Source organism: Anabaena lutea FACHB-196 (genome assembly GCF_014698305.1).
GTDB lineage: Bacteria > Cyanobacteriota > Cyanobacteriia > Cyanobacteriales > Nostocaceae > Anabaena > Anabaena lutea.
In genome coordinates this window covers 1-115,343 of record NZ_JACJST010000003.1, presented here as the reverse complement: position 1 = coordinate 115,343, position 115,343 = coordinate 1, and the positions used below count along the sequence as shown (strand labels likewise).

Annotated in this window: 114 protein-coding genes, 2 tRNA genes and 2 pseudogenes (1 of these 118 running past the window's edge); 78 read left to right on the top strand and 40 right to left on the bottom strand. The window is 39.8% G+C overall.

Going from position 1 to position 115,343, the window contains the following annotated elements; genetic code table 11:
• On the bottom strand, positions 1-453 hold the 5' portion of the coding sequence (locus H6G59_RS04965; protein WP_190712031.1) for a phosphoribosylanthranilate isomerase. It extends 177 nt beyond the left edge of the window; the window shows 453 of its 630 coding nt (coding positions 1-453); its start codon is at positions 451-453; its stop codon lies off the left edge, out of view.
• A 149-nt stretch (positions 454-602) separates the two neighbouring features.
• Between H6G59_RS04965 and psaK the strand changes: the two genes are divergently transcribed.
• Entirely contained in the window at positions 603-857 is a 255-nt protein-coding gene (gene psaK / locus H6G59_RS04960) for a photosystem I reaction center subunit PsaK (RefSeq protein WP_190712030.1), read from the top strand.
• Positions 858-944: 87 nt separating this feature from the next.
• Here the strand turns inward: psaK and H6G59_RS04955 are convergent, their stop codons facing one another.
• Positions 945-1,253 (bottom strand): hypothetical protein, encoded by a 309-nt coding sequence (locus H6G59_RS04955; RefSeq protein WP_190712029.1) that lies wholly within the window; start codon positions 1,251-1,253, stop codon positions 945-947.
• A gap of 61 nt (positions 1,254-1,314) precedes the next feature.
• Between H6G59_RS04955 and gloA the strand changes: the two genes are divergently transcribed.
• The 30 genes and pseudogenes from gloA (at position 1,315) to H6G59_RS04805 (ending at position 38,045) form a co-directional block, all read left to right on the top strand.
• The gene (gene gloA / locus H6G59_RS04950) at positions 1,315-1,749 is read left to right on the top strand and encodes a lactoylglutathione lyase (protein WP_190712028.1); all 435 of its coding nucleotides are present in this window, start codon (positions 1,315-1,317) and stop codon (positions 1,747-1,749) included.
• 211 nt (positions 1,750-1,960) lie between these two features.
• Positions 1,961-4,636, top strand: a complete 2,676-nt coding sequence (gene clpB / locus H6G59_RS04945; RefSeq protein WP_190712027.1) for an ATP-dependent chaperone ClpB — start codon at positions 1,961-1,963, stop codon at positions 4,634-4,636.
• Positions 4,637-4,714: 78 nt separating this feature from the next.
• Complete coding sequence (gene hpsE, locus H6G59_RS04940) at positions 4,715-5,680, top strand: hormogonium polysaccharide biosynthesis glycosyltransferase HpsE (protein ID WP_190712026.1); 966 nt, start codon at positions 4,715-4,717, stop codon at positions 5,678-5,680.
• Complete coding sequence (locus H6G59_RS04935) at positions 5,680-6,669, top strand: glycosyltransferase (protein WP_190712025.1); 990 nt, start codon at positions 5,680-5,682, stop codon at positions 6,667-6,669. The genes hpsE (H6G59_RS04940) and H6G59_RS04935 overlap by 1 nt, the downstream gene beginning before the upstream one ends.
• 8 nt (positions 6,670-6,677) lie before the next feature.
• Positions 6,678-7,616, top strand: a complete 939-nt coding sequence (locus H6G59_RS04930) for a glycosyltransferase (RefSeq protein WP_190712024.1) — start codon at positions 6,678-6,680, stop codon at positions 7,614-7,616.
• A 127-nt stretch (positions 7,617-7,743) separates the two neighbouring features.
• Positions 7,744-9,714, top strand: a complete 1,971-nt coding sequence (htpG, locus tag H6G59_RS04925; RefSeq protein WP_190712023.1) for a molecular chaperone HtpG — start codon at positions 7,744-7,746, stop codon at positions 9,712-9,714.
• A gap of 359 nt (positions 9,715-10,073) precedes the next feature.
• On the top strand, positions 10,074-10,310 hold the full coding sequence (gene rpmB, locus H6G59_RS04920) for a 50S ribosomal protein L28 (RefSeq protein ID WP_016952702.1): 237 nt from the start codon (positions 10,074-10,076) through the stop codon (positions 10,308-10,310).
• A 628-nt stretch (positions 10,311-10,938) separates the two neighbouring features.
• On the top strand, positions 10,939-15,555 hold the full coding sequence (gene hpsA, locus H6G59_RS04915; RefSeq protein ID WP_190712022.1) for a hormogonium polysaccharide biosynthesis protein HpsA: 4,617 nt from the start codon (positions 10,939-10,941) through the stop codon (positions 15,553-15,555).
• A 273-nt stretch (positions 15,556-15,828) separates the two neighbouring features.
• A complete protein-coding gene (gene hpsB / locus H6G59_RS04910) occupies positions 15,829-16,596 on the top strand; it encodes a hormogonium polysaccharide secretion pseudopilin HpsB (RefSeq protein WP_206755627.1) in 768 nt (255 codons plus the stop codon).
• Between the two features lie 46 nt (positions 16,597-16,642).
• A complete protein-coding gene (hpsC, locus tag H6G59_RS04905) occupies positions 16,643-17,719 on the top strand; it encodes a hormogonium polysaccharide secretion pseudopilin HpsC (RefSeq protein WP_190712021.1) in 1,077 nt (358 codons plus the stop codon).
• Positions 17,720-17,777: 58 nt separating this feature from the next.
• On the top strand, positions 17,778-18,446 hold the full coding sequence (locus H6G59_RS04900) for a pilus assembly FimT family protein (RefSeq protein ID WP_190712020.1): 669 nt from the start codon (positions 17,778-17,780) through the stop codon (positions 18,444-18,446).
• 369 nt (positions 18,447-18,815) lie between these two features.
• A complete protein-coding gene (gene hpsE, locus H6G59_RS04895) occupies positions 18,816-19,853 on the top strand; it encodes a hormogonium polysaccharide biosynthesis glycosyltransferase HpsE (protein ID WP_190712019.1) in 1,038 nt (345 codons plus the stop codon).
• Entirely contained in the window at positions 19,850-20,416 is a 567-nt protein-coding gene (locus tag H6G59_RS04890; protein WP_190712018.1) for a pilus assembly FimT family protein, read from the top strand. Before hpsE (H6G59_RS04895) ends, H6G59_RS04890 begins: the two co-directional genes overlap by 4 nt.
• A gap of 330 nt (positions 20,417-20,746) precedes the next feature.
• Entirely contained in the window at positions 20,747-21,406 is a 660-nt protein-coding gene (locus H6G59_RS04885; RefSeq protein ID WP_190712017.1) for a TIGR04282 family arsenosugar biosynthesis glycosyltransferase, read from the top strand.
• A 432-nt stretch (positions 21,407-21,838) separates the two neighbouring features.
• A complete protein-coding gene (gene hpsJ-B, locus H6G59_RS04880) occupies positions 21,839-22,675 on the top strand; it encodes a hormogonium polysaccharide biosynthesis protein HpsJ (RefSeq protein ID WP_190712016.1) in 837 nt (278 codons plus the stop codon).
• A gap of 443 nt (positions 22,676-23,118) precedes the next feature.
• Positions 23,119-23,973 (top strand): glycosyltransferase family 2 protein, encoded by an 855-nt coding sequence (locus tag H6G59_RS04875; RefSeq protein ID WP_190712015.1) that lies wholly within the window; start codon positions 23,119-23,121, stop codon positions 23,971-23,973.
• 372 nt (positions 23,974-24,345) lie between these two features.
• Positions 24,346-25,108 (top strand): annotated as a pseudogene (locus tag H6G59_RS04870) (DUF502 domain-containing protein).
• A gap of 117 nt (positions 25,109-25,225) precedes the next feature.
• Positions 25,226-25,867: a transcription antitermination factor NusB gene (gene nusB / locus H6G59_RS04865; RefSeq protein ID WP_127055973.1), complete on the top strand. Its 642-nt coding sequence runs from the start codon at positions 25,226-25,228 to the stop codon at positions 25,865-25,867.
• A 194-nt stretch (positions 25,868-26,061) separates the two neighbouring features.
• A complete protein-coding gene (locus H6G59_RS04860) occupies positions 26,062-27,159 on the top strand; it encodes an RNA-guided endonuclease InsQ/TnpB family protein (RefSeq protein ID WP_190712013.1) in 1,098 nt (365 codons plus the stop codon).
• Positions 27,160-27,460: 301 nt separating this feature from the next.
• A complete protein-coding gene (gene ftsY / locus H6G59_RS04855) occupies positions 27,461-29,062 on the top strand; it encodes a signal recognition particle-docking protein FtsY (protein ID WP_190712012.1) in 1,602 nt (533 codons plus the stop codon).
• Between the two features lie 1,044 nt (positions 29,063-30,106).
• A complete protein-coding gene (locus tag H6G59_RS04850) occupies positions 30,107-31,498 on the top strand; it encodes a PP2C family protein-serine/threonine phosphatase (RefSeq protein WP_190712295.1) in 1,392 nt (463 codons plus the stop codon).
• 407 nt (positions 31,499-31,905) lie between these two features.
• Positions 31,906-33,615, top strand: a complete 1,710-nt coding sequence (locus H6G59_RS04845; protein ID WP_190712011.1) for a protein kinase domain-containing protein — start codon at positions 31,906-31,908, stop codon at positions 33,613-33,615.
• Positions 33,615-34,352 carry a hypothetical protein gene (locus tag H6G59_RS04840; protein ID WP_190712010.1) on the top strand — a complete coding sequence of 246 codons (738 nt, stop codon included), beginning with the start codon at positions 33,615-33,617 and terminating at the stop codon, positions 34,350-34,352. The genes H6G59_RS04845 and H6G59_RS04840 overlap by 1 nt, the downstream gene beginning before the upstream one ends.
• A gap of 97 nt (positions 34,353-34,449) precedes the next feature.
• On the top strand, positions 34,450-34,731 hold the full coding sequence (locus tag H6G59_RS04835; RefSeq protein ID WP_190712009.1) for a type II toxin-antitoxin system RelE/ParE family toxin: 282 nt from the start codon (positions 34,450-34,452) through the stop codon (positions 34,729-34,731).
• A gap of 11 nt (positions 34,732-34,742) precedes the next feature.
• The gene (locus H6G59_RS04830; protein ID WP_190712008.1) at positions 34,743-35,051 is read left to right on the top strand and encodes a HigA family addiction module antitoxin; all 309 of its coding nucleotides are present in this window, start codon (positions 34,743-34,745) and stop codon (positions 35,049-35,051) included.
• Between the two features lie 164 nt (positions 35,052-35,215).
• Positions 35,216-35,437: a ribbon-helix-helix domain-containing protein gene (locus tag H6G59_RS04825; protein ID WP_190712007.1), complete on the top strand. Its 222-nt coding sequence runs from the start codon at positions 35,216-35,218 to the stop codon at positions 35,435-35,437.
• Complete coding sequence (locus tag H6G59_RS04820; RefSeq protein ID WP_242038787.1) at positions 35,395-35,766, top strand: type II toxin-antitoxin system PemK/MazF family toxin; 372 nt, start codon at positions 35,395-35,397, stop codon at positions 35,764-35,766. Before H6G59_RS04825 ends, H6G59_RS04820 begins: the two co-directional genes overlap by 43 nt.
• An 84-nt stretch (positions 35,767-35,850) precedes the next feature.
• Entirely contained in the window at positions 35,851-36,396 is a 546-nt protein-coding gene (psbP, locus tag H6G59_RS04815) for a photosystem II reaction center PsbP (protein WP_190712006.1), read from the top strand.
• A gap of 141 nt (positions 36,397-36,537) precedes the next feature.
• On the top strand, positions 36,538-37,131 hold the full coding sequence (locus H6G59_RS04810; protein ID WP_190712005.1) for a Maf family protein: 594 nt from the start codon (positions 36,538-36,540) through the stop codon (positions 37,129-37,131).
• Positions 37,132-37,199: 68 nt separating this feature from the next.
• Entirely contained in the window at positions 37,200-38,045 is an 846-nt protein-coding gene (locus H6G59_RS04805; RefSeq protein WP_190712004.1) for an alpha/beta hydrolase, read from the top strand.
• Positions 38,046-38,064: 19 nt separating this feature from the next.
• Here H6G59_RS04805 and H6G59_RS04800 read toward each other — a convergent pair whose 3' ends face one another.
• Both H6G59_RS04800 and H6G59_RS04795 read right to left on the bottom strand, forming a co-directional pair.
• Positions 38,065-39,120: a J domain-containing protein gene (locus H6G59_RS04800; RefSeq protein ID WP_190712003.1), complete on the bottom strand. Its 1,056-nt coding sequence runs from the start codon at positions 39,118-39,120 to the stop codon at positions 38,065-38,067.
• A gap of 157 nt (positions 39,121-39,277) precedes the next feature.
• A complete protein-coding gene (locus tag H6G59_RS04795; protein WP_190712002.1) occupies positions 39,278-40,672 on the bottom strand; it encodes a carotenoid oxygenase family protein in 1,395 nt (464 codons plus the stop codon).
• A 125-nt stretch (positions 40,673-40,797) separates the two neighbouring features.
• Here H6G59_RS04795 and H6G59_RS04790 point away from each other — a divergent pair, with 125 nt between their 5' ends.
• From H6G59_RS04790 to era, 3 genes are all read left to right on the top strand, one after another.
• Positions 40,798-41,436 (top strand): histidine phosphatase family protein, encoded by a 639-nt coding sequence (locus tag H6G59_RS04790; RefSeq protein WP_190712001.1) that lies wholly within the window; start codon positions 40,798-40,800, stop codon positions 41,434-41,436.
• 243 nt (positions 41,437-41,679) lie between these two features.
• Entirely contained in the window at positions 41,680-42,813 is a 1,134-nt protein-coding gene (locus H6G59_RS04785; RefSeq protein ID WP_190712000.1) for a succinylglutamate desuccinylase/aspartoacylase family protein, read from the top strand.
• A gap of 398 nt (positions 42,814-43,211) precedes the next feature.
• Positions 43,212-44,186: a GTPase Era gene (era, locus tag H6G59_RS04780; RefSeq protein ID WP_190711999.1), complete on the top strand. Its 975-nt coding sequence runs from the start codon at positions 43,212-43,214 to the stop codon at positions 44,184-44,186.
• Between the two features lie 181 nt (positions 44,187-44,367).
• On the opposite strand, the gene H6G59_RS04775 is transcribed toward era, so the two are convergent.
• Both H6G59_RS04775 and H6G59_RS04770 read right to left on the bottom strand, forming a co-directional pair.
• Entirely contained in the window at positions 44,368-44,958 is a 591-nt protein-coding gene (locus H6G59_RS04775) for a DUF3611 family protein (RefSeq protein WP_190711998.1), read from the bottom strand.
• 182 nt (positions 44,959-45,140) lie between these two features.
• The gene (locus H6G59_RS04770) at positions 45,141-45,356 is read right to left on the bottom strand and encodes a hypothetical protein (protein ID WP_190712326.1); all 216 of its coding nucleotides are present in this window, start codon (positions 45,354-45,356) and stop codon (positions 45,141-45,143) included.
• A gap of 27 nt (positions 45,357-45,383) precedes the next feature.
• Between H6G59_RS04770 and H6G59_RS04765 the strand changes: the two genes are divergently transcribed.
• Entirely contained in the window at positions 45,384-45,857 is a 474-nt protein-coding gene (locus tag H6G59_RS04765; protein ID WP_190711997.1) for a TspO/MBR family protein, read from the top strand.
• A gap of 49 nt (positions 45,858-45,906) precedes the next feature.
• Here H6G59_RS04765 and H6G59_RS04760 read toward each other — a convergent pair whose 3' ends face one another.
• The gene (locus H6G59_RS04760) at positions 45,907-46,584 is read right to left on the bottom strand and encodes a M15 family metallopeptidase (RefSeq protein WP_190711996.1); all 678 of its coding nucleotides are present in this window, start codon (positions 46,582-46,584) and stop codon (positions 45,907-45,909) included.
• Between the two features lie 186 nt (positions 46,585-46,770).
• Positions 46,771-47,016 (bottom strand): membrane protein insertion efficiency factor YidD, encoded by a 246-nt coding sequence (gene yidD / locus H6G59_RS04755; RefSeq protein WP_190711995.1) that lies wholly within the window; start codon positions 47,014-47,016, stop codon positions 46,771-46,773.
• A gap of 51 nt (positions 47,017-47,067) precedes the next feature.
• On the opposite strand from yidD, the gene H6G59_RS04750 reads away from it, so the two are divergent.
• The 8 genes from H6G59_RS04750 (at position 47,068) to H6G59_RS04715 (ending at position 55,120) form a co-directional block, all read left to right on the top strand.
• Positions 47,068-47,775 carry a diacylglycerol/polyprenol kinase family protein gene (locus H6G59_RS04750; protein WP_190711994.1) on the top strand — a complete coding sequence of 236 codons (708 nt, stop codon included), beginning with the start codon at positions 47,068-47,070 and terminating at the stop codon, positions 47,773-47,775.
• A gap of 343 nt (positions 47,776-48,118) precedes the next feature.
• Positions 48,119-48,457: a CTB family bacteriocin gene (locus H6G59_RS04745; protein WP_190711993.1), complete on the top strand. Its 339-nt coding sequence runs from the start codon at positions 48,119-48,121 to the stop codon at positions 48,455-48,457.
• A gap of 752 nt (positions 48,458-49,209) precedes the next feature.
• Positions 49,210-50,718: a beta-barrel domain-containing protein gene (locus tag H6G59_RS04740; protein ID WP_190711992.1), complete on the top strand. Its 1,509-nt coding sequence runs from the start codon at positions 49,210-49,212 to the stop codon at positions 50,716-50,718.
• Positions 50,719-50,830: 112 nt separating this feature from the next.
• Positions 50,831-52,999 carry a peptidase domain-containing ABC transporter gene (locus H6G59_RS04735; protein ID WP_190711991.1) on the top strand — a complete coding sequence of 723 codons (2,169 nt, stop codon included), beginning with the start codon at positions 50,831-50,833 and terminating at the stop codon, positions 52,997-52,999.
• Between the two features lie 75 nt (positions 53,000-53,074).
• Positions 53,075-53,401: a hypothetical protein gene (locus H6G59_RS04730; RefSeq protein ID WP_190711990.1), complete on the top strand. Its 327-nt coding sequence runs from the start codon at positions 53,075-53,077 to the stop codon at positions 53,399-53,401.
• 302 nt (positions 53,402-53,703) lie between these two features.
• A complete protein-coding gene (locus tag H6G59_RS04725; RefSeq protein ID WP_190711989.1) occupies positions 53,704-53,934 on the top strand; it encodes a hypothetical protein in 231 nt (76 codons plus the stop codon).
• A gap of 247 nt (positions 53,935-54,181) precedes the next feature.
• The gene (locus H6G59_RS04720) at positions 54,182-54,388 is read left to right on the top strand and encodes a hypothetical protein (protein ID WP_190711988.1); all 207 of its coding nucleotides are present in this window, start codon (positions 54,182-54,184) and stop codon (positions 54,386-54,388) included.
• Between the two features lie 564 nt (positions 54,389-54,952).
• Positions 54,953-55,120, top strand: a complete 168-nt coding sequence (locus H6G59_RS04715; RefSeq protein ID WP_190711987.1) for a hypothetical protein — start codon at positions 54,953-54,955, stop codon at positions 55,118-55,120.
• Positions 55,121-55,145: 25 nt separating this feature from the next.
• On the opposite strand, the gene H6G59_RS04710 is transcribed toward H6G59_RS04715, so the two are convergent.
• Complete coding sequence (locus H6G59_RS04710; protein WP_190711986.1) at positions 55,146-56,057, bottom strand: alpha/beta fold hydrolase; 912 nt, start codon at positions 56,055-56,057, stop codon at positions 55,146-55,148.
• A 235-nt stretch (positions 56,058-56,292) separates the two neighbouring features.
• Between H6G59_RS04710 and H6G59_RS04705 the strand changes: the two genes are divergently transcribed.
• The 4 genes from H6G59_RS04705 to H6G59_RS04690 all read left to right on the top strand — a co-directional run bounded on the left by H6G59_RS04705 (position 56,293) and on the right by H6G59_RS04690 (position 59,568).
• Positions 56,293-56,874, top strand: a complete 582-nt coding sequence (locus H6G59_RS04705; protein ID WP_190712291.1) for a thioredoxin family protein — start codon at positions 56,293-56,295, stop codon at positions 56,872-56,874.
• An 81-nt stretch (positions 56,875-56,955) separates the two neighbouring features.
• A complete protein-coding gene (gene pyrH, locus H6G59_RS04700) occupies positions 56,956-57,684 on the top strand; it encodes a UMP kinase (protein WP_190711985.1) in 729 nt (242 codons plus the stop codon).
• A complete protein-coding gene (gene frr, locus H6G59_RS04695; protein ID WP_190711984.1) occupies positions 57,671-58,219 on the top strand; it encodes a ribosome recycling factor in 549 nt (182 codons plus the stop codon). The genes pyrH and frr overlap by 14 nt, the downstream gene beginning before the upstream one ends.
• Before the next feature lie 227 nt (positions 58,220-58,446).
• On the top strand, positions 58,447-59,568 hold the full coding sequence (locus H6G59_RS04690) for a geranylgeranyl reductase family protein (protein WP_190711983.1): 1,122 nt from the start codon (positions 58,447-58,449) through the stop codon (positions 59,566-59,568).
• Between the two features lie 101 nt (positions 59,569-59,669).
• On the opposite strand, the gene H6G59_RS04685 is transcribed toward H6G59_RS04690, so the two are convergent.
• The 3 genes from H6G59_RS04685 to H6G59_RS04675 form a co-directional block, all read right to left on the bottom strand.
• The gene (locus tag H6G59_RS04685) at positions 59,670-60,530 is read right to left on the bottom strand and encodes a CPBP family intramembrane glutamic endopeptidase (protein WP_190711982.1); all 861 of its coding nucleotides are present in this window, start codon (positions 60,528-60,530) and stop codon (positions 59,670-59,672) included.
• Between the two features lie 437 nt (positions 60,531-60,967).
• A complete protein-coding gene (locus H6G59_RS04680) occupies positions 60,968-61,405 on the bottom strand; it encodes an AbrB family transcriptional regulator (protein WP_071191720.1) in 438 nt (145 codons plus the stop codon).
• Between the two features lie 439 nt (positions 61,406-61,844).
• The gene (locus tag H6G59_RS04675; protein WP_190711981.1) at positions 61,845-61,991 is read right to left on the bottom strand and encodes a hypothetical protein; all 147 of its coding nucleotides are present in this window, start codon (positions 61,989-61,991) and stop codon (positions 61,845-61,847) included.
• Positions 61,992-63,009: 1,018 nt separating this feature from the next.
• Here H6G59_RS04675 and H6G59_RS04670 point away from each other — a divergent pair.
• Positions 63,010-64,008, top strand: a complete 999-nt coding sequence (locus tag H6G59_RS04670) for a succinate dehydrogenase/fumarate reductase iron-sulfur subunit (protein ID WP_190712289.1) — start codon at positions 63,010-63,012, stop codon at positions 64,006-64,008.
• Positions 64,009-64,040: 32 nt separating this feature from the next.
• Here the strand turns inward: H6G59_RS04670 and H6G59_RS04665 are convergent, their stop codons facing one another.
• The 4 genes from H6G59_RS04665 to psbX all read right to left on the bottom strand — a co-directional run bounded on the left by H6G59_RS04665 (position 64,041) and on the right by psbX (position 66,803).
• Positions 64,041-64,571, bottom strand: a complete 531-nt coding sequence (locus H6G59_RS04665; protein WP_190711980.1) for a TolB family protein — start codon at positions 64,569-64,571, stop codon at positions 64,041-64,043.
• Positions 64,572-64,695: 124 nt separating this feature from the next.
• Entirely contained in the window at positions 64,696-65,253 is a 558-nt protein-coding gene (locus tag H6G59_RS04660) for a TolB-like translocation protein (protein WP_190711979.1), read from the bottom strand.
• A gap of 307 nt (positions 65,254-65,560) precedes the next feature.
• Positions 65,561-66,469, bottom strand: a complete 909-nt coding sequence (locus H6G59_RS04655; RefSeq protein ID WP_127056004.1) for a Ycf66 family protein — start codon at positions 66,467-66,469, stop codon at positions 65,561-65,563.
• Between the two features lie 214 nt (positions 66,470-66,683).
• Entirely contained in the window at positions 66,684-66,803 is a 120-nt protein-coding gene (gene psbX, locus H6G59_RS04650) for a photosystem II reaction center X protein (RefSeq protein ID WP_028083398.1), read from the bottom strand.
• Between the two features lie 244 nt (positions 66,804-67,047).
• On the opposite strand from psbX, the gene H6G59_RS04645 reads away from it, so the two are divergent.
• The gene (locus H6G59_RS04645; RefSeq protein WP_016952644.1) at positions 67,048-67,341 is read left to right on the top strand and encodes a YggT family protein; all 294 of its coding nucleotides are present in this window, start codon (positions 67,048-67,050) and stop codon (positions 67,339-67,341) included.
• Between the two features lie 124 nt (positions 67,342-67,465).
• On the opposite strand, the gene accC is transcribed toward H6G59_RS04645, so the two are convergent.
• Positions 67,466-68,812 carry an acetyl-CoA carboxylase biotin carboxylase subunit gene (gene accC / locus H6G59_RS04640; protein WP_190711978.1) on the bottom strand — a complete coding sequence of 449 codons (1,347 nt, stop codon included), beginning with the start codon at positions 68,810-68,812 and terminating at the stop codon, positions 67,466-67,468.
• A gap of 297 nt (positions 68,813-69,109) precedes the next feature.
• On the opposite strand from accC, the gene H6G59_RS04635 reads away from it, so the two are divergent.
• The 4 genes from H6G59_RS04635 (at position 69,110) to ccsB (ending at position 73,204) form a co-directional block, all read left to right on the top strand.
• Positions 69,110-69,190: transfer RNA gene (locus tag H6G59_RS04635), tRNA-Leu, on the top strand.
• 126 nt (positions 69,191-69,316) lie between these two features.
• A complete protein-coding gene (locus tag H6G59_RS04630) occupies positions 69,317-69,940 on the top strand; it encodes a chorismate lyase (RefSeq protein WP_190711977.1) in 624 nt (207 codons plus the stop codon).
• A gap of 100 nt (positions 69,941-70,040) precedes the next feature.
• On the top strand, positions 70,041-71,729 hold the full coding sequence (locus tag H6G59_RS04625) for a DUF3352 domain-containing protein (RefSeq protein ID WP_190711976.1): 1,689 nt from the start codon (positions 70,041-70,043) through the stop codon (positions 71,727-71,729).
• A gap of 431 nt (positions 71,730-72,160) precedes the next feature.
• Positions 72,161-73,204 carry a c-type cytochrome biogenesis protein CcsB gene (ccsB, locus tag H6G59_RS04620; protein WP_190711975.1) on the top strand — a complete coding sequence of 348 codons (1,044 nt, stop codon included), beginning with the start codon at positions 72,161-72,163 and terminating at the stop codon, positions 73,202-73,204.
• A gap of 125 nt (positions 73,205-73,329) precedes the next feature.
• Here ccsB and H6G59_RS04615 read toward each other — a convergent pair whose 3' ends face one another.
• Positions 73,330-73,734 carry an ExbD/TolR family protein gene (locus tag H6G59_RS04615; RefSeq protein WP_190711974.1) on the bottom strand — a complete coding sequence of 135 codons (405 nt, stop codon included), beginning with the start codon at positions 73,732-73,734 and terminating at the stop codon, positions 73,330-73,332.
• Positions 73,735-74,116: 382 nt separating this feature from the next.
• Here H6G59_RS04615 and H6G59_RS04610 point away from each other — a divergent pair, with 382 nt between their 5' ends.
• On the top strand, positions 74,117-75,817 hold the full coding sequence (locus tag H6G59_RS04610; protein WP_190711973.1) for an energy transducer TonB: 1,701 nt from the start codon (positions 74,117-74,119) through the stop codon (positions 75,815-75,817).
• Positions 75,818-76,026: 209 nt separating this feature from the next.
• On the opposite strand, the gene psbN is transcribed toward H6G59_RS04610, so the two are convergent.
• Complete coding sequence (gene psbN, locus H6G59_RS04605) at positions 76,027-76,164, bottom strand: photosystem II reaction center protein PsbN (protein ID WP_127056010.1); 138 nt, start codon at positions 76,162-76,164, stop codon at positions 76,027-76,029.
• 233 nt (positions 76,165-76,397) lie between these two features.
• Here psbN and psbH point away from each other — a divergent pair, with 233 nt between their 5' ends.
• From psbH to pth, 3 genes are all read left to right on the top strand, one after another.
• Positions 76,398-76,601, top strand: coding sequence for a photosystem II reaction center phosphoprotein PsbH (gene psbH, locus H6G59_RS04600; protein ID WP_016952633.1), 204 nt, complete (start codon positions 76,398-76,400; stop codon positions 76,599-76,601).
• Positions 76,602-76,854: 253 nt separating this feature from the next.
• Entirely contained in the window at positions 76,855-77,127 is a 273-nt protein-coding gene (locus tag H6G59_RS04595; RefSeq protein WP_127056011.1) for a TatA/E family twin arginine-targeting protein translocase, read from the top strand.
• A gap of 5 nt (positions 77,128-77,132) precedes the next feature.
• On the top strand, positions 77,133-77,777 hold the full coding sequence (gene pth, locus H6G59_RS04590; RefSeq protein WP_190711972.1) for an aminoacyl-tRNA hydrolase: 645 nt from the start codon (positions 77,133-77,135) through the stop codon (positions 77,775-77,777).
• Between the two features lie 98 nt (positions 77,778-77,875).
• On the opposite strand, the gene rpsU (H6G59_RS04585) is transcribed toward pth, so the two are convergent.
• A complete protein-coding gene (rpsU, locus tag H6G59_RS04585; RefSeq protein WP_015214505.1) occupies positions 77,876-78,052 on the bottom strand; it encodes a 30S ribosomal protein S21 in 177 nt (58 codons plus the stop codon).
• A 203-nt stretch (positions 78,053-78,255) separates the two neighbouring features.
• On the opposite strand from rpsU (H6G59_RS04585), the gene H6G59_RS04580 reads away from it, so the two are divergent.
• Positions 78,256-81,639: an alkaline phosphatase gene (locus H6G59_RS04580; protein WP_190711971.1), complete on the top strand. Its 3,384-nt coding sequence runs from the start codon at positions 78,256-78,258 to the stop codon at positions 81,637-81,639.
• 87 nt (positions 81,640-81,726) lie between these two features.
• Here H6G59_RS04580 and rsmI read toward each other — a convergent pair whose 3' ends face one another.
• The 3 genes from rsmI to H6G59_RS04565 form a co-directional block, all read right to left on the bottom strand.
• Positions 81,727-82,602 carry a 16S rRNA (cytidine(1402)-2'-O)-methyltransferase gene (gene rsmI / locus H6G59_RS04575; protein WP_190711970.1) on the bottom strand — a complete coding sequence of 292 codons (876 nt, stop codon included), beginning with the start codon at positions 82,600-82,602 and terminating at the stop codon, positions 81,727-81,729.
• 510 nt (positions 82,603-83,112) lie between these two features.
• On the bottom strand, positions 83,113-83,724 hold the full coding sequence (locus H6G59_RS04570; protein ID WP_190711969.1) for a PH domain-containing protein: 612 nt from the start codon (positions 83,722-83,724) through the stop codon (positions 83,113-83,115).
• A 48-nt stretch (positions 83,725-83,772) separates the two neighbouring features.
• Positions 83,773-84,207 carry a DUF29 domain-containing protein gene (locus H6G59_RS04565; protein ID WP_190711968.1) on the bottom strand — a complete coding sequence of 145 codons (435 nt, stop codon included), beginning with the start codon at positions 84,205-84,207 and terminating at the stop codon, positions 83,773-83,775.
• Between the two features lie 49 nt (positions 84,208-84,256).
• Here H6G59_RS04565 and H6G59_RS04560 point away from each other — a divergent pair, with 49 nt between their 5' ends.
• On the top strand, positions 84,257-85,114 hold the full coding sequence (locus tag H6G59_RS04560) for a sugar kinase (protein WP_190711967.1): 858 nt from the start codon (positions 84,257-84,259) through the stop codon (positions 85,112-85,114).
• Between the two features lie 159 nt (positions 85,115-85,273).
• On the opposite strand, the gene H6G59_RS04555 is transcribed toward H6G59_RS04560, so the two are convergent.
• Positions 85,274-85,909: a YdcF family protein gene (locus tag H6G59_RS04555; RefSeq protein WP_190711966.1), complete on the bottom strand. Its 636-nt coding sequence runs from the start codon at positions 85,907-85,909 to the stop codon at positions 85,274-85,276.
• A gap of 29 nt (positions 85,910-85,938) precedes the next feature.
• Between H6G59_RS04555 and H6G59_RS04550 the strand changes: the two genes are divergently transcribed.
• From H6G59_RS04550 to rpsU (H6G59_RS04540), 3 genes are all read left to right on the top strand, one after another.
• On the top strand, positions 85,939-86,787 hold the full coding sequence (locus H6G59_RS04550) for a 3'(2'),5'-bisphosphate nucleotidase CysQ family protein (RefSeq protein ID WP_190711965.1): 849 nt from the start codon (positions 85,939-85,941) through the stop codon (positions 86,785-86,787).
• Between the two features lie 305 nt (positions 86,788-87,092).
• Complete coding sequence (locus tag H6G59_RS04545) at positions 87,093-87,395, top strand: RNA recognition motif domain-containing protein (RefSeq protein WP_190711964.1); 303 nt, start codon at positions 87,093-87,095, stop codon at positions 87,393-87,395.
• Between the two features lie 122 nt (positions 87,396-87,517).
• Positions 87,518-87,712 carry a 30S ribosomal protein S21 gene (gene rpsU, locus H6G59_RS04540; RefSeq protein ID WP_013192888.1) on the top strand — a complete coding sequence of 65 codons (195 nt, stop codon included), beginning with the start codon at positions 87,518-87,520 and terminating at the stop codon, positions 87,710-87,712.
• A gap of 196 nt (positions 87,713-87,908) precedes the next feature.
• Here the strand turns inward: rpsU (H6G59_RS04540) and H6G59_RS04535 are convergent, their stop codons facing one another.
• The 3 genes from H6G59_RS04535 to H6G59_RS04525 form a co-directional block, all read right to left on the bottom strand.
• Positions 87,909-88,796 (bottom strand): hypothetical protein, encoded by an 888-nt coding sequence (locus H6G59_RS04535; RefSeq protein WP_190711963.1) that lies wholly within the window; start codon positions 88,794-88,796, stop codon positions 87,909-87,911.
• A gap of 47 nt (positions 88,797-88,843) precedes the next feature.
• Complete coding sequence (locus H6G59_RS04530) at positions 88,844-89,353, bottom strand: hypothetical protein (RefSeq protein WP_190711962.1); 510 nt, start codon at positions 89,351-89,353, stop codon at positions 88,844-88,846.
• 129 nt (positions 89,354-89,482) lie between these two features.
• Entirely contained in the window at positions 89,483-90,190 is a 708-nt protein-coding gene (locus H6G59_RS04525; protein ID WP_190711961.1) for a class I SAM-dependent methyltransferase, read from the bottom strand.
• A 229-nt stretch (positions 90,191-90,419) separates the two neighbouring features.
• Here H6G59_RS04525 and H6G59_RS04520 point away from each other — a divergent pair, with 229 nt between their 5' ends.
• The gene (locus tag H6G59_RS04520) at positions 90,420-92,066 is read left to right on the top strand and encodes an ArnT family glycosyltransferase (RefSeq protein ID WP_190711960.1); all 1,647 of its coding nucleotides are present in this window, start codon (positions 90,420-90,422) and stop codon (positions 92,064-92,066) included.
• Between the two features lie 44 nt (positions 92,067-92,110).
• On the opposite strand, the gene H6G59_RS04515 is transcribed toward H6G59_RS04520, so the two are convergent.
• The 4 genes from H6G59_RS04515 to H6G59_RS04500 all read right to left on the bottom strand — a co-directional run bounded on the left by H6G59_RS04515 (position 92,111) and on the right by H6G59_RS04500 (position 94,994).
• Positions 92,111-92,947, bottom strand: a complete 837-nt coding sequence (locus tag H6G59_RS04515) for an energy-coupling factor ABC transporter ATP-binding protein (RefSeq protein ID WP_190711959.1) — start codon at positions 92,945-92,947, stop codon at positions 92,111-92,113.
• A 2-nt stretch (positions 92,948-92,949) separates the two neighbouring features.
• Positions 92,950-93,735 carry a cobalt ECF transporter T component CbiQ gene (cbiQ, locus tag H6G59_RS04510; RefSeq protein ID WP_190711958.1) on the bottom strand — a complete coding sequence of 262 codons (786 nt, stop codon included), beginning with the start codon at positions 93,733-93,735 and terminating at the stop codon, positions 92,950-92,952.
• Positions 93,736-93,931: 196 nt separating this feature from the next.
• Positions 93,932-94,234 (bottom strand): energy-coupling factor ABC transporter substrate-binding protein, encoded by a 303-nt coding sequence (locus H6G59_RS04505; RefSeq protein WP_190711957.1) that lies wholly within the window; start codon positions 94,232-94,234, stop codon positions 93,932-93,934.
• Complete coding sequence (locus tag H6G59_RS04500; RefSeq protein WP_177176271.1) at positions 94,221-94,994, bottom strand: energy-coupling factor ABC transporter permease; 774 nt, start codon at positions 94,992-94,994, stop codon at positions 94,221-94,223. Before H6G59_RS04500 ends, H6G59_RS04505 begins: the two co-directional genes overlap by 14 nt.
• Before the next feature lie 225 nt (positions 94,995-95,219).
• Here H6G59_RS04500 and H6G59_RS04495 point away from each other — a divergent pair, with 225 nt between their 5' ends.
• From H6G59_RS04495 to H6G59_RS04480, 4 genes are all read left to right on the top strand, one after another.
• Positions 95,220-96,245 (top strand): multicopper oxidase domain-containing protein, encoded by a 1,026-nt coding sequence (locus H6G59_RS04495; protein ID WP_190711956.1) that lies wholly within the window; start codon positions 95,220-95,222, stop codon positions 96,243-96,245.
• 166 nt (positions 96,246-96,411) lie between these two features.
• Entirely contained in the window at positions 96,412-97,440 is a 1,029-nt protein-coding gene (locus H6G59_RS04490) for a ComEA family DNA-binding protein (protein WP_190711955.1), read from the top strand.
• 175 nt (positions 97,441-97,615) lie between these two features.
• On the top strand, positions 97,616-98,050 hold the full coding sequence (locus tag H6G59_RS04485) for a ferritin-like domain-containing protein (protein ID WP_127056030.1): 435 nt from the start codon (positions 97,616-97,618) through the stop codon (positions 98,048-98,050).
• Between the two features lie 75 nt (positions 98,051-98,125).
• Complete coding sequence (locus H6G59_RS04480; protein ID WP_190711954.1) at positions 98,126-99,073, top strand: FTR1 family iron permease; 948 nt, start codon at positions 98,126-98,128, stop codon at positions 99,071-99,073.
• Positions 99,074-99,171: 98 nt separating this feature from the next.
• Here H6G59_RS04480 and H6G59_RS04475 read toward each other — a convergent pair whose 3' ends face one another.
• Positions 99,172-100,035 (bottom strand): ABC transporter substrate-binding protein, encoded by an 864-nt coding sequence (locus tag H6G59_RS04475; RefSeq protein WP_190711953.1) that lies wholly within the window; start codon positions 100,033-100,035, stop codon positions 99,172-99,174.
• 68 nt (positions 100,036-100,103) lie between these two features.
• Positions 100,104-100,688: a molybdenum cofactor guanylyltransferase gene (locus tag H6G59_RS04470; RefSeq protein WP_190711952.1), complete on the bottom strand. Its 585-nt coding sequence runs from the start codon at positions 100,686-100,688 to the stop codon at positions 100,104-100,106.
• A 447-nt stretch (positions 100,689-101,135) separates the two neighbouring features.
• Here H6G59_RS04470 and H6G59_RS04465 point away from each other — a divergent pair, with 447 nt between their 5' ends.
• The 6 genes from H6G59_RS04465 to H6G59_RS04440 all read left to right on the top strand — a co-directional run bounded on the left by H6G59_RS04465 (position 101,136) and on the right by H6G59_RS04440 (position 105,285).
• Positions 101,136-101,492 (top strand): tetratricopeptide repeat protein, encoded by a 357-nt coding sequence (locus H6G59_RS04465; protein WP_190711951.1) that lies wholly within the window; start codon positions 101,136-101,138, stop codon positions 101,490-101,492.
• 207 nt (positions 101,493-101,699) lie between these two features.
• Positions 101,700-102,707, top strand: coding sequence for a tryptophan--tRNA ligase (gene trpS / locus H6G59_RS04460; protein WP_190711950.1), 1,008 nt, complete (start codon positions 101,700-101,702; stop codon positions 102,705-102,707).
• Between the two features lie 59 nt (positions 102,708-102,766).
• Positions 102,767-103,681, top strand: coding sequence for a methylenetetrahydrofolate reductase (locus tag H6G59_RS04455; RefSeq protein WP_190711949.1), 915 nt, complete (start codon positions 102,767-102,769; stop codon positions 103,679-103,681).
• Positions 103,682-103,846: 165 nt separating this feature from the next.
• Entirely contained in the window at positions 103,847-104,548 is a 702-nt protein-coding gene (locus tag H6G59_RS04450; RefSeq protein WP_190711948.1) for a Uma2 family endonuclease, read from the top strand.
• A gap of 76 nt (positions 104,549-104,624) precedes the next feature.
• Positions 104,625-104,873: a hypothetical protein gene (locus tag H6G59_RS04445; RefSeq protein ID WP_242038786.1), complete on the top strand. Its 249-nt coding sequence runs from the start codon at positions 104,625-104,627 to the stop codon at positions 104,871-104,873.
• Complete coding sequence (locus tag H6G59_RS04440; protein WP_190711947.1) at positions 104,866-105,285, top strand: hypothetical protein; 420 nt, start codon at positions 104,866-104,868, stop codon at positions 105,283-105,285. The genes H6G59_RS04445 and H6G59_RS04440 overlap by 8 nt, the downstream gene beginning before the upstream one ends.
• 26 nt (positions 105,286-105,311) lie before the next feature.
• Here the strand turns inward: H6G59_RS04440 and H6G59_RS04435 are convergent, their stop codons facing one another.
• Complete coding sequence (locus H6G59_RS04435; RefSeq protein WP_190711946.1) at positions 105,312-105,578, bottom strand: hypothetical protein; 267 nt, start codon at positions 105,576-105,578, stop codon at positions 105,312-105,314.
• A gap of 52 nt (positions 105,579-105,630) precedes the next feature.
• A pseudogene (locus tag H6G59_RS04430) lies at positions 105,631-105,738 on the bottom strand (serine/threonine protein kinase); the annotation flags it as partial.
• A gap of 161 nt (positions 105,739-105,899) precedes the next feature.
• Here H6G59_RS04430 and H6G59_RS04425 point away from each other — a divergent pair.
• Positions 105,900-106,151 (top strand): UPF0175 family protein, encoded by a 252-nt coding sequence (locus H6G59_RS04425; RefSeq protein ID WP_190711945.1) that lies wholly within the window; start codon positions 105,900-105,902, stop codon positions 106,149-106,151.
• A complete protein-coding gene (locus H6G59_RS04420; protein WP_190711944.1) occupies positions 106,144-106,629 on the top strand; it encodes a PIN domain-containing protein in 486 nt (161 codons plus the stop codon). The genes H6G59_RS04425 and H6G59_RS04420 overlap by 8 nt, the downstream gene beginning before the upstream one ends.
• A 149-nt stretch (positions 106,630-106,778) precedes the next feature.
• On the opposite strand, the gene H6G59_RS04415 is transcribed toward H6G59_RS04420, so the two are convergent.
• From H6G59_RS04415 to psbZ, 5 genes are all read right to left on the bottom strand, one after another.
• On the bottom strand, positions 106,779-108,044 hold the full coding sequence (locus H6G59_RS04415) for a glutamate-5-semialdehyde dehydrogenase (RefSeq protein WP_190711943.1): 1,266 nt from the start codon (positions 108,042-108,044) through the stop codon (positions 106,779-106,781).
• Between the two features lie 4 nt (positions 108,045-108,048).
• Complete coding sequence (locus H6G59_RS04410) at positions 108,049-108,456, bottom strand: hypothetical protein (protein ID WP_190711942.1); 408 nt, start codon at positions 108,454-108,456, stop codon at positions 108,049-108,051.
• Positions 108,457-108,877: 421 nt separating this feature from the next.
• Positions 108,878-108,949, bottom strand: a tRNA-Gly gene (locus H6G59_RS04405).
• A 229-nt stretch (positions 108,950-109,178) separates the two neighbouring features.
• Positions 109,179-109,736, bottom strand: a complete 558-nt coding sequence (ribH, locus tag H6G59_RS04400) for a 6,7-dimethyl-8-ribityllumazine synthase (RefSeq protein ID WP_127056041.1) — start codon at positions 109,734-109,736, stop codon at positions 109,179-109,181.
• A 198-nt stretch (positions 109,737-109,934) separates the two neighbouring features.
• Positions 109,935-110,123, bottom strand: coding sequence for a photosystem II reaction center protein PsbZ (gene psbZ / locus H6G59_RS04395; RefSeq protein ID WP_190711941.1), 189 nt, complete (start codon positions 110,121-110,123; stop codon positions 109,935-109,937).
• 257 nt (positions 110,124-110,380) lie between these two features.
• Here psbZ and H6G59_RS04390 point away from each other — a divergent pair, with 257 nt between their 5' ends.
• The 3 genes from H6G59_RS04390 to H6G59_RS04380 all read left to right on the top strand — a co-directional run bounded on the left by H6G59_RS04390 (position 110,381) and on the right by H6G59_RS04380 (position 115,243).
• Positions 110,381-113,074 carry a CBS domain-containing protein gene (locus H6G59_RS04390; protein ID WP_190711940.1) on the top strand — a complete coding sequence of 898 codons (2,694 nt, stop codon included), beginning with the start codon at positions 110,381-110,383 and terminating at the stop codon, positions 113,072-113,074.
• 672 nt (positions 113,075-113,746) lie between these two features.
• Positions 113,747-114,631 (top strand): hypothetical protein, encoded by an 885-nt coding sequence (locus tag H6G59_RS04385; protein ID WP_190711939.1) that lies wholly within the window; start codon positions 113,747-113,749, stop codon positions 114,629-114,631.
• A 69-nt stretch (positions 114,632-114,700) separates the two neighbouring features.
• On the top strand, positions 114,701-115,243 hold the full coding sequence (locus H6G59_RS04380; RefSeq protein WP_242038785.1) for a pentapeptide repeat-containing protein: 543 nt from the start codon (positions 114,701-114,703) through the stop codon (positions 115,241-115,243).
• Positions 115,244-115,343 lie beyond the last annotated feature (100 nt).

Here is a 115,343-nt window from a genome sequence, read left to right as displayed (position 1 = left end):
TTCCTGTAGCATCTGCCAATCTAAGGTTTTACCTGTACCCCCTAGCTGTTGAGGATGATAGGCATCAAGTAGTAAAGTATCTACAAATTTGGTATAGTTAGCCGCTGTTTGTAGATGTTCTCGATTACGAACTCTCATCGCTTTAATTATTTCTACTTGGGGCAGAGATTGACGCAATTGATAGCAAAATTCTGGTGATTCATCTCCGTGTAACTGGACACCAGTTAAACCGGATTTCACCACTGTTTGGCTAATTTCTGTAATGTCGGTGTTGGCGAAAACACCAATTCTGTCAATTTTGCTAGGGAGTTGAGCCACTGCTGCCTGGATTTGCTCTATGGTGACGTAGCGAGGTGAGGTAGGGACGCAAATAAATCCTAGTGCTGTTGCACCAAGGGACGCTATCGCTATAGACTGCTCTGGTTGAGTAATGCCGCAAATTTTAACCCGCATTGTAAGCCTGAAAAATTAACCTGAAAAATTAAAAATAATCACAAATAATCACAAAATGAGCCTAAGCTAGGTCAAAAACTTTTGCTTTGTCCTGTGTAATTTTATAATTTTGTAGGCTTAGATTCATTTTTCATTTAGGAGAATACACCTTGATATCATCTATCTTACTAGCCGCTGCTGCATCCGTTCCCGCAACACCCGTGTGGAGTCCTACCGTAGGTATCATTATTAGTGCCAGCAGCTTAGTAGTACTTTTACTGAGTTTTGGGATTAAATATCCCAAAGTTGGACCACAGATGCCCTTACTGCCCGTTAGTATTCCCACCTTCATTGGTGCAATGGCTTTTGGCCATGTGATTGGTATTGGCATTGTTTTGGGACTGACGAATATTGGTCGTTTATAAGTTCTAGTTGATACTCTCTTCCTAAAAAGAGTAAAAATGGGGCGGTAGGTCAGAATCAAATTACCTATCGTCCCGTCTTGCTTAATGTTAGATTTTTAAACGGTAAAGTTCTAAATAGCGCTTCCTGCGGAACCCTACACCAACGGCAGAAGTCAGAAGGCAGAAGGCAGAAGGCAGAAGGCAGAAGGCAGAAGGCAGGAAGCAGGTGACAGGTGACAGGTGACAGGTAATTCTTAATTTTCTCCGCGTCCCCGCGTCCCACCATCTCCGCGTCTTCCCCTCCCCGCGTCCCACCATCTCCGCGTCTTCCCCTCCCCACCATCTCCGTGTCCCCGTGTCTCCCCATCTCCCCGCGTCACTCCATCTCCGTATCAGCCCTAAAGTAGAGTTAGACACGGTTTCTGTGGAAATTCTTGGTGCGGAATAAAATGTAAGTAAGAACTAAAAAAAGGTCAATATGCGATTACTACATACAATGTTACGAGTGGGCAACCTAGAAGAGTCCTTAAAATTTTACTGCGAACTTCTAGGAATGAAATTACTGCGCCGCAAAGATTATCCAGGTGGAGAATTTACCCTGGCTTTTGTCGGCTACGGTGAGGAAAGTGAACAAGCAGTAATTGAACTAACCTATAATTGGGGAGTAGAAAAGTACGAATTGGGGACAGCTTACGGTCATATTGCCCTTGGCGTGGATGATATTTACAGCACCTGTGAGGAGATTAAAAATCGTGGTGGTAAAGTTGTCCGGGAACCAGGACCAATGAAACACGGTTCTACAGTAATTGCTTTTGTTGAAGATCCAGATGGGTATAAAATTGAACTAATTCAACTGAGCAGCCAAAGTTCATCCGCCACACAAGAATCACCTGAACAGCTTGTCAGTAAGTAAATTTTAAGTCAAAATTTCTGGGATTTCCCCATCCTCAATCTTGATGGTGGGGAAATTATTAGCAAAGTTATTTGAGTATATAATTAAAGACTCTAACCGGAGATAATAGGAAATGTATGAATTATGAAGTATATTTTTCTGCTTGTTATAGCAATCACCAAATCCTAAATTAAAATCACAACTCTAAAATCACAACTCTAAAATTCTTAAGATGCAGCCTACAGATCCTAATAAATTTACTGATACAGCCTGGGAAGCCATTACTAAATCTCAGGATATAGTCCGTGCTTATCAACAACAGCAATTAGAAGTTGAACATTTAATTATTGCTCTTTTAGAAGAATCTACTAGTTTAGCTACCAATATTCTCGCTCGTGCTGAAGTTGATCCTGTCCGCTTACAACAACAACTAGAAGCTTATACCCAACGTCAGCCAAAAGTCGGTAAAAGTGATCAGCTTTACTTAGGGCGCAATTTAGATTTGCTACTTGACCGTGCTGAAGAAATTCGCGTCAGAATGAGAAATGAGGAAATTGCTGAAGGGCATATACTCCTGGCTTTTGCGGAAGACGATCGCATTGGTAGACGAATTCTTAAAGGCTTAAATGTAGATATAGCTAAGTTAGAAGCCGCTGTCAAAACGGTTCGTCCTACCCAAAAAGTTACTCAAAAGGTGGGAGAATCAGAATCTGCGGATGCACCTTATGAAGCTTTAAAACGATTTGGTAGAGATTTGACAGAACAGGCTAAAGCAGGAAAATTAGATCCTGTAATTGGCCGAGATGATGAAATCCGCCGGGTAATTCAGGTTTTATCTCGTCGTAGTAAAAATAACCCTGTTCTGATTGGTGAGCCGGGAGTTGGTAAAACTGCGATCGCAGAAGCTTTAGCCCAAAGAATGGTCAATGGCGACGTTCCAGAGTCTTTGAAGAATCGTCAATTGATTTCTTTAGATATCGGTAGTTTGATTGCCGGGGCAAAATACCGGGGTGAGTTTGAAGACCGTTTAAAAAATGTTCTCCGTGAAGTTATTGAATCTAATGGGCAAATAGTTCTCTTTATTGACGAACTCCACACCGTTGTCGGTACTGGTTCTAATCAACAAGGCTCAATGGATGCTGGAAACTTGCTGAAACCTATGTTGGCGAGGGGTGAGTTGCGGTGTATCGGTGCGACAACTTTAGATGAATATCGCAAATACATTGAAAAAGATGCTGCATTGGAACGCCGTTTTCAACAAGTATATGTAGACCAACCAACCGTAGAAAACACAATTTCTATTCTTAGAGGTTTAAAAGAACGTTATGAAGTGCATCATAATGTTAAAATTTCTGACTCGGCTTTGGTAGCTGCCGCAACCCTCTCAGCCCGTTATATTGCTGATCGGTTTTTACCAGATAAAGCCATTGATTTAGTTGATGAAGCCGCAGCGAAGTTAAAAATGGAGATTACCTCCAAACCTGCGGAATTGGAAACCATTGACAGGCGTTTAATGCAGCTAGAAATGGAAAAGCTGTCATTATCAGGAGAAGAGCAAGGAATTTCCCAAACTAGAGAGCGTTTAGCGCGAATTGAGGAAGAAATCAGCACTTTAACTGTAAAACAGCAAACATTTAATGAGCAATGGCAGGGTGAAAAGCAGTTATTAGAAGCAATTAGCGTTTTAAAAAAAGAAGAAGATGCGCTGCGGGTACAAATTGAACAAGCCGAACGAGATTATGATTTAAATAAAGCTGCCCAACTTAAGTATGGCAAATTGGAGGGAGTGCAGCGCGATCGCGAAGTTAAAGAAGCGAAACTGTTAGAAATTCAAAGCCAAGGTTCTACTCTGTTGCGCGAACAAGTTACCGAAGCGGATATTGCCGAAATCGTCGCCAAATGGACAGGAATCCCCGTCAATCGTCTTTTGGAATCAGAACGGCAAAAATTACTTAAATTAGAAAGTCATTTACATGAACGGGTCATCGGTCAAGAAGAAGCCGTTTGTGCCGTCTCTGCGGCAATTCGTCGCGCCCGTGCAGGGATGAAAGACCCCTCTCGACCCATTGGTTCTTTTTTGTTTATGGGACCAACTGGCGTAGGTAAAACCGAACTCGCCCGTGCATTAGCTCAGTTTCTCTTTGATTCCGAAGATGCTTTAGTGCGTTTAGATATGTCCGAGTACATGGAAAAACACTCGGTTTCCCGCCTGGTGGGTGCGCCTCCAGGATACATCGGTTATGAAGAAGGTGGACAACTTTCCGAAGCAATTCGCCGCAATCCCTATTCTGTCGTGCTTTTGGATGAAGTCGAAAAAGCCCACCCCGATGTATTTAATATTTTGTTACAAGTCTTAGATGATGGTAGAGTTACTGATTCACAAGGACGGGCAGTAGATTTCCGTAATACTGTCATAGTTATGACTAGCAATATCGGCAGTGAACATATTCTCGATGTCGCTGGTGATGATAGCAAGTATGATATGATGCGAAACCGAGTTATGGATGGTTTGCGAAGTCACTTCCGCCCGGAATTTCTCAACCGCGTTGATGACATTATTCTCTTTCATACCCTCAATCGTTCCGAAATGCGGCATATTATCCGCATACAACTCAAACGGGTGGAAAATCTGCTCAAAGAGCAAAAAATATTTTTTGAAATCTCCCAAGCCGCTTGTGACCACCTAGTAGAAGCTGGTTATGACCCAGTATATGGCGCACGTCCCCTCAAACGGTCAATTCAGCGAGAAGTAGAAAATCCCCTCGCTACTAAGTTACTGGAGAATACCTTTGTTTCGGGTGATACAATTATCATTGATATGGGTAAAAATGGTCTAACTTTTAGTAAAAAACAGCCTGTAGCTGTTCCTTCTACTATAAAGTTGTTGGGAGTATCATCGGAAGCCTAAAATACATCAAGTGTAAGTCTTTAATCAGCTTGTCGAATATGAGATATAACTGCTTGCCTTTATACTCAGTAAATAATCATGTCTCTTGACTTGACTGTTGCCATACCCACCTATAACGGTGAAAGCCGTTTACCCAAAGTTATAGAGCATTTGCAACGCCAACAGGGTATAGAAAACCTGAAATGGGAAATTTTAGTTGTTGATAATAACAGTACAGATGGAACAGCACAGTTAGTACAAAATTACCAAGCTAATTGGCCTTATGGTGTGCCATTACGATACTGTTTTGAACCTGAACAAGGATTAGCTTTTGCTAGAAATAAAGCCATTACAGAAGCCAAAGGTGAACTGGTAGGTTTTTTAGATGATGATAATTTGCCTCATCCCAATTGGGTAATTGAGGCATACAAATTTGGACAAGAACATCCAAAAGCCGGTGCCTACGCTAGTCAAATTCATGGCTTATTTGAAGTTAATCCCTCAGAAGAGATCAAACCAATCCTTTTTTATCTTGCTATTAACAAGAGAGGTGATGAACCACATTTATATGAACCAAGAAAAAAGGGATTGCCCCCTGGAGCCGGTTTAGTAGTGCGTCGTCATGTATGGAAACAGTGTGTTCCCGAAAATCTTTTTCTCGTAGGTAGAGTTGGGGATTCAATGTTAGCAGGTGAAGATTCAGAAGCTATGTTGTATATTCATCAAGGAGGATGGGAAATTTGGTATAATCCAGCGATGTTCTTAGAGCATATTATCCCTGCTTGGCGATTAGAAAAAAATTACTTAATTGCTTTGATGCGTGGTATTGGTCTAGGTAGATATTATTTACGAATATTATTACTGCCAAGCTGGCAAAGACCTTTTGCTTTTTTATTATATTTGCTGAATGATGCCAGAAAATTAATATTATATTACATTAGTCATCGGAGAATTATTGCGAATAATGTTGTTGCTAGTTGTGAATTAGAAAGACTTTTTGCTACTTTCATAAGTCCTTTTTATTTGTTGCAGGTAAGAATTAATAAATCACTGAAAAAATCCTAATGACTACTATCATATCTGTAATCATTCCAGTGTTTAATGGTGAAAAAACTATTAAAGAAACAGTTGACTCAGTTTTAAACCAAACATTTACTCAATTTGAATTAATCATCATCAATGCTGATTCAACTGATTCAACATTAGAAATTATTTCTCAAATTCAAGATTCGCGAATCAAAATATTTTCCTATCCTCAAGCCAATGTAGCTGTAAATAGAAATCGGGGTTTTCATCATTCTATTGGTGAGTTTATTACTTTTATTGATGCAGATGATCTTTGGACACCCGATAAATTAGAAGCCCAATATAACGCATTACTAGAAAATCCTAAAGCTGCTGTTGTTTACAGTTGGACTAAGTGCATAGATGAAAATGGTAAATCTTTGTCAATAACTTGGCCTCGTGTTCAATGGACAGGAGATGTTTATGAGAAATTTCTGTTATTTGATTTCATTGGTTCTGGTTCTAATGCCATGATTCGCAGAAATGCTCTAGAAGTAACGGGTTTGTTCAATGAGTCGCTCAGTAATGCACAAGATTCAGATATGTGGATACGGTTAGCAGCAAGCTATGATTTTATTGTTGTTCCACAGCCACAAATTTTATATCGGATTTCTCCTATTTCCATGTCTTCTGACTTTGTAGGGTTTGAAAAATCAGCTTTACAAATAATTACACGAGCTTATAATCACCCAAAAGCTGCATCTTTCCAGCACCTAAAGCATCACAGTATTGCTAATTTATATAAATACCTGAGCTACAAATCACTAAATGTACCTCCAGGGAAGCAAAAAACACTGCAAGTTCTCAAGGTTCTGATCAAATCTATTACAACTGACTTAAAACTGATAAAGAAACCTATTATCTATAAAGCGTTCTTGAAACTGTTGGCTATGACTTTACTTCCTCCTGAGTGGGCTAAAAGCTTATTTAATAAATTTCCCAAATTTGCTAATACTAGCACATTTTTAGGTTATGGCAAAACTCCTTAGTTTATAGTATGAAAAGTGTAATTTCTGTCATTATTCCTGTTTATAATGGGGAAAAAACTATCAGAGAAACTATTGAATCAGTCTTAAATCAAACTTTTTCTCTAATAGAAGTGTTAATTATTAACGATGGCTCAACTGATGCAACACTAGAGATTATTCAAAATATTTCTGACTCTCGCTTAAAGCTATTTTCTTATATTAATGCTGGCCCAGCAACTAGTCGGAATCGTGGTTTATCCCATGCTGTAAGTGAATTTGTGGCTTTTATTGATGCTGACGATATTTGGACATCTAATAAACTAGAATCACAGCTAAAGGCATTACAAGCAAATCCCCAAGCTGCGGTAGCTTATAGCTGGACTGATTATATTGATGCTGCTGGTAAGTTATTAAAATGTGGCCGACACACCACATTATCAGGTGATGTTTATAGCAGATTATTGCTGGAGAATTTTCTAGAAAATGGTTCAAATCCTCTAATTCGTAAGGAATGTTTTACCACCCTTGGGAATTTTAATGAAGCCCTTACTCCTGCTGAAGATTGGGATATGTGGTTACGTTTAGCGTCTCGATATGAATTTGTCGTAGTTCCCGAAGTGCAAATATTATATAGAGTATCTATGCACTCATTGTCTACGAATCTGAAAAGACAAGAAGCAGGATCTTTAGAAGTTATAGAACGTGGTTTTGCTGACCAGAAAGCAGAGTCTCTCGGACATCTCAAAAAATATGCTTTATCTAATATTTATAAATACCTAGCGTTCAAATCTCTAGAAGCACCTCCAGACAAACTAGAACGCTGGACATCTGTAGGATTTTTGTGGAATTGTGTGCGGTATAATCCTGCTGTACTGAAACAACGCAAAATTATGTTGATAGCAGTTTTAAAAATAGCTTTTCCTAGATTGTACGTAAGGATTCAGCCGTTTTGGAAAGGCAATAACTAAACCTCAAAAGAATTAAGTAGTGAAATCCGCATCAGTATTAGGGGGGAAACAAGCCTTGAAAGGGCAAGCGATCGCACTCAGGATACTATTAAAATTCAGAATAAGCGAATTTTATTAAACCAAGGTTATGTTAGAACAAGGAACCATCAGTATTCATACTGAAAATATTTTCCCCATTATCAAGAAGTCCCTTTACTCAGATCATCAAATATTCTTGCGGGAACTGGTATCTAACGCGGTAGATGCCATCCAAAAGTTAAAAATGGTTGCCCGTGCTGGGGAGTATAATGGAGACATTAGCGAAGACGAAATTAAAATTGCCATTGATAAAGACAACAAAACCCTCTCCATCACCGATAATGGTATCGGCATGACAGCAGAGGAAGTAAAAAAATATATTAACCAAGTTGCTTTCTCTAGTGCGGAAGAATTTATTCACAAGTATGAAGGTAAATCAGACCAACCGATTATCGGTCACTTTGGTTTAGGCTTTTACTCTTCCTTCATGGTGGCGCAAAAAGTAGAGATTGATACTCTCTCATATAAAGAAGGTTCTCAAGCAGTACACTGGACTTGTGATGGTTCCCCAGCATTCACCCTAGAAGAATCAACCCGCACCACTCGCGGAACTACCATTACTCTCACTCTCCAAGGAGAAGAAGAAGAATTTTTAGAAGCAGCACGAATTAAGAATCTTGTCAAGACTTACTGCGACTTCATGCCAGTGCCGATTAAACTGGATGGTGAAGTATTAAATAAACAAAAAGCAGCTTGGCGAGAGTCTCCCAGTAATCTCACAGACGAAGATTATTTAGAATTTTATCGCTATCTGTATCCATTTCAAGAAGAACCCCTACTGTGGGTGCATCTGAATACAGATTATCCCTTTATCATTAACGGGATTATGTATTTCCCGAAAATGCGTCCTGATGTCGATGTGACTAAAGGACAAATCAAGTTATTCTGCAATCAGGTTTTTGTTAGTGATAACTGTGAAGAGATTATCCCCCAATTTTTGATGCCCATGCGGGGCGTAATTGATAGCACTGATATACCTTTGAATGTATCACGGAGTGCTTTACAAGGCGATCGCACAGTTAAAAGAATTGGCGACTATATAGCAAAGAAAGTAGGCGATCGCTTAAAGGAACTATACCGCGACAACCGCGAACAATACATCAGTGCCTGGAAAGACCTGGGAACATTCGTTAAATTTGGCGTTCTCAACGACGACAAATTCAAAAAACAAGTTGAAGACATCCTCATCTTCCGCAGCACCGCCAAACTAGAAACCAAACCAGCCGAAACTCCCACCGTTGAAGTACAATCCTCAGAAGGCGATGTTTGGCAAGATGTCACTTCCACCTCATCCAACACCGGCATACCCTACACAACCCTGAAAGAGTACCTAGAACGGAACAAAGAACGCCACGAAAACCGCGTTTTCTACAGCACCGACGAAGCCACCCAAGCCACTTACATCCAACTACACAAAAACCAAGGCTTAGAAGTCCTGTTTATGGACTCCTTCATCGATACCCACTTTATTAACTTCCTCGAACGTGAATATCAGGATGTTAAATTTACGCGGGTAGATTCTGACCTCGATAATACCCTCCTGGATGACAAAGCAGGCGAAATAGTTGACCCCACAACCAACAAAACCAAGAGTGAATCAATAAAAGAATTATTTGAAAAAGCACTCAACAAACCCAAAATCAACATCCGCACCGAAGCCTTAAAATCAGATGACCCCCAAGGAACACCACCCGCAATGGTGTTGTTACCAGAAATTCTCCGTCGTCTGCGGGAAATGAACGCCATGATGCAACAGCAAAACAGCGAATTTCCTGAAGACCACATTTTACTCGTCAATACCGCTCACCCTCTAATTCAAAACCTGGCAAATCTGAGCCAAGGTAGTATCATTCAAGGTGATGGCCAGTCGCCTACAGAGCAATTGGTGAAAATGATTTGTCAACACGTCTACGACTTAGCGCTGATGTCCCAAAAGGGTTTTGACGCTGAAGGAATGAAATCCTTTGTGGAACGTTCCAACGACGTACTCACCAAACTCACAGAACAAGCCAGCAAATAAACAATCAACAATTAATTTTTCGTTCCCATACTTCTCGTTCCCATACTCTGTATGGGAATGAATTCTAGAAGGCTCCGACTTCCATGATAGCCGAGGTAGAGCCTCTGTGATAGCATTTCTCGTTCCCATACTCTGTATGGGAATGAATTCTAGAAGGCTCCGACTTCCATGATAGCCGAGGCAGAGCCTCTGCGATAGCATCCCCAGTCAGAGACTGGGAACGAGAGAAGAGTCAGAGACTGGGAAAGAGATATAAGGGAGTTGGGGGTGGGTTTTTTTAGCTCTACCTGAGAAGAAAAGCAATTTTATCCTTAAAGCTCCTAGAATAGAAAGGTTGTATTGATATCCCAGGAGATATTATGTCCCGTCGTTGTGAACTAACTGGTAAAAAAGCCAATAACGCTTGTTCCGTTTCCCACTCCAACCGTCACACCAAGCGCCTACAACACGTTAATCTGCAAAGTAAGCGTGTTTGGTGGGCAGGTGGTAATCGCTGGGTGAAAATGAAACTATCTACCAAAGCCATCAAAACCTTGGAAGTCAAAGGTTTAGAAGCAATGGCTAAAGAAGCTGGTATTAACCTCAACCATTACTAAAATTACGCCCCAACCCTTATTTCTTGGCACTTGCCAGGATTAGCAAATGTTGATTTGCACCAACAGCCTCCCCATCTAGGGAGGTTGCGGCTTTTTTGGCTAGTTTAGCTGAAATGGACAGATGCACAGACGGGGAGATTCATTCCCATACTCTATATGGAAAGTAGAAGAACAAGAAGAAGTAGAGACTTTCCATTCAACGTCTCTACATTGGTTTTTCTCAGATATCTAATTTATTTTTTCCCCTTCTGTGATATTTTTTCCTTCACAACTGGGTAATATAACCTTGCAGTCTTTACAACAACTTTATGAATTTATATTTAAGAGAACTTTAGTTTCAGTACGCTTACTTAAAGAAAGCCGCAAAAATTAAACTATTTTGTATAAACAATCGCAAAAAAATCAGTAATTTCCAGATGCGAATCAAGATTTCAACAATGTTATAACTAAAATCAGCAATCTAAGTGTGTAAATACTTGATTCATCAACTTAGTCAATAACCCAAAATACAACGTTTACATAAAAATCAGCCTAGATTTTTGTCTGTCAAATTAAGTTGTTAGACGAATTTGCAGATATGACAAAAAACTAAAAATACGTACCATATCACTTGACAGAGGGAGCAGCTATGTCTCAAAAACGTTATCCAGTCAAGGCATTCATAAGAATATCCAAAAAAGTCAGCCGGAAGTTTTTACAAACAACTAAAAAGCAACTTATTTGGCTACTGAGAACTGTTTTTGGCGTTAATAGAAAAACAGAATCCGCCAATGCGGGTTTTGTGTTGCCAACAGTAGTAATGGTATCCATAGTAGTTGTTCTTCTGACCATTGCAATCATGTTTCGGTCTTTTGACCGAGCTAAAAACGCCAGCAACGTTCGTGTCAATCAAGCCGTTCTTACAGCCTCAACACCTGCACTTGATAGAGCTAGAGCTAAATTAAAGAAGTTATTTGATGATAAGCGACTACCACGATCTACTCCCAATGATAAGGCTTTAGATGGTGTTTTAGCAGACTCAAACACAATAAAAGAATACACATTTGGTGATGAAACCCCTCTGACACTAACTCATCCAGCATCAGCAGACCCATTAAAAACAGCATGGCGATTCCCGGTTGATACTGACAGTAACGGTAAATTTGATAGCTACACTTTATATGGGATTTACTATAAAAATCCTGAGTTGAATAATAATAAAACTCAATATAAAACCCAAAGAAATCCTTTACAGGCTAGGGCTACACCTATGAGTTTTGCAACTATAGGTGAATCATGTGCCAATGCCGGCGATACTAGTGCGAGTTTAGTCGGTGTCAATGGTTGGTTCCAAAGTACTAAGTCATTAAGACTAGTCAAAGCATTCTTTGTCTACACTGCAACGGTTCCCATCACCTCAGACACTACCATACCTGATACAACCAACTATGAAGTTAACAAAGGGAATAGAAGTTTCTCAGCCCTAGAGTATGAACAAGACAAAGTTCAGCAATCTCTAATTAACAATGCCGTAGTTTATGAAGATGACCTGGAATTAAATCCTGGTACTGACTTCAGACTCAACGGTAGAATTTTTACCAATGCCAATTTCTTGACCGGTTCAGATTCAGCAAATATCAGACTCTATCAAGTTAGCAGTCCTGCTTCCTGTTTTTACGATGATGACAACGCCAAAGTCACAGTTGGTGGAAATATAGCTGCTGGTGGATTCATAACAGGGTCTGCTAGCAAACCGACTCTATTTGATTTATTTCCTGGAAAAGGTGCTACTCCTTCCTCAGAATCACTCCAAGATAACGAATCCGTAACAGGCACGACTGCACCTAATATAGCTTACAATAGTCTAGCTTATGCACAACGTATTAATCGCTTAGTTAAAGCTCAGACAGATCTTAATCCCATTGCTGGCAATGCTAATTATACGACTTATCAGAATACTAGTAATGACCCACCAGAAGTACAAGAAGCTATTGGAATTTATAACCCCACACCGGCTGAAATACCAACATTACGTGACGAACAGTTAGAGATTTACTTTAAAAAACGGACTCGGCGTGTACCCTTCAACGAAGTCCCTGTTGGTAGTACATCTGCTGTTGCTTTAGGTGCTTATGCTACAAATAGCCCATTGCTAGGTAGTGGTGAGTCACTACGTCCCGCAGATGCTTGGGTCTTTCCCACAAACCCCAGTGATGGTATAACCGAAACTGGCTTTGCCACACTGAAACTAAATACTAGTGGTAGCAAACTTAAACCTAAAGCAACAGAACCATCACTCCAGAGCGTGGAGGCAAAAGAATCTTTCTTAGGTGACAGAGTTCTAGTTGGTAATAACTTACCTCAATTGTGGTGGAAGACTTCAGACCCAAAAAATCCCAACTTTAAGGCTCAGTTTGTAGGACCCAATCCCCCAGATATTCAAAATCTCAGTGGTATTGAGTGGGACAACTTCGATGCCGAACAGCCTGAAACCAAAGGTCGCTATCGTCTATCTCGTGTACAGACATTAGCTGATGTTGGGTCTACCGACAGAGATAGAGGTTGGGAACTAGACGCTGCCAGAATACCAGAAAACCCCCAAGATCCCGTAGGTGGATTGCGAGTGGTTACAGGTGCAGGGATTTATTTACGTCAAGGTGATAACGCTGCAACTAATGATTTCACTACGGCTTCCACGGAAATCTGGTCGGATATGATGCCTGTGTTTGATGGAACACAATCTTCACAAACCTCTTCTCCCTATTGGATGTATGATCCATACATTCAATTTACAAAGGATATTCCTAGTGCAGCAACACCATACTTAAGGATGCGGGCGACGGCGGTTTATCACTACAACCCCAACGATTATAACCAAGAGTATCCAAAGCCAATAGCCTGTGTCAGTAGCTTTTATGACCCAACCAACAGCCTCACAGCTAGGAATAGAACCGGATTACCTTCCTGGACTCCTCCTACTGGTTTTGGTGCTGGTATAAGTAATGTCAATGGTAAATCCAATAACGGCATAGTTTATGGACCACCTACTAAGTCTGCCAGTAATTATTTGCAATTGTTAACCTACCAATCGAACTTAAAATATAAAAATGGACGTTCAATAGATGATGGACTTCTAAAAAGGGCGTTAGGAAAAACAGCCACCGATCGCAGTCTTTCAGAACAATCTACAATTGATGCTGCCATATGCGCCCTCCAAATTTTAGATGGTAGTATCACACCTAACGATGCCGTTATTCCTCACGGTGCCATATTTGAAGCTTCTTTTTTGGATGCAAGGCAGATAAAAGCAATTCATGCAGACAATCCCACAACAACAGCTTTAGAAACCTTCACTAATATTGATGGTGGAGCAAATCCAGGAACAGCATACGATCTTCCTCTACGAGATCGGCAACCTCTAGAAATTCGTGCCACTGTCCTAGACATGAATTTACTCCGCACAAAATCAATTGCTGGAAAGTCGGCAGCAACAGAATATTTACTTCCCAATAGTGGCATTATCTACGCTACCCGCGATGATGCCCTACCAGATTTAACCGCCCCTACAACCCTAAAACCAACAGCGAGAAAGCTAGAAAGTACAGTAGACTATAAGCTTGATCCAACTCGTCGCCCTAATGCAATTATACTTACCAAAGGGGAAAAACTCTGGCGCGAACTAGAGTATAGAGACGCAGAAAAAGGTTTGATTTTAGCAAGTAATTTGCCTGTGTATGTTAAGGGCGACTTTAATAAACATACCAAAGAAGAATTCGACACACCACTAGATAATAATTGGACTAATTTCTATAGCCGTAGTGATCTCTCTGACGATTTTGCCTGCCGTAAAGATGATCCAAGGTTGCCCAAATGTGAAAATGGTGATGAATGGCGTTCTGCGGCTGTGGTTGCTGATGCTGTGACTTTACTCTCTAATAACTTTAGATTAGGCTTCCGCAATGAGGGAGAGTATGACTGGAACAATAACTTGGGGGATGATACTTCAATTAGCAACCGGACTTTTAATGGTAACACTAACTTCCAGTTAAATACTTATGTTCCGGTAATACCAGCAACACAATATGCTCTACCAACATCTGTAGAATTCGCCAAGAAATATGGCACGACTACTTATCCCATAGACCTTGACTCCGCCGCTGGTTTTCAGGGTAGTTCTTACTTGAATAATTTTGTCACCCCTGTTGCCAGACAAAGACAAGCCAGAGATTTTGTCTATGAAATTTGCCCAAAAACAGATATTGCTCAATGTGTAAACCCCCAAGATTGGGTAATTACTAATGTTGCATATAACGGATATCAAGGAACTGGTCAACAGGGACAAACTAATTGGAGAAATGATGGACAGGACATTGTCGGTCAACCAATGAATTCAATGAAAACTGGCTCCATGGATACAGCACCCGATGGTGGTTGGGCAAATGCAAGTTTTCCCAGAAGAATAGCTTATAAACGGGATATCGTTACTGGTGATATAGTTAATCCTCGTAGGATTTACGGGGTAGATGCTTCAGGTAACATACAGGAATATGAAGAAGCCTGTTTTACTCAAGGAACTTGTAGTAACCCACCAGCACTAACAAATCCTGCTGTCTATATACCTTGGTTACGGTACGATAGTGGCGGCAAATGGTTACCAGTTTTTCAGATCAATAACCCCTTCGGTACTCCCACCAACCCAACCCCAGGTGATAACAGAATTAATAATGCTAAGAACAGTAATTGGTTACAAGCTGCTACCGAAACTACTTTCAACCTAATTGTGGCCTCTGGTGATACCCCTGCTCGTTCTACAGAAGATAATGGCGGTTTACACAACTATGTCCGCTTCTTAGAACACTGGTCTGCCACAAATAATACTCCAGTAACAGCAAAAATTAATGGTATTTTCATGCAGTTGCAGAAAAGTGCCTATGCTACAGCACCATTCGCTACTAGTTTAACCAATAATAATGCGACCTCTGGTCTTGTATACAACACTAGCAACGGACCTCTCAACGGAACCGTGGGCAGGCTTCCTTTCTATCAGCCACCGACAAGACTTTGGGGTTATGATGTGGGACTCCTTTCCCAGTCACCAGACTTGTTTGCCCAAAAATTAGTCCAACCCGTAGGTGATTTACCCAATGAATACTTCCGAGAAGTTGGCAGAGATGATGCTTGGGTAGAAACTTTGTTATGTGCTAAAGAAGATGCTACTGGTAACAAAGCAATTGATGACGATCAACGTCCTACTAATTGCCCATAATCACAGGATCAAATATCTCAGATATGAGACATAACCCCCAGCCCCTTTCCTACCTCTCCCTAACCCTCTCACCTCTCCCTACCCCTCTCCTGAAAGGAGAGGGAACATATGGACTGCCTCCTTTCAGGGGGGAACTTGGGGGGTGGAGATGGAATTTGAAAAAACGAGTTTTAGCACCAAATGGGGAAATTAGAAGCCTCTCTCCCTGTGGGGGAGAGGTTGGAAGAGGGGTTCTTCAGTTAACTAAAATGCCAATTAGCTGTACACAAAATTATGATTCAGCTTAAACAATTCAAAATTGAACACAGTTTCAGTCGGGGTCTAAATCAGAGTCTGAAGCACAACAATAGCAAAGATGACGGCTTCACTATCATTGAGTCATTAGTTGGTATTCTTGTTGCTTCTCTCTTAGTAGCAGCCATAGCACCCATGCTGCTTTTGTCTACCGCAACACGCCTTCAATCTCGCCGCGTTGAACAGGGGTCACAAGCCGCAAAATCATTTATTGATGGGGTCAGATCTGGAAGAGTACCAGTACAATCCAGCGATCCTACTCCTGTACAATATATACCAACAAGCGGTACTCCACTTGAAAAGCATACGGCAACCACAAAAAGAACTTTGGCACAGAACCCTAGTGATTATTTAATCACTAGTACGAATATGAACCCTCCTATCTCCCCAACAGGTCTATATTGCTTTCAGACGGATGGTGTTATTCTTCCTCCTAATTGTTCAAACGACCCAAATCAGAGAAATCAATTTTACATTCAAGCCAGTCGAATTGTTGTTAAAGATTCAGAAGCAAACGATGGCTACCGTCTAGCCGTTAGGGTGTATCGAAAAGATGTTGATTTCAGTCAAACTGTCGTAGCCAGTACCACTACTACCAAAAAAACACAAACAATTGTCACTAATGGATTAGGTAATAAACAAGCCCCAATCATAGAATTGACTGCGGATGTCATTAAAAGCAACACAACATTTCTGGCTTTATGTAATCGGTTGGGTACAGTAGCCGATAAAAATTGTCAAAATTAGATGGGAAATTTATCAGCACAGCATCTATTAAAAAGAGGTAAAACCTATGTTGAAAACAATCACATTCTTACTTAGAGGATTTATTAAGTCTCCCAGGGTGAATAATCAAGTTGATGGTTTTACCCTGATTGAATTGTTGATAGCTTTGACCATGGCATTTTTAATCCTGACACCATTACTAGGATTGGTGGTCAATATTGCTAATACAGATCAAAAAGAACAAGCTAAGGCAACTTCTGAACAAGAAATCCAAACAGCAATGGATTTCATTACCCGCGATTTACAACAAGCTGTCTACATCTATGATACCCGAGGGGTTGAGAAGACCAACAGTCCCACTAACCCTCTCGAAAGTGGTATTAATGATTCTTTACCTAAAGTTACCAATGGATTACCTGTACTAGTTTTTTGGAAGCGGGAAATAGTTCCAAAGGCGGTTCCTAATGACAGTTTAAAGAACGATGATGCTTTCAGATATTCCCTAGTAGCTTATTATTTGATTAATAATTCTAATAATGGTGCTAATAAGACTGGTGAGACGTGGTCTAGAACTGCGCGTATTGCTAGATGGGAAATTAAGGATGGTGTGCGAAGCATAAATAGCAGTGCTGGTATAGACAATTGTCTTACTAAATACGATACAACTACTAAGTTTGTCAGTTCTGAATACTGTCCTGATGCGGGTTTCGTACCATTTAATCTTGATTTAACAACTGGCAGCATAACTCAAAAGATGAAACTTTGGAAAGCAAATCCAGACAATTATAAAGCTCAACTCCAAGTGCTGGTTGACTATATCGATCAAACCATCCCTGTGGCAAATCCAACTGGAAATATTCCTAATTTGACACGACAATGCCTACCTGATGCTAATGGTGGTAAACAACCAACAGTGATACCCAGTAACACAACGTCACCCAGTAGTTTTTATACCTGTGTCAACAACTATTTAGATCCTATTAATACAGGAAGAGTGATTAGCACAGCACAGGTCTTTATCCGAGCCAATGCCTTAGCTAGAGTCCAAAGCAACAACATAACTTACTCTGATAAAAACCAGGCAACTTATTTTCCTTCAGTCAACGCCATCGTACAAGCACGTGGTTTTTTATACACTAATTAAACAATTCAAAATTCAATTACAGCATATTTAAATACTGTTCATTATCTAAGGATTTAGTATGAATTTACTACAATTACATACCAGGAATATCAAGAATAAACACCGTTGTTCAGCACGTGACTCATATGAGGAAAATGCTGGTTTTACCATGATAGAACTCTTAGTATCGCTGCTAATGGTAGGCATTTTAGCAGCAATCATGGCTCCTAGTTGGTCGGGATTTGTGCAGAGACAGCGGTTAAATAAAGCTTTGGATGGTGTACTTTCTGCTATGCAACAAGCACAGACAGAAGCTAAAAATAAGAAACTTACCTATAGCGCGAGTTTTAAAGTCATAGACAACATCCCTAAATATGTTGTTTATCAGGGTACTACCGCACCTTCAGATGATAGTTGGAAGCGTTTAGCTACTGACCTTGAAGCAAAACAAGTCTTATTGTATACGAATCTTACGTCTCTTACGTCTACCCCTGATTATTATAATACAACAGTTACTGGTAAGAGCATATCTACAATACCTGCTTCTGGAACCATCACTTTTGACTACATGGGTGCTTTAGCAAGCAAGGCTAGTGGCAGTAATGCTGATACAGATTTAATAGTTATGGTAGCTATACCTAATGCAGGAACTAACACTGCCAGCGGGTCAAAACGCTGTGTCATCGTCAGAACACTGATTGGAGGTATGCAAACAGCTACAGGCTCAAATTGTCAGCCAACTACTTAGTAACAATAAACCTAGAAAAGATTAGTGATAACACTATATATAAAATAGTCACAAAGATAGCACAATATAAACATTGGGTAAAGTTTTTGGTTTCATAGACTTGTTAAATTGCCAGTTTGGTTCAGCAGAAGTAATTATCCAGTAAAAAGGGACTTCGTATTGGTTAACTGTTTCTGTAAGACTGCACTAGTAAAGCAGGGCAAAATTAAAAATTAAAAATTAAAAATTAAAAAAGCAGGCTGTACTAGCTTTTTATATATTTTTAATGGTTGGTTGACTTACGCCGTTGTGTACCAGTGAAAATTAACCATTTCTGCTTTGTGCATTTGATTCAGAAACTGTCCTCAATAAAAATCCAACTTAAAAGCAATGAATAATTGCCTCAATTTCACAGTAGCTATTCCCACCTACAACGGTGAACATCGTTTACCTGAGCTACTAGAACGTCTGCAAAATCAACTGCAAACTGAGCATATATCTTGGGAAATAATTGTTGTTGATAACAACAGCACAGATAACACAGCTGAAGTTGTCCGAACTTATCAAAGAAATTGGCAATGTCCCTATCCTTTAAAATACTGCTTTGAACCAAAACAAGGTGCAGCATACGCTAGAAACAAAGCAATAGCAGTAGCGCACAGTCAACTAATTGGTTTTCTAGATGATGACAATTACCCGAACTCAAATTGGGTTGAAGCAGCTTATAATTTTGCTCAACAACATCCCCAAGCTGGGGCCTATGGTAGCCAAATTCATCCTGACTGGGAAGTAGAACCACCCGCGAATTTTCAAAGAATTGCCCCATTTTTAGCAATTACAGAGCGAGGAAATTTACCTCTACTGTATGAAGCCAGAAAAAAATTACTACCACCTTCTGCTGGACTGGTTGTCCGCAAACAAGCTTGGATAGATAACGTACCCACTGACCCTATTTTAACTGGTAGAGTCAAGGGAAATATGCTGACTGGTGAAGATTTAGAAATGCTCTCTCATATTCAAAAAGCTGGATGGGAAATTTGGTACAATCCGGAAATGGAGATTGATCATAAAATCCCAACTTCACGGTTACAAAAAGAGTATCTAATCTCATTTTTCAGAGGTATTGGACTTAGCCGTTATGTGACTCGCATGGTAAATATAAAACCTTGGTTGAGACCAGTTTTTACTTTACTTTACATGATAAATGATCTTCGTAAGATTTGTTTGCACTGGATAAAATATCGAACCAAATTAAAAAATGATTTAGTAGCTGCTTGTGAATTACAACTATTTATAAGTAGCTTAATTAGCCCCTTTTATCTGTTGATAAATGGCTATTTAAAACATCCTCTAATCCCGTTTCATCTTAAGGTTGTTAAAAATACACAGATAATCTCTACGCGAATATTCAAAACTATTCCCAGATGAACGCATATATAAAAATATATTTAGCGAAGCATAAACAAGCTTTAAATAACAACTATAATAGCGGTTTTACTTTGCTAGAAATGATGCCAGTGATTTTAATAATTGGCGTATTATCTGCAATAGTAGCACCAGGTTGGTTGAGTTTTGTGAACAATCGCCGTCTGAACATTGCTCAAAATGTCGTATACAATGCAATGCGCCAAGCTCAAAGTGAAGCCAAAAAAGAAAAATTGACTTGGCAAGCTAGTTTTAGGGAACAAAATGGTACAGTTCAATGGGCTGTTCACCCTGCTAATGTAAATCCATTAAATGCTAACTGGAATAGCTTAGATTCTAATCTCCGCTTAGATGATGAAACAACTCTACAACTGTCTAATGGTGTTCGACAAATCCAATTTGATTACCTGGGTAGTGTGAGAAAACCACCATTAGGAAGAATTACGCTGTCTAATAAGTCTGGTGGAAAAGCAAAACGATGTGTGTTTGTTTCTACTATTTTAGGAGCTATGCGAACTGCAAAAGAACAAGATAAAGCCAACCCAAGTGGTGATTTTTGCTATTAGAATAGGACTTACGCACTGTACAAATTAATCATAATATGCTCTTACCAAAATAACTTATTTGAGATTTTAATTAGGGCTGGCTGTTCGCGGAGCGTGCCGGGCAGGCATATAAAGCTAAAACCGTTTATTAATAAGGGTTTCGCGGATTTTTATCACAAACAAAAAAGTGCAAGGTTTTGGCAAATGGAGTCTCAAAACAGTTGCATTTTTCCTTGTCGGATCTGGGAAATTGAGGATATCCAGATAGCTGAAACTGTTCCCTGCCTAAATAGGTAAATATGGCTACGCCTCCCGTAAGGGATACACAAATCAAATCGGATTGGCATAGACATGAAATCACTAGTAAACGCTAAACAACACCTGATTATTTTTACCCGCTATCCAGAACCTGGGACGACAAAAACAAGACTAATACCTGCTTTGGGTAGTGTTGGTGCGGCTAATCTGCAAAAGCAGATGACCGAACATACAATTTTTCATGTGCAGGAATTGCAAAAAGTAGCTGCGGTATCTGCACAAGTACAGTTTGCGGGGGGTCATTTGCAACTTATGCAAGATTGGCTGGGTTTGGATTTGGTTTACCAGACTCAAGGTGAAGGAGATTTAGGTCAGCGTTTAGTGCGATCGCTTGCGGATGCTTTTCACAACAGTGCAGAATATGTAATTATCATTGGCACTGACTGTCCTGGGGTGAATTCGCAAATTTTAGCAACCGCATTTGAGCAACTACAAATTTTTGATCTTGTGCTTGGCCCTGCAATTGATGGTGGATATTACTTAATTGGTTTGCGGCGAGTCATCCCCGAATTATTTTCTCACATCGCCTGGGGAACGGCTCAAGTATACCAACAGACTCTAGAAATCGCTTTCAAGCTAAACTTATCATTTTTTCACTTACCTACCTTGGCTGATGTTGACCGTCCAGAAGATTTAGCCATTTGGGAACAAACCCTGACGGGTGATGTCAAACCACAAGACAGTATAATTTAGGAGTACCGAGTACCGAGTACCGAGTACTGAGTAACCCCATAACTAAAGTTAGGGGATTGAAACGCGGACATGATATCACTCATTACTCTCATTACTCGTTACTCAGCACTATTTCGGTAAGTCTGTGTAAATATTTATTATTCTTTCTTCACATCCTTTCGTCTTTTTACTCTGAATATACTTAGAAATATAGCAAATTAAGTCACTCAGTATTAAATATCAATAACATAAACTACAGTTAGGATTATGGTATAGGTTAAAACCAAAAGTCTGGCAAGATATAATCAAGCAAGGCTTTCCATAGGTAGTTGGATACTCATAGAAAAAGGATAGTTAAGCCTACAGAGAGTATCAATCTGATGGGCTTTCTGCTCCAAGAGTTGTAACTTTATAGATAGCAAACAGTTTTATTCACAACGAATTTACAAAAATATGGTTAACCGTGTTGCTGCATCAAATACTTCACTCACACTTAAGGTGGTGGGAATAGTTTGTATTTTGTCTTTTTTCATTGATTTCGTGATTCTTTTATTGGGTTTTAGTCCCACCAATAAACAATCACAAATTTCCTTGACCACAGCCCTAGTTGACCGAGGAATTGTTCCCTTAGTAGGCTTAGGGGTTCTATTGGCTGGATATTGGATAGATGAAGTGGGAAGTGACCGCCCCCAAGGTATTGATTTAAGATTTCCCGCCCTAATCATCTCCAGCATATTAGGTTTGATGTTCTTACTAATTTTTCCCCTGCACCTTAACAATGTGCGCCAAGCCAGCAGCCAAACAGTAACTCAAATTTCCCAAGAAGCCCAGCAAGCTGAAAATCAACTGGACAACCAGCTATCCCAAATCCAAGAACAACTGAACAATGCTCAGGCCAAAGCTCAGTTAGAACAAGCGCGAACCCAACTTAAAACTCAGATTACTGAACTACTCAAAGACGAGCAGAAATATAAACAAGCACTTGCTAACCCTCAACTTCCCGCAGACCAAAAAGATTTACTTCAGAAAGCTAAAGCAAATCCCCAAGAGCTTGACAAATTGATTGCTCAACGAACAGATCCTCAAGAACTTGCTAATCAAAGACGTAGCCAAATTCGCCAACGCAAAGAAGAAGTAGAAAAACAAGCTAAAGACAATGCGTGGAAGTCTGGACTCAGGATTGGTTTCAGCAGCTTGCTATTGTCCATTGGTTATATCATCATCGGTTGGACGGGATTAAGGGGTATGGGTTCTTTACAAGGTGCAAAACGTAAGGCTCCAGCGCGTTAATCTACTGGGCGTTAAGTAAATAAATTGCCCTCTGACTATAAGTCAGGGGCTATAAACACCAAGTCCGCCCAGGCGGACTAATACATATATCCTCAGAAAACAAGCTTTGCTTGTGCAACTAAGTTATGGCAGGGAACAGGGAATAGGGAACAGGGAAAGAATATAGCAATTTCATTCCTGTTCAAAAATGTCTAAGTAATTCTGGTTAAGTACTTAATGCACTTAAATAGGGAAAGAATACAGCAATTTCATTCCTGTTCAAAAATGTCTAAGTAATTCTGGTTAAGTACTTAATGCACTTAAATAAAGCTACAAATGAATCTCCGCGTCCCCGTGTCCCCGCGTCTCACCGTCCTCCCTTCTCCGCGTCTCACCGTCCCCTCGTCTCTTTGTGACCGAGCGCGGCTGATTATGAATCACTTCAAATCGCTAAAACACCGGAAATGTTCTCAATTTACATACTCACATATAACGAAGAATTAGATATTGCTGCTTGTATTGAGTCAGCACTGCTATCCGATGACATCATTGTTGTAGACTCTTGTAGTAGCGATCGCACTATAGAAATTGCCAGTTGTTATCCTATTCGAGTCGTCCAACATCCTTTTGAAAGCCACGGGAAACAACGCACCTGGATGCTAGAATCTGTCCTCCCCAAACACGAATGGGTGTACATTCTCGAAGCCGACGAACGCATGACACCAGAACTTTTTGCTGAATGCGTCGCTGCTACTCAAAATCCCGACTACATCGCCTACTACGTTGCGGAAAGAGTGATGTTTATGAATCGTTGGATTCGCTACAGCACCCAATATCCCCGTTACCAATTGCGCCTTTTTCGCCACGGGAAAGTCTGGTTTACAGACTATGGTCATACGGAACGGGAAGTGTGTAATGGTGCAACGAGCTTTTTAAAACAAACCTATCCTCATTACACTTCTAGCAAAGGTTTGAGCCGCTGGTTAGAAAAGCACAACCGTTATTCTACAGATGAAGCTAAAGAAACTTTGTATCAATTGCAAAATGGAGAAGTTAACTGGCGAGATTTATTTTTTGGCAAATCAGAAGTTGAAAGACGACGCGCCCTCAAAGATTTATCGTTGCGTATCCCAGCTAGACCAATAATCCGCTTTGTGTATATGTATTTTTTCTTGGGTGGCTGCTTAGACGGACACCCTGGTTTAGCTTGGTGTACTTTGCAAGCATTCTATGAATACCTAATTTTGCTCAAAGTTTGGGAAATGAAATATCTACCCACACCCAGCCTAGTCAATGACGAAGCTAAAAAGGACAGTTAAATTAATTTTCTTAACAAAACTTAATTTTAAAAATTTGCACTTGGGAAGGTGTGACTTATTCATCAGTCACTAGATATCTTCAGCCTATCCATTGCTGTTTGCTGTCTATAATTATGAGCATCTAGTGATATGGCGCGCTAGGATTAGTATTATCTAAGAAACTTGCAACAATCATTTACAAGTATTACAAAGAAAAGTAACACTAGTGAAAAACTCACCACTGATGCTTTCCTTTGGAAGACAGGTTGAATATTCTATGTGAAGTAGTCCCGACAGCTTTTTTGGATCGGATAGTCAGCTTTGTAGTCCGCCAGTCGGGGTTAGAGTTGACGCAATAGAAGCATGAGACAAATGTTCAAGCTTTTAGGGACTATGAGTACCAATCACAAAAATTTTAATAGCCTAAAAAAAGGAGAACAGGGGCTTGGTAATTGAACGCCTGAAACAGGACTTAAAAAATGACCTGATTGCTGGTTTGTTGGTGGTGATTCCCCTAGCAACTACCATCTGGCTGACTATTACTATTGCCAGTTGGGTAGTTAACTTCCTCACCCAAATCCCCAAACAGCTGAATCCCTTTGATGGTTTACATCCTATATTAGTCAATGTACTGAATTTAGTAGTTGGACTGGCTGTCCCACTACTGAGTATCCTGATCATTGGCTTGATGGCTCGAAATATAGCTGGTAAATGGTTGCTAGACTTTGGTGAGCGTTTATTGCAAGCGATTCCCTTAGCCGGTCAGGTATACAAAACCCTAAAGCAACTATTGGAAACAATACTTAAAGATTCCAATGGCAAATTTCGCCGTGTGGTTTTATTAGAATATCCCAGACGAGGAATTTGGGCGATCGCATTTGTCACTGGTGTAATTAGTAATGATATCCAAGCTCAGATGTCTACCCCCATGTTGAGCGTTTTTGTTCCCACCACCCCCAACCCTACCACTGGATGGTATGCCGTAGTCCCAGAAGACGAAGTAGTCAACCTTTCACTATCTGTGGAAGATGCTTTTAAAATAGTAGTCTCTGGTGGGATTGTTTCCGCCAATACACCCCTACCACCCTTAATTTTACCAAAACCAGTATCACCCATAGAAACCCAAAATCATGTGATTCCTGTGGACAAAGCCTAAAATCAACTACAATCGGCTATCTAAAATTCCTAGTCAAATTCAGTAAATTATGATTTGACGGTGCAAAACTTGATATGATTATGAGTTTGCTCCTTTTAGTTAATCACTCTCACCATTATGCAACCTCGTAAACCTCAGCAAATAGCCCGGGAATTGGCGTTGTTAAGCCTCAGCCAGTTGCCAGTTAACCCCAAAAAATTAGATAAGCTACCAGATGAACAATTAGTAGCTAAATTAGTACTCGGCGCAGTACGCACACTGACGACAGAAGTGCAAGATACTCTCAACAATGCAGCCGGCGAACTCCAACGCAGCAACGATCGCCTTTTAACTAGCCAAACTAGGGCTTCAGACCTAAATACAGCTAGAACCATGCTCCAAGAAGCGATCACTTACACCCAAACAGCCATTAATCAATTGGGTACAGCCATTGATTTCCCTGAATTAATTCAATTAGCAAATCAAGACAAAGACGTTCGTAATTACGCCAAACAAATTATCATCACCGTCTACGAAAACCGGAATCTCATCGATACACTTGTTTCTGAAGCCTTAGTAGATTGGCAAGTCAGCCGCCTCGCGCAAATTGACCGCGATATCTTGCAAATAGCTGTGGCAGAAATGAAGTTGATGGGAGTTCCCGCCAGTATTGCCATCAACGAAGCTGTAGAATTAGCCAAGCGCTACAGTGGAGATGAAGGACATCGTTTTATTAATGGTGTGCTGCGCCGAGTCACAGAACATAAACAGACGGCATAAGGTGTAGTCCTCACTTCACCAGTTTCATGTAAGGGTTCCAAGTGAGCTTGTCCTAAGTTGACAAGTTAATAGACAAACCTGTACAAATACATACAAAACCCCAAGTGTTTGACGTATAAATGGAATGATCTGGCTAAAAATTTAGGCAAAATGTGTCAGAATTAAATCATAAAATACAGTGTTGAGGTCGAGCAATGCTTTTATCCATTAAAACAAAACTCAAGTTAAATAAAACCCAAGAAATATTAATGGCTAAACACGCTGGAATAGCAAGGTTTACATATAATTGGGGTTTAGCAACTTGGGCTTCTTTGTATAAAGATGGATTAAAGCCACATAAATATCTTCTCAAGAAATTCTTCAATAATCATGTAAAACCTGAATTAACATGGATTAAAGAAAAAGGTATTTGCCAGAAAATCACTCAATATGCTTTTGATAGTTTAGGTGAATCTTTCCAGAGATTCTTTAAAGGGCAGTCCAAATATCCTAACTTCAAAAAGAAGGGTAAAAATGATAGTTTTACAATTGATGCAGGTGGTAAACCAATTCCTGTAGGTGGTACATTAATAAAACTACCGACAATTGGATGGGTGAAAACCTATGAGGGATTACCTCATACCACTTGCAAAAGTATGACTATTTCCAGGACTGCTGATAGTTGGTATATATCTTTTTCCTATGAAAAAGAATGTCAGCCAACTATAAAAAAACATGATGCTGTTGGTGTTGATTTAGGAGTAAAAGAACTAGCTACTCTTAGCACCGGTGTCACCTTCCCTAATCCTAAACACTACAAACAGAACTTAGCTAAACTGCAAAGATTATCTAAAATCTACTGTAGAAAAGCTAAAAGTTCAAATAATAAGCACAAAGCCAAAATTAAACTAGCTAGACATCATGCAAAAATAGCCAACCTGAGAAAAGATACTCTCCAGAAAATCACTACTTACTTATGCAAAAACCACGCGAGGATAGTAGTAGAAGATTTGAATATTTCGGGAATGTTGTCAAACCATAAATTATCCCAAGCAATAGCTGATTGCGGGTTTTATGAGTTTAAACGTCAGCTAGAATATAAAGCTAAAAAGTTTGGTAGTGAAATTATAATTGCTGATAGATTTTATCCATCAAGTAAAACCTGTTCTCGCTGTGGACATAAGAAAGAACATCTTTCTTTGGGACAAAGAATTTATCACTGCGAGAACTGTGGTTTTGAGATGGATAGGGATCTCAATGCAGCAGTTAATTTATCGCGTTTGGCTAAAGCGTGTAAGTCTACTGAGGGATAACCGCTCCCATGCTCCCGTTGAAGTAGAAAGTAAAGTCTAGCTTTGTCTAGGATTTATATAGCAGGATAACCCGCTTTCTTGGCAGGAAAAGGTGGAAAATAATTCGTAATTCGTAATTCGTAATAGTGTCTACGGTCCCGCTAGGGATACGTAATGAGGTTTTGTTTTGCAAAGGGGATTTAGACCCCGACACAAAACTTGCTGCCTGTAGAGGCAGGGGAATTAAACCCCCAGAATTGGTTAAACTAAGAACTAATAACTGATAATTTCATAATTTACTAAATAATATAGTACTGCTGCAATGGTTTTTAATTGGTTCCGCCGTCAACATAACGATACTCCCGATACCCCCGAACAACAGCCACAGGGGGAAACTCAGCCTACAGAAGAAACACAACCAGAACCATCCGCAGCAGCTACGCCAGACACGGCGGACTTGTTAGCGTTTGCTAAAGCCGCATACAAAAATATTCAGCAAAAACAACAATCTCAGATAGAAGAAACAACAGAAACCCCAGCAGAGGAAGTCAGCCCATCAACCGCAGCTGAAGAGATATCTGTGACTGAAGAATCAATCCCAGTCGCGGCAATTACAGAAACAACAGAAACTCCAGCAGAGGAAGTCAGCCCATCAACCGCAGCTGAAGAGATATCTGTGATTGAAGAATCAGCCCCAGTCGCGGCAATTGTAGAAACAACAGAAATTTCCAGCCCAGAAGCCACAGTCAGCGAGGCACAACAACCAGCTACCTTATCCTTTTTAGAACGGGCAGCAGCGGAAAGACAAGCCAAGCAGGAAAGATTAATAGCCAACGCGATTGAAGTTGAAGAACCAGCAATCACACCAACGTCAGCATCAACCACACCAGAAATAGAAGCAGAAATTCCCGAACTAGAATTTGATGATGGGTTTGTCTGGTCAGTTGAAGTTTTAGCAGCCCAAGGTAGACGGGCAGAAGATGTTTCTATAGAAGAAATTACCTGGCTGAAAAAGCTACGCCAAAGTTTAGATAAAACCAGGCGGAATATCCTTAACCAACTCAAGTCAATTGTTGGTCAGGGGCCTTTAAATCAAGCGGCTGTGGCAGAAATTGAGGCATTACTTCTGCAAGCAGATGTAGGTGTAGAGGCAACAGATTTTATTATTGATGCTTTACAGAAAAAACTGCGGGATGAAATCACTCCACCAGAACAAGCGATCGCATACTTGAAACAAATCCTCCGGGATATGCTAGATACACCAACTAAAGCATTACCAAAATCTAGCTTTGCCCCAGAAAAAGACAACCTCACCATTTGGTTAATTACAGGGGTAAATGGTGCAGGTAAAACTACCACCATCGGCAAAATTGCCCATTTAGCCCAAAAATCAGGTTATAAATGCTTGATTGGTGCGGCTGACACCTTCCGCGCAGCTGCTGTAGAACAAGTCAAAGTCTGGGGAAGCAGAAGTGGTGTAGAAGTAATTGCCAATCCAGGGAAGAACACAGACCCCGCCGCAGTTGTATTTGATGCGATCGCAGCAGCCCAATCACGGGAAACCGAATTACTGTTAATAGATACCGCTGGGCGACTGCAAAACAAGAAAAACTTAATGGACGAATTGAGTAAAATCCGCAGAATTATTGACAAAAAAGCCCCCAATGCTCATGTAGAATCTCTCTTGGTTCTAGATTCTACCTTAGGACAAAACGGACTCCGGCAAGCTGAAGTCTTTTCCCAAGCTGCCCAACTGAGCGGCGTTGTCTTAACTAAGCTAGATGGTACAGCTAAAGGAGGTGTGGCTCTGGCCGTTGTTAAGCAATTGGGTTTACCGATTCGTTTTATCGGTGCGGGAGAAGGAATTGAAGACCTACGCCCGTTCTCTAGCTATGAATTTGTAGAAGCGTTATTGAATGGCTAGTAGCGTAATTCGTAATAGTGCCTACGGTCCCGCTAGGGATACGTAATTCGTAATAATGCCGACCGCAGGCTACCGCCAACGTAATTCGTAATAGTGCCTACAGTCCCGCTAGGGATACGTAATTCGTAATTACCATTCCGTCAGGGTTTTAGGCATTTTAAATGGGTGGCTTATTTACGCCGTTGTGTACTATTGCCGCTTATCTGGGAAAGCAGGGGGATGGGGTGATTTATTTTTAGCCTTAATAATGGGAAATTTTGGCAATGGCAACGCCTGCATTGCTAAAATAATTGTTTTTTTACAATTAATGGCTAACTTCTGTTAGAATTGCACACTAAAGCTCTATTTTTAAGTTACCTAGTACAACACGGCGTAAGTAAAGCAACCATTAAAAATACTGAAAAAGCCTGTTTAATCTACTTTTTTAATTTTTAATTGTTAATTTTTAATTCCGAGAAAGCGGTACTAGTGGTTTCTTAAATGCATCTATACTGTTGCTTGGCTACCACAGAAGGTATCCTCAAAAAATAAAGTGGGGTAAGTAAGCTAGATTAACACTCTAAACTTTACTCTTTGATTTTGTTTGCCAATTGACTCGCAAATACTTTTTTTGAGCTATTTAGCAATTTAAATTGTCAATGAACTCATCAAGAAACTCACCTAAAATACATCTTGTTCCTTAATCCCTGATTGTCGATAGTTACTCTGTTAGATCAAAAGACCATTTTGCTAACAATAAACTTTTATTTCTCAAGGTATATGAATTACTAGTTTAGTTATGAAAAAATGAAAAGCCGTTTAGCAACCCATCAAAATTACAGTTTGTGACTGTTTTATTTTTGACAAATAAAGAAAGATATTTCTGTAAAATTGTCATAAATTACCAAAAATGTCATAAGCGAATGCCATACTGACAAACATTATTTACTAAGTCTTTCTACTCTTGCTAAAATCAATAATTTTGTCCAATATGATTTAGCAATGCCAAAAACCAAAGATTTATCAGAAATCATAAATCTGCTGATCTAAAAAGCAATAGCATATCTGCCTGTGTCTCAAGTTCCTTCTCACCCAACCGAAAGTAATAGTAGTGCCGCGACAGATGTCACTCCAGTCGTGGCACTGAAAGAACTTGTCGCTAGGTTACACCGAGAACAAAACAAAATTCAAGATTTGCTCAGTTCTTTAGGATTTGCCCTCAGAAGTTTTAATAATCTGAATCAGTTTTTGGAATTGATTCCACTCATGGCCACAAGAGTTACCGACGCAGAAGGTAGCGCTTTATTTCTTTATAAACCTAATGGTCAAATTAGGTTAGAACAACTGCATTGGCAAGATAGTCAGCAACGAAAAAATATTAGAAAAGCCCTGGAAACTGCCAGCAGTCAAATTACACTTTTACCAAATTCGGTGCCGCTAACAGCAACGACAGGGATTTTGGATGACGAGATGCATCGCTATTTGGGGCCAGATGTGCAAATTTTTGGCACAGCTATTTTAGTTAAGCATACAGAAAGGGGATGGCTCTATGTATTGAGTCGTGATCCACAATATAGTTGGACAGAAACTCGACAAAAGTTAGTTAGGTTAGTTGCAGATCAAACAGCCGTAGCAATTGAGAACGATGAACTAGCGGTAGAACTGAGAAAAAAAGAACGTCTAGATCAAGAATTAGAAATTGGGGCAGAAATTCAACGGCGACTTTTACCGCGTCAATGTCCTAATATTCCCGGTGTAGTTTTGGCTGCACGTTGTAAACCGGCTAATCGTGTGGGTGGAGATTATTATGATTTTATTCCCACAAATCACAAACAGTTACAACCACATAAATACATTAGTGCCGAAGAAGCTTGTTGGGGTTTGGTAATTGGGGATGTGATGGGTAAAGGTGTCCCCGCCGGATTGATTATGACGATGATGCGGGGAATGCTACGGGGAGAAGTATTACATGGCAATTCTCCTGCTGGAATTCTCCAAAATTTGAATCGAGTCATGTATGCAGATTTAGAAAATTCCCACCGCTTTATCACGATGTTTTACTCGGAATATAACCCTATAACGCGGGTTTTATCCTACAGTAATGCAGCACATAATCCGCCTTTTTGGTGGCACGCAGCGACGAAAACTGTGAGCAGATTGGATACTATAGGGATGCTGATTGGTTTAGATGCTAATAGCGAATATGAAGATGCCCAAGCGCAGTTAGAGCCAGGAGATACAGTTATTTATTATACAGATGGTTTGACTGATGCGGCAGCGGCTGGGGGCGATCGCTTTGATGAAGAAAATTTTATCACTTCTTTTAACTTCGCTTGCCGTTATTGCAATAGTCCACAGGAAATAGTTGATTATTTGTTTGATAAAGTCGAGGAATTTATCGGGCCAGATAAGCAAAATACTGATGATATGACGTTGGTGGTTTTACAGATTTTGTGATGGGTTAAGGTAAAAATTCGATGTCTAAAATTTGAGTCACCCTTACGGGTATAGGCGGAGCGCACACTTCAAGTCGGGGAACCCGCCCAACGCGCTTGCTCACAGAGAAAGGTAAATCATTAGACATCTTCTAAAAAGTAGAGACGTTCCATGGAACGTCTCTACAAGGGTTTTGGAAAATGCATATTTAAATTCGGTCGATGTCTATTTGGAAAGGTATTTTGGGAGATTCCAGTTTCTTTACTTGCTAGTTTTCTGCCTCTGCGGTATATTCCGTTGCTAAAAAGACATAGTAAGCGTTATTCTACTAATACTGAATTTAAACATATTATTACTTTCTTACATTCTTATGTCCTGTATTGGGATATGAACAACAGTCACTTATTGATAGGACTGATTTTTGCGTAATGAATTATTGTATCAATCCGCGCTGTCCAAAACCTATTGATCCCGCGAATGCAAATAATCCTATTTGTCGTAACTGTGGGTCACAATTACTGCTGCAAAATCGTTATCGGGTACTTAAACAACTAGGAGCAGGTGGTTTTGGTAACACCTTTGAAATTGACGACGGTGGAAAAACCAAAGTTTTAAAAGTGCTGACTGAGAATAACCCTAAAGCTGTGGAACTGTTTCAACAAGAAGCCAAGGTTTTGAGTCAGTTAAATAGTGCAGGTATTCCCAAAGTAGAAGCAGATGGTTATTTTACCGTATTACCTAAAAATAGCTCTTTACCATTGCACTGTTTAGTAATGGAAAAAATTGAAGGGGTAAATTTAGAGCAATGGATGGAATTTGGTAACTATCAAACTATTTCTGAAACTCAAGCTCTCAATTGGTTGAAACAAATAGTAGAAATTCTGGCTTTAGTCCACGCTCAACAATATTTCCATCGTGATATAAAACCTCAGAATATCATGCTGCGACCAAGTGGGCAACTTGTCTTAATTGATTTTGGTGCAGTGAGACAAATCACGACAACAATTTTAGCGGGAAATTCCCATACTAGAATTATTTCTCAAGGTTATTCACCTCCAGAACAACAAAACGGTTATTCAGTACAACAGTCTGATTTTTTTGCATTGGGACGGACTTTTATATTTTTACTGACAGGTAAAGAACCCCAGGATAAAGCTATTTATGATCCTCTGACTAATGAGTTACATTGGCGAAAATATGCAGTTAATATTTCTCCTCGTTTAGCAGATTTAATTGATAATTTAATTGCACCTACTGCAAATCAGCGTCCTGAAAATACAAAAGTTATTTTACAAAGATTGCAGAAAATTGAAAAGACTTTAAATCAACCTCACATTTTAGGAAATACCACCAATATTCAATCAAAAAATAGTTCTTTACCGACGGTTTCTGTTAGTCCAGGTAAATCTATACAAACTGCGGCTAAACCAAGTCAGAAAAATCGCAAAAGGTGGAAATGGTTGATTGGTTTAGGTGTGGGATATTTTGCTATTGCTGCATTGAATCAACCTAATAATAAAAACATAGTTGTAACTGAAGAAAAAATACCTGTTATTAGTCCTAGTATTTCTAATTCATCACCAGTTATCTCCAAGCCAAGTCCTGTAAATGTAATTTCATCTGAAGATTTGCAAGCTGAAAAAGCGAAAAGGGAAGAAATAGAAAAACGTGAAGCTGCTTTAAAAGCTGAACGAGAGAGAAAAGAAGCTATAGAGAAACAAAGGAAATTAGAATTAGCAGCTAAGGCTGAACAAGAAATACTAGAGGCTATTAGGAAAGAAAAAGCAGCTACAGAAGCACAGGAAAAGCTAGAAGCTGTGATTAGAGAAAGGGAAAATCAGGCTGCAATATTGGCACAACAGAAAGAACAAGCTGCACTGCGAGAGAAACAACTACAGGCAGAAATGCAAGCTAAAAAGGCTAAACAAGCTTTGCGAAGAAAACCACCAAAAACAATTTTGTTCACTCCAAAGAAACGACAATTACCAACTAAACCACAAAAAGCGAGGAAAAAACAGGAAAATACACCACGTTCAGATGATAATGTAGTTGATGCTACTAAACCTTGGAAAAATACACATCCCATTCCTAAAGCTTCCGATGAATTAGAACAGGTAATCAAAGAGGGAAATCAATAATGAAATTCACAGTTAAAGGTTTAATTGCTTTATTTGTAACTAGCTCGGCTTTGTTTTTAACGCCAATGAGAAGTGATGCTCAGGTTAATATGAAGACACTAGCTGAGGTAGCTAAAAGTTGTCATAAAGATGTTCCTTCTAAAGAATACTATCAACAAATGCTATTGAATTTTAATAGCGATTTAAACGAATGTATCAGATCTCGATATCATTACTCCTTGATTTTGGATGAATTTCCTGAACTCGCTTCAACAGGAGAAATATTACCAGGGTATCCTGGTTCTGTAGCTGTCGGACAAATAGCAAGCATCTTTCATTCTGATGGGAGGTGGCATTTGTTAGACTGTATTATTGCTAACGATACCTCTAGTGATGCATGCTGGCAGAGCAAGAAAAAAATTTCTGAAGGCGGGGAATATAGATATCATTTTAGAGCTAATACGAATCGGATATCATACTACCTACCATACATTTGCCCTTCTTGTGTTGTAGCTCATGACGAAGTATCAGGTTCAGGAGAAGTAATTTTAAAAGCTTTTATGGAATGGTTTATGAAACTTGATAAATCACAAAGAAGAGAAGTAATTTCTCTTTTAGGAGATGATGATAAAGCTCGTCAATTAAGAGAATTAATAAATGACGAATCTGAAGCAGCAGTAAAAGAATATCGGGAAGCACGCGCAAGAGTTCAGCAACAGGAACAGGAGCGACGGAGAAGAGAATTACTTGGTAATTAGGTTTTTGTAATTTAGTAGGTTGGGTTGACGCAAGGAAACCCAACAATAATCAATAACAGCGTAACGTAGAATTAATGATAATAAATAATTAAAAGTAATGATTGTTTCCTTTAGTTGTAAAGAAACCGAAAAAATATGGCAGGGGGTAAGTTCAAGAAAATTACCAGTAGACATCCAAGAACGAGCATTACGCAAATTGCGACAACTCGAAGCAGCAGCTAATTTAGATGACTTGCGTATCCCGCCTGGAAATCACTTAGAAGCCCTTTCTGGAGATAGAATAGGAGAATACAGTATCCGGATTACAAAGCAATGGCGGATCTGTTTCATTTGGGAAAATGGAAATGCTTATAATGTAGAAATAGTGGATTACCATTAGGAGAAAATGTCATGGAAAACAACTTACTACATAATCCCCATCCTGGTGAAATTTTAAAATATGAATTTTTAGAAGAATTAGACATCAGCGAAAATACTTTAGCTGTTAATTTAGGTTTAACTTATCCTACTATTCAAGGAATTATTACAGGTAAACTTAAAATGACAGCAGATATAGATTTGCGCCTTTGTCGCTATTTTAGACTTTCAGATGGTTATTTCTTAAGATTGCAAAATGCTTATGAAATAATGGAAGCAAAAAGAAATTTAGGAGAAATTTTAAATCAAATTATTCCTTATTCTTTACTAACGACAGATTAACACAAATAAGTTGCATTTTTCAATTTTATCGAACGCAAAAAATTAGGCTATATCATGAATTCACCTTATATAGTGCTAAAAGGTAGTAGAGATAAAGAAATATTGAAATAGATTAAAAATATCAAAATAAGTTATACTACTTATAGTATGACCTTGGGTGATATATGGCTAAAATCTCAATTTCATTGCCAGATGAACTACTAAATTACATTGATCAAAAAGTTGAAAACCGTAGTGCGCTGATTGAAAGTCTCTTGAAACAATGGCAAGAAAAACAACAAGATGAAGCACTAGCGGCAGCTTGCGCTTTGGTTGATGAATTAGAATTAGGTTGGGAAAGTGAATGGCAAAATATAGCGATTACCGAATGGGAAGCATCTGGATAGTAACCTTTGATCCATCTGTCGGTACAGAAATTCAAAAAACTCGTCCAGCACTCATAATTTCTGGGACTTTGTTTAACAACCAACGCAGCAAAGTCACAGTTTTACCTTTTACTTCCGCAAAACCTAATAATCTTCGTATTTCACCTGCGGTAGTTGAAGTAACTTCATCAGCACAAAATGGACTTTCTGTAGATAGTCTTTTAATATGCGTTGAACCAATGACATTTGACAAAATTCGTTTAACTCAACAATTAGGTGAATTAGAAGCAGAATTATTAGAACAGGCGCAAAATATTCTGCGGCGATACCTGAGTTTAAACTGTTCCTAATCTAAAGCGTAACCTTTATGGGAAAATGGGATGGTGCAATAACCCTTGCCTTCTATTGCTTCGAGCCTAAAGGAATTTTGATAAATGTGGAAAAAAATTGCGTTAATTTTGTTATTAGTGTTTAGCTTCAGTCTCAGTAACACTGATGTAGCTTCTGCTGCTGGACTCAAAAGCTTTGTAGATAGTGCTGATGGTTATCAGTTCTTATATCCTAATGGGTGGTTGCAAGTTAAAGTTGCCAACGGTCCCGATGTAGTTTTTCATGATTTAATTGAAGTCTCAGAAAATGTCTCTGTGGTAATTAGTCCTGTTCCTGATGGAAAAACTTTATCAGAATTGGGGACACCTACAGAAGTTGGATATAGGTTAGGTAAAGCTGCTCTTGCTCCTCCAGATTCCGGCCGTTCCGCAGAATTAGTCAATGCGGTGCAAAAAGAATCTGACGGTAAAATATACTACTTTTTAGAGTATGAGGTTCAACTTCCTAATCAGCAAAAACGACACAATATCTCTAGTGTAGCTGTGAGTCGTGGCAAGCTTTTTACCTTTAATGCCTCAGTTCCTGAACAGCGGTGGAAAAGACTGCAACGCATGATTGATGAAGTTGTCAGTTCTTTTACGGTGTATTAATTAATGAGGTGACTGGGAAGAGAAATTTTAGATTTTAGATTTTAGATTTTAGATTGAAATTAATTAAATACAATTTAAAATCCAAAATCCAAAATCCAAAATTGAATAGCAAATTGCCCATTATCATCTATATTCGTGACTATGACTATTCCTCAATTTGTACTTGCATCTGCTTCTCCAGCGCGTCGTCGTTTACTGCAAACTGTGGGGATTGAACCGATAGTTTGTCCTAGTGATTTTGATGAGTCGCAAATTCAACATCGTGATCCTGCACAATTAGTGCAAACACTGGCTCAGTGTAAAGCAGAAACTGTAATATCTCAGTTTCCATCAGCCTTGATTATGGGTTGTGATTCAGTTTTAGCAATGAATGGGGAGATTTATGGCAAGCCTGGAGATGCAGAGGAAGCGATCGCTCGTTGGCAAAGAATGCAAGGTAACTTTGGTGACTTGTATACTGGTCATATTTTAATTGACACAACCAAAAATCAGAGTGTTGTCAAGTGTCAAGTGACGAGAGTATACTTTGCTCAGATGAGCGATCGCGCAATTCTTGCCTATGTGGCTACAGGTGAACCTCTCAAATGTGCTGGAGCCTTTGCTATTGAAGGATTTGGTAGTTTGTTTGTAGAAAAAATCGAGGGTTGTCACAGCAATGTAATTGGGCTGAGTTTACCTCTGTTACGCCACATGATCACCGAATTGGGTTATGAGGTGACTGATTTCTGGCAATAAGTTAGGTTTCATATCTTCAACATAAAAATCACTTGTATACTTCACTCAGATAAAATGTGCTGTAAATAATGGATAAACAGCGTCTAAAAAAACTCTTAATAGGTGATTTAAGCTGGAAAAGAATGTTTAAATCATTACTTTTTATCTATATATTTTTTGCTGGATATGTTTATTTTCGTGCAGATAGTATGATTTTCTTACCGCAACCATCTAGCTATAAAGATACTCAGAAAATTATCAAAATCACCAGTGCAGAAAATACGCAAATTTCATGCATTTATTTACAAAATCCACAAGCTAAATACACAGTTCTTTATGCTCATGGTAATGCCGAAGATTTAGGAGATATTCAGGAAATATTACAAAAAATACGCGATTTGGGTTTCAATATTTTTGCTTATGACTATCGTGGATATGGTACGAGTCAGGGAAAACCTACAGAAAATCATGCTTATCAAGATATTGATGCTGCTTATAATTATTTGACTCAAGATTTAAAAATTCCACCGCAGCAGATTATCGTTTTTGGACGTTCAGTTGGAGGTGGTTCAGCGGTAGATTTAGCAGCACGAAAACCTGTTGCAGGATTAATTCTTGAAAGTACATTTACTACAGCTTTTCGAGTAGTTGTACCTTTGCCAATTTTGCCTTTTGATAAATTTAGAAATATCGATAAAATCAAAAAAGTAGAAAGTCCGGTATTAGTGATGCATGGTAAGTTGGATAATGTGATTCCTTTTACTCATGGACAAAAATTGTTTGCGTCTGTAACCTCACCCAAACTTTCTTTGTGGGTGGAAACAGCAAATCATAATGATGTTTACTCGGTTGCAGGAGAAAAGTATGGAAAGACTTTGCGCGACTTTGCTGATTTAGTCTCAAAAAACCAGAATTCACCCAAAGTGATAAATTGAAGCTAAAGACATTCAGATTTTAAAAGATAATAATACCACCTAATTCTTCCATCATTTGTTCTAGTAATTCCTCCATCATTTCCTGCTTTGAGGAACGCAAACTTGGAGGCCCATCGAGAAATTCTTTAATAGTAATTTTCTGTTCTCTAAATCCCTTAACAAAATCACGAATATCAGCAACAATACTAATCTGAGATTCTAGGGTTTTTACCATTAAATCAATAGAATTAATCCCTTGTTTAGCAGCTTTGCGAGCATCTGAAACCATTGCTCCTTCAGGAGTATTTTTAGCTAAACGTAGTTCCTGTTTTAATTTTTCATATTGATTTTTAAGAATTTCATTTTGTTGCTCTAAATTCCTGCACCTGCGCGTCAAATCATCCTCACTATTGCTATCAATAGATTCACCTAACTGGTGCTGACGTTCAATTTCTAAAAGTCGTGCTAAATCTCCTTCTTGGTAAGCTTTATTAATTTCCTTCATGATTTCTGTGTGTGACATTTGCGTTTCGCTATCTTTTACCTTATCTGGGTGAAAGATTTCCGCTAACTTCAGAAATGTCTGCCGAACTTTTTTGGATTCTTCGGTTCTGCTTGCAGAACTAGATTCTACTTCCTGTTGTGATTCCCAATATTGACGGCGGTTTTGATTAGTTTCATCGTTGTCCATTTCTTCTGAATTTTCAAACAGTTCATCTAATTCTTCATCATCATCTTCATCAACAGATTTGGGACTAATTATTCCTGTCATCTGGAGATTAAGGTAAAGTTGTTTGATATGTTTTTCTGTTTGTTTACCAAATTTTCTCGTAGTCAAAATCTCATTAAACAGCGCATGAATTTCTTGATCAAGTTCCGCCATTTTCTTGAAACTGGGAGTGGCTTGATGAAATATCTCTGTGGCTAAAGAGCGCATTCTTTCCACAAAATTATTTAGTTCTGTCCGCTTTTTTTTAATCTGTTTCAATATTGATTGGTGTTCTTTTTCTAAACTCTCTAAATAGATATGCAATTCAGAGAGTGCCAGTGGTACTGCTGGGGTAGCTGGGGATGCAGACTTAGTTTTTCGAGGCATAAAAAAAGTAGGTAAGTTTCAGGGTTAACAGATAAATTAAGTAAACTTTAGAAATTAGTATGATTTGATTAAGCGATGAGGATACGACATCTATAATATTATCTGCTGACTTGCAATATTTGAGATGCCGTATTCCTAGAATTTACCTAAACTTGAATTAGAGAGAATTGCTCAATTGTGCTTCTGAAATCCAAGCACCGTGGAAACCGTAAGGTACTCGTTGGGGAATAATTACCCGCGCGACAGATTCACTGGTGATATCTTGAGCATTGATGACTACTAATTCCGAAGTTTCTGAATTTTGATCATAAACAAAGGTGATTAGCCAACCATCATCTTCTGTGGTGGCATTCAGGCTGGGTGCAAATACTGATTCACCGCCATAGCGTCCCTTTCCAAATTCATGGGTTTGGGATTGGCCATGACTGAAATTGTACTTAATTACTCCCTCAAATAAAGGTACAGGACTTGTTGCCATTTTGCCAGCGTAGCCATATTGGGTTTTTCTCCCTAGGAGGTTTTCGTTAACACGGGGAAATTCTGCTGGTACATCGTCAAGCCTTTCTTCTTTGACTGCACCTGTAATTAGGTTAAACCGCCAACGGTGGAGGAGGGGTATGTCTGCTGTGGGATCTGTTTGTGAACCACCCATTAAAATAGTGGTAGAACTCATGCGACAAGCAATAAGTACTACTTCGTCTCCTTCTTCGTAGGCGTTGAGGGTGTGGAAAACAAAGCAGGGGGAACTTTCAAACCAGCGGATGTTGCTGTTGTCTCCGTGACGTGGGACAATGCCAAAGCGACTGGGGCGTTGGTTCTCAAACATCATCATTGGTTCTCCTCGCTGCATTCTTTCTGGGCTGAAAGTCAGGGGTAAATCCATGAAAATACTATAGTTTTCAGTAATGGCGAAATCATGCATCATTACCCCCGTTGGGATATCAATTGGTACTGTTCGCAATAATTCCCCTTGTGCGGAAACTACGCCATATTGTAAGTATGGTGGTGCAAACGAGTAACCAAAGAACATCATTTCCCCAGTCACTGGATCTACTTTTGGGTGAGCAGTAACAGGAGAAACCAGCTGGTTATTGTAAGTGTATTCATCAATAGTTTCTAATTCAGGAAGTTGGATATTGTGCGGCGCACCTCCTTCCCACAATGCCAAAAATTGACCTGCGTGCCATACTAAGGCTGTATTAGCGGTATTTTTGCCGATGCCATGAGGATTATCCTTTTGGGGTGGTTCCATAAATCCACTCCAGACAGCTTTACCCGCTGCATTTTCGATTTTCCAGCCTCTGGTGCGAACGTAGCGATTGCGATAAGTGGCTTTACCGTTGCTGATTTGTACACCATGTAACATTCCATCGCCATCAAACCAGTGATACTGACCAATGGGTGAGCGTTGGGGATTAGGTCCATTTCGCACAAACATCCCGGAAAGATCAGCGGGTAATTCACCTATAACTTGCAGTGTATCAGTGGTGATTTCTTGACTAATAGGGGCAAAATTACCATCAAGATAGGGATTTACGGCGGTTGTTAACATTGTCAATATTAAATTTGATTGGCACTTTCTTTAATATAATGAGCGATCGCTAATTTTGCCGGCCAACAATCAGGTTATTCTCGGAATATTGACAATTGCAATTTCAACCTGAGTGAGAATATACCGTGAGCCTAACTCTTTATTTACTCCGTCATGGACAAACAGAATCTAGTCGTATGAATGCCTATTGCGGTGCAATAGACTCAGAACTCACCCCTGACGGCTTAGAAATGGCAAATGCTTTTGCTGCTGCTTACAGTTCTACCCCTTGGAAAGCAATCTTTTCTAGTCCCATGCGACGAACCATAGCGACAGCAAAACCTTTATGTACAGCCATAGGAATGCAACCTGAACTGCGAGATGGTTTGAAGGAAATTAACTATGGTGAATGGGAAGGAAAAACCCCAGAAATCATCAATCGTGAATATCATGATGATTATATCCGTTGGTCAGCCGACCCCGCTTGGTATGCTCCAACTGGTGGGGAAAGAGCAATCACAATTGCTGCTCGTGCTATGCAAGTAATTGAAGAAATTAAGCATCTTCACGATGATGGTAATGTTTTAGTTGTTGCTCATAAGGCAACTATCAGAATTATTCTTTGTAGTTTATTAGGAATAGATGTCGGACGCTTTCGTTATCGTTGGGGATGTCCTGTTAGCTCTTTAAGTATTGTCGAATTTACAAACCATGGCCCAATGTTGCAGGCTTTGGCAGACCGGACTCATTTAAATGATAGATTGCGGAATTTACCAGGAACTTAAAATAATTCGTAATGCGTAATTCGTAATAGAGCCTACGGTCCCGCTAGGGATACGTAATTAAGTTTTGTGACGGGGATTTAGACCCCGGCCCAAAACTTACCGATTATTGAACCGGGGGATTTAAACCCAGGGTACCAGGAGAAACTCACTGAGAAAAAACTGCAATCAGATGTAGAGACATTCTAGAGAATGTTTCTACCCTATAGGTAATTAGCCAATCATTAAATTATCACCAATTTTCTTATGTTTCCCATTATTGAAACTATTCCTTTACGTCAAATGGCTTCAGGCGATATCCTATCTCTTCAAGTTTATAAATTTATCGGTTCTCATCCTGGCAAAAAGGTTTATATTCAATCTAATTTACATGGGGCGGAAATTTCTGGTAATGCAGTTATTTATCAGCTAATCGAGTTTTTATCATCAATAAATCACACTGATTTGGCTGGAGAGATTTGGTTAGTTCCTGTTTGTAATCCAATGGGAACAAATGAACGCGCTCAACATTTCTCTCCTGGGAGGTTTTGTGCTTATGAAGGTAAGAACTGGAATCGCATTTTTTGGGACTATGAGAAAGAAGCTGATGATTTGGTAGCTTTTACTCAATCTCAACTGCATCTTGATATAGAGGTCGTCAGACAAAATTATTTAACTAGAATTAAAAGTAAATTTGCCGAAAATTTAGAAAAAATTAATTCTCCTGCTAGTGTCCCCTACACTGAACTATTTCGCTATCAACTACAAGCCCTCTGTTTAGATGCAGACTACTTAATTGATTTACACTCTTCTGGTGATCAAGGTTTAGACTATCTTTATTATTTCCCCAAGCGAGAAGATAGCGCCAAATACTTCTTACTTGATTATGGAATTTTATTAGATAAATATGATGGAGATGCTTTTGATGAAGCTTTTATCAAACCTTGGCTAGCACTAGAATCTGCTTTTGAAAAACTGGGTCAAAATATCAGATTTGATATCGAAGCTTGGACATTGGAACTGGGAACAGGAATGCAGATAAAATCTGATTCAGTCGCTCAAGGTGTGCGGGGTGTAAAAAACTATTTAGCACAAAAAAGGGTTTTACAAAATCCTGACTTGATTCTACCTCAAACACAATCTCATCAAATGTATTTTGCAACCAGTAGCCACAGAAAAACCTATTATGCTATTGCAGGTGGTATGATTCAATCTAGAGTTAAATTGGGTAGTAGTGTCAAAGCGGGAGATAGACTGTATCAAATTATTAGTTTTAATAAAGAAGGTAAATTACCTACTGTAATTGATATCTGTGCTGAAGCAGATGGATTGGTTTATGATATGTCAACAAATCAGGCTGTAAATCAAGGTGAGTCTGTCTTGGGAGTGCTTCAGTCATAAATCGGAAGACTTGAGAAGTTAGAATAGTTGTAATTTTACAATTATCCTAAATTTGTATTATTGCTGATATCTTTTTATGAAAAATAAGGATACAGGATGAATCAGAATTTTCGAGTCATTCTTGATAATTTCCTGAAAAACTTGCTTCTATAGATTCCTACTACCAACAAATATTTTGACTCCTGAACCGATAGCGCAGCGTGGCGTCAGCCATAGGTCTGCGAAGCGTCTCCTGAACCGGAGGTCTGCGAAGCGTCTCCTGAATTCTGACGACGAAAAGATGAAAATATATTCAGTAATAGATTAAACTGAAAATAAGGACAACCCCGCACAGACCAGGGTCATTTTTATGTCTGTTTTTGATTTGAAAAAAAACCAATTTATCCCCAGTGTGAAATATGAAGGTGGAGTCAAAGGTGAGTAGTATTGATAATTATACCTTCTCTATGGCAGGAGAAGTCACAATTCCCCAAGCTCCTCCTGGATTTAAATCAGGTTTTATCGGCATTATTGGTCGTCCTAATGTCGGTAAATCTACTCTGATGAATCAATTAGTAGGTCAAAAAATAGCCATCACTTCACCAGTAGCCCAAACTACGCGAAATCGCTTGCGAGGAATTTTAACTACTGAAAAAGCCCAACTAATTTTTGTAGACACACCAGGAATTCATAAACCTCATCATCAACTGGGGGAAGTGCTGGTACAAAATGCCAAAATTGCCATTGAGTCGGTAGATGTAGTACTGTTTGTAGTCGATGGTACAGTAGCTTGTGGTTCAGGCGATCGCTATATTGCCGAGTTACTGAGTCGTAGCCAAACACCAGTAATTTTAGGTATCAACAAAAGCGACGAACAACCCTCAGATTTTCATAAACTAGATGAGAGTTACACAGAATTAGCCAATTCCCATCAATGGCAAAGTGTCAAATTTTCTGCCAAAACAGGTGCAGAAATAGTAAATCTGCAAGAATTATTAATTGGACATTTAGAATCAGGGCCGTTCTATTATCCACCTGATTTGGTGACAGACCAACCAGAACGCTTCATTATGGGAGAATTAATCAGGGAACAGATTTTGCTGTTGACGCGAGAAGAAGTACCTCATTCAGTAGCGATCGCAATTGATCTCGTTGAAGAAACCCCAACCATTACCCGTGTACTCGCTACCATCAACGTCGAACGCGATTCCCAAAAAGGAATTCTCATTGGTAAAGGTGGCACAATGCTCAAAGCAATTGGTAGCGAAGCTCGTGAACAAATCCAAAAACTCATTGCTGGTAAAGTTTACCTAGAATTATTTGTCAAAGTTCAACCCAAATGGCGACAATCAAGAATCAGGTTAGCAGAATTGGGGTATCGCGTAGAAGAATAGGGGATTGGGGATGCGGGGAGATGGGGTGACGCGGGGATGGGGAGATGGGGACGCACAGATGGGGAGATGGGGAGATGGGGAGATGGGGAGATGGGGAAGATGATTATTGATATCTTTCTCCTGTCCCCAATTACGAATTACGTTGGCGTAGCCTGCTGTAAGCATTATTACGAATTACGAATTAATGCTGATGGACTTGCTCCAGTAACCACAGTGAAGCCACAGTCCCCACAAAATGAGCCGCGATGCCATTAATATTCGCCACTTCTACAAACACATCCATAGCGCGAATAATTCTGTAAGGGTCAGTAATTGCTACTCCTGGGGGTTGGGATACAGATTTGCCCACTAGCACAACCACCGTGGCTCCTGCACCAAAAATGCTTAATAACATCCCTACTAAACCGATTATAATTCCCAGTCGGATCATGCTAACGGTTTCAGCCTTACTAGGATGCAAAGTTGAATTAGGATTGGCTAGGCGTTTACCGAAGCGTGTGTAGCGAAAATTCCAATAAACACTGAATAATAGCACTAACATCCCGCAAATACCCCAAAATATCCCAACTCCTAGACCAGCATTTTGTTGTTGAGCAAAATCACGACCAGTAATAGCAAACAACAAAACTAAACCAGAAACCACAGCCAGTCCCAATTGTACCCAGAAACTCAGCCAACCTGTGAGGTTAATAGTTTTAGCAATATCTTGTAGTTTAGGTGCAAGCGATGCTTGGTGCTGGTTGTGCGATCGCACTTCGGATTCAGTATGCATATTCATCACTGGTTGCTTGGTATGTTCCCTATTTACATAGGCTAGTTCCATCAACTGACTCTATACCCCCACCTACAGACATAATTACCGCCAACCAAATATGAAGGCATAAGATATAGATTAGAAGCAGGAAAGGCAGAAGGCAGGGTGCAGGGGGCAGGGTGCAGGTGTGCAGTAGATAATTATTTCTCCCCATCTCCCCATCTCCCCATCTCCCCATCTCCCCATCTCCCCATCTCCCCATCTCCCCATCTCCCCATCTCCCCATCTCCCCATCTCCCCATCCCCGCGTCCCCGCGTCCCCCCATCACCCCATCACCCCATCTTCCCAGTCCCCAATCCCAATATGTACAATTAACCACATCATCGACTGATAATATTACTGCATCAGTCGTCATGAAAATCAGCACCAAAGATAGAAAACAATGATTAAATCTTGGATGGTAATCGGGGGTGTGACTTTCTTAGTTGCCTTCGCTAGTAGCTTCGTTACACCTAGTGAACGCCAATGGTTCAGGCGTTTACAAAGACCCAGATGGCTAACCTTTGAAGGAGCAATTCCGCTGATTTGGACTGTAATATTTATCTGTGGTGCTTGGTCAGCTTATATTGTTTGGGAAAACAACCCAGGAACCAACACAACCTGGTTAATGATGGGTTTATACCTACTTCTAGAAATATTTACCATTGCTTACACACCTGTAATGTTCCGGCTTCGCAGTTTAAAGGTAGGTACAATTATCGGTGGCACAGGTTTCATTATCTGTCTTTTAGTCACCTTTGCAGTCTTACCAGTTTCTGTTTGGGCAGCATTATTACTGCTTCCTTATTTACTGTGGAGTCCTATCGGCACATATACCACTTGGGAAATGATTCGTCTCAATCCTGAAGATGCTTAAGACTTGTGCCTACAAAATTACCTTAATCTCAGCGAACCTCTGCGTTTAATCAAACCAACCTACCATAACGAGCAGTTCCTTGATTCTGCAACCAAGCCCACATTTGATCACCAAAAGAAAAATGCCACCATTCTCTAGGATTGCGTTGAAAACCGGCTTTTAACATCACATCTCGCAGTAATTGACGGTGAGCATCATACTGTTGATTACTCTTAGCATAATATTCAGGGTGCGATCGCTCGGACATTTCATCAATCGGTGAACCCATATCGACAACTTGTCCATTTTCATCCACCAGGGTAATATCTACCGCAGCCCCCGTACTATGGGGAGGAGGAGTATTCATATCTAAACTGGGTACAGCCCAAATTTCATAAACCGCTTCCCAAACTTCTTCTCGTTGCTGGGGTGATAATTGCGCTTCTGTCAAACCCCTGTCTCGCAACGCTTCCCCAAAGCTGTAATCTACCATAAACTGCTGTACAGCCACAGGACGATAAGCATCGAATATCTGAATATACCAATTAGGATGTAGTAATTGTAAATAATTTTGCGCCTGAATCAAATTTGCAATTACACTTTCGCGCAAATAATAAGGTGAATGTAACCCATAATTAGCACCTAACTTTTCATAAGGGTGAGGAGATTCTACCGCAAACAATTCTAGAGGAATTTTTACTAAAGGTTCACCACATTCAATAATCGGGATTTGGTGATATGGACGCATTTTAATTTGATATTTTGTATTTAAATTATCTTACACTTGTTCTTTAATTCATTTTAATTGATAATGTCTGAATCAGGATTCTCAGGATTAAAGGATGAACAGGATTAAGAATGAATTTTATCCATCATCCTGAAAATCCTCAAATCCTGTATATCCTGATTCAGACAAATTATCCTCAACATCAAATCACTTCTCATGTTCACAACAAGACTTTGACTCCACCTCTGGAACAGGATCATAACCCCCAGGATGAAAAGGATGACAGCGTAAAATCCGCATAATACCCATCCAACTACCACGAAATACCCCAAACCGTTCAATAGCTTGAATAGCATACATAGAACAAGTAGGTTGAAAGCGACAAGTGGGGGGAAACAGGGGAGAAATAAATAAGCGATAACCCTTAATTAGCCAAATCAATAATATTTTCATACCCAAATCTAATAAAGTAGGATTAAAGTTAAAAATACCTCTATTCCATCATTGTTTAACACAGTCCTCAGTTTAGAAACCCTTTCACCATTGTCGCTGCAAATTGCCCCTGCTGCGGCTTGGGTGGGATTAATTATTGGCCTTGCTTGGGTAGTTAGTCGTTTTCCCAACAGCGAACCCGAAATCATCCGCAAAATCGTGCATATTGGCACAGGTAATGTCATTTTAATCGCTTGGTGGTTAGATATTCCCCCATTTGTGGGAATTACAGCTTCAATTTTTGCGAGTATCATCACCTTATTGTCCTATATATTCCCAATTCTCCCTGGTATTAATAGCGTTGGTCGTCAAAGTTTGGGAACATTTTTCTATGCTGTGAGTATAGGTGTTTTAGTAGCTGGTTTTTGGCATTTACACCAACCCCAATACGCTGTTTTAGGAATTATGATTATGGCTTGGGGAGATGGACTAGCAGCTTTAATTGGGAAACGCTTTGGCAAGCATAAATATACAATTTTTGGTTCTCAAAAAAGTTGGGAAGGTTCTTTCACAGTTACTTTAATTAGTTATTTTATTTCTTGGACTCTTTTACTGATTACCCAAGGTAATATTTGGCAAACTTGGGTAGTTTCATTAATTGTAGCTGTAATTGCTACGATTTTAGAGGCATTTTCCTTTTTAGGAATAGATAACTTAACAGTTCCTATTGGTAGTGCTATCTGTGCTTATATGTTAACTCTGCTACTCTCTGGATACTGAATAATTCCGGATTTAGAAATATAGGTAAATGATTTTTTTTATAATTAGAGATATCTAAAAATATAGATATTGATTTTTTGATTGAGTGAAAAAAGTGAATATTTGGGTAGATTCAGCCGATTTTTGTAAAAACAAAAACTAAATATTATCTAGATTTTCTCTAATACAATTAATCTTTTAATATGACTATTCTAGAAATAAAAAACTATTTTGTCTCTACTTTGAGAGGTAAACTTGCAAACTTTACTTTCTACCCGCAGATTTATGAATTATTAGGCAACAATGCTTATAGTTGAGTTGTTAGGTGATGAAACACCTAATTACGTAAGTGAGGCAAATAATTGTGTCAAATCAAATTAACGCATCCGATTTGTTTGTTGCTTTATCTGTTCAGCAACAAGAGCTTGTAACTGGTGGGGCTGACTTTGAACTAGCCGCGACTAATTACGCTAACAAAACATCAGGTTTAATAGGAACAAGTATCTCAGGTCCTCAAGGTAGCAGTGCTACTTCCGCAGGTAAGTCTAATACCATACTGACTGCGGGACAAGATTTCTTAGGTTTAGGTGCAGAACTTCCTGCCGGTGTCGGAGCTTTAGGTCCAGCAACACTACCAACTGAAGGAGAAAGTTTAGCCCCAATTACACCCGTAGAGGCTATAACTGGAGGAATTCTTCCGTAAATATAGGCTAGTAAGCCTATAAGTCGCCCAATCTCAAAGCAGGATTGAACTAGTACCGCAGGGCGGAATTAAAAATTAAAACTTAAAAATTCAAAAAAGCAGATTACACAGGCTTTTTAGTAATTTTTAATGGTTAGTTATTTTCGCCTTTGTATACTAGTCACTTGAAGTTTATTGTGAGTGGGTGCTAAAGATAAAAGTAGATTCCAGAGTTTTTCTGCCATTTTCAATGAATGCAACACCCAATTCATCTGGCTAGAGATGCTTGGGAAAAAACTTCATGAATGAATCAATCTCTGGAATCTTTACTTTATATCAAGGCAAATCAGGCTAATAATTATTGCCAATCAAATCATTATCTAAACCAGAAAATGCTCTACAGGCTTGAAGCCGCGATTAAATTTTGAGCATACCTTTTCAGATAAAAAAGGGGGTTAGAGGAGATGATAAGAACTTGCTCAACGTAAGTGAGGACTTTGAGAAAGTTTTAGCCTTCCCCTCCATTTTCTTAACGCCTGATCTGCGTTGAAGATTTAAGAAAGATAATTACCAATGCTAGGGTATAACTATCTCAACCCCTTACACCACATTATAGCCCATCATCAAATTAGTTTTCATCATGTGAATAGAGAAATTTATTTGTTTTTATTTCTGCTAATTTATTACCTAAGATAGTTACTTTTTGGTTGCATGATATTAGTAATTTCTATCTTAGGTCAGACTATCTTAGTCCTAACAGAAGGTGTAATACCGTGAACTCCTTACAGAGTCAAGATAACAATTCTTGGTATAACCTCAATAACCAAGCTACAGAGGATTTACATATATTAGAAGCTAATGAGTTTCTCCCCCATATCGGTAAATGGATTCATATTGGTGGGGGAGTGATGATTAGTATGTTTTTAGTAGCTGTAAGTCTCACTTCTGTCCTCTATTACAGTGTCACAGTCAAAGTTCCTGCAACTATCAGACCATTGGGAGAATTACGGTTAGTTGAATCTGCAATGACAGGAACTGTAAAAAAAATTGTAGTTAAAGAAGATCAGGTAGTAAATAAGGGAGAAATAATTGCTTATATTGATGACTCCCAACTACAATCTCAAAAAAGACAACTGCAAAATACTATTCAGCAGAATCAATTACAACTTATTCAAATTGATGCCCAAATCAATCAAGCTAATACTCAACTAATTGCTCAAACTAACTTAAATAACCGCACAATTATAGCTGCACAAGCTGAATTAAAGGGTACTCAACGCAACTACATAGATCAGCAAACTCAAGCTACTGTGGAAATGATCCAAGCCAAAATAGCTATAAAGTTAGCAAATGATCAATTAGAAAGATTACAAACAGAAAGAGTATTAGTAGCCACGGTGGAAGAAGCAGAAGCAGCTTTAAAACTGGCAATTTTACAGCGTGATCGATTGCAAAATATAGTTGCATCAGGAGCAATATCTCGCAATTTAGTGGAGGAAAAAGAACAAGCCGTAAAATCGGCTCAAGCCAAATTAGAACAAGCTAAATCTAGTGCTAAAAATATCCAAGAAGAAAAAGAACAAGCTGTAAAATTAGCAAAAATAAATTTAGAAAAAGCGAGAATTGCCATTAACCCCAGTCATGCAAACGTAACAGTAGCACTGGAAAAGATTCAACAAGAAAAGTCCAGAGGTGAAGGCAATTTAGCAGCTTTAAAAAAAGAACGAGAACTATTACTCCAGCAGCGTCTAGAACTGCAAAAACAACAAATTCGCACTCGTCAAGAACTACAACAGCTAGAAAATGAGTTGAATAAAAGTGTGATTCGCTCACCAGCTACCGGTACACTAATGCAACTGAAACTCCGTAACTCTGGACAGGTTGTACAACTCAGTGAAGCTATTGCTCAAATTGCACCTGTTGATGCTCCTTTAATCATCAAAGCTCAAGTTTCTGCTAAAGATATTGACAAAGTAAAAACGGGTCAAGCAGTTCAAATGCAAGTTTCAGCTTGTCCATATCCAGACTATGGAACTCTCAAAGGAACTGTAAAAACAGTTGCACCAGATGTTGTCGCAACTACACAAAATAATTCTATTATCAGTACACCCCAGATACCTACTTACGAAATCAATATTGAACCACAAAGTCTATTTTTAGGAAAAGGAGATCATTTATGTTATCTCAAATCTGGTATGGAAGGACGTGCTGATATTATTTCTCGTCAGGAAACTGTACTACAATTCATCCTCAGAAAAGGCAAATTAATCACCAACCCATAATGTAATACATTTTCAAAAACCATAGGTTGGGTGAAGCGACAGCGCAACAAAAGCTTTGATAAAGTTGGGTTTCCTTCCGTCAACTTAACCTACTAACATCCTCTTACTAATTATGTTCAATATCTTCAAATCTCATCAAAATTACCAGTGTACTTTACAGTTAAGTGAAGAAGACTGTGGAGCAGCTTGTCTAGTTTCTATTAGCAAGCATTATGGACGCTTTTTAAGTATAATTAAAAGCAGAGAAGCTGTTGGTACTGGACAATTAGGAACAACTTTATTAGGTTTAAAACGAGGCTCGGAAAATCTCGGTTTTAATGCTAGAGCCGTGAAAGCTTCCCCAGACATTGTAGACAGAATAACAGAAATTAAATTACCTGCAATTATCCATTGGCAAGGCTACCATTGGGTTGTTTTATATGGTAAGAAAGGTAAAAAATACGTAATTGCCGATCCTGCTGTTGGACTTCGTTATCTCACAAAAAAAGAATTAACCGATGCTTGGAATGGTGTAATGCTCTTATTAGAGCCAGAGCCAGATCGGTTTTCTGAGCAACCCCAAGAAGAATCAAAAGGTGGTATCACACGTTTTTTTCGCCGCATTTTGCCCTATCGGGGCTTGCTAACTCAGGTTTTAATGATCAATATCGTCCTGGGTTTACTAGCTCTAGGAACTCCTGTTTTAATTCAATTACTCACAGATGATGTTCTAGTTCGAGGAGATGTGCAATTACTTACTGTTGTAGTTTCCGCAGTTGTCGTCATGAGCTTATTCAGTGGAGGTTTGCAAGTATTTCAAGCCTTAATGATTTCTCATTTTGGGCAGAGATTACAATTAGGCTTAGTTCTAGAATTTGGCAAAAAACTTCTCCAATTACCCTTAAATTATTATGAATCTCGTCGAAGTGGTGAAATCACAAGCCGACTCCGAGATATTAGTGAAATTAACCAATTAGTATCACAAATTGTCATTGTTTTACCGAGCCAGTTTTTTATCGCTGTTATTTCTTTATGCTTAATGTTATTTTATAGCTGGCAATTAACAATAGCAGTCTTATTAATTGCTAGTTTCATAACTTTATCTACCTTACCTTTCTTACCCATTCTTCAACAAAAAACCCGAAGTCTCTTAGTCTTAGGAGCAGAAAATCAGGGTGTTTTAGTAGAAACATTTAAAGGCGCACAGGTAATTAAAACTACAAATGCTGCTCCTCAATTTTGGGATGAATTTCAAAGTCGTTTTGGTCGTCTGGCTAATCTTGCTTTTAGCACAGTTCAAATAGCAATTATTAATGGTACTATTGCTAGACTTATATCTACAATTGGTGGTGTCATTTTACTAGGATTTGGGAGTCTTTTAGTAATTAAAGGCGATTTAAGCATTGGACAAATGTTAGCTTTTAATGCTTTACAAGTTAATGTTTTAGCTTTAATTAATTCATTAGTTGGCTTCGTTGATGAATATTTTCGCTCCCAAACCGCAGTTTCTCGATTATTAGAAGTTATTGATGCCACACCAGAAGTAGTAGGAGGAAGTCAAAAGCCAATTGCCCAAATTTCCAGTAATGCAGATATTAGTTGTTCCCATCTCAAATTTCATCACCCAGGCAGAGTTGACTTATTAGATGATTTTTCTATCCAGATTCCTGGAGGAAAAGTAATTGCTTTAATTGGTAAATCAGGTTGTGGTAAAAGCACTTTAGCTAAATTATTAGCTGGTTTATATGTACCAGAATCTGGTAATATCCGCATCGGTTTTTTTAATATTCAAGATATTGCCTTAGATTGTTACCGACAACAAGTAGTTTATGTACCCCAAGAACCTCATTTTTGGAGTCGTTCAATTTTGGAAAACTTCCGTTTAGGCACACCTAATATTTCTTTTGAAGAGATTGTTCAAGCTTGTGATATTGCTGATGCAGATGGTTTTATCAGTCAATTACCGAATAAATATCAAACCGTATTAGGGGAATTTGGAGCAAATCTTTCAGGTGGACAAAGACAAAGATTAGCGATCGCACGCGGAATTATCAAAAATCCACCTATACTCATTTTAGATGAAGCTACCGCTGGACTAGACCCCATGAGTGAAGCTCATGTTCTAGATCGTCTTTTGGAATATCGCACAGGTAAAACCACAATTTTAATTACCCATCGTCCTAGCGTTATCCATCGCGCTAATTGGATTGTTCTCATAGAAAAAGGTCAGATACAAATTCAAGGCACTCCTGATACATTTTTATCAAAACCTGGAGAGCATTTGCAGTTTTTGACTGTATAAATTAATATTTTCAGAACTTTCTGCTATTCTGCCATAGTTTAACCCAACCTAGTTACTTGTGCAAGGAGTAATCATATGCCTAAACATACTCGATTGAATCATCCTCAATTATTTAAATATCTTTCTGATACCGAGCAAGAATCTCTAGTTGGTGGGCAGATATTTCCTATGTTAGATCTATTAGGTGAAAGTAAGTTATTCTTCCAAAAAACTGATATCGAAACTGAAGGAGAAAGTGATGTAACTCTCGCTTCAGGTGATTCTACCTCACAAACCACCAAATATAAATTCTCCCAACTCACTATAGGACTTTCTTTCACGTTTGGGTTGCTAACAATTAGTTCTAATAGTGATAAATTGAGTAATTTATTACCCAATCTTCTAAATAATTTATTTTCATAAAATAGCCAGAATTAAATTCAAACATCTTTTTGTAGAGATAGCTTTATGTTTTCTCTACATTTTTTGTTGCTTGATTAAATCAATAAAACATTTCTAATTCTATATTATAGCTTTATTTTTAAATAGATATATAAACAATAAACATCAGTTAAAAGAAAGATATTCATCTGAAATTATTAGAACCTAGGAAGAACTTAAGTTGTATTAAATTTATAACTAGGGAGTCATTAATTTCTAAGAATGAATGTTTATAAAAGAAGCATAGGTGTTATTCACCTGTTCATAAATTGAGGCTAACAATCATGTCAAATCAAAACATTCAATCTGATTTACTTGTAGAACTATCAGCAGAAGAACAACAACTTTTATCCGGAGGACAACAAAGGTCTCGTCGACCAATAATCTGCTATAGCTACGGTCCCTATGAAGACGATTTTGATAGAGGTGGTAGAGGTGGTAGAGGTGGTAGAGGACGTGATGTTGATGTTGATGTCGATGTCGATGTCGAAAGAGGTAGACGGCGGAGATTTTAAGTGGATAAAACCCATAAATTGGGTAGCCATTTAATTTGAATCTTGCATTGACTAGAGGAAAGAGAAAGCTGATATAACTGCCTCAAAATAATTGAATTTTGAGAGAGTTTGGGTAGTCTCAGATGTTCTCTTCAAACATTACATTCAACTTCTAGATACTCCCAAGGAAACTACTAGAGATAACTCTTCACTTTCTCTTTCCTCCTAATGAAAAAGAAAACAATTCCCTCAGATGAGGCACATAATTATGTCACTTCAACACAATATATCTAACTTGCTTGTAGAACTATCCGCAGAAGAACAACAACTTTTATCTGGAGGATGTTACAAGTCTACCCGTTCCTGTAAACCGAAAAAACAAAAATGTGGAGGCGACTACCAAAAATATAATCAATATACACCCTCTGACGAGGATGAGAGCTATTCTGATACTTGCGATAAATACCGTGAGTAATTCTCTTCCTCAGTAGGTAAAGTTTATAAACTGAGCTATCTTTGATAGTCTTGGTTTTTTAATCTTGTAGTTATCGGATGAAGGGAAATTTTCGTATCAATCACTTGCTATCAAGCATCAGCCGTATCTAAGTCTCAGATCTACTCGTAAATCTTTACGTCCACGGCTGAGAAATAAAATAGAAACCTGCTAGGATTCATACCTAATTTTCTCCTCTCTCCTTTTTTAATATGAAATTTTTAAATTGTGAATTACGCATGATTGTAGTAGTTTCTGATGGGAAAAATCAACTCATAAATTATAGCCGTGGACAGGGTGGTTAGGACATCAATTGATAATGAAACTCTTACTATAAGAGGGTTTTACTCCTGACCCGATAGCGCAGCGTGGCGTAAGCCATAGGTCTGCGAAGCGTCTCCTGACTCCTCCTATAATTGATTTGCTCCAAAAGATAGAAATTATAACTATTAGTTTATAACCATAGAATAATTGAATTGATCAAGATTAACTTTATAAAAAGATTATGACTGAATAAGATTTCTCAACTAATGGAGGCTAACAACTATGTCAAATAAAATTATTTCATCTAAGTTGTTGACGGAATTATCCGCAGAGGAACAGGAAGTTTTAGCAGGGGGACGTGGCTGGGGTGGTTATGGTCGCGGACGTGGCTGGGGTGGTTACGGTCGCGGACGTGGCTGGGGCGGTTACGGTCGCGGACGTGGCTGGTAAGTAATTCAACTCAATAAATCACCTATCAGTGACCGCTGGGTATATGTGGAGATTGCTCACCAATCCAATCGAGTAAAATGGGATTTACCAACTCAGGAGCTTCATCTTGAGGGCAATGCCCCACACCTTCTAAAGGAATAAACTTTTGTACTTGGGGAAAATTGGCTAACTCTTTACCTAAATCAATAGGTTCCCAAGGGTCAGCCGTTCCCCATAAAATAATCGCTGGACAAGATAATATAGGTAATAATTCTTCCGCTAAAGGTCCACTGGAATAAGCAGTAAAAGCCAAAAATACAGCAGCAGCACCAGGATCTTTTGCCGGTGTCATCAAAATATCTACTAACTCATCTGTCACTGTTTCTCCGTTAGCATAGGCTTGTAAAAGAATCTTTTTGACTGTTTTTGGTTGAGCTAATTGACTAAAAAAGAAATTACCTACTGGTTTAATAGATAAAAAATTTTGTAGAATAGGCGCACCAAACCGCTTGATCCAAGGTAAAGTAACACGCTTGCGATCGTGCAATAACCGCAAAGAACAGTTCAGTAGCGCAGTTCCTAAAGCCATATCCGGGTTAATTACCGCAGCTTGCAGAGCGACAATACAACCAATGGAATTTCCCACTAGAAACGCAGGTTCACCCACCACTTCCCGACAAAAATCTGCTATTTGCTGTCCCCAAGTTTCTAGTGTGTAGGTAATTGTCTCACCGGGTGCAGGTTTAGCTGAACCACCAAAGCCAATTAAATCAATGGCATAAACCCGACAATTTTCTGCTAAAACTGGTATATTTTTGCGCCAGTGTAGCCATGATGCGCCAAAGCCATGCACCAGAATCACAGCCGGTCCACTAGTTCCTTGGGTTTGGTAACAGATGGGAAACCCTTGCCAAAGCCAGGTTTTTGTGGATGTAAATGCGTCTGTAGAATTTGTCATAAAAAATTTACGTGGTGCTTGGCAATATTTTTAAATAAAATTCACATAAAAAATATACTTTCGGATGATGAAAATAGCACCAGTACTAGATTGGGTAGTTTTACAATTTACGCCACCTAAATTAGTATATAAAATTAATTGGATATAAAACAGATGCTAAGGCGTGGTTTTACACCTGCAAACCAACGCTGATTTTGAAAAAGTTTTTGTTCCTAGTTCCTTCGGGCAAGAGAAGATGACTATACTAGAAACAATTGATACGCCGATTGGCAGTTATTCCCCAGATTTTGAGTTACCAGGAGTTGATGAGCGCGTACACCATCTCAGCCGTTATTTAGAAAATTTACGCTCTGTATGTGTCATCTCGATGTGTAACGATTGTCCCTATGTAGAGTTGTATGTTAGTAGGCTAAAGAGTATTCAAGCGGAATTCTCCCCAAGTGGCTTCACACTAATCGGATTAAATGGTAGTCATGCCAATAATAATGATGTTAAAAATGGAGAAGACTTTAGCCCTGGGTCAAACTTTGAGAAAATGAAAGCTTTTGCCCAGCAACATGAGTTAAACTTTCCCTACCTAAGGGACTCAACCCAGGATGTGACTTGTAGCTTTGGTGCCATCATCACACCTACAGCTTTTTTAATCGATCATGATGGAATTTTGCGGTACAAAGGACAAATTGACGATCATCCCCAAGATCCATTAGCAGAGGGAACAGATTATTTAAGAAATGCGATCGCAGCATTATTTCAAGGTCAAGAAATCCAGCCAGTACAAACACAACCAGTTGGTACGCCATTAGTATGGCGGAAATAGACCAGAACTAAACACAGATAGTCATTGTACTGCTATCTTAAATTGGAGGCAATTGCAACTTTTTTGATAAAGCGAAACTTCATGGGAACGAATTACCGACGGGTTTTACTTAAACTGAGTGGTGAAGCCTTGATGGGCAACATGGGCTATGGTATTGATCCAGAAGTGGTCAAAGAAATAGCCGCAGAGGTAGGAGAGGTGGTAACCACTGGCGTTCAAATCGCCATCGTCGTTGGCGGCGGCAATATTTTTAGAGGTGTCAAAGCGGCATCGGCGGGTATGGACAGGGCAGCCGCTGACTACATAGGGATGATTGCCACGGTAATGAATGCCATGACGCTGCAAGATTCGCTAGAACGAATAGGGGTACAGACGCGGGTACAAACCGCGATCGCTATGCAAGAATTAGCAGAACCGTATATTCGTCGTCGTGCCATCCGTCATCTCGAAAAAGGACGGGTGGTAATTTTTGGTGCAGGTTCGGGAAATCCCTTCTTTACAACAGATACCACTGCCGCTTTAAGAGCAGCCGAAATTGATGCAGAAGTGATTTTTAAAGCCACTAAAGTAGACGGAATCTACGACGCTGATCCTCAAATTCATCCTGATGCCAAGCGTTATAAAACCCTCACCTACGCCCATGTTTTGGCTAAAGATTTGCGAGTCATGGATAGCACCGCAATTGCCTTGTGTAAAGAAAATAATATTCCCATTCTTGTATTTGACTTAACGGTGCGAGGTAACATCCACCGAGCAGTAATGGGAGAATCTATCGGTACCCTTGTGGGAGGTTCTTGTGAAATTAGCTGAAGCTGAAAGTAAAATGCAACATACCGTTGAGGCCACTCAACGAGCTTTTAATACCATTCGCACTGGTCGTGCCAATGCAAGTCTACTAGATAAGGTACAGGTGGAATATTACGGTACACCCACCCCCTTGAAATCTCTAGCAAATATCAGCACCCCTGATGCTTCAACAATCTTGATTCAGCCTTACGATAAGAGCAGTCTCAACATAGTTGAAAAGGCAATTTCTTTGTCAGATATAGGTATAACCCCCAGTAATGACGGTTCTGTCATTCGGCTCAATATTCCACCTTTGACAAGCGATCGCCGGAAAGAATTTGTCAAAATGGCCGCTAAGTATGCTGAAGAAGGTCGGGTAGGCATTCGCAATATCCGCCGTGATGCTCTTGACTCGATTCGTAAACAGGAAAAAGCTGCGGAAATTTCCGAAGACGAATCACGAGATCAGCAAGACAAACTGCAAAAACTGACAAATAAGTACACTGCCAGAATTGATGAGTTGTTGACAGACAAAGAAAAAGACATCACCACCGTCTAAGCTGGGGACGCTCCAGATGGGGAGATGGGGAGATGGGGAGATGGGGAGATGGGGAGATGGGGAGAGTATTTATCTTTCTTTATTATTCCTGCCTCCTGTTTCCTGTTCCCTGTCACCTGTCACCTATTCCCCTTCCCGATATTTATTGAAACTTCACCAAAAATCCGAAACGCTTATATATACTGGAAAATCAACTAATTAAAATAAAACGCAAAAATTCAGCCATTATGTACGACTGCATCATCATCGGTGCTGGCCCAGCGGGTGGAACAGCAGCATATCATTTAGCCAAGCGAGGACGCTCAGTCTTAGTTCTGGAAAAAGAATCCCTGCCCAGATATAAGCCTTGTGGTGGTGGTGTGTCACCAGCGATCGCGCAATGGTTTGACTTTGACTTTAGCCCCGCAATTTCTGTCAAAGCTGACTCTCTCCGCTTCACTTGGAAATTAGGCGACCCCGTAGAAGCCAAAATCGCCACCAAAGAACCAGTCTGGATGGTGCGGCGAGATGTTTTTGACCATTTCTTAGTACAGCAAGCTCAAAGTCAAGGCGCTGAACTACGAGACAATACAGAAGTCACAGGCATTGAATTTAAAACCGATTATTGGCAAGTTAACACAGCCAACGGATCAGTAGAAGGCCGCTACCTAATCGCCGCTGATGGTGCAAAGGGTCCAATGGCAAAATGGCTCGGCTTCAAAGACCGTAAACGCCGTCTAGCAGGAGCATTAGAAGCCGAAATTCCGGCAAATGTAGAAAATAAATCGACAATTCACTTTGAGTTTGGTTTAGTCAAAAACGGTTATATCTGGAATTTCCCCAAAGCTGACGGTTATTCTATCGGGGTTGGTACATTTATAGGTGGCGAACCCCAGGATTTTAAGAAAATTTTAGATGAATACGCCAAATCTTTTAATGTGAATGTCACCAATAGCAAGCAGTATGGTCATCCCCTGTGCATCTGGGATGGAAACCAAAAGCTGCATACCCAAAATGCAGTTTTAGCCGGTGAAGCCGCTTGTGTAGTTGATCCTTTTACCGCCGAAGGTATTCGTCCCTCTATTTTTAGTGGTGTCCTAGCCGCAGCATCCATTAACGATGCTCTTAGTGGGGATATCAACGCCTTAGAGCAATATAGCAACGCCGTTAACGAACAATGGGGTTCTGAAATGGCTTGGGCGCAAAAATTAGCCGGAGCATTTTATCGCTTCCCTGGTATTGGTTATAAAGTGGGTGTTAAACGTCCCTCCGGCGCTCAAATCATGGGTAAAATTCTTTGTGGGGAATTGCGCTATGGCGATGTTGCCGGTCGCGCATTGAAACGTTTAATCCCTGGTTTTGGCGGCTAGGTAATAATTCGTAATTCGTAATTCGTAATTCGTAATTCGTAATTACACTCATATCCCGGACTTATCCAATAAGTTCGGGATCTTGTTTTTCATAACTCATTTTAAGAAAAACACCAAAGAATTGCTCCTGTTAGCAGAACGCACAGAACCCCAGCCAAACCAGCTAGGGGTTTTTTGTTTTTACCTGTTAGCCATTCTGAGACTTTACCTGTGTAGGTAATGAGTTCTGCTGTATCTATGGTAGCGATCGCCCATACCCATCCGGCATGAAGTCCCCAAGCTATTCCTAAATTATTACTATCAGCGAATCTGGCCACCACTAAAACCATTCCCATTAACCACAACCCAGGGATTTGCGGTACAGTTTCCCGTTGTTCCCAAACTAAATGTAGTAAAGCAAAAATCAAGCTGGAAATAATCGCTGCTACCCAAATTGCGTAATCCTTCTCTAACTGAGTCAATAAAAAACCCCGAAAAACTAATTCTTCTATCCCACCCACAAACAAAGCCACCAAGGAAATTGGTAGCAAAATAGTTGGTATTAACTTGATATTTGATTTTTCTAAATAGCACCAACCTAGCCAAAATTGGCAGGTAAACACTACAACTAATCCCAACACACCCAAACCAAAACCCAGCAGTAAGGAACCAAAAATAGAACGGTTAACAACCAAACCATAATCAGCAAAAGACCCCAGTCCTAGCCCATTTATTCCCCAGAGAATCAAGGGTGCTAATAAATAGAGGGACACCAATAAAGGTATTTTTTGATCTGGTTGTAAAGGTTTATTAAGTTGCCAATTTATAACCATCCCAATTATCGCTGCTATTGGCAACCAGCACCCTACCCAAGTAATTAAAAAAGCCATGACAATGTACAATACTGAGGAATCTTTAAGAAATGTCAGTAAGGTATTGGCCAATGGCTCTAAAAATGCTATTGAAACAGACAAAAAAAACACGATATACTTCTATCCAAAATAGAGTTCTTGTTTATTAATCAAGACTCTACTAGAATTTGTGACTCATGCAAAAGTTTCACCAATTTTGGATTTTGGATTTTAGATTTTGGATTTATGTCACCCACAAAGGGTTTTGGCTTAGAGAAACTTTAATCCCTCATCAACCTCAAACAAAAAAATCTCAAATCGGCTTTTCTAAAATCTTAAATTGTTGGTAAAGTCGGAATTTTTTTGTGAATGAATTTTTAACCTACAAATCCTAGTACACAAAGGCAGCCGCCAACCAACCATTAAAAATTCTTCAACAGCTGATGTAATCTGCTTTTTTAATTTTTAATTTTTAATTTTTAATTCCGCCCTGCTGTACTAGTTACCTGTAGCTGTAGGGACAAGTTATCAAGCATTCACCCAAAACTTACCCCTACTATCAGAAAAATTTAATTTTCCTCTTCATCTTCTAACTCTGTTTCGTCAGAGTCTACATCCTGGGATGTTAATTTTTTATCACTTTCACCTAACTGAATCAAGTGAATATGCTTGTAACCGAGCCTAATTTCAAACTCATCACCAGGTTTTAAGCCCATTGCTTTGGTATAAGTAGCACCAATGACAATTTGACGATTTTGGTGAACACTTACGCGGTATGTCGGTTCGCGGCCACGTCCATCTTTAGGTGCTTCTGGACTAAGAGGAATACCTCTAGCAGACAGCAAAGCATCATAAAAATCGGTGAGATTAACACGAACTTGGTTATTTTTAGTGACGGTGTAATAGCCGCACTGCTTTGCTCTTTCTCGGCGGGGTAAATTAGAAAGCTCTTTTACTTTAGCAAGTAGTGCTTTTCCAGTTAATGCGGCGGTTGCAGTTTCAGTCATTATTCTCAAAATTTCCTTAATCTCTCCAAGCTGATCAACAATGTCGTTTTATCCCAGTATTTGGCTTCTTAGCCACTGCATAGAGCTACTGAAGACTCTAGGGTTAGGAGTGAATTCCTGCTGATATGAGCAGCCCAAGCACCTCTATCCACAATAAATTAGAGGTCATGGTAGTCACAGACATTTATTTAGGTGATTTTACAGCACTTTTAACCATCATTCGCCATTAGAAATAAAAGTATTTTATCTTTTGGCGTTACTGTAGGGGTGTAATTTTAAGCCACCTTTACAAATCAGGTTAGTTCTACTACAAAAAAGTAGTAGAGACAATAAATTGCAGGTTTTCCACTTTCAGTGCTTGCCTTTCTTGACCTTGACTTGTAGGGTAGTCCCCACTCCTCATCTCAAGCTTAAGACAGCATAGTATTTGCTTATGGTCTTACGGACATACACCCTTTTGTCCAGCCAGTAGAGATGTGAATTGTCTTATCTCTACATTACGAATAAACAAATCAGCAGTAGCCGCACAAGTGCGGTTATTAGCTTTGGTTTTGTTCCTTCGTAATTTTCTATTAAATACTAGCATGGACTAATAATAGCAAAATATTTGTTTAATTTAAAATTCAACTTGCGGCGCAACTTTTTTTTTAATCCCTGAACGTGGGGAGAGAAAAAGCAGTGTGGATTTTCCTCTGGGTTTATGCTCTCATGAGTATTGGGTCATGGCTTTTATAAAAATTTATCTAATTGAGAGGAGCAATTTTGAGTGAGTGAGTTAAATCTACAGTTTTCTTGATAGAGATGAAACAAAAAGCAGGCTGGATTTTCCACCCTTTTATTAGCATCAGGCCAAATCTCTCGAATTATTCTGTAAGTCTGTCTAGGGGAAGAAACAATTTACCACATCTATCCGCTGCTTGATAGTCACGACCAGATGATTGTCATCCGCTTTAACACTTCTACATATTTAAAATATCGTTCTTCCCTACTGCTTGAAGAATTTTTATAACTGGGACTTGACTAAAGAAGTGTGAAGTGTGAAGGATCAAGGTTAAAGTAGTTATCAGTAAATCCCTCGCTGCTTGTCGGCGAAAATAAAAAAAGATTTTTCAAAATTTATGCTCCATACCTGTAAAGGTGGAAAAGTCCAGTCCCCAAGCCTTCATCCTTGAGCAGACTTCAAGATGTAATGATAGTCTAAGGTACATTTAATCAGGCAAGCACCTTTCTAGGTCAAACAATTTTGGATTTTAGATTTGCGATTTGAGATTGACTGCACCCACAAGGGGTGAGGTATATAGCTTGCTTCCCCGTAAGGGTACAAAAAAACAATTCCATTTTCCAAAATCCAAAATCTAAAATTGGCACGGTTAAACACCGCTACCTTGTACTGTCCAACAAGTAAATGAAATCGAACCATATGCTTTTTGCAGACAAATGCCCCGGACGGCACTTCCACAACTAAAATCTTAGTAGTTATCCTTGAAGTGAAATCATCAGATCCAGAAATGTCAGCCTCTTAGCTGCTGATTTTTCACAACAACTAGCTTGTATTCATGATTTCGGAGCCAGGTGAGGCAATTTTAATAATTTGGTGGGTAACAATGGAAGTTATTTTTAAGATTATTCGGCAGCAACAAAATTCCGTCCCTGTTGTGCAAACTTATCCTTTGCAGGTAGAACCAGGTAATACAATCCTAGATTGCCTCAATCAGATTAAGTGGGAACAAGATGGAACTTTAGCATTTCGCAAAAATTGCCGCAATACCATTTGTGGTAGCTGTGCGATGCGAATCAATGGACGTTCGGCTTTAGCTTGTAAGGAAAATGTTGGCAGTGAATTAGCTAGATTACCACAAATTTCATCATCTAAAACCCAAGATCATACCATTCACGAAATCACCATCGCTCCTTTGGGTAATATGCCCGTAATTAAGGATTTGGTCGTGGATATGAGCAGTTTTTGGAATAATTTAGAAGCTGTTGCTCCTTATGTGAGTACCGCAGCACGACAAGTACCAGAAAAAGAGTTTTTGCAAACACCACAAGAGCGATCGCTCCTCGATCAAACCGGCAATTGTATTATGTGCGGTGCTTGCTACTCTGAATGCAACGCCCGTGAAGTAAATTCCGACTTTGTTGGACCTCATGCTCTGGCCAAAGCATATCGCATGGTAGCCGATTCCCGCGATTGTGATACTGAAAATCGTTTAGAAAACTATAACGAAGGTACTAAAGGCGTTTGGGGTTGTACTCGCTGTTTATACTGCGATTCAGTTTGTCCAATGGAAGTTGCACCATTAGAACAAATCACCAAAATTAAACAAGAAATTCTCGATCGCAAACAAGCCAGTGATAGCCGTTCCATTCGTCACCGCAAAGTATTGATCGAGTTAGTGAAAGCAGGTGGTTGGATTGATGAACGTCAATTTGGTATCCAAGTAGTTGGTAACTACTTCCGCGATTTAAAAGGATTACTCAGCCTTGCACCTTTAGGCTTGCGAATGCTCGTCCGGGGTAAATTCCCCCTCTGGTTTGAACCATCAGCAGGGACACAACAAGTGCGATCGCTCATCGAATCCGTCCAAAAAACCGAATCCTGACTGGGGACTGGGTAGTAATTACGAATTACGAATTATTTAGGTTCTTGTGGGATATTCAACTGTCGTCCAGAACGGTCATACAGTAAAATATCCCATTGCCCATTATTACTAAACTCAAAAGCAATCCTAGTCCCATCAGCACTAATTGTAGGATTGCGGATTTCCGCTTGCAGATTAGCAGTTAAATTCCGTGATTGACGAGTTTCTCGGTCATAGAGAAAAATCGCAGATCTCCCCTGACGACTCCCCACAAACACAATATAACGACCATCTTGAGTCACTGAAGGATGAGTTGCAATGCTATCAAAGGAATTCAAATCCGGTAAGTCCACCAAATTCCGAGTCACCGTATCGAACATATAGACATCTTGGCTACCCCTGCGGTCAGTCGTAAACACAATATATCTCCCAGAAATTTGGGGATTTACTTCTGAAGCCAGACTATTGAGACTCCGACCACCGGCATCAAATGGATAACTTAACAAACGCGGGTAGCCAAAACACCCAGTCAACAAACTAGAGCTTAAAAATAAAATAATAATAGATAATTTGTCATTAGTCATTAGTCATTAGTCATTAGTCATTAGTCATTAGTCATTGGTTATTGGGAGGCACAGGAGAATCAATAATTCCTGTTCCCAATTACGAATTACGTTGGCGGTAGCCTGCGGTCGGCATTATTACGAATTACGAATTATTCACAGTTGCACCATTGGGAATATCTAACTCCACAGTCGGACCTCGATCTAAAACTTCAATATCCCACTGTCCACGACTAGCAGATTCAAACACAACGTAACGTCCATCAGGACTGATGTAAGGATTTCTGATCCAACCCCGATAGGTAGGAGTGAGGATTTGTGACTGTTGTATAGAGCGATCGTACAATGCTATCACTGGCCTACCTTGGTCGCTGGTAATATAACAGATATAACGACCTGTATAGCTCTGGCTAGGACTTTCGGCAATTGTTTCCCGTCTGTTTAAACCCGGTGTACGAATAAAAACTTGGGTTTCTAAGTCGTACACTAACAACTGCTGACTACCATTGCGATTGGATACAAAAGCTAAAAACCGACCATTTCCACTAAATGCAGGTTGCTCCTCCTTATAGCGACTATTCAGAGAAGTAGGCCCTAAAGAAATATCATTAGCACCACAGGATACAAGTAAGCTTGTCAAACCAAAAATTAGGCTCCAATGAATTGGTTGTTGGAGCCAAAATCTAGATATAAATATTTTCACATCAAACTTTTTCCGCTTTACTAAACTTATTCAAATCTACCTCAAGATTTGAAGTTAGCTTCCTGCTTCACTTTAAGAGTGACGGCACTTACTTAATCTACAGGCTTTAGGTTTGGACGAAGCTTACTCTACCTTAGAATTCTCATAATTTAAGGCTTGGTTATTGCCCATAAGGCATCCTAGATTAACTAATTTACCTTTGTCAATACTTTTTTACTTAAATTTAAACAATTTTCAGTAGATTTAGCTAAAATTTTGACTCCAGTTTTTAGCCCTCTCCTCCGAGACAATCACCACCCCAAATATTTTAAATGTCGTCATCAAAATCGTTGGAATTATCTGGCCGCTCACTTGGCTTTTCGATTGGGTTGTATGGCACATAATCAGTGGGAATTGCTTCATCATCATCCCTCTGTCTGCGGGGAGTAGAATCAGTCGGTGGACGACGCTTTCTTGGTCTGGGAGCAACATCATCCTCACGACTTTCTGGACGCTGGGGTCGGTTATTAGTACGACGGGGTGTTTTTTTTACGTCCTCTGGTGGACTTTCCCAATCATCAACTCCCCTAGAAACAGAACCCCAATTTTCTTCTTCATAACTTTCAGTAGGGCGACTGACTGAACGCCTAGAACTGGGACGACGGTTAGTCTCGCCTGTTTCTGGTTTTTCCCGATTATTGCGGCGTTCTGAACGGCGGGGAGGTTGCTCCTCATAATAATCATCACGCCCGGATTCTTCATCTCTGCTACCGCGAATCCTAGCACGTTGAGGACGTTCTTCCTCCTCATAAGGCAGTGGTTCCAAATCTGCATCCATCTCAGCTTGATAATTCCGCCGCTCAGAGTAAGAATATTTTCTGCTGACCTCGCGCTCATCGTCCACAATTGGCGTATTCCGTTTAGCTTGTTGAGTCGCTATACTCCGTAGACGAATACTTTCAACTGCAAAAAATACAGTAGTACCAACTAAAAGCAACTGACCAAATTGTAGAATTGGGTCTAGCCGCCATCCTTGGAAGATTAGAATAAAACCACACAGCAAGCCTACTGCTGCAAAAAAGATATCTTGATCTCGTGAAAGTTCTGGACGCACAGTGCGAAGAAAATACAGTGCTGCTCCAGCCACAGCCAGGAAAATTCCTAGAATACTGGCTGAGTTCGTCCCAAAATTAACCTGAGCCAAAACACCAGCTGAATTCAGCCCAAAATTTATCATTTCTGTTTTCCCAATATCAAATCTATGTTAGCGAGTCACAATTAAAATCACTACTCTAAACTATTGACCATATATTTAAGCTTCAAATTAAGCTTCAAAGCATCTGGCAAAGAAGCTCTGAAGCTTTTTAGCATCATTAGGGCATAGGTGCTGGGGAGCAGATACGAAATATCAATTTCCCAGTCCCCATTCCCCAGTCCCTAGTCCCCAAGCATTAAAAACGTTGGATTTTATCTTTTTGGCTAATGAAAATCAGCCCAACTGTTGCAGGGATAACCACAATTGCAGTACCCCAAACCAGACTCCAAAGAAAATTTGCTAAAGAGGGTGTCATAGTTCTCAACCTTTTTTTACACTGTTCATCCTAATTTTAATCTTGTATCACTTTCTTGAGAAGCAATTATCAGTTATCAGTTATCAATTATCAATTATCAGCTTCATCGCTCGACAAAAAAGACACCAATCTCAGGTAAGACGACAGCATTTGGTTAAAATGAGAGAGAGAATGCTTTACAAAGCTTAAACTTTTTTGGCAGACCCCAAGTTTTTGATTTCTTCACAGATAGTAGCTGAAAGTGATGACTGGTGTTAACCTGACCTCTTGGACTCTCGGACCCGTTTTGGGAGTGATGACATTTTTGTTTATTTTCCGTATCGTTCTCACTTGGTATCCACAAGTGAATCTCAATCGTTTGCCTTTTAATCTCATAGCTTGGCCAACGGAACCCTTTTTAGTGCCATTGCGAAAGCTAGTACAACCTATTGGCGGAGTGGATATTACCCCCATTATTTGGGTTGCTATTTTGAGCCTCATTCGAGAAATTTTACTAGGTCAGCAAGGATTACTGACCATGATGTCTCGTGTGAACTAGGTGATTGGAGGCAGGAGATGGGAAATGGGGAGAGGGGGAGACGCGGAGAGGGCGGGATTCAGACCCTTAGACGCTCTGCTGCTCCCAGTTTTCTTAATAAATCTCCATCTCCCCATTTTCCCAATTACTGCAATTTCATTTCCTGGACAAAATCGGTGTAAATATTGCCTTCCAAAAACTGCGGAGTTTCCATGATTTTTTGATGAAACCCGATGGTAGTGGGTAGTCCGGTAATGGCACATTCCCGCAAAGCGCGTTTCATCCGGTTAATGGCAGTGGGGCGGTCTGGGGCCCACACAATTAGCTTACCAATCAGGGAGTCATAATAAGGGGGAATTTGGTAATCTGTGTATACATGAGAATCAATCCGCACGCCGGGTCCTCCAGGTGGTAGATAGCCGCTAATCTTTCCAGGAGAGGGACGAAAATCATGATCGGGATCTTCAGCGTTAATCCGGCATTCAATGGCATGACCCCTTAAAACTACTTGGTCTTGAGTCAGTTGCAGTCTTTCACCTTGGGCAATGCGGATTTGTTCAACCACTAAGTCTATACCAGTAATCATCTCTGTGACAGGATGCTCAACTTGTATCCGGGTGTTCATTTCCATAAAATAGAATTTACCGGATTTATCCAGAAGAAACTCGATAGTTCCTGCGCCAGTGTAGTTGATGAATTGGGCTGCTTTGACGGCAGCATCTCCCATTTTTTCCCGAAGGGCTGAGTCGAGCGCAGGGCTAGGAGCTTCTTCCAGTAGCTTTTGATTGCGACGCTGAATTGAACAATCTCTCTCGCCTAAGTGGATGACATTACCATAGTTATCTGCCAAGATTTGAAATTCAATGTGGCGGGGACGTTCGATAAATTTTTCTATATAAACGCCAGCATTACCAAAAGCGGCTCCTGCTTCTCCTTGGGCTGCTAAAAAAAGTTTGACAAACTCTTCTTCTGAGCGGACAAGGCGCATACCACGTCCACCACCACCTGCGGTGGCTTTGATCATCACAGGGTAGCCGATATCTTCAGCGATTTTCTTACCTTCTTGCTCAGATTCTACCAAACCATCGCTACCCGGTACAGTTGGTACTCCTGCTCTTTGCATGGTTTCTTTGGCCGTGGCTTTATCCCCCATCAACCGGATGGCTTCGGGACTAGGGCCAATAAAGGCAATGTGATGGTCAGCACAAATTTCTGCAAACCGAGCATTTTCAGCTAAAAAGCCATAACCAGGATGAATGGCCGTGGCATTGCGCGTCAAGGCGGCGGCAATAATATTGGGAATATTCAAATAACTTTTACTGCTGGCAGGTTCGCCAATGCAAACTGCCTCATCCGCAAGTTGGACGTGGAGAGCGTTCCGGTCAACAGTGGAGTGAATAGCAACCGTCGCAATTCCCATTTCTTCACAAGCTCGGAGAATGCGAAGAGCTATTTCTCCCCGATTAGCAATTAAAATTTTGTCAAACTTCATTTTCTAGCTTTGATATTAGTACCAGTAGATTGACATTCTCTCCCATCTCGTTGAGATAAAGCTGTCGCATTACTGCAAATTCTCACAAATTTTGTCAGGGGGCAGGGGGCAGTAGATAATTATTGATCCTCATTTCCTCATCTCCGCGTGACCCCATCACCCCATCACCCCATCACCCCATCACCCCATCACCCCATCACCCCATCACCCCATCACCCCATCATCCCAATAAAGAAATTTGGGAAATATTTGGGATATTCTCTTTTTTATGCTATATTCTAAATCTAGGCAACCCGTGCGGATGTGGCGGAATTGGTATACGCGCACGCTTGAGGTGCGTGTGGCTTTGCCTTGCGAGTTCGAGTCTCGCCATCCGCATTTTTTAGGTCTTAATTAACAACTGCTGATTGATAATATATTTGTCAGCTTATCTAACCCAGATTCCCCTTGGGACGCTGGGTTTTTTGTGCTTTCATAGAGATAGGTGAAGTTTTGTAAATAAAATTGACTACTACTGTTACACAAACAAATAACTTGACATTGCCAACTGCTTGGCATAGGCTAAATCCGATTTGGCAAGGTAAAGAAGAAGATATTCAAAAAGGTTTGTCTCACACTCAGTTAGCGCCAGCTTGGCAACTGCTACTTTTGGGTGATGGCTCCCCCACCAGACACTTACAATTACTCACTTGTGAGCCTATAGAAGTGGATGTTATCGATATGTCGTTAATTGGCACAAACCCAGATAACGCTCCCGATTTAATTCAAGTTGTTCCCAGTCCCAGACTGCGCCGACAGGTGTGGCTACGTACTGCCTCTGGACAGCGATTGGGATATGCTACTTCATGGTGGGAAGCGAGTCATGTAGATGAGTATCTGCAAAACCGTTCCTTACCAATTTGGGCGAGTTTAGCTCAGATTCGCACCGAGTTGTATCGAGATATTCGAGGAATTTACTGTGGTTACTCAGCTGCGCTGGAGTCAGGCTTTGATGAGGTTGGCCCCTTCTGGGGTCGTCATTATTTGTTTTGGCATCATGGACAGCCTCTAACCTTGATTTATGAAGTATTTTCGCCTTATCTAACCAAATATTTGGGAAACACACAGAAGAGTGCTAATGGTGATTGAATTAGGGAGAAAAAATACTTTGTAGTCAGTGCTGAAGTTATCAATAGTATCTAAGGCGCTATAGCGTTACTATTAACAACTACGGTTTGTGTTTGATGTGATGAATAAAAAAAAGAAACCGTCTTTGCTGCTGACACTCTCAGCGGCTGGGTTATTGATTGGTGCGGGGAGTGTAGCATATTGGTTCTTAACTCAAGGACAGCCATTATCTAGAGATTTGCCGGTGGGTGCAAATATTATTCCTCAAGATGCATTATTAGCAGTTTCCTTGACGACGGATACTAAACAATGGCAGAAGTTGCGGGAGTTTGGGACATCAGAAACCCAAGCGGAACTAGATAAGAATTTAGTACAATTGCAACAACGATTTCTGGCTAATAATGGTTACGATTTCCAGAAAGATATTCAACCTTGGGTAGGTGATGAAGTTACCATTGCAATTCTGGCTCCCCCGGTGGGAAAACCTGCACCTAAACCAATAGCTACTAATGCGGAAGTGGCTTCTGAGCAATCAGTGGTAATGGTGCTACCAATCAAAAATCTAGAAATCGCCAATAGTATCTTGGAACAACCTAAACCGCTCAAACAAGGTAAATGGATTGACAGGATTTATCAAGGAATCGCCATTAAACAAACTGAGGGAAAAGCTGGGGAAAATCTCTCAGCAGCATTAATAGATAAGCGGTTTCTTGTCATCACCGATAATCCTAAAGCCGCAGAAAGAACAATTGATGCCTACAAAACTAAAGTATCTCTAGCGACAAGCGCCGGCTTTGTTGAGAATTTCCCAAAAACTTCCAGTTATCAACCTTTTGCCCAGTTTTACGTCAATATTCCCACCGCTGCGAAAATAGCTGCTACGGATAGGAATCGGCCTTTACCTGCTCAGGTTTTGGCTCAACTTCAAAATAACCAAGGTTTAGCGGGAACTGTCATCTTAGAGGACAAAGGAATAGGCTTAAAGGGTGTTTCTTGGTTAAATCCTAATAGTCAGCGGGTGTTGGCGGTAGAGAATAAAGCTGGGAAAATGCAAAATCGTCTTCCCAGTGAAACTTTAATGATGCTGTCTGGGAGTAACTTACAGCGGCTTTGGGGAGACTATGTTTCTACTTCTCAAAGAAATCCTTTATCACCCATTTCGCCAGAACAAGTGCGACAGGGTGTAAAGTCTTTGACAAATCTGGATTTAGAGCGAGATTTGCTGACTTGGATGAAAGGAGAATTTTCTGTGGCGGTGATTCCCAATACTCCCAAAGATGGTTCACCAGATAATTTTCGGTCAGGTTTAGTATTTATGGTACAGGCAAGCAATGCCAATGGTGGGCAAAACCTACGCCAAGCTGGGGAAAATTCCTTAAAACAGCTAGACGAGGCTATGCAAAATCAATTCCAATTTAAGATCCAAGGGGCTAAGGTGGCGGGTAAACCTGTTGTCAACTGGATTTCACCTTTTGGAACTTTAACGGCTACTCATGGCTGGTTAGATGATGATGTGGCTTTCTTTGTCTTGGGCGCTCCCATTACTGATAAAATTCTTCCCAAACCTAATAACTCTTTAGCTAGTAATCTCTCTTTTCAAGAGACAGTCCCCACAGAACTTAATCCACCCAAGGGTCAATTTTTCTTGGATGTGGACAGGACTGTTAAAAGTTTTACCCTCAATTCTTTGTTTCCCAATCAACAGAAACTTCTCGCAGCGACACGGAATATTGGGGTGACGACTGCGGTTAATGATAGTCGTAGTCAGCGCTATGACATTTTTTTAGAACTCAAGAAAGTGGGTAAATAGGGACTGAGAAGATATATTCTCTACGGTTAAATACTGATCATTAGGGCTGACAGGGGGACGCGGGGACGCGGAGAAAGGGGGATAGGGAGATGGGGAGATGGGGAGAGACGAAGAAAGGGGGATGGGGAGAGTTTTTTGAACAGCAATTAGGGGGACTTGATATCACCCAATTAGCAATGACCAAAACTAGATAGGATCAGAATAGTCGGAATTAAATCAGTGATACAGCAGATTGCAGGTTGCAGGAAGTAGGAAATTTAAACCAACAATCGGGTATCAAGGGGTTTTTACTCCTGTACGGGTTTAGAACTGCTAAACCCCTACTGAATTCTGCTGTAAGTGATCTTTTTTTGAGTTAGGTTTATTCTTTAACTCTCTCTGAGAACTGATAACTGATAATTGATTCAAGTATCCACTGGAGAGAAAAGTTTATGAATCTGGTTGTACTCCAGAACTGGCTAGATAATGCGTCCTTTGCCATCTTATTCTGCACTATGTTGGTGTATTGGGTGGGGGCGGCTTTTCCGAGTTTATCGGTGACTGCGGCTTTGGGGACAGCTGGAATGGCGATCGCTAATTTGTGTATTGCTACCCTCTTAGGAGCAAGATGGATAGAAGCTGGTTATTTTCCCCTGAGTAATCTCTACGAGTCTCTATTTTTCTTAACTTGGGGAATTACCGCTGTTCATTTAATTGCAGAGAATAACAGCCGTAGTCGTTTAGTTGGGGTTGTCACTGCACCTGTTGCTATGGGAATTGCGGCTTTTGCTACTTTGACACTACCATCAACAATGCAATTGTCAGAACCTTTAGTTCCTGCTTTAAAGTCGAATTGGCTGATGATGCACGTCAGTGTGATGATGTTGAGTTATTCGGCTTTGATGGTGGGTTCTTTGTTAGCGATCGCATTTTTAATTGTGACTCGCGGACAAAATATCCAATTACAAGGTAGTTCTGTTGGTAATGGTGGTTATCGCAGCAACGGTTACAAACTGCTTAAAGCTGGAGAATTAGTTACTCAACCGCCAACACCTCCCTCGGAAAATAATGGCTTTTCTCGTTATGAAAGCAACAACAACGGTAATGGTACTGCTGTTTTGGATGCAGTAACAACTACTCCAATTGCAACTGCTGAAATCCTGTCACCTCAACGCCTGACTTTAGCGGAAACCCTCGACAATATCAGTTATCGCATTATCGGTTTGGGATTTCCCCTACTAACAATCGGTATTATTGCTGGTGGTGTCTGGGCTAATGAAGCATGGGGTTCTTACTGGAGTTGGGACCCAAAAGAAACTTGGGCGTTAATCACTTGGTTAGTTTTCGCGGCTTATCTGCATTCTAGAATCACTCGCGGTTGGCAAGGACGCAAACCTGCAATTTTAGCCGCCACGGGCTTTGTTGTCGTTTGGATTTGCTATCTCGGTGTAAATCTTTTGGGTAAGGGTTTACATTCTTACGGTTGGTTTTTCTAGAACCTCACCGATACAAAAAATCAAAGCTGATCCTCTTCTCTCCCCTACAAGGGGAGGGTTAGGAAGAGTTAGGAGAAAAGTTTTTTGGTAAAGTTCTCCCAAAAGAGGCTTACTGAAATCTTGTACTAAGGCTTTTGAGTAGAGATCGCTAACTTTGCACCTTTCACCTGACGCACTTTATCCATCACCGCTACAACATTCCCATGTTCAACCTTAGCATCTGCATTAATTATTACGATTGATTCTGAATCTGTACCCATTAAAGTACGTATTTCCTCAGATAAAGCATCAACTGTTGTCGGCTTTTTGTTCAGGCTTACGAGTCCAGATGATTCTAGAGTCACGGTAATTTTAGTAGGAATTTGGGATTGCTGTGATGTCGCCGCCTTTGGCAAATTTACGGGTAAACCTTCTTGACGCGTTAAAAATAGCGTTGACATGATAAAAAACGTCAAAATTGCAAAGATCACATCAATCATGGGTACGATATTGATCTGTGCTGGAATATCTGGTTCATCTGGTAGCCGCATCAGTTTTCTCTCCTCCTTGTTCGTAGCGACTTAATTATAGTAGGGCTTGCTGTTCGCCATATTCTTTTTGGAGGAAAGCTATCCATCGTTAGTAGAAGCCGCTAAACTAGCTATTATCAAGCTAATATTGTCGTTTAATAAATGATATTTTTTTTCAAAAAAATTAAACAAACTAAAATACAAGTCAAGAGCTTGTCACTGTTTAATGAGATTAATTATTAGTTTTATTATGGAAATTTTATGCTAAAAGCCTTAATATGTATAAATTTATCCTGAATCATAACCGATGGAAGTCGCTACAAGAGGAATTTTTTATAGCTTTACATTTGTGGATAATCATTTTATTGTCAGAACATTAACGATATAAAATAGCAATAACATTATGAGCTTCTCCACTATTACAGTCGAACAGCGAGTCAAAGAGGTCAAGGCGCTCAAATCATTCCTGACTTTCAGTATGATTGGTTCACTGGTGCTGCATATGGCGGTACTAGCCTCTGGGATTGGTAATTTTTTGGCTAGAACGCCGGAACTGGAAGAGGAACCTATAGAATTAACCTTGGTTGAACCAGATGCCAAGGAAACACCGATATTACCATTCGAGAAAAAAGCAGAAGAAAAAACATCATCTGAAGGCGGTGGAGGTGGAGGAGGTAATTCCTTCGCAGCATCTGTTGCAAAACCCCAGACGCAGACTCCAGTAACTGTTCAAGCCCCCCCGCAAACACCTGTAACAGTGGAAAAGCCACCAGTTATTCAAAAAGCGATCGCACCCGTACAAAAGTTGGTTGATAACTTTAAGCCCCAGTCTGTTTCTCCACCTCAACCACTTAAGGAAGATCCTGTAATTTCTCAGGAACCAAAAAAGCCAGTTGAAAATATCCAGCCTCAAGTTTCGACAAAAGTAGTAACTAATACTACCTCTGTGCAATCATCTACTAATACGCAAGCAAGTAGTGATAATTTGAGAAACTTGCTGGGTCAGATTAGAGATACAAGAGCCGGTCAAATCGGAACTGGCAATAATTCTTCTGAATCTAATCAACCAACAGGAGGTAGTGGAAGTGGAAGTGGAAGTGGAAGTGGAAGTGGAAGTGGCAGTGGCAGTGGAAGTGGAAGTGGCAGTGGCAGTGGAAGTGGCAGTGGAATAGGTTTTGGTAATGGGACAGGAAGTGGTACAGGTTCCGGTAATGGGACAGGTACTTCTGAACGTAGAAGGCGCGAAATTGTAGCGGCAGCCCCAACACAGCCTCAGCTACCAACTGAAGTAGAAAAACCTGACAGCAGTGGTAATTCTAATGGTTCAGGCAATGGTCGTGCAGCTTGCAGTGATTGTAAAACCAAGTATTCCGAAAGGGCAAGACGGCGAGGTGCGGAAGGTCGAGTTGAGGTAGCAGTTGATACGGATGAAAACGGTAAAGTCACTAATGTCCGCTTGGCTCGTTCTAGTGGAGATAGGGAATTGGATGAAGAACACCTTAGACAAGCGCGGGAATGGAAATTAAAGCCTTCCCAGTCAGGAAGAAAAGGAGTTTCAATCGCCACAGAATACGCTATTGAAGGTTCTCGCCGTTTTCGCCAAGTGCGCGAGAGGCAGCAGAAACGAGAACAACAACAAAGGCAACAGCAAGTAGCTTCATCCGAAAACTCTTCCCAAGAAACCCCAAGACGCAGACAGCGTTTAGAGGCATCAAGTAATAATACAGAAGTTCCTCGCACACAAAGAAGACGGAGAAATTTGGAAACAGCCTCTTCCAATTCTGAACAATCAGTAAGCAGCAGATTGAGTCGTCGTTTGCGGCGACAAACAAACGTCAGTAGCGCAAATTCTGAAGATTCAACCCCTCGACGGATACGACGTTCTGAGCCGAATTCTCTTGGTAATCGCTTACGTCGGCGACGGGAAATTACAGCAGATGTCAGAACATCAGGAGCGCCACAAACATCGACTCGAAGACGGCGACGGGAATTGAACCAATCAAATCAATCATCAGATAGCGGGACTAGGTTACAGAATGCTTTACGTCGTTCTCGACAACCATCTGAATCTGCGCCTTCCTCTAATGGAAGTAGTAACGATTGACATACTCCCCACCCTAAAAATGCGGAGATTCTGGGTTTAAACAACAGTTGCAGTTTTATACCGTCTTACTACTTTATCAGAAAGCCGTCGCTCGTTGGACGGGGAACCTCAAACCCATTTTTTCGTTGACATTCCCCGGTCTAAAGACACGGGGATTCTTGGTTCAACGAGACCACTTAAGCTAGAATCCTTTTAAGTTAATAGATTGATTAATCTTCGTGGTCATCAAAAGGATCGTCTAACTGAGTGCTAGGAGGCCCAAAGGATGTGTAAATTGCCATGCCAGTAATGGCAACTAGGATTGCACAGAAAGAAACACCAAGCACTAAACCGGGTTCTAAGTCCATAAATTTAGGTTTATATTATGAGAGCTATGTTTATAGAATATTACAAAATTTAACATAAATACCACCCATGCATTCACTAAACCCAGGCAAACCACCCTACCCTCATAGTGGTATTATCGTCATAGTCAGAATAATCTCATCTGTAAGGTAAACATCCTGCTGAAATATTGCAGCACCCTACAGTGGGCAATAAGAAAATTAAAAAAGCTTTGGCAATTGATCTTAGGTGAACTATGGCACAACGGACTAAGTTGGGAGATATCCTCAGACCCTTAAATGCTGAGTATGGTAAAGTATCTCCGGGTTGGGGAACGACACCTTTAATGGGTGTTTTTATGGCTTTATTTTTGGTGTTTTTGTTAATTATTCTGCAAGTTTACAATAAATCTCTGTTGATTCAGGATGTACTTGTTGATTGGCGCAGTTTAGGCGGCTAATTGCCATTAAAACATCAAGCTTGGATAACAAGTTACCATAGACCCGGCTTGTCCGGGTTTTTTGCTCTTTGGGTAATGGTTGTTAATCACCAACAGCTAATACCATTTTAAATTTTAGATTGTCAAAGACTTACTGCATCAGCTTTGCAGTTTTCTATCTGTCGCTATTATTTTTCTTTATTGATATAACTATTGATTAGACTACATAATGGTGAGGTTCTACTGCGGTTAGAGAGTCTAAAGGAGAAAAATCATGAACATCTTTGGTATTGGTCTGCCAGAAATGGGTTTAATTATGGTAGTGGCACTGTTAATCTTTGGCCCCAAGAAGCTACCAGAAATTGGTCGTAGCTTAGGTAAAACTATTCGCAGTTTCCAAGAAGCTTCCAATGAATTTCAAACTGAGTTTAAACGGGAAGCTGAACAATTGGAAGAAGCTGTCAAAACTACTGCTGAACTGGAACCGAAGAAAATTGAATCAGCAAAATCGCAGCAGGATACTGCTGGTTCTTCTCCCACCAGTTAGGAAAAATGACAGAAGTTCTTACCCAACCAGCTTTGGTAATTCCCCAGCTAATTGTCGGGTTGGGGAATCCAGAGCCTAAATATGACCAAACTCGCCATAATATTGGCTTTGCCGCTTTAGATGCTCTTTCTCGTGCTTGGCAAATTCCCCTGGCGGAAAATCGCAAATTTCAAGGACAGTTTGGTGAAGGGACTGCACGGGGTGGCGGTAAAATTCGTCTGCTGAAGCCGCTAACTTATATGAATCGTTCTGGACAGTCTATTCAAGCGGTGACAAGTTGGTATAAATTACCGCCTGAGTCAGTGCTGGTAATTTATGATGATATGGATTTACCTTTGGGAAAAACGCGTCTGCGCTTGTCTGGTTCTGCGGGGGGACATAATGGGATGAAAAGCACTATTTCCCATTTGAGTAGCCAAAACTTTCCCCGGTTGCGAATTGGTATTGGTAAACCCAAGGGTGTAGCTAATGATGATAATTCTGAGACGGTTTCCCATGTGTTGGGGCGATTTTCTGCTACAGAAACTAAATTGATGACTCTGGTGCTGGAGTTTGTGGTTGAGTGTGTTGAACTTAGCCTGAAGCAGGGTGTAGAAAAGGCTATGAATCGTTGTAATAGCTGGACTATTGATATTAACCCAAGTGGCTAGCTATCTGGTTTGGGCTGGTAATGGGTAATTGGTGATTGGTAAACTTCCTCTTTTCACCTCTCACCTACTATTACACCAGTACCAAGCCGAATGGATATTTAAAAACGACGTTTGCGTCTAGCTGAGACTGCCTTCCGTTTGCGTTTTTCTTGGGGAGTTTCAAAGTGCTTATGATACTTTACATCGGCCAATATACCAGCTTTGGAGACTTGGCGTTTAAACCGACGGAGGGCTGAATCTATACCTTCGTTTTCTCCTAAAACCACCTGGGTCATTCTCAGTCTATCCTCAACTTCTTCTCAATAATTTCCATTGTAATATTAGCCTCAAACTTAGCAAATTCCTCTAGTATAGAGCGGAAGAGAAATTTTAAGAAATAAATAAATTTGAGTTAACCTGTTGCAGTAACTTTTCTTAACTAAAGCATAGTTAAGTGAGAATGACTCCCAAACACTGAACTGGTTAATTCAGAGGTTTTATGACAACAGGTAATCATGTCATTTTCATGCATCCAGATGGGACTAGTCCATCTCACTATGCTTTTGCACGGTTTGTAGATCACGGACCCGATGGACGTTTGAATTGGGACAAACTTGACTACGCTGGTGTTTATCTGGGTCACATGGAAGATCAGCTAGGTGGTACATCCAATGCTGGTGCTGTTACCCATGCTACAGGTGCTAAAGTTTACGCCGAATCTTTTGGGTTAGAAGTAGATGGTTCAGAAATTGTGCCTCTATCTGGTGCTACTAACACAGGTAAAACAATTGTACAGGAAGCGATCGCAGCTAACAAAGTAACTGCCCTAGTTCAGTCTGGTGCGATTTTTGAACCTGGTACAGCGGCCTTCGTTGCTCAAGTTGGTGAACTGATTCGTGATGATGGAAGTAGAGTTCCTCCCAGACAAAGGGCTGCTGATATTGCCAAACAGGTAATTGAATCAGGTGTTGATTTTATCCTGGGTGGTGGTGAACTCAACCTTTTACCAGTTGGTACTGCTGGTTTTCACGGTACAGCTGCTCAACTTGATGCTCTAAGTACCAATTCCCTACAACGCCCCACAGAAAACCTGATTGAATTAGCAGAAAGTTTAGGTTATACAGTTGTTTACACAGAAGCACAACTCACAGCTTTACTTGATCTGCCTACACCACCAACCAAAGTGTTAGGTGTATTTGCACCTATCCATACCTTTAACGATCGCCCTGAAGAAGTTTTAGCAGCAGCTAATTTACCACTGTATCTGGAAACAGCGCCAACCATTGCAGAGATGCTGGATGTCACCCAGAAGTTGATGGAAAAACACCCCAACTTTGATAATGGTTCAATTACGATTGTTGAAGAAGAAGGTACAGATAACTTCGGTAACAACAACAACGCTGCTGGGACTTTAGAAGGCTTGCGGCGGACAGATGCAGCCATTGGGGTAGCAATGGACTTCATCGAGAAGTATCCTAACACTTTGATGTTAACTGCCGCTGACAGTGATGCCGGTGGTTTACAGGTGGTAGATCCCCGCACTGCTGGACAAAATCTAGGCAATATTAACAATAACCCCACCACAGAATCCCGTAACGTACCATTGGACGGGCAAACCGGGGCTAACACCTTGCCTTTTGTCGCTGCTCCAGATGCTAATGGTGATGTATTCAATTTTGGCATCGCTTGGGCGGGTACACCAGATTTTAGTGGTTCTATAGTTTCTAAAGCTCATGGTCTAAATGCAGAGAAATTACCTGCAACCTTAGACAATACCAAAATTTATGAGTTGATGTATGAGACTCTGTTCGAGACTGAACTAGAATCTCGTAATCCTGTACCGACACCAGCACCCCAAGCCACGAAAAATACTGGAAATGTGATTTTTATCCATCCAGATGGTACAAGTCCTTCTCACTACATGGCAGCCCGCAATATTGACAAGGGTCCTGATGGGAGACTGAATTGGGATATGATGTCCAATGCTGGTGTGTACTTGGGACATATGGAAAACCAGTTAACTGGTACTTCCAATGCTGGTGCTGTCACCCACGCCAACGGTGTGAAGGTATTTAACGAATCCTTTGGATTGAATGAAGATCAATCTGTTGTTACCCCGGCTTCTGGCAAAGTTGGCTATACAATTTTAGAAGAAGCGATCGCTGCTGGTAAAGCTACAGCATTATTACAATCTGGTCACTTAGCTGAACCTGGTACTGCTGCCTTTGCTGCGGAAACCACCAACCGTTTAGGTGACAATAACCGAGCGCGAGATAAATACGCTGAGATTATTGAACAAGTCATCCGCTCTGGTACAGACGTAATCATGGGTGGTGGTGAGTTGTATATGTTGCCTCAAGGCACAACTGGTTTCCACGTTACTGCTGAGATAGATGCCTCAGAAACCAGCCCAGTTCGTCGCCCAAGCATCAACCTCATCGAACTAGCGCAATCCTTGGGTTATACGGTAGTTTACACCGAAGCGCAAATGAATCAGGTGGTAAATAGCCAAAACCCACCAACTAAGCTTTTAGGTGTATTTGCTGCTGAACATACCTTTGACGATCGCACCGAAGAAGAACTAGGGCTAAATAGTTCTAGTCCTCTACCCCTATATGTGGCTACTGCGCCCACAGTAGCTGAGATGCTCGAAGCATCTTTGAAAATTCTCAACAAAGACCCCGATGGTTTCTTTGTCGTAGTTGAAGAAGAAGGTAGTGACAACTTTGCTAACAACAACAATGCTGTCGGTACTATTGAAGCTGTACGTCGGGCTGATGCAGCTATCGGTGTAGCAATGGATTATGTCAATACCCAAGATCCAAATACTTTGGTATTGACAGCCGCTGATAGTGATGCTGGTGGGATGCAGGTTTTCCAATATACTCCTTACACTCGTCCATCTGGTAACTCTACCAGTAATCCTCCACTGGCAGATAGCGAGCCTAGTGCGCCATTCATCGGTGTCAATCCCACCACAACCAATACTAACCGGGCAGTTTTGGATGGTATCAATGGCAGTACAGGTACGCCAGAAGCGCCTTGGATACCCTTCCCATCTGTAGATAGCATAGATGGAGAAATGGGTAATTTTGGTGTTGCTTGGGTGGGTACTCCCGATTTCCCTGGTAGTATTGTTTCTAAAGCTTATGGGATGAATGCGGATCTATTACCCAGCACTCTGGACAATACTGAGATATATGACCTCATGTACCAGACTTTGTTCGGTGTGACTCCAGAAGAGGCCGCAGCACAACAAGAAACCCAATTAGTTTCAGGAACTCCTGGTGCTGACATATTAATTGCTGGTGCAGCTAATACTACCTTTGATGGTATTAATGATTCTGTGTTTACTGGTGCTGCTAACGATGATGTAGATGCTCAAACAGCGTCTTCGACCATTGCTGGCCGTAACCGCATCAATACTGGTAGTGGTGCAGATACTATCTATGTAAACAAGGGCGATAGCGCTTTTAGTGGTAGCGGTAATGACGTATTAGATGCTACCGATGCTCAAGGTGGTAATCGGATGTCTGGTGGTGCTGATAATGATATCTTCTACCTGGGTATGGGCGATCGCGCTCTAGGTGGGGATGGTGATGATAAGTTCTATGTCCAGTTAGGTGGTGGTAACTTACTCTCTGGTGGTGCTGGTGCTGACCAATTCTGGATTGCCACTGTTGAACTACCTGATGCTGCTAATACTATCCTTGATTTCCAAAAGGGTGTTGATGTGATCGGGGTTCTTGGTATTTCCTCTAGCAGTTTGACTCTCAGTGTTGTCAGTGGTAATACTGTAATTGGCTTGGATGGTCAAACAGTTGCTATTGTTAATGACGTTACTGGTTTGGATGTCAATACCAATTTTGTTTTTCAATCCTAATTTCAACCTTTGATTTTCTTTTGTTAGTAGCTATTAACCAGGGGAGAAGATTAGTATTTCTCTATTCTCTTCTCCCTGGTTCTTTTTTCATTCAGAGGTAACTACAGATTCAGAATCGAACTCTATAGCAAGGGCTAACTGATACAGTTGACGACGGGATACGGCAGTATCTTTGGCTAATTGACGGCTGGCTTGGGAACGGGAAACTCCCTGTTTCATAATCTGTAATAATTCGGCTTTGAGTTCTGCTTCTGTGAGTTGGGGTTTACTGGCTGGAGTTCCTGCAACTAACAGGGTATATTCGCCTTGGGGTTCTTTTTGCTGGTAATGTGCGATCGCTTCTCCTATTGTCCCCCGCCAAAATTCTTCGTATAATTTAGTGAGTTCTCTTGCTATGACTATAGAGCGATCGCTCCCCAACACTGTCCCTAAATCCTCTAAACTGTCCCGTAAGCGGTGAGGAGACTCGTAAAAAATCAACGTCCGGGGTTCGGCTTGCAAATATTCTAACTGTTGTCGTCGTTGTTGACTCTTTGCTGCTAAAAAGCCTTCAAAAATAAACTTATCTGTTGGTAATCCTGCTGCACTCAAAGCTGTAATTGCTGCACTTGCACCAGGAATAGGTACAACTGTGATTCCTGCTTCAATACAGGCTTTTACCAATTCATATCCAGGATCAGAAATTCCGGGCATTCCCGCATCACTAACCAGTGCGATCGCTTTCCCATTCGTCAAATGCTCTAATAACTCAGGAATGCGGCTATTCTGGTTATGTTCATGATAACTCATTTGGGGAGTTTTCACCTGAAAATGTTGCAGTAGTTTCCCGGTGTGGCGTGTATCTTCCGCCGCAATCATATCCACAGTTTGCAAAATTCGCACTGCCCGAAAAGTGATATCTTCTAAGTTGCCAATCGGTGTACCGACAATATAAAGTGTTGATGGTTTTGGATCAGTTTGCATAAAATATTTTACATGATCAAAAGACAATAATTCTCATTTGTAAGTTGAGTTGAGCAGAAGAACTTCCAACAGCAACTATTTGATTAAATTGGTTTTTATAGCTGTTTTCACTGTACAGTTTTTCATCGCCAACCATGTAGGGGCGGGGTTCCCCTCACAAGGGTAGGTTTTTAATATTATCTGTGAAGGCAGGACTAGGAAGACAAGGAGGGAAGGTAGACAAGGAAGATTTTATACGCACAATGGTCTTTTGACGGACTGTTCTTGTTACCAAGAGAATATGATTTTGTACGGTTTTCCTCCCTTGTCCACTGTCCTTCCTTGTCCACCAAGTCTAGCCCTCACGACAATGTAAAATACCTACCCTTGTGAGGCGGGGAAACCCCGCCCTCGATTGTATTGTATCCAACTACAATTTACCTATGGCAAAATAAAAACTGAAACAGCCGAGACACAGAAAAAAGAAATTCAAATTACACCTTGAAAATTAAGTTACCATACAACTACAAATTAGTTGTTAATAAACTTCTCAAAAACCTCACCAAAATCCTTACGTACATAAGTTTCATGGGCATACTTTAACCAATTAAATGCATACCAGTTAATTGCCTTAAACTGTTCTTCTGAAGTAGATATATTTGTAGCACGACTGACTGTGCTGGAGGCTGTATTTAAACTAGTTTGAGCATATTGATAATAGACGGCATTTTCACGTTGAATGGATGCAATTTTTAGTAAAGCTTTGTACAAGTCTTTCAAGGGGGAAATATAAATTTTAGCAACATCAATAGAGTAGGATTGATCACCCATCGTTAACTTAATTTCGATATCCATATCTATTGTTCCTGCTGTTTCTAACCTCACATCTTTAATAGCGTGTTGACTATAACTAAAGCGTTTGAGTAAGCGTTTTTTACTAACCGCAGAAGTTCCATCCAGATGAATCAAAGCTAGATTAGTAAAACAGTATTCATCGGTTTTTGATTTAATCAGAAAATATATTTTTTCACCTTCTTCATGCATCACATAGTCATCACTCTCCACCTTGTTATAATCTTCGGGTTTGATCACAGCACCAATATCACTCAAACCTAGTGCATCCATCGCCATATTTTTGAACATAATTTGTTGCTCTCCAGAAAGAAACGACTTCTACTCTTATAAGTTTTATTATATATCAGTGGGTAAAAATTCAAGTGTAAAAATTTCTGTTAAGCTGTAAGGACAAGTTTCAGGAAATAAAGACAATCCCGTTTCTCGTTCTGCGCTAATAGTAGCAAGTTGATAAATTTTATCTAGAGAATCAGCTAAAAAAGAGCTAAGACTGGGATTTTCAGCCAGGAGTTTTTCTAAGCGTAAGCGTTGCTCTTTGATAGTTAATTGCCAACATCGAGAACGTAAGTTAGGCTGAAATTGCCATTTCAGTAAATGCATAATTAACACTTCTAATCGGCTTTCTAATTCTCGTTTTTCAGAACGTCCCATGTCTTCAATCTCTTCCGCAATATGATCAAAATCAATTTGATTAAATTGTCTAGTTCTTAGCAAATGCGCTTGTTCTAGTGTCCAAGCATAAAAATCATGATCATGGGTAGTTAGACTCATAGATTATCCTATAATTCATTTAATAATTAGATCAAGTTAGCAATTACAAATGACAAATTCTGCCTTATTTGTCGGTTTAGTCACCTTAGATTTAATTTATCTGGCCGACTCTCCTCCAAAAAATAATCAAAAGCTCGTTGCTACTGACTATACTGTAGCAGCAGGTGGGCCAGCAACAAATGCGTCTGTTACTTTTAGTCATTTAGGTAATCAAGCTCAACTCTTAACTGTGTTGGGTTCTCACCCAATGACGCAGCTAATTCGCACCGATTTAGGAAATTATCAAGTTGCAATTATTGACTTAGACTCTAGCAAAGATACACCACCACCAGTTTCTTCTATTATTGTCACCCAAAGTACGGGCGAAAGGGCAGTAATTTCTATTAATGCCGTGAAAACTCAGGCTAATATTACCTCTATTCCCACAAATATTTTACAAAACACTGATATCATACTTATCGATGGACATCAAATGGCAGTTAGTAAAATTATTGCCGAAACAGCTAAAAACCAAAATATCCCCGTTGTGATTGATGGTGGAAGTTGGAAACCCGGATTTGAGGAAATCTTGCCTTTTGTAGATTATGCACTTTGTTCTGCTAACTTTTATCCTCCAGGCTGCAAAAATCAAGAAGATGTTTTTACCTATCTTCAGAATTTTAACATTCCCCATATTGCCATTACCCAAGGAGAAAAACCGATAGAATATTTAAGTTATCAAAAAAGAGGTTTAATCAATGTACCGAAAATTAAAACCGTTGATACATTAGGCGCAGGAGATATTTTTCATGGTGCATTCTGTCATTACATTTTACAATTTAATTTTCAGCAATCTCTAGAATTAGCTCGTAATATTGCGGCTGAAACTTGTAAATATTTTGGTACACGCCGTTGGATGGAAAGTTAAAATAATTCGTAATTCGTAATTTGTAATGCCTCTTTCAGAGGAGCTATGCCTACGGCACGCTACGCGAACGCTAACGTAATTCGTAATAATGCCTACGGCAGGCTACCGCCAACGTAATTAAGTTTTGCAACGGGGATTTAGACCGCTGTAGATTGAAAATTAGATTTTAAATAACAAATAAACAAAGTAGAAATAAGTTTCTCTGATCAAAAAAGGCAACTGACTATTTAAACTTTGATAGCGGGTAGTCGGTGTGGGAGATGGTTGGGCATCTAAGCCTAAATTTCTAGCCATTAAAACAGCACGTTTTAAATGTAATGGATCACTAACAATGAGAATTTTCTTAAATTGGTAATTTGCCACTAATTCTGAAGCATTTTGTAGATTTTGGGAAGTAGTTCGGGACGTGGTTTCTATGAGAATATCAGATGATTTTACACCTTTGCTGACAGCATAGAGTTTACCAACTAGCGCTTCTGCTAGTTCATCACCATTACCGACTCCACCTGTAAAAATGAGAGTGCGGACATAACCGTTTTGATATAAATTAATAGCGTGGTTAATCCGTTCTCGAAACACAGGAGATGGTTGTTTTCCCCAAACTGCTGCACCTAAAACAATTGCGGCATCTGCCCGAATAGGAGTATAATTGTTACCATAAAAATATATATTAGTAGCTGTAGAAGCGATCGCAATCAATAAGGCAGAGATTAAGGATAAAATTACCAAAACTAACTTATTTTTTGGAAAATGATTATACCTTTGCGCCTTTACCTCTTTACGTGAGCTTTTCATAGAATCTATACTTTACCAAAATCAAAAGAATGCCAAACTTAGAAGAAATACTAAAAATTACTCGTGAGGTAGGTTGGGGTGCAGCTAAATTACTGCGCTCTTATTATCACGGAACTGTCGAAGACGGAAACTTAAACGTACAATATAAACAAAATGAGCCTGTAACTGTTGCAGATGTAGCCGTTAGTCAATATATTTTAGACAAGCTACAAGCAGCTTTAGGTAATGAAGAATTTGGCTATATCAGTGAAGAAACCTATAAATCTCAACAGGGTAAAAATCCTTGTGAATGGGTTTGGATTATTGATCCTTTAGATGGAACCCGGGACTTTATCAACAAAACCGGTGAATATGCAATTCACATTGCTTTAGTTCAAGGAACAAGTCCAGTTTTAGCAGTGGTGGCCATACCAGAAGCGGAAAAGTTATATTATGCTACCAAAGGTGGCGGTACTTTTGTGGAAACCGTTAATGGTTCTGTTCCCTTAAAAGTAGCTGACAATAAACCCATCGAAGATTTAACCTTAGTTGTCAGTCGTTCTCACCGCAATGAAAGATTAGAATATCTCCTGAAAAATCTACCCTGTCAAAATCACAAAGCCATTGGTAGTGTCGGCTGTAAAATCGCTGCTATTCTTGAACAAGAGGCAGATATTTACATTTCTCTTTCTGGTAAATCTGCACCCAAAGATTGGGATATAGCTGCACCTGAACTAATTTTAACAGAAGCTGGTGGTAAATTTACTCACTTCGATGGCAGTCCGTTAAAGTATAACACTGGTGATATTAGTCAATGGGGCGGTTTGCTGGCTAGTAGTTCTCAACATCATCAGATATTGTGTCAGAAATCAGCACAAACCTTAGCAGAGTTTGCCTAAAATGTGCCTTGAGTAAGTCTACTCACATCTTGCACCTTCTCAATAAGGGTGCGGTGGGCAATGCCCACCCTACGCAATAATAAGGGTTGTAGACTTAGATTTTCGCAATAAGATAATGGTGCAAGATATGATTCTATGAGTTTTTCTAGAAATGTTACTCGTTATGAGTTCATATACAAAGGCTATGCTATAGTGTAGGATGTAAGGATTATTTTCGGTTGAGTAAGTCGTTTTAATTTCTTTATAAATGAGTCTCTCCGAATCTAACTTTCTACACTATTTGATTTGGGAGACAGCCTGTTACTATGTCGATTTACGTTGGAAATCTGTCCTATCAGGTTACAGAAGAAGACCTGAAATTGGCTTTTTCTGAGTATGGGAAGGTCAATCGTGTGCAGTTACCCACTGATAGGGAAACAGGACGACCACGTGGTTTTGCTTTCGTGGAAATGCAAGGTGATGACCAAGAAACTAAAGCCATTGAAGCACTTGATGGCGCTGAATGGATGGGTCGTGTTTTAAAGGTAAATAAAGCTAAACCCCGTGAAGAAAGAAGTCCTTCTCGTGGTAGCTGGGGTAATAATGATCGTGATAATCGCCGTTATTAATCCTGTTCTGAAAAATTTTTAACCCTAGAGTCGCCAATAGATAAATCCCAAGAGTCAACTCTGCTGATATATTTTTTTAACTCTAGTATAGTATATATTCACCCACAATAGGAGGAATGAGAATGACGCAAGTAGTTTTGGGGGAAAATGAAGGTATTGAATCAGCTTTGCGGAGATTTAAACGTGAAGTTTCTAAAGCTGGAATTTTCCAAGATATGCGGAAGAATCGCCATTTTGAAACACCTTTAGAAAAAGAGAAGCGTAAAGCAATCGCTAGACACAAGCAACGTCGTCAACAACGTTCTCGCTTCAAGTAAGAACTTTAGAGTAATGTCTATTGCGGCTGTAAATCCAGTCTGCATCTCTTCATTATTCCGCTTCACTTGTGTTATTTGTGGTGATCTTTCCTAACAGCCGCAAATAGCACGCACAAGTTAATAAAAACCTATTTGTAGTAGTGCTGTATTTATTGGCGGCACTACTACAAGTTGTATTTAGGCAGAATTATTTAGCCTAAATTTCCGCCACTGCGCGTTCAATTAAACGCCGAGCTAAAGTTTGCGTACCAGTGTGTTCATAGTAATTTGTAGCTACATCCAGGAAGGCTGCCAGGTAGTCTAATTTGTCATCAGCGAGTTGGACAAAATTTTGCAAGTTACCAACAACCTTTTGTGGTGTTAAATCATTAGCTGCCACAATACCACTCATCCAACCTTTAACGGAATCAAAACTTTCGCCGATAAAGTTGAGTTTACCAGCATCATTGTTGCCAGGAATAGTATTTTTGATGTTTTGGAAAGTTGAGTTTTGTCCTAAGTCCTGGGGACTCATCTGACTAATACCTGATAGGGCTTTGTTGATGAAGTCAGGTCCTAGGGGGATTAAACCATCGACGCAAATTAAAGCCACCATGCGGATGAGTGACTCACCACTATACTCACCTAAAGAGGCAACAAAATCGCCAATACTATCACCGGGAATACCGTTTATTTGGCAAAAAGCTACTAATTCAGCCACTACTTTTAAGGTTAAGTCAATGGTTTGAGCTTTATCTGGTTTGGGAGTGATAGAGTTTAAAAAGCCTAATAGGGGAATTGATTCACCTACTTTATTAGCTAAAGCGGCTGCACCTAAAGCTTTATCTGTACCATCAACAGTTTGATAAAGCCACAAAGCTGTTTGATATCCTTGGGATTTGTCGTTGAATAGATAAATTGCGCGTTCACCAATTTGCTGAATTAAACTGTCGTCATCTTCACCGGTGACGGTTTTAATCGTGTTGACAAAGCCGACAGTATTTTGCCACTCACCGGGAGCGACAAAATCTAAGGATCTGAGCATAGATACAGTCAAGTTACTGGTTGGTAGCTCATCAACTAATTCAAAGATGGATTTGCTCACAAAAATCTCCTATTTGAGGGTTTGTTATCTGAAGTTGAGAGTAACGGTTATTTCAATTTAGCGAGATCATCAAGATCAAATTTCTCAATCCAGTCAGCGCGATCGCTTGCAGTGAATAATGGATCTTTAGAAATCACCTTGACTTGGTACTTACCAACCAAAATAGAAGTTTGGGTTTTGCCCTGTTCCACTGCGGGATAGCCGTCAATTTTCTTGGTGCTATTGGCATATTTTGAAGCTACTCCAGGTAAGCTGGTAGTGTCAGAAATAGCCAATTGCGCGACTACCTTGCCGTCTTTTTTCAAATTCGCTTCCGAAAAGCCTTTTTTCTCTTGGGTATAGACTCGCTCATAGCCATCTTCCCCATCAGGGAAAAAAGCGTTTAATTTACTACCCTGTGTAGCATTTTGAGCAACGGACTGACCACTTTTTTGCTTAGTGCTTTCCTGTTGTACCTGGTCAAAGCGGTTAGGTGCTTTCGTAGCACAAGCTGTAGTCAGTAGTAAGACACACAGTAACAAACTAGCTAAAATCCTGCGCCCACGGGATAAAATCACGATTGGGTTCTCCTTAAAATGTGAGAGGTTTGAAGCAATTATCTGCGCTACTGTAGGTTTTGTACCGGAAAATTTACTTTTTGATCATTATTTGTATTGAGAATTACCAATTTTCCGGCAGCTTTGTGATTAACTCCCCGCGTCTGTGCGTCTCCCTATCCCCGCGTCACCGTGTCCCCGCGTCACCGTGTCTTCATGACGATAAGCGATCGCAGCATAGAAGGGATCTCCTCCTGGTATACCCAACCATTGTAAGAAGTTCGGCGCTGTTGATTGATTGACAATCACTTCTGGAGTAGTAAATCCCGGTACTGAGGCAAAGTAACGCTTAACTAATTCGACTCTAGACGCTTCCGACACATCCCGCCACACTTGAATCGCCTTTTGATGAAACATCCGGTTAGAAAAGCTGATAATAGCGACACCACCCGGTTTGAGGATGCGGTGAATTTCCGTAAATACTGCTTCTGGATACTGCATATACTGCACAGAAACACAGTTGATAACAGCATCGAAATCTTGATCAGGTAAAGGTAGCTGAGGCTTCTCGTTGATATTCTGCACAAAGTAATGGTTTAAGCGAGGATTACGTGCAAGTTCTTCAGCGTTGAGTCCATGTCCTTCCACATGATCAAACTCTATTTCTGCTGGTAAATGAGACACCCAACTGCTCATCATATCAAAAATTCTTGTGTCGGGTTTAAGTCGCTGACGATATAAATCTGTCAACTGTTGAATAAAGCCTTCATCTACATGGGTGACAAAGCGCGGATAGTCATAAAATAACTTATCATCGGTGTCATCTAACTTAAGGCGTTGATTTGGTCTAAGTAGCATAAATGTCTATCTTGGAAGAGTCTTGCACTAGATTGTGCTAATTTTGTATATAGCAATTCCCATTCAAGTGAGGTACAAGCAGTAATAATTAAACGCAGATGGACGCAGATGGACGCAGATAATTTTGTACTTCATTAGACTAGGAAATCCTATATTAACTTACCTTATTTTCATCACCAAACCCAACTCAAACACTTAGAGCTAATAATATTCAACTCGTATTCCACAAATGTTGTACAAATCATCATTGTTTCTTGCTATTTGGCAGCGTCTTCTTTTGCTGAGGAGATTTCCTTATTTTAATTTATTAATTTGGCTAATTCCTTTATTATTATTTACTTCTGGAGAAAATAGCCTCATGGCGCATGATGAAGCACTGTATGCGCGGAGAGCGCGTCAGATGTTTGATTCTGGTGACTGGATCGCTCCTTGGGGTAATGCTCATCATAAAACTCCTGGTTTTTATTGGTTAATTGCTATTTTTTATAAATTATTTGGCGTTAGTGATACTAGTGCGCGACTACCTAGTATGATTGCCGGAATTTTCAGTTTATTAGTAATATATGAAATAGCGAAAATATTACTTGATCAAAAAATAGCATATCTTGCGGCTGCTATTTTGAGTGTAGAATTTCTCTGGCTGCAATATTGTCGGTTATCTACACCAGATTTACCAACAATTTTATTAGTATGTGTAGCTATTTTGGCGTTACTCAAAGCTGAATTAGAGCCGCAAAATCGCTATATTTATGTTTTTATAACTGGGTTAAGTTTTGGACTAGGCTTCTTAATGAGAAGTTTGATGATTGTTGTACCAATAACTGCATTATTACCTTATTTAATTGGGGAACATCGTCGTCATCGTCATCTTTTTAACCCCCTGTTGTATTTGGGAGTTTTAGTCGGTTTAATTCCTACTTTGATTTGGTTATGGTTTAACTGGCTGCGTTATGGAAGTGATAGTTTTGGAAAATTATTGGGATTTGTGGTAGAACTAGGTAGTAATGAACGACAGGGAAATGGCATACTTTTCTATTTCTGGAATGTGCCTTTAAAATCTTTTCCTTGGTTCTTTTTCAGCCTTTTTGGATTAGCTTTAGTAATTCGTTATCCAATTCCTCGCTACCAATTGTTATTAGTGGGTTTTCCTCTGACTTTATTTACGGAAATTAGTCTATTTTCAACTCGTTTATCTCACTACAGTCTTTACCTTTATCCCTTTATTGCTATACTTGCGGCTGTAGGTTTAGATTGGCTGGGGGAAATTTACAATAGAGAATTTACACCAACACAGGAACCAAGAAAAATATGGCTTTTTTCTGGAAGTATGAGATATCTTCCTCGAAATCTTAGTTATGGTTTTGGTGTGTTAGGTAGTGTAGCTATTTTAGCTGGTATAGTAGCTTTGGTAGCAGGTAGTATTGATATTCGCAAATATGCAATTCTTGCTTTAATTTTGGGTTTTGCTTGCTTAATTGTGCCTTTAGTTTGGATTAGTCGTTACTATTTTGATAACAATTTGCTGACTTCTCGCTACTGGGTAGCAAGTTGGTTAATTGCTTGTTGGCTATCTATAGCTACTGCTGGTAATTTAGGGTTGTTAAGTGATTTTAACCCTAATTTTAGAGTCTTTTTTCAACGGCAAGAAATAGCCTCAATTCTTAAAAACAATCCTATCTTTTTTGCTAAATTAGAAGGCAAAGATGCTGTATTGATTAACTTCTATACCCCTATTCATGGTAAAACAGTAGACTCAATTTCTCAATTACCAGCTTTTAGTTATGCTTGGATTTATAAACCTGAACCTGGTGATTTATCTAGACCTCATCGTATTATCGGCACAATTAAAAATTATCAACTAATTCAAGTTTTGTGAGCAATGATTGCGAATCTAGACTATTTTTTTAAAATTTTATTTGGCTAAAAATAACGATGTGATTTCAATATTTTCTGACTTAGCTTTTCTAAAATTGGCTTTTCTTCAGAAGTTACATCGTTAAAAAGCATCTCATATATCAATGGCACACCTAACTGTAACTCTTCCATAATATCAGTCTGGCTAAACACATCTTGAGGTGTTCCCTCTAATATTAACTTTCCCTTATCCATGACAAAGATCCAATCAGACCAAAGATAAACTAAATCAAGATCATGAGTTGCCATTAATATTGTAGTTCCATCTGTATGAATTTTTTTCAACGTTTTCATTAAATTACGAGTATGCAGTTTATCTAAATATGCTGTAGGTTCATCTAACAACAACAATTCTGGTTTTAATACCATTACATCTGCAATAGAAACGCGTTTTTTTTGTCCTAAACTAAGATGATGTACTGGTCTTTCGGCAAATTCATGTAAAGCAAATTCATCTAAAGCTTGTTCAACTCGCGCTTTAATTTCTGCAACTGGTAAACTCAAGTTACACAAACCATAGGAAATATCTTCTTCTACGGTAGAAGCAACTAATTGCTGTTCTGGATCTTGAAAAATTAACCCAACTTTTTGACGTAAATCTGTTAGTGATTCACGGTCATATTTGATGGTATTACCTCTCCAATATAGCTTACCTTTGTGCGGCTTATATAAACCATTAGCCAATAAAAACAAGGTAGTTTTACCACAACCATTTTGACCAATTAACGCGCATTTTTTATGAGCAGGAATTTTCAAACTTAACCCATTTAAAGCTGATTGTTTGGCTCCAGCATAAGTATAATAAACTTCTTCAAACTCTATTAAATATTCGTCATTATCCATATTCATCTAAATTCTAATATTATTAAGATCACACATCCAATAATTGCCTCAATCCCATAGCGTTTAGATACAAAATAACGTTGCGGATGCCAAAATTTAAACTCTCCATTAAAACCCCGTGATGCTAAAGTTAAAGAGATTTGACGATAATTGATGAAAGTGCGTTTGAGTAATTGACCAATGAGCAAAGATAAACTTTTTATGCCAGTTTTAAAAGTGCGGTAGCCACCACGAGACTGTTGCGCTGTCCATAACTCAGATGCTGTGTTTAACAAGACAAAAATAAAGCGGTACATCAATAATAACAGGTCTGTTAAAAGCACCGGAAATCCCACACGGCGCATAGTTTGAAGAATTTCAGTAAATGGGGTGGTGAGAATTATGAAATATAGGCAAAAAAGTGAAGAAATTGCTCTTGTTAAAATGGTGAATCCTTGCTCAATTCCATGTCTACTGACGTATACATAAAAATTACCTAAAGTCAGTCCTGTAACTGAGTCGTTATGCACCAAATTTATGTGACTAGTTTCTACTCCATTGATTAGTAAAGCTGGTAAACTGGTTAAACAAAATAAAGAGCCGATATAAACTAATTTGAGGTAAATTTTAGCGGGAATACCAGCATAAACAACTGTCCAAATACTTATCCAAATGGTAATTAAAATTTGTACTTGGGGATGGGCAAAAGCAGCGATAATTAAGAGTGCAATTGCTAAGAGTAATTTTTGTTGAGGTGCTAACCAACGCAACCTATTTGTGTAAGCAAGGGTATCTATTTGTAGAGTCAATCAATTTTGGATTTTGGATTTTGGATTTTGGATTCTTAACCAATTCTGGGGACTAAATCCCCGTTGCAAAACTTAATTACTTATCCCTAGGGGGACAAGAGGAATTATTACGAATTACGTTAGCGTAGCGTGCCGTAGGCATAGCTCCTCTGAAAGAGGCATTACGAATTACGAATTACGAATTATTTCAATTCGGTCATTCTTTATTTTTTTGCTGCTGGGAACGCCCCTTATACAATCCGATTGCGTAACCAATTACCCCAGCACCTAAAGCAGCTTGAGAGCAAAATAATAGGCTTTCTATTTCCCCGCTTGGCGGTTTATATAAGGGTTCAAACCAGGGTTTATATCCTGGCTGTACTTCACTAATCGCTTTTTGGGCTTTGCTATCTGAACCAGAAAATTCACCTTCGCGCACGAATACTAAAGGTATGATTGCTAAGGTAATCACTGCTATTATTAACAGCCAGTTATTCAATCCGTTTTTAGATTGATTCATTGATTTGAGGTTCCTGTTTGATTAATTTCAACAATTCTAGTTCTGGAGAAGAATAGGATTGTAACCAGTTCCACACCAATACTGTTAATAATCCTTCACTAATTGCTAGAGGAATTTGAGTAATGGCAAAAATTCCCGCAAACTTGGCGAATGAAGCGATAAATCCACCGACGGGAGCAGGAAAAGCTAAGGCGAGTTGTGCAGAAGTAATGATATATGTAAGTAAATCTGCTAAAGCTGCGGCTATAAAAATGGCGATTTTTTGTTTACCAGTTAGCCGTATTGTTAGATGATATATCCAGTAAGCAGCAAATGGACCTGCAATAGCCATTGAAAAAGCATTCGCTCCTAATGTAGTCAAACCACCATGAGCTAAAAGTAGTGCTTGAAATAATAATACTAAAGTTCCTAAAACCGACATCGCCAATGGTCCAAATAGCACCGCGCCTAACCCTGTTCCTGTAGGATGGGAACAACTACCTGTGACTGAAGGCATTTTTAGGGCTGATAAAACAAAGGTAAAGGCTCCCGATAATGCTAGGAGTAATTTTAGTTCTGGGTTCGCTTGGGTGATGCGGGTGAGCGATCGCAATCCTAACCCAAAAAATGGCAAAGCTACCACCCACCAAAAAATTGCCCAACCAGGTGGTAAATAACCTTCCATAATATGCATCCCATAGGCTGGTGCAGATGCTCCCACAACTAGATAAAAGCTGAGAATCCCAATCAGAATCAGGGATACACGTTTTGATTTAATCATAATTTTTGGCAAGTTCCATACCTCGCAAATGTATTTTGTGGGTTGTCTGAATCTAATACGATTATTATTATCGTTGGACTTTTGACAACTAGCTTAACTCAAGGAAAATAAATTGCACTTTCAAAGTAATTGAGACTTATTGACAAGAATTTCTGATTCAGTATACTATGCAAATTAATTGCGAATCTTTTGCAACTTTTATTTCTGCTTACCTTGATTAATTTCATGTTTAAAAACTTTACCTTGAGTAAAGATAAACTTTGGAGCCGTCGCCAACTGCTGAAACTAGGCTTAACAGGTGCTGGGATCACGGGTGGGGCAGCAATTTGGCAGATGCTAAATGCAAAAAATTCCTCACTTGTGAGAGTGCCACCTATGGAAATGATGGCACATCATGACGCTGCTAACCCGATGCAGGTGTTACGGGATTTTGAATATGGGACTGTGAAGCGAGAGAATGGACGCACTATTCGAGAATTTGAGTTGACAGCGGGTACTTCTACTATTCAGCTTAACAGTGCAGTATCATACAATATCTGGGACTTAAATGGACGTATTCCCGGCCCCACATTACGAGCAAAACAAGGTGAACGGGTGCGGGTACTGTTTCTCAATAATGCAGGACATTCCCATTCTCTGCATTTTCATGGCGTTCATCCCTCAGAAATGGATGGGGTGCGTCCCGTGAGTAACGGTAAAGCCACAATTTATGAATTTGATGCCGAACCCTATGGCGTTCACTTGTATCACTGCCATATTGAACCAGTGACTCGCCACATTGCTAAGGGTTTATACGGAATGTTTATTATCGATCCCCCTCAACCCCGCCCCCCAGCTGATGAAATTGTTTTAATCATGTCTGGGTATGACGTGAATGATGATAACCGAAATGAATATTACGCCTTTAATGGTCTTCCGCACCATTTTATGCATCATCCCATCCAAATTTATCAAAATCAGCTAATTCGATTATATGTTCTGAATATTATTGAATTTGACCCCGCTGTGACGTTTCACCTTCACGCTAACTTTTTTGATGTTTATCGTTCCGGGATGACTATGACTCCCAGTGAAAAAACAGATGTTTTAACAATGGGTGTTGCAGAAAGGCACATTTTAGAATTTGCTTTTCGGTATCCGGGTAAGTATATGTTTCATCCTCATCAGGATGCTGTGGCTGAAAATGGATGTATGGGTCAATTTGAAGTCGTCGCCGAAAAAGACTCCAAAAACCCCCGCAAGCAAATCTAAATCCAAGTCATGAAATCTTTAAACCATTTTTTCTATATATAGTGAGAATATTTATTATCTGATATGAATATTTTTGCTGTATATAACTAGTAAAAAATGAAGAGAAGAGTTACTAAACAAATAACTATCAAGTTTGTCAAAAGTATTCAATTCCCTAAGAGCAAAAATGATTAAATACCGTTACATCTTCTTGTCTATCGCTGCTTGTGCCATAGTTTCCCTGAGTTCTTGTACCAGCGACACACCAACAGCAGACATTAAATCAACACCAGGTACAGCAACGGTTACAGAAAGTACTACCCACAGTGGTCACGGTAGTAAAGCTCAAATCAACATTAATAATGCGATATTATCGCAGTTAGATAAATTTGAAGCTAAACTAGGTGTTCCCGCTTTATCTAACAAAATTCAAGCAAATCGTCCCTACGCTAGTCCAGAAGATTTAGTTAGCAAAAAAGTAATTACTCAACAACAGTTTGACCAAATTAAAGACATGGTGACTGTTCAGGAAGTGGTACTTACAGGTGAAGCAAAAGATGTTGATTACATAACCAAACTGGGATTAATGAAGGGACATCTGTTAGTAGCCAAAGAACTGCTAGATCAAAATCAGCCTAAACAAGCAGAACCCCATATTGGACATCCAGTTGAAGAGATTTATGTTGATGTAGAAGAACAACTCAATGAACGCAACGTTAAAGAATTTAAAAGCAACTTGGTAAGTTTAACCGAGTTAGTCAAATCTAATCCCAAGGATGCCAAAATAAAAACTAACTTTACCACTTCTGTGCAAGCAGTTGATAGTGCGATCGCAGCCCTACCCGCAGAGCAACTTTCAAAATCGAGCTTTGTGCTACAAGTAATTGGTGGTTTGCTAGATGCAGCTAACTCAGAATATGGTGCAGCAGTTGCAAATGGCAAAATTACCGCCCCCATTGAATATCAGGACTCCCGTGGCTTTGTAGTCTACTCTAATGAACTATATAAAGGGATTTCTAGCCAAATGGCTCAAGAAAATCCTGAAGTACACAAAGCCATAGATACAGCTTTGGCTGAACTGGTGAAAGTTTGGCCGACTGCTATCCCACCCGCCCAAGCACTCAAAACCCCTGAAGATGTTACCAAATTGGTGAAAACCATAGAGGAAAATACTCAAAAAGTGCGAGACAAAACTATCACTAAAGCACAAATTTAGTAATCAGACACCATTGGAACCACAGAATAAGCAGATTAAAATGATTGATAAGAGAGAAAATAGTTAAAAGTTAAAAGTTAAAAGTGAAGAATAATCCCAGCTTCTAACACCTAAAAACTGTATAACTCCTAACTAAATTACTCTCAATTTGTAATTTTGCTGAACTTAACAACAAATGCAAGAACTCGACCAAAAAAAAGCCATAGACCTACTCAATGCCATCATGGAATTTGAACTAGCTGGGGTAGTCCGCTACACCCATTATTCCTTAATGGTGACAGGCCCAAACCGCATCCCCATTGTCGCTTTTTTCAAAGCCCAAGCCGCTGAATCTCTACTCCACGCTCAACAAGTAGGAGAAATTCTTACAGGCTTAGAAGGGCATCCCTCATTGAAAATCACCCCAATGGAAGAAACTTATAAGCACACAGTCAAAGATATTTTGACAGAAAGCTTATCCCATGAAAAAACAGCATTGGATTTGTACAAAAGTCTCCTAGAAACCGTTACTAATGCCAGCATCTATTTAGAAGAATTCGCCCGTGGCATGATTGGACAAGAAGAGATGCATAATCTCGAACTGAAGAAAATGTTACGCGATTTCAGCTAATATTCTCTGGTCATTAGTCAAAATTTAAACATTTTTGAACTAATGACCAATGAATCATAAAAAATAAAAAAGAACATGGATTTTACTACTGCCTTACCTACTTTTGTAATTACCCTCCGAGAAGGAGTAGAAGCAGCCCTAGTAGTGGGTATTGTCCTAGCTTTGTTAAAAAAAGCCAAACAATCTCGACTTAAATATTGGGTATATGCTGGTATCGCTGTTGGGCTTGTCGTCAGCCTTTTGATAGGTGTCTTATTCACTTGGCTAATTAAAATACTTGGCTCAATTAATCCTCAATACACTTCTGTCGTTGAACCCATTTTAGAAGGTGTGTTTAGTCTGTTAGCAATAGTCATGCTCAGTTGGATGCTAATCTGGATGACTAAGCAAGCCAGATTTATGAAAGCGCAAGTTGAGGGAGCCGTCACCGCAGCACTAACACAAAATTCAAATGCAGGTTGGGGCGTTTTTAGTTTAATTTTAGTTGCTATTGTGCGTGAAGGTTTTGAAACTGTCCTCTTTGTAGCAGCCAATTTTCAACAAGGTTTATTACCTACTTTGGGCGCACTTGGTGGTTTAGCCACCGCTGCCGCAATTGGTGTATTGTTATTTAAATGGGGTGTGAAAATTAATATCCGCCAGTTTTTTCAAGTCATGGGCGTTTTATTAGTTTTGATTGTTGCTGGGTTAGTAGTTTCAGCTTTACAACATTTTGATGATGCTACAGCTAACCTGGCTCTGAGTAGTCGTTCTTCAGAAAACCTTTGTTTTTATTATGAACACTTTACTAGAGTTCATTCTTGCATCTTAGGACCAATGGTTTGGAATACCAAGAAAATTTTGTCTGATGAACAATTTCCTGGCATCATTCTCAAATCTTTATTTGGTTATAGAGACAACCTCTATCTAGTACAAGCTGTTGGCTATTTACTGTTTCTACTAAGTATTGGTGGTTTGTATTTCCGCAGCATTACTGGTGGAAAGAGTCCAAATCAAAAACCTGTTGCAATTGCTCAAAAATAAAACTGCAGATTATAGATACAGCAGAATTAGCAAGTACAGACGTTCCACCGGAACGTCTCTACAAAAGTAGGGCTAAAGCGCTGACTACAAACTTTTAATTATTTTACTAATAAAGCTTTATTCAACTGCTCAGAAGCTTTCTCAATCGCATTTAGGCTACCTGGATTTACCAGTCCATAATAATCAAAAACATAAACTCGGTTATTTTTAGTAGCTTGTAGTTTCTGCCAAAACGGTTCTTTTTTTAATGAATCTAATAAGGTTGGTTCAGCATTAACGACAATTAAAACTTCTGGATTTGACTCTAAAACTTTCTCCGCTGAAAGTGTCACATACCCACCAATGGGACTGTTACCTTGTAATTCAGCAGCTATATTTTTCGCTCCAAATCTGGCAATTAAATCACCAGCCCAACTATTTTTATTTGGTGTTAAAATCGGTTGGCGACTAACTAAAACTAAAGTAGAAGGATTTTGAGTTGGGTTATTAGGTAAAAGAGTTTTGTAGCGATTTAATAACGGTTGCGGATCTACATCAATTGCTTGAGCAAGTGTTTTAGTTAGTTGTTCTAGAGATTTCCAGCTATTTATTTGAGTAGATAAAGTGGGTATTCCTAGCTGTTTAAGTTTTTGCATGGGTACGTCAGAAAAACCAGTCGTACCAATAACTAAATCTGGTTTTAAAGAAACAATTTTTTCTAAATTCGGCGGACTTTGACCTTCGCTAACACGGGGAATATTTTCAAATTTGGAGTCATTTTTAAATAAGCTACTACCAGTAATTCCGACAAGTTTACTTTTATCTAACTGCAAGATAATATCAGCTGCAAGAGAGGAAAGAGAAACAACTCTTGTGGCTGATGTTATGTTGGACTTTTGTGGCGGTATTTGAGTTGTTGCTGTGGTACAGGAGAATAAGAAGAGAGTTAAGATGAGTGCTATTGCAGATGATATCCAAGGCATAATTAATTTTTTTTTAACGCAGAGGTAACGCGGAGGTTAAGAGGAGGTGAATTTGTTTTTATTATGGCTTAATTAACTAAAAATTGCTGTACATCTTCTGGGGTGTTGCAGTTAAAGAGGATATCTGGTTCTGATAATGGTAAAACTTTTACTGGATATTGTTTTAGCCACTTTTGAAATGAGCGTCCTCCTTGGTTGATAAAATTTAATAGTAGGGGTAAACAACGACTGCGATAAAAACCACAAAGTGGTTCCCAACCTTTAGTGTTTTTTACTAAATAGGCAATATTTTCTTCTTCTACAGTATCCAGTCTTTTCACCCAATCTTGCAACACTTCAACTCGCAAGTTCGGTAAGTCACAAGCTAATAATAATACCCATTCTGTTTTTACTTTCTCCAGTCCTTGTGCAAAACCTACTAGGGGTCCTTGTGTGTCGCTGGGGTTTTCTTGTATAAATTCACATCGAGGCAACGACAAGTGTTGATATCGTTCTGGCCAAGGTGTGACTATATATATGGTATCAGTGCAACTTTTAGCGACATTACAAACTCTTGGCAATAAGGGTATTCCCTGAATGGAAATTAAGGCTTTATCTTCTCCCATACGAGAACTTTTGCCTCCTGCTAAGACTATGGCGGTTAAATTAATCATAGGAACAAAATATTTTTTGCTACGTCTAATGACAAAATTGCTGTCACAATAGTATTGTCACAATAATTATTATTTTTCAGCAGCTAAGTTACCAGGGAATCTCAGGGAATGATAAGCTAGCTATATATTGTACCGATTTAGAACTTTGACGTTGTGTTCTATGTTTAGCCTATATATATTCAGTTTTAAAATTGACATAATAATAGAAAAATTAATCTCAACAATTCCATCAATATTACAAATATCCCACATCCTGTATCCCTTACGGGAGGCGTATGACTCCTACGTCGTCACGCAAGCTAAAGCCATAAATCCTTAAATCCTAGATATCCTGTATCCCTTACGGGAGGCGTAAGCCATTTCTGACAAAAAAATCATCAATATTTTACGGATGCTTACCCTAGTAGATGTATTAACTATTATCCACTAGGAAACGGTATAAATGCTATGTCCAATTATAATCAAGCAGTTGCTCAAGATGTCAATCACTTAGCAGCCATCAATAATATAGGCTTCATTAAATATGAACAGGGAGATAAAGAAACAGCTATTAAACAATGGCAACAAGCCATAAAAATTAACAATCAATCTGCTGAACCCATGTTAGCTTTAGCTGTTGCTTTGTATGTTAAAGGAGAACAACAACAGGCTTATAAATTAGCAGAAACTGCATTAAAGTTAGATAAAAACTTTGCTGATTTTCATTGTATGAGAAAGAATCTTTGGGGTCAAAGCATAATTACTGATGCTCAGAAATTGCTATCTACTCCCAAGATAAAAACCTTGTTATCACAGTTGCGTTAATATCAATAAAAACCCCTTAACAAGAATGTAGAGATTTTGCATAAAACGCCTCTACATTTTTGAAACTGTCAAATTACAGCAGTTTTCATGTATTTAGACCACACTGTTGATTTCTCTCTGTGCCTCTGCGTGAGAAAAAAATGTGGTTTATTTACCTGAAAATAGCTGTAACATAGTCGGGGTATTAGCTTCATTAACTGAAAAATTATGGGTAAGCAGCGCGTTCTGTCGGGAGTTCAACCAACTGGTAACTTACACTTGGGTAACTATTTAGGTGCGATTCGTAACTGGGTAGAAATTCAAGACCAGTATGAAAATTTCTTTTGTGTGGTGGATTTACACGCCATTACCGTACCGCACAACCCCGCCACTCTTGCGGCTGATACTTACACCATTGCTGCTTTATATTTAGCCTGTGGTATCGATTTGAGTCATTCTAGCATTTTTGTCCAATCTCATGTTTCCGCCCACAGTGAACTCACCTGGTTGCTAAATTGCATTACACCGCTGAACTGGTTGCAAGATATGATCCAGTTTAAGGAAAAAGCGATTAAACAAGGTGAAAATGTCGGTGTTGGTTTGTTAGATTATCCCGTACTCATGGCTGCGGATATTCTCCTTTATCAAGCGGATAAAGTACCGGTGGGTGAAGACCAAAAGCAACATTTGGAACTGACGCGGGATATTGTCAACAGATTTAATCACCAATTTGCGAAAAAAGCACCTGTATTAAAATTACCAGATCCTTTAATTAGAAAGGAAGGTGCAAGGGTGATGAGTTTGACAGATGGAACACGGAAAATGTCAAAGTCAGATCCTGCGGAATTAAGCCGAATTAATGTTTTAGATTCTCCAGAAGAGATTACTAAAAAAATTAAACGCTGTAAAACTGATTTGGTGCGGGGTTTAACTTTTGATGATTCAGAACGCCCAGAATGTCATAACCTGTTAACTCTGTATATGCTGCTGTCTGGAAAAACTAAAGAAGCGGTAGCGGTTGAATGTGCAGATATGGGTTGGGGACAATTCAAACCTTTGTTGACGGAAACAGCAATTAATGCTTTAAAACCAATTCAAGAAAAATATCAGGAAGTAATGGCGGATAAAGGTTATTTAGAGTCAGTTTTGCGAGATGGTAGGGAGAAAGCGGAGGCTATAGCTAATCAAACTCTAATGCAAGTCAAAGCTGCTTTGGGTTTCTCTGTTCCTCTATAAGGTTTAGGCTTTTAGGTGTAATGTGTTTTACCCTATTAGAAAACTGAAACTTTAATGTTATGCCGGATACCCATAGCTCCAGTGCTTTTAATAACTTCCGTAAAGCAGCCCTTGCGGGTGAATTTTTAATTACCGCCGAAGTTGCACCTCCCAAGGGCGGAAATGCCATCCATATGATCGAAATGGCGGCGACTCTTAAGGGAAGAGTTCATGCTGTCAATATTACTGATGGTAGCCGCGCTGTGTTGGGAATGTCTTCGTTGGCAGCGTCGGTGATTTTGTTGCAGAATGGAATTGAGCCGATTTGTCAGGTTGCTTGTCGCGATCGCAATAGAATTGGAATACAAGCAGATTTAATGGGCGCTCATGCTTTGGGTATCCGCAACATTTTAGCTTTAACTGGCGACCCTGTAAAAGCCGGTGATCATCCTGAAGCAAAAGCCGTTTTTGATTTAGAAGCTGTGCGGTTATTGCAGTTAATTAGGAAGATGAATCAGGGTGTTGATTTTAATAATAAAGCCCTGAATGATGGCGCTTTAGATTTATTTACAGGTGCAGCGGTAGATCCTCAATGTGCAAGTTGGTCAGGTTTGCAAAGTCGGTTTGAAAAGAAGATAGAAGCCGGAGCGCAATTTTTTCAAAGTCAATTAATTACTGATTTTGAAAGATTAGAAAAGTTCATGGATAAAATTGCCTCTAGTTACAATAAACCAATTTTGGCGGGAATTTTTCTGTTGAAATCAGCAAAAAATGCCCAGTTTATTAATAAAGCGGTTCCCGGTGTAAATATTCCTGAACACATTATTGATAGGTTAGCAAAAGCGAAACATCCCCTAGAAGAAGGGATGAAAATTGCAGCGGAACAAGTGCAAATTGCGCGGGGATTGTGTCAGGGTGTGCATCTGATGGCGGTGAAGCGGGAAGATTTGATTCCGCCCATTTTGGATTTAGCAGGAGTGGGAAAGGTTAGTTAACAGGAAAAGCGGCGTTGCATAATTAAAGTATGGATTTAGTAGAGACGTTCCATGGAACGTCTCTACAAGGATTTTGACATCACGCATATTTAAAGAAAGTTCGATGTCTCTATATATTGCTAATTTTGCTAAACTAAAACAAACCTCATAAAATCCGAGGAAGTTATGAAATTTACTACAGATGCTCCCTATACAGAAACCTCCCTTCCAGATCACACCCAACTCCCAGAGTCTAACGGTACATTTGTGAAAAATTGGCAAGAACATCCCCAAAGCATTTTGCTAACAGAGTCTATCACACCAGTATTACAAAAACGTCATCCAGATGGTCAGTATTGTATTGGTCAAGATTTAGGAATCTACTGGCGTATCACTGATCCTCCAGAACGCGGTGCAGAAGCTCCAGATTGGTTTTATGTTCCCAATGTGCCACTTTTATTAAATGGTCAATTTCGCCGTTCCTATGTCCTTTGGCAAGAATATATTTCGCCATTAATTGCCTTAGAATTTGTTTCAGGAAATGGCGCAGAAGAACGAGATAAAACCCCTTGGCAGGGTAAATTTTGGATTTATGAACAGGTAATTAAACCTGTTTTTTATGGCATTTATGAAGTGAGTAAAGCTAGTCTTGAAGTATATCACCTCATAGAAGGACAATATCAGTTATTACCAGCAAATGAACGGGGACATTATCCAATTACACTTATGGGAGTGGAGTTAGGTTTATGGCAAGGTGAATATCAAAATATGGAATTACCCTGGCTGCGGTGGTGGGATTTGCAAGGTAATTTGTTGTTGACTGGTGAGGAAAGAGCAAATCGCTTGACTGCACAATTACGTGTTTTAGGAATTGAACCGGAAGCTTAATATTAAATGCGATGGCACAGTAGTTTAACTATACTTAATGCCGATGATTTTACTGATGAGAACTTAAGGCTCTAAAATGGATATAACCCGCCATACTCAAAAAACTATGCCTCTCACTGAACTTTTACCTTTTCTTAGAGAACTATCTTATTCTGATAAGCTATTACTCCTACATTTCCTGGGAGGAGAGTTATTGAAAGATTCAAATTTAACCCCATTAGATGCTCAAGGTAAAGTCGCAAGTCAAGGTTTACACGATTCTTTTGAGGCTGCTGCTGTCTTAGCAAAAGCACTAGCAGAGGAAAAAGTAGCAACACGTGGTTGATAAAGTCCGATTTGCCTTTACTGAGGTTGATCCAAATCTCGGTGCATTGAGTACACTTCCCTATCTGCCAATAACTTTTAGTTATCAGAATCAATCTTTGCAGGTGTCAGGCTTACTCGACACAGGTTCTAGTGTCAATGTATTACCCTATGAAATGGGGTTGAGACTGGGAGCAGTTTGGGAACGGCAAAGGCTCTCTGTTCCGTTAGGTGGTAATTTGTCTAGATTTGAGGCACGAGCATTGGTTTTAACTGCACAGGTGGAGCAATTTCCAGTTGTAGATTTGGCTTTTGCTTGGACGCAAGATCGAAATGCTCCCTTGATTTTGGGACACATGAATTTTTTTCTAGCATTTGATGTGTGTTTTTATCGTTCTCAATTAGCGTTTGAAATTCAACCAAAAAGAACCTGATCAAATGCAATTTAATATTTACCAAACTATGAAGATGGGTTAAAAAGTCTGTGTATTATCCATCCTAAACCTAAGCCTATATTGGATGTACCAGTCAAAATTAGAAAAGTATGAAACTTGCTAAAGTATTTTTTTAATTCACCCCCAGCCACAGCCCCAATCACAGCCCCAATCACAGCCCCAATCACAGCCCAAATCACAACCGCAAACACAGCCCCAATCACAACCACAGCCCCACCCCCAACCACAAACCCAGCCGTACGAACCACAGCCACAGCCCAAGCCACAACCATAACCCCAACCACAGCCCAAGCCCCAACCCTAGTTACAGCCCAAGCCCCAGCTACCCCTTTTGTTTCTCACCAAATAAGTAATACCAAAGCGTCCCCTTCTCAACTCTCTTTCAATTGTGTATCTTCCACCTTGCAACTGATCACCTGCTACCCAAGCCATTTTTACAACTTCCAAAATACTTGGATCAATTTTCACATACAAAGGTCTTGGCAACTTGAATCCAGCATGATGGCGATAGTGCGATTACCCTATTTTCCTACCCCACACCCCAAAATTGCTAAAGTGAAATATATAATAGCCTTCCACCCCAAATCACCTTCATGACTACCATTACCTTAGAACTACCCGAAGAAATATTTTCAGCCTTGCGACTTTCACCTAATGAATTTGTCCAAGAATTACGTCTTGCAGCAGCTATTCACTGGTATCAACGGGGTGAAATCTCCCAAGAAAAAGCCGCAAATATTGCAGGTTTAGATAGAACAGATTTTATCCTCGCTTTATCCCGTGAAAAAATAGATGTTTTTAATGTTGATTTTGACGACCTACAAAGAGAATTAGAACGTGGCTGAAAGACCTGTAATTAATGCTTCACCTCTGATATTTTTATCTAGAGGTGGGTTAATAGATTTATTGCAATTATTGGGTGATGAAATTTTAGTTCCTTCAGCAGTAGCTGTTGAGATTCAACAAAGAGGTGCGGAAGACCCCACTGTTTTAGCACTAACACAAACCGACTGGTTAGTTGTTGTAGAAACACCGCCAACTCCTGAAATTATCCAATCTTGGGATTTAGGTAAAGGGGAATCATCTGTTTTGACTTGGGCGTATACACACCCTAATACAGAAGCAATTGTAGATGATTTGGCGGCTCGTCGATGTGCAGCCGTACTGGGAATTCCTGTTCGTGGAACATTAGGGCTAGTTTTAACAGCGAAGCAAAGAGGTAAAATACCAGCAGCAAGGCCAGTTTTAGATAATTTACGCTCACTAGGAATGTATCTATCTGACCGTGTAATTAATCAAGCACTCGCATTAATTGGAGAATGATAAGCATCGTTAGCGATCGCTCATTTTCTCTCTTACCCAAAATCACCAAAATTTACTACCAGTGGCACATAAGGAAAAGCAGCGGCTTGGCAATTCTGCTACAAATTGAGGTGCTTTTTACTGCTGACTGCTAACCGCTGCTGTAACTCCTAAAACCGTCCATTCCCCTGGACAATATGCTTCACAGTCGTCAAAGTCTCCAAACTAATAAATCCCCGGCGATGTCCTTTTTGATTCGACATTCCCAAAAATACTGCATCTCCCCGTGAAGAGTTGCGGGAAAACCGAGGGGAAGCATTGATGTAGGTAGAGGCGCTGTTGACTCCTAAAGCAAATTGTCGGCTTTCCTGGTAAGATTCTGTGACAATGCAATCAGCATGACCGCTACTATATTGATTAATCCAAGCGATCGCATTTTCTAAGCTATCCACCAATTTAAAAGCCACTGTTTTCGTTAAATACGGTGTTCCCCATTCTCCCTCTTTCGCTAACTGCAACTGGGGAAAAGCTTCTACTAATTCCTCATCTGCTTTGAGTTCAAAGCCTTTGTCCTTTAAGCTATTCCACAACACAGACAAGGAAGATGGTAAAGCTTGACGATGAATGAGAACCTTTTCAATGGCGTTTACCGGATCTGGTTCACTCTCATGACTATCGAGAATCATCCAGCGCACCATTTCCAAGCTACTATTGAGCGACCAGTACAGGTAACAATTACCCATCGCTGACTTTAAAACCGGACAAGTTGCTTGTCTTACCACCTGCTGAATTAAGCTAGAACGTCCATAGGGAATGACTAAACTTAAATACTGATCTTGAGTCACTAAATCTCGAATTGAAGCACCATGTTCGGCTGTCACTAGTTCTATACAACCGGCTGGTAAACCGACTTCAGTAATAGCATTTTGCAGTACTTCTGCGATCGCAGCGTTAGAATGACTAGCTTCTGTACTGCCTTTGAGAATCAAACTATTACCAGTTTTAATACAAAAACCAGCTGCGATCGCACCCAAATCAGGAAAAGCCTCATAAATAAATCCAATCACGCCCAAAGGCATCAACTGGGTATAACTTTGGGAGTCTTCCTGTTGATAATCGGCAGTTCTTACCCGTCGCAATGGATCTGATAATTCCCCCAACCGTTGGAGAATTTCCACTGTATTCTCTAACCTTGAGGGAGTTAGCTTCAACCAATCTAAAATCAACTCTGATACCGCCATTTCTCGACTGGCTTCTAGATCCAATGTATTGGCTTCTAGAATGTCGTCAAATGAACGTTTTAGCGCTTTTGCCATTGCCAGCACAGCGCGACTCCGATCTACTCCCTTTGTGATACCTAACTTCAGGGAAGCTTGATAAGCGCGTTTAGCACTTTTTACAGGTTCAGAAAAATCATCAAAAACTTCAACGGTCATTGAGTTAACGTCTGTAGGTAAGCCAGACCATAATTACTGGTGGGATAGCCAACAGCAGTGCTACTATTGCCCAAACAAGAATGCTTGAAGCATTGGCTAATCGCAGTGCTAATGGTAGCCATATAATCACTAACACGAAAATAATGCCCAGTGCTATCGGCCAATAATTTTCTCTCCATCGGGGTTGGACATCGCGCCAACTATTTCCTGTCCAGTGCCAAGCTCGCTTATACGGATAGGTGGGAGAAAGTTTTTCTAGCACGTGTCCATCATCTTCCACAACAAAAATTTGCTGACAGCGATCGCATCCAAATGCTTCTGTTAGCGTAATCGGGATTAATTGCCCACGGCGACGGCAAGGACAAATATATTCCGTATTCAAGTCTATTTTTTCAGGTTTTTGAGATGGCACAAGCGATATAAATAACTTGAGCGTGTTTTTCTTAACTGTTCTAGCTGGTGACTCCAAGAAGTAATTCTTGGACTACTATTTCTAAAAGTCAGCTTCAGTCAGCGGAATTCTTCAACACCAGTTGCTACCAGGAAGAAAACTTCACACTTTTTAAACGCTGCTTTCAGCAGTTTTAGTCATGGCGGATATCGCCACAGTCATCACTATTTCTAGTATATTTCTGGCTGCATTGTAGTCGCCATTTTCAAATTGACAAAATACTTAGCCGGAAAAAATTCCGCTACCCTGAATTTTGCGTAAGGTTTATAAATGCTGCATTACGGCATAATGGCTCAGATTCAGCTTGCCCTTTGCCTTTGTTCTTACATAAACAGGTGCAATCAGGGATTTAGTAATCTGAGCTTTTTGATATTAACTGAAAAGCGGGTAACGCGATTCGAACGCGCGACATCAACCTTGGCAAGGTTGCGCTCTACCACTGAGCTATACCCGCAACTTTCACATTAATATAACTATCTCAGATTTTTCCTGGTTTGTCAACCCCTAAATTTATGTTTTTTGGTAATGGGTGATTGGTGATTGGTGATTGGTGATTGGTGATTGGTGATTGGTGATTGGTGATTGGTGATTGGTGATTGGTGATTGGTGATTGGTCATTGGGTTATTCATCTCCCCGTCTCCGCGTCACCCCATCCCCGCGTCACCCCGTCTCCGCGTCACCGCTAAACCACCTCTGACTCCACAGGGTTTTGGATTGAAGCTGGTAAGGTTTGAGGATTCCGAGCATAAGGTTCTGCTAGGCTAGAGCGTAAATTACGCATCAGGCTGGCCATTTCTATGGCATTCATGGCATAATCCCAGCCGTGATTACTTTTAATTCCGGCTCGCTCTAATGCCTGTTGCATCGTGTCCGTTGTCAAAATACCAAAAATCACGGGTACACCTGTTTGAAAGCTGGCAGCAGCAATACCCTTAGCTACTTCAGATGATACATAATCAAAATGGGGCGTTTGTCCTTTAATCACCGCACCCAGGCAAATTATGGCATCATAACGATGGGAGAGTGCCAACTGCCGAGCGACCGTAGGAACTTCAAAACTGCCTGGAACCCAAACATAGTCTACTTGATTGCCTTGAGGATCAGGATTTATACCATGACGTTTTAGACAATCTTGACATCCTTCTACAAGTTTGAGAGTAACTAAGTCATTGAATCGACCAATCACCATTGCAAACCGCAAAGGCTCTGTTTGAGTAAAATTTCCCTCAAAAACTGCCATGACTGCCTCTTAAATTAACTATAAATTCTTAGCCAATACACTTTTCTGCCGTCAATATAGAGGAGCAGGAAAGCAAGTTCAGGAAAAAGTCATCCGGAAAAAGAAAATCTCTCTTTTTCTTTTTTGACCTTATTACCTTAGCTTTTCTGCTCCTCTAAATTTTTATGTTATGTGCTTTTGACTGTTTGCAGCCGTCCTCTACACCACAAAAAAGTTTAATATCCCAACTAACAGCACTAAAACAGTCCAAATTCCAGAACCAACCCACAGCAGCTTTTTCGATTCAACCCAATTTTGAGGGGTTGCATAAGCGACAGGAACGCCAATCACCAAGACAAAAGACATTAGAACTAGAGATACTAAAGCAAATTGGAATACTAAGGTCATTTTTACTTTTCCCAACACAGCGATATCGTAAATTGTCCCAAGACTGTCGCTGTATGATGGACAGACTGGGTTGTTCAGTGACCCCTGTGAACTCACTTGGTCTTCTGAACCATTAATATTTTACGTCCGGTTTGTAACAGATGATCAATTGTCATTCGTCATTCGTCATTGGTGATTGGTGATTGGTCATTGGGGAGAGTATGTATCTTTCCTCTGCTCCCTGTTCCCCGTTCCCCGTTCCCTATTCCCTATTCCCTATGGATTTAATTCTTTGTCACACAACTGCTGATTTTGACGCTTTGGGGGCGGCTGTTGGCTTAACTTGTCTGCTACCAGGGAGTAAGATTGTGCTAACTGGGGGAGCGCATCCGCCTGTGCGTGACTTTTTAGCGTTGCATCGAGATGAGTATGCGCTAATTGAAAGACGTGCGGTAAATCCAGAAAAGATTCGCTCTTTAACGGTTGTGGATACTCAACAGCGCGATCGCTTGGGTAAAGCTGCTGAATGGTTCGATTTACCCAATATCCAAGAAGTTGTAGTTTATGACCATCATCTCGGACAAGATAGTGATATTCCTGCCACACAATTGTATCTTGAGCGGGTGGGCGCTACGACAACTTTAATGGTGGAAGAATTACAAAAACGTCATATTTCTTTAACTTCTGCCCAAGCAACTGTCATGGCTTTGGGTATTCATGTGGATACAGGTTCGTTAACTTATGACCAATCTACAGCCAGAGATGCTTTAGCTTTGGCTTGGTTGATGGCACAGGGAGCGAGTTTATCAGTAATTTCTACCTATCGTGATCCTGGTTTATCGCCACAATTGCAACAATTATTAAGTCAGGCTTTGGAAACTTTAGAGTATATTTGTCTCAGGGGATATACGATAGGTTGGGTGATATTAAAAACAGATGATTTTGTGCCAGGGTTATCAAGTTTGGCTACAGAACTGGTCGAATTAACAGAAATTGATGCCATCCTGTTGGCAAATGAATATGCTTTAGGTGATGATGAATGGCGATTAACTGTGATTGGGCGATCGCACATTTCCGGTACAAATCTGAATCTTCTCTTTCAAGTATTTGACGGTGGTGGACATTCTCAAGCCGCTTCCTTGAATCTTCGCACACAAGACTCACAGCCAATCTTACAGCAACTCCTAGATGGGTTAAAAGCCCAAATTCCTCACCCTCCCACAGCTAGGGATTTAATGTCTTCCCCAGTCCGCACCATTCGACCAGAAACCACAATAGCCGAAGCACAACGCATCTTACTACGTTACGGCCATTCTGGTTTATCTGTCGTCAATCCCCAAGGGCAATTAGTTGGTATAATTTCACGACGTGATTTAGATATAGCCTTACATCATGGCTTTAGTCATGCACCAGTTAAAGGCTACATGACAACCAATTTAAAGACAATCACCCCAGATACCACTTTGCCAGAAATTGAGTCCTTAATGGTGACTTATGATATTGGACGTTTACCAGTATTAGAAAATAATAATCTCGTTGGTATTGTTACCCGCACCGATGTGTTAAGGGAATTACATCAAGCAGATATATTGGATGGAGAAATACAAAAAGATGGTGAAATTAATATTAATCTGCCACAATTGCAAAATAAATTAAATCCCCAACTTTGGCAACTACTCACCACCGCATCTCAAGAAGCAGAAAAACGTGGTTGGCATCTTTATTTAGTAGGTGGTGCAGTGCGGGATTTGCTATTAGCAGAAACTGAAACCGGCACTTTAATGATTAATGATATTGATTTAGTAGTTGATGGTTTTCATAAAACAGCATCTGTGGGTGCAGGTGTAGAATTAGCAAAAGCACTCCAGGAAATTTATAAAAATGCCCGTTTAGAAATTCATGGTGCATTTCAAACTGCTGCCTTATTATGGCACAAAGACCCAGAATTAGATTCATTATGGGTAGATATTGCCACTTCTAGAACTGAATTTTATCCTTATCCCGCAGCCAATCCAGAAGTAGAAGCGAGTTCAATTCGTCAAGATTTATATCGACGGGATTTTACTATTAATGCTATGGCATTAAGGTTAACTTCTCCTCGCGCTGGTGAATTACTGGATTTTTTTGGTGGTTTCTTAGATTTACAAGCCAAGCAAATTCGGATTTTACACGCTAATAGCTTTATTGAAGATCCTACTCGAATTTATCGCGGTGTCCGTTTCGCTGTACGTTTCGGTTTTCAAATTGAAAAGCGCACTGAGGAATATATCCATTATGCCATAAATAGCGGAGTATATGATCGCACTTCCCAAGAAAACAGCAAAACACCCGCTTTACAAACTCGCCTCAAAACAGAATTAAAATATATCTTATTAGCTCCTTATTGGCAATCAGCTTTAAAATTGCTGGATAATTTAGGTGCTTTGCAGTGTATCCATCCTACCCTAAAATTAGATTCAGAACTCTGCCGACAATTAAATTTATTAGAACGCTGTTTAGGGAGATTTGATAGAAAACAAACCTTAAGCAATTGGCAAATTCGCCTAGAAGCACTAATCGGCTATTTAAAACCAGAATATCGGGCAAAGGTAGCCAAAAATCTGCAATTAGCTGATGATAGTATTGCCAGATTAAAGAATTTATCCCACACTCAATCTGAGATAATCACATTATTACCTACTTTCGATCATCCCAGTCAAACTGTAGATTTACTCAAAAAGCATGATTTACTAACTTTAATCTTAATTGCTTTACAAAGTTCACGAAAAATTAGAAGAAAGATTTGGCAATATTTAACAACATGGGCAAATGTACAACCGCTATTAACTGGAAATGATTTAAAAGAATTAGGTTATAAACCTAGTCCCAAATATAAGCAAATTCTTGATGATTTATTAACTGCTACTCTGGATGGTTTAATTAAGGATCAAGCAGAAGCCAGAGAATTTTTAGCCCAGCATTATCCTCAATAATTTAGATGAGAAATATAGGACTAATATTTTATTTTTGAAATATACGTAGGGTGGGCATTGCCCACCGTTGGAGGGTTTTACTCCTGAACCGGAGGTCTGCGAAGCGTCTCCTGACTCCTGCTATATTTGCGTAAAGTCCTGTTGCGGTTAAATCTTTCTCGCTGTACCTCACGAATGTGGGATTACAGCTTTTATCGGGTGTGCTGTCCCTTAACCCCAGCCACATTTTAAATTGTATCTAGGTTGATCTAGCGGTTTTCAGTTGAATAAGATACACTTAGTTATAATATAGCGTTTTTTACTGGGATGCCAGACAAAGCCACAAAGTACGGTTACTACTATATACTTTTGAAACTTTATGCTTACCTCAATACAGTTCAGATCAACCTATTTATCTGCCCCAGCTTGCCTAAATAGATAATTTTCCTTAACGCCAAGCGTATTGTCTTTTACCCGGTTTCCCTTATTTTGCCTCCTTGTTATCAACTGATAAAAAACTTTTACTACCCACTAGTACAGAACGGCGTAAATAAACAGACCATTAAAAAATTACTGAAAAGCTTGTGTAATCTGCTTTTTTAATTTTTAATTTTTAATTCCGAGAAAGCGGTACTAGAGCGTTAGTCCAGTTATAATTTATTCCTATCGGATACCTGTGCCGGAGATCTACCGATGAAAACTCTATCTAGCCTTGATGAAGTAGCGAAATATTTAGAACAGCATGAAAACTCAACACGGATTAAAAAATTAATATTCTGTGCTTGTACAAATATTTGGGAGAACGATCAAGAGAAGCTAAATAACTTTAAATTACCAGAATTAATTCAAGAATTATGCACATTGAATCCAACTTTAGATAGCTTAAAATTATCTTTATCTAAAGTTGTAAAAAGCCTTAACAAACAAGCTGAATACTCCCTATTTGCCAGTGTAGTTTTTAATGAAGTACAGAAGTTATATATAAAGGATCAAGAATCAACAGGAATACTATCAAATCAACCCAATCAATCTGAACAAATATCATCAAATGCCCTGAATCAATCTCCAAACAGTAAAATCAAATCTCAATATGATCAGTTTGATTTACGGCAAAATCTTATGAAATATACTAACCCGCTTAGGGCTAAGATAATTCTATTTTCTGTACTTTACCATAAATTTACTTTCCAGGAAGAAGACTGGTTTAAACTGAGATCAGAAGAGCTTGATAGCTTATTGCAGAAATTGTTTGATTCTTGTTCAACTCTCAGAGAGCTTGAATTTAAACTAAATAATAGCGTTATCTCTCTAGGCAACCCGGATGAAAATACTCAAGTAGCCAGTGCAATTATCCAATCTATGCGAGGTTTATATAGGGATATTTCATCCACCAGCGCCACCCAAGATCAACCAATTAACAGCAGCTATTCATCTCAAGAAACTAGACCTTTAGTTGCTCTTAATTATGACATGACATTAACTGATGTTGATCATATCTATGAGAATGAAATAGATGACGAGAATACCTGTCAATTTATAGTACCTCCTACGAAAGATATGTTCAATAAAAAACAATGATGGCAATTTTATAGCATTATTGATGCTAGGGAAATTTGAAAAGATTTTGGTAATTGACAGGGTAAAAATATGGATGCCAATGAACTTCTGAAGCGATATGCAGATGGAGAAACAAAATTTATCGAAGCCAATTTAAATGGAGTAAATCTTTTTGGTGCAGACTTGATTGGTATAGCCTTGAATAGGGCGGATTTGCATAATGCTATCCTAACTTTTAGCTATCTAAGTCGGGCAATATTGAACAAGGCAAATCTAATTTCGGCCAAGCTAAGTGGTGCAAACCTCAATCAAGCGAGTTTAATAAGTGCCAATTTGCATGATGCTGATTTGCATGGTGCAACTTTGCAGGGTGCTGATTTGCGTAATGCCAATTTAACTTTGGCGGATATGCTGGATGCTAACTTGATGGATGCTGATTTGCGTGGTGCAGATCTCAGTGGTGCTAACTTAACAGGTGCGTGCCTGCGTGGTGCTAACCTGCGAGAAGAACAGAGAATCTATTCTGCTATTCTCCGAGGTGCGAACCTGCATAAGGCTGATTTACGGGGCGCTAATTTAACTGGTGCAGACTTAGCTAAAGTTGATCGGGAGCAACGCGATTTTGTGAGGTAGGGCAAAAAAAGTGCGATCGCCAAGTTAAAAACAGGCATCACTAAAAAATCTTTACCGTACAAAAAAATGATTTTACACATAACAAATAAATAATATTACT

Bases quoted from the DNA above. Each gene is read 5' to 3' on its own strand.
- gloA (WP_190712028.1), top strand. From the start codon at position 1,315: ATGCGATTACTACATACAATGTTACGAGTGGGCAACCTAGAAGAGTCC.
- clpB (WP_190712027.1), top strand. From the start codon at position 1,961: ATGCAGCCTACAGATCCTAATAAATTTACTGATACAGCCTGGGAAGCC.
- hpsE (WP_190712026.1), top strand. From the start codon at position 4,715: ATGTCTCTTGACTTGACTGTTGCCATACCCACCTATAACGGTGAAAGC.
- H6G59_RS04935 (WP_190712025.1), top strand. From the start codon at position 5,680: ATGACTACTATCATATCTGTAATCATTCCAGTGTTTAATGGTGAAAAA.
- H6G59_RS04930 (WP_190712024.1), top strand. From the start codon at position 6,678: ATGAAAAGTGTAATTTCTGTCATTATTCCTGTTTATAATGGGGAAAAA.
- htpG (WP_190712023.1), top strand. From the start codon at position 7,744: ATGTTAGAACAAGGAACCATCAGTATTCATACTGAAAATATTTTCCCC.
- rpmB (WP_016952702.1), top strand. From the start codon at position 10,074: ATGTCCCGTCGTTGTGAACTAACTGGTAAAAAAGCCAATAACGCTTGT.
- hpsA (WP_190712022.1), top strand. From the start codon at position 10,939: ATGTCTCAAAAACGTTATCCAGTCAAGGCATTCATAAGAATATCCAAA.
- hpsB (WP_206755627.1), top strand. From the start codon at position 15,829: ATGATTCAGCTTAAACAATTCAAAATTGAACACAGTTTCAGTCGGGGT.
- hpsC (WP_190712021.1), top strand. From the start codon at position 16,643: ATGTTGAAAACAATCACATTCTTACTTAGAGGATTTATTAAGTCTCCC.
- H6G59_RS04900 (WP_190712020.1), top strand. From the start codon at position 17,778: ATGAATTTACTACAATTACATACCAGGAATATCAAGAATAAACACCGT.
- hpsE (WP_190712019.1), top strand. From the start codon at position 18,816: ATGAATAATTGCCTCAATTTCACAGTAGCTATTCCCACCTACAACGGT.
- H6G59_RS04890 (WP_190712018.1), top strand. From the start codon at position 19,850: ATGAACGCATATATAAAAATATATTTAGCGAAGCATAAACAAGCTTTA.
- H6G59_RS04885 (WP_190712017.1), top strand. From the start codon at position 20,747: ATGAAATCACTAGTAAACGCTAAACAACACCTGATTATTTTTACCCGC.
- hpsJ-B (WP_190712016.1), top strand. From the start codon at position 21,839: ATGGTTAACCGTGTTGCTGCATCAAATACTTCACTCACACTTAAGGTG.
- H6G59_RS04875 (WP_190712015.1), top strand. From the start codon at position 23,119: ATGTTCTCAATTTACATACTCACATATAACGAAGAATTAGATATTGCT.
- nusB (WP_127055973.1), top strand. From the start codon at position 25,226: ATGCAACCTCGTAAACCTCAGCAAATAGCCCGGGAATTGGCGTTGTTA.
- H6G59_RS04860 (WP_190712013.1), top strand. From the start codon at position 26,062: ATGCTTTTATCCATTAAAACAAAACTCAAGTTAAATAAAACCCAAGAA.
- ftsY (WP_190712012.1), top strand. From the start codon at position 27,461: ATGGTTTTTAATTGGTTCCGCCGTCAACATAACGATACTCCCGATACC.
- H6G59_RS04845 (WP_190712011.1), top strand. From the start codon at position 31,906: ATGAATTATTGTATCAATCCGCGCTGTCCAAAACCTATTGATCCCGCG.
- H6G59_RS04840 (WP_190712010.1), top strand. From the start codon at position 33,615: ATGAAATTCACAGTTAAAGGTTTAATTGCTTTATTTGTAACTAGCTCG.
- H6G59_RS04835 (WP_190712009.1), top strand. From the start codon at position 34,450: ATGATTGTTTCCTTTAGTTGTAAAGAAACCGAAAAAATATGGCAGGGG.
- H6G59_RS04830 (WP_190712008.1), top strand. From the start codon at position 34,743: ATGGAAAACAACTTACTACATAATCCCCATCCTGGTGAAATTTTAAAA.
- H6G59_RS04825 (WP_190712007.1), top strand. From the start codon at position 35,216: ATGGCTAAAATCTCAATTTCATTGCCAGATGAACTACTAAATTACATT.
- H6G59_RS04820 (WP_242038787.1), top strand. From the start codon at position 35,395: ATGGCAAAATATAGCGATTACCGAATGGGAAGCATCTGGATAGTAACC.
- psbP (WP_190712006.1), top strand. From the start codon at position 35,851: ATGTGGAAAAAAATTGCGTTAATTTTGTTATTAGTGTTTAGCTTCAGT.
- H6G59_RS04810 (WP_190712005.1), top strand. From the start codon at position 36,538: ATGACTATTCCTCAATTTGTACTTGCATCTGCTTCTCCAGCGCGTCGT.
- H6G59_RS04805 (WP_190712004.1), top strand. From the start codon at position 37,200: ATGGATAAACAGCGTCTAAAAAAACTCTTAATAGGTGATTTAAGCTGG.
- H6G59_RS04800 (WP_190712003.1), bottom strand. From the start codon at position 39,120: ATGCCTCGAAAAACTAAGTCTGCATCCCCAGCTACCCCAGCAGTACCA.
- H6G59_RS04795 (WP_190712002.1), bottom strand. From the start codon at position 40,672: ATGTTAACAACCGCCGTAAATCCCTATCTTGATGGTAATTTTGCCCCT.
- H6G59_RS04785 (WP_190712000.1), top strand. From the start codon at position 41,680: ATGTTTCCCATTATTGAAACTATTCCTTTACGTCAAATGGCTTCAGGC.
- era (WP_190711999.1), top strand. From the start codon at position 43,212: ATGAAGGTGGAGTCAAAGGTGAGTAGTATTGATAATTATACCTTCTCT.
- H6G59_RS04775 (WP_190711998.1), bottom strand. From the start codon at position 44,958: ATGCATACTGAATCCGAAGTGCGATCGCACAACCAGCACCAAGCATCG.
- H6G59_RS04770 (WP_190712326.1), bottom strand. From the start codon at position 45,356: ATGACGACTGATGCAGTAATATTATCAGTCGATGATGTGGTTAATTGT.
- H6G59_RS04765 (WP_190711997.1), top strand. From the start codon at position 45,384: ATGATTAAATCTTGGATGGTAATCGGGGGTGTGACTTTCTTAGTTGCC.
- H6G59_RS04760 (WP_190711996.1), bottom strand. From the start codon at position 46,584: ATGCGTCCATATCACCAAATCCCGATTATTGAATGTGGTGAACCTTTA.
- yidD (WP_190711995.1), bottom strand. From the start codon at position 47,016: ATGAAAATATTATTGATTTGGCTAATTAAGGGTTATCGCTTATTTATT.
- H6G59_RS04735 (WP_190711991.1), top strand. From the start codon at position 50,831: ATGTTCAATATCTTCAAATCTCATCAAAATTACCAGTGTACTTTACAG.
- H6G59_RS04730 (WP_190711990.1), top strand. From the start codon at position 53,075: ATGCCTAAACATACTCGATTGAATCATCCTCAATTATTTAAATATCTT.
- H6G59_RS04725 (WP_190711989.1), top strand. From the start codon at position 53,704: ATGTCAAATCAAAACATTCAATCTGATTTACTTGTAGAACTATCAGCA.
- H6G59_RS04720 (WP_190711988.1), top strand. From the start codon at position 54,182: ATGTCACTTCAACACAATATATCTAACTTGCTTGTAGAACTATCCGCA.
- H6G59_RS04715 (WP_190711987.1), top strand. From the start codon at position 54,953: ATGTCAAATAAAATTATTTCATCTAAGTTGTTGACGGAATTATCCGCA.
- H6G59_RS04710 (WP_190711986.1), bottom strand. From the start codon at position 56,057: ATGACAAATTCTACAGACGCATTTACATCCACAAAAACCTGGCTTTGG.
- H6G59_RS04705 (WP_190712291.1), top strand. From the start codon at position 56,293: ATGACTATACTAGAAACAATTGATACGCCGATTGGCAGTTATTCCCCA.
- pyrH (WP_190711985.1), top strand. From the start codon at position 56,956: ATGGGAACGAATTACCGACGGGTTTTACTTAAACTGAGTGGTGAAGCC.
- H6G59_RS04690 (WP_190711983.1), top strand. From the start codon at position 58,447: ATGTACGACTGCATCATCATCGGTGCTGGCCCAGCGGGTGGAACAGCA.
- H6G59_RS04680 (WP_071191720.1), bottom strand. From the start codon at position 61,405: ATGACTGAAACTGCAACCGCCGCATTAACTGGAAAAGCACTACTTGCT.
- H6G59_RS04675 (WP_190711981.1), bottom strand. From the start codon at position 61,991: ATGCTAGTATTTAATAGAAAATTACGAAGGAACAAAACCAAAGCTAAT.
- H6G59_RS04670 (WP_190712289.1), top strand. From the start codon at position 63,010: ATGGAAGTTATTTTTAAGATTATTCGGCAGCAACAAAATTCCGTCCCT.
- H6G59_RS04665 (WP_190711980.1), bottom strand. From the start codon at position 64,571: ATGACTAATGACAAATTATCTATTATTATTTTATTTTTAAGCTCTAGT.
- H6G59_RS04655 (WP_127056004.1), bottom strand. From the start codon at position 66,469: ATGATAAATTTTGGGCTGAATTCAGCTGGTGTTTTGGCTCAGGTTAAT.
- psbX (WP_028083398.1), bottom strand. From the start codon at position 66,803: ATGACACCCTCTTTAGCAAATTTTCTTTGGAGTCTGGTTTGGGGTACT.
- H6G59_RS04645 (WP_016952644.1), top strand. From the start codon at position 67,048: ATGACTGGTGTTAACCTGACCTCTTGGACTCTCGGACCCGTTTTGGGA.
- accC (WP_190711978.1), bottom strand. From the start codon at position 68,812: ATGAAGTTTGACAAAATTTTAATTGCTAATCGGGGAGAAATAGCTCTT.
- H6G59_RS04625 (WP_190711976.1), top strand. From the start codon at position 70,041: ATGAATAAAAAAAAGAAACCGTCTTTGCTGCTGACACTCTCAGCGGCT.
- ccsB (WP_190711975.1), top strand. From the start codon at position 72,161: ATGAATCTGGTTGTACTCCAGAACTGGCTAGATAATGCGTCCTTTGCC.
- H6G59_RS04615 (WP_190711974.1), bottom strand. From the start codon at position 73,734: ATGCGGCTACCAGATGAACCAGATATTCCAGCACAGATCAATATCGTA.
- H6G59_RS04610 (WP_190711973.1), top strand. From the start codon at position 74,117: ATGAGCTTCTCCACTATTACAGTCGAACAGCGAGTCAAAGAGGTCAAG.
- psbN (WP_127056010.1), bottom strand. From the start codon at position 76,164: ATGGACTTAGAACCCGGTTTAGTGCTTGGTGTTTCTTTCTGTGCAATC.
- psbH (WP_016952633.1), top strand. From the start codon at position 76,398: ATGGCACAACGGACTAAGTTGGGAGATATCCTCAGACCCTTAAATGCT.
- H6G59_RS04595 (WP_127056011.1), top strand. From the start codon at position 76,855: ATGAACATCTTTGGTATTGGTCTGCCAGAAATGGGTTTAATTATGGTA.
- pth (WP_190711972.1), top strand. From the start codon at position 77,133: ATGACAGAAGTTCTTACCCAACCAGCTTTGGTAATTCCCCAGCTAATT.
- rpsU (WP_015214505.1), bottom strand. From the start codon at position 78,052: ATGACCCAGGTGGTTTTAGGAGAAAACGAAGGTATAGATTCAGCCCTC.
- H6G59_RS04580 (WP_190711971.1), top strand. From the start codon at position 78,256: ATGACAACAGGTAATCATGTCATTTTCATGCATCCAGATGGGACTAGT.
- rsmI (WP_190711970.1), bottom strand. From the start codon at position 82,602: ATGCAAACTGATCCAAAACCATCAACACTTTATATTGTCGGTACACCG.
- H6G59_RS04570 (WP_190711969.1), bottom strand. From the start codon at position 83,724: ATGTTCAAAAATATGGCGATGGATGCACTAGGTTTGAGTGATATTGGT.
- H6G59_RS04565 (WP_190711968.1), bottom strand. From the start codon at position 84,207: ATGAGTCTAACTACCCATGATCATGATTTTTATGCTTGGACACTAGAA.
- H6G59_RS04560 (WP_190711967.1), top strand. From the start codon at position 84,257: ATGACAAATTCTGCCTTATTTGTCGGTTTAGTCACCTTAGATTTAATT.
- H6G59_RS04555 (WP_190711966.1), bottom strand. From the start codon at position 85,909: ATGAAAAGCTCACGTAAAGAGGTAAAGGCGCAAAGGTATAATCATTTT.
- H6G59_RS04550 (WP_190711965.1), top strand. From the start codon at position 85,939: ATGCCAAACTTAGAAGAAATACTAAAAATTACTCGTGAGGTAGGTTGG.
- H6G59_RS04545 (WP_190711964.1), top strand. From the start codon at position 87,093: ATGTCGATTTACGTTGGAAATCTGTCCTATCAGGTTACAGAAGAAGAC.
- rpsU (WP_013192888.1), top strand. From the start codon at position 87,518: ATGACGCAAGTAGTTTTGGGGGAAAATGAAGGTATTGAATCAGCTTTG.
- H6G59_RS04525 (WP_190711961.1), bottom strand. From the start codon at position 90,190: ATGCTACTTAGACCAAATCAACGCCTTAAGTTAGATGACACCGATGAT.
- H6G59_RS04520 (WP_190711960.1), top strand. From the start codon at position 90,420: ATGTTGTACAAATCATCATTGTTTCTTGCTATTTGGCAGCGTCTTCTT.
- H6G59_RS04515 (WP_190711959.1), bottom strand. From the start codon at position 92,947: ATGGATAATGACGAATATTTAATAGAGTTTGAAGAAGTTTATTATACT.
- H6G59_RS04505 (WP_190711957.1), bottom strand. From the start codon at position 94,234: ATGAATCAATCTAAAAACGGATTGAATAACTGGCTGTTAATAATAGCA.
- H6G59_RS04500 (WP_177176271.1), bottom strand. From the start codon at position 94,994: ATGATTAAATCAAAACGTGTATCCCTGATTCTGATTGGGATTCTCAGC.
- H6G59_RS04495 (WP_190711956.1), top strand. From the start codon at position 95,220: ATGTTTAAAAACTTTACCTTGAGTAAAGATAAACTTTGGAGCCGTCGC.
- H6G59_RS04490 (WP_190711955.1), top strand. From the start codon at position 96,412: ATGATTAAATACCGTTACATCTTCTTGTCTATCGCTGCTTGTGCCATA.
- H6G59_RS04485 (WP_127056030.1), top strand. From the start codon at position 97,616: ATGCAAGAACTCGACCAAAAAAAAGCCATAGACCTACTCAATGCCATC.
- H6G59_RS04480 (WP_190711954.1), top strand. From the start codon at position 98,126: ATGGATTTTACTACTGCCTTACCTACTTTTGTAATTACCCTCCGAGAA.
- H6G59_RS04475 (WP_190711953.1), bottom strand. From the start codon at position 100,035: ATGCCTTGGATATCATCTGCAATAGCACTCATCTTAACTCTCTTCTTA.
- H6G59_RS04470 (WP_190711952.1), bottom strand. From the start codon at position 100,688: ATGATTAATTTAACCGCCATAGTCTTAGCAGGAGGCAAAAGTTCTCGT.
- H6G59_RS04465 (WP_190711951.1), top strand. From the start codon at position 101,136: ATGTCCAATTATAATCAAGCAGTTGCTCAAGATGTCAATCACTTAGCA.
- trpS (WP_190711950.1), top strand. From the start codon at position 101,700: ATGGGTAAGCAGCGCGTTCTGTCGGGAGTTCAACCAACTGGTAACTTA.
- H6G59_RS04455 (WP_190711949.1), top strand. From the start codon at position 102,767: ATGCCGGATACCCATAGCTCCAGTGCTTTTAATAACTTCCGTAAAGCA.
- H6G59_RS04450 (WP_190711948.1), top strand. From the start codon at position 103,847: ATGAAATTTACTACAGATGCTCCCTATACAGAAACCTCCCTTCCAGAT.
- H6G59_RS04445 (WP_242038786.1), top strand. From the start codon at position 104,625: ATGGATATAACCCGCCATACTCAAAAAACTATGCCTCTCACTGAACTT.
- H6G59_RS04435 (WP_190711946.1), bottom strand. From the start codon at position 105,578: ATGGTTGTGGCTTGGGCTGTGGCTGTGGTTCGTACGGCTGGGTTTGTG.
- H6G59_RS04425 (WP_190711945.1), top strand. From the start codon at position 105,900: ATGACTACCATTACCTTAGAACTACCCGAAGAAATATTTTCAGCCTTG.
- H6G59_RS04415 (WP_190711943.1), bottom strand. From the start codon at position 108,044: ATGACCGTTGAAGTTTTTGATGATTTTTCTGAACCTGTAAAAAGTGCT.
- ribH (WP_127056041.1), bottom strand. From the start codon at position 109,736: ATGGCAGTTTTTGAGGGAAATTTTACTCAAACAGAGCCTTTGCGGTTT.
- psbZ (WP_190711941.1), bottom strand. From the start codon at position 110,123: ATGACCTTAGTATTCCAATTTGCTTTAGTATCTCTAGTTCTAATGTCT.
- H6G59_RS04390 (WP_190711940.1), top strand. From the start codon at position 110,381: ATGGATTTAATTCTTTGTCACACAACTGCTGATTTTGACGCTTTGGGG.
- H6G59_RS04385 (WP_190711939.1), top strand. From the start codon at position 113,747: ATGAAAACTCTATCTAGCCTTGATGAAGTAGCGAAATATTTAGAACAG.
- H6G59_RS04380 (WP_242038785.1), top strand. From the start codon at position 114,701: ATGGATGCCAATGAACTTCTGAAGCGATATGCAGATGGAGAAACAAAA.